Source organism: Flavobacterium sp. DSR3-2 (assembly GCF_049896525.1).
Taxonomy (GTDB): Bacteria; Bacteroidota; Bacteroidia; order Flavobacteriales; family Flavobacteriaceae; genus Flavobacterium.
Window position 1 is genome coordinate 403700 of record NZ_JAFCUM010000002.1, and the last position, 92372, is coordinate 496071.

75 protein-coding genes, 4 tRNA genes and 1 pseudogene (1 of these 80 cut by a window edge) are annotated in these 92372 nt (G+C 34.3%); 53 read left to right on the forward strand and 27 right to left on the reverse strand.

The features are described 5' to 3' along the window. The 3 genes from ACP7AV_RS05305 to ACP7AV_RS05315 form a co-directional block, all read right to left on the reverse strand. Positions 1-506, reverse strand: the 5' portion of a protein-coding gene (locus ACP7AV_RS05305) for a fasciclin domain-containing protein (RefSeq protein WP_426091051.1). Its footprint begins 49 nt before the window's first position; the window shows 506 of its 555 coding nt (coding positions 1-506); the start codon lies at positions 504-506; the stop codon falls past the left edge of the window. Between the two features lie 67 nt (positions 507-573). After that, positions 574-1806 (reverse strand): hypothetical protein, encoded by a 1233-nt coding sequence (locus ACP7AV_RS05310; RefSeq protein ID WP_426091052.1) that lies wholly within the window; start codon positions 1804-1806, stop codon positions 574-576. Positions 1807-1812: 6 nt separating this feature from the next. Next, entirely contained in the window at positions 1813-2406 is a 594-nt protein-coding gene (locus tag ACP7AV_RS05315; protein ID WP_426091053.1) for a Crp/Fnr family transcriptional regulator, read from the reverse strand. Positions 2407-2661: 255 nt separating this feature from the next. On the opposite strand from ACP7AV_RS05315, the gene ACP7AV_RS05320 reads away from it, so the two are divergent. Then, entirely contained in the window at positions 2662-4476 is a 1815-nt protein-coding gene (locus tag ACP7AV_RS05320; protein ID WP_426091054.1) for a hypothetical protein, read from the forward strand. A gap of 142 nt (positions 4477-4618) precedes the next feature. Here ACP7AV_RS05320 and nadB read toward each other — a convergent pair whose 3' ends face one another. The 10 genes from nadB to ric all read right to left on the reverse strand — a co-directional run bounded on the left by nadB (position 4619) and on the right by ric (position 14652). Next, complete coding sequence (gene nadB / locus ACP7AV_RS05325) at positions 4619-6148, reverse strand: L-aspartate oxidase (protein ID WP_426091055.1); 1530 nt, start codon at positions 6146-6148, stop codon at positions 4619-4621. Beyond that, the gene (nadA, locus tag ACP7AV_RS05330) at positions 6148-7077 is read right to left on the reverse strand and encodes a quinolinate synthase NadA (RefSeq protein ID WP_426091056.1); all 930 of its coding nucleotides are present in this window, start codon (positions 7075-7077) and stop codon (positions 6148-6150) included. The genes nadB and nadA overlap by 1 nt, the downstream gene beginning before the upstream one ends. Before the next feature lie 75 nt (positions 7078-7152). After that, positions 7153-8412 (reverse strand): pyridoxal phosphate-dependent decarboxylase family protein, encoded by a 1260-nt coding sequence (locus ACP7AV_RS05335; protein ID WP_426091057.1) that lies wholly within the window; start codon positions 8410-8412, stop codon positions 7153-7155. 739 nt (positions 8413-9151) lie between these two features. Beyond that, positions 9152-9586, reverse strand: coding sequence for an RrF2 family transcriptional regulator (locus tag ACP7AV_RS05340; protein WP_426064086.1), 435 nt, complete (start codon positions 9584-9586; stop codon positions 9152-9154). A 77-nt stretch (positions 9587-9663) separates the two neighbouring features. Then, positions 9664-10128 carry a hemerythrin domain-containing protein gene (locus ACP7AV_RS05345; protein WP_426064085.1) on the reverse strand — a complete coding sequence of 155 codons (465 nt, stop codon included), beginning with the start codon at positions 10126-10128 and terminating at the stop codon, positions 9664-9666. Positions 10129-10139: 11 nt separating this feature from the next. Continuing rightward, on the reverse strand, positions 10140-10589 hold the full coding sequence (locus ACP7AV_RS05350) for a CopD family protein (RefSeq protein ID WP_426091058.1): 450 nt from the start codon (positions 10587-10589) through the stop codon (positions 10140-10142). Positions 10590-10644: 55 nt separating this feature from the next. Next, entirely contained in the window at positions 10645-11334 is a 690-nt protein-coding gene (locus ACP7AV_RS05355) for an anaerobic ribonucleoside-triphosphate reductase activating protein (RefSeq protein WP_426091059.1), read from the reverse strand. Then, positions 11318-11482 carry an anaerobic ribonucleoside-triphosphate reductase gene (gene nrdD, locus ACP7AV_RS05360; protein ID WP_426091060.1) on the reverse strand — a complete coding sequence of 55 codons (165 nt, stop codon included), beginning with the start codon at positions 11480-11482 and terminating at the stop codon, positions 11318-11320. The genes ACP7AV_RS05355 and nrdD overlap by 17 nt, the downstream gene beginning before the upstream one ends. A gap of 278 nt (positions 11483-11760) precedes the next feature. Beyond that, positions 11761-13881 (reverse strand): ribonucleoside triphosphate reductase, encoded by a 2121-nt coding sequence (locus ACP7AV_RS05365; protein WP_426091061.1) that lies wholly within the window; start codon positions 13879-13881, stop codon positions 11761-11763. Between the two features lie 39 nt (positions 13882-13920). Beyond that, positions 13921-14652 (reverse strand): iron-sulfur cluster repair di-iron protein, encoded by a 732-nt coding sequence (gene ric, locus ACP7AV_RS05370; protein WP_426091062.1) that lies wholly within the window; start codon positions 14650-14652, stop codon positions 13921-13923. Between the two features lie 306 nt (positions 14653-14958). Between ric and ACP7AV_RS05375 the strand changes: the two genes are divergently transcribed. The 15 genes and pseudogenes from ACP7AV_RS05375 (at position 14959) to ACP7AV_RS05445 (ending at position 30009) form a co-directional block, all read left to right on the forward strand. Then, positions 14959-15393 (forward strand): c-type cytochrome, encoded by a 435-nt coding sequence (locus ACP7AV_RS05375; RefSeq protein WP_426064080.1) that lies wholly within the window; start codon positions 14959-14961, stop codon positions 15391-15393. Positions 15394-15404: 11 nt separating this feature from the next. Beyond that, positions 15405-16832: a cbb3-type cytochrome c oxidase subunit I gene (locus tag ACP7AV_RS05380; protein WP_426064079.1), complete on the forward strand. Its 1428-nt coding sequence runs from the start codon at positions 15405-15407 to the stop codon at positions 16830-16832. A 133-nt stretch (positions 16833-16965) separates the two neighbouring features. Beyond that, complete coding sequence (locus ACP7AV_RS05385) at positions 16966-17745, forward strand: CbbQ/NirQ/NorQ/GpvN family protein (RefSeq protein WP_426091063.1); 780 nt, start codon at positions 16966-16968, stop codon at positions 17743-17745. A 204-nt stretch (positions 17746-17949) separates the two neighbouring features. Next, the gene (locus ACP7AV_RS05390; protein WP_426091064.1) at positions 17950-19725 is read left to right on the forward strand and encodes a nitric oxide reductase activation protein NorD; all 1776 of its coding nucleotides are present in this window, start codon (positions 17950-17952) and stop codon (positions 19723-19725) included. 8 nt (positions 19726-19733) lie between these two features. Then, positions 19734-20699, forward strand: a complete 966-nt coding sequence (locus tag ACP7AV_RS05395; RefSeq protein WP_426091065.1) for a DUF438 domain-containing protein — start codon at positions 19734-19736, stop codon at positions 20697-20699. 23 nt (positions 20700-20722) lie between these two features. Further along, the gene (locus ACP7AV_RS05400) at positions 20723-21304 is read left to right on the forward strand and encodes a cytochrome c oxidase subunit 3 (protein WP_426091066.1); all 582 of its coding nucleotides are present in this window, start codon (positions 20723-20725) and stop codon (positions 21302-21304) included. Between the two features lie 3 nt (positions 21305-21307). Continuing rightward, the gene (locus ACP7AV_RS05405; protein ID WP_426064074.1) at positions 21308-21544 is read left to right on the forward strand and encodes a cytochrome C oxidase subunit IV family protein; all 237 of its coding nucleotides are present in this window, start codon (positions 21308-21310) and stop codon (positions 21542-21544) included. 111 nt (positions 21545-21655) lie between these two features. Further along, on the forward strand, positions 21656-23146 hold the full coding sequence (gene nirK / locus ACP7AV_RS05410) for a copper-containing nitrite reductase (protein WP_426091067.1): 1491 nt from the start codon (positions 21656-21658) through the stop codon (positions 23144-23146). Positions 23147-23263: 117 nt separating this feature from the next. Continuing rightward, positions 23264-23575: pseudogene (locus tag ACP7AV_RS05415) on the forward strand (c-type cytochrome); the annotation flags it as partial. Between the two features lie 35 nt (positions 23576-23610). Beyond that, complete coding sequence (locus tag ACP7AV_RS05420) at positions 23611-24375, forward strand: formylglycine-generating enzyme family protein (protein ID WP_426091068.1); 765 nt, start codon at positions 23611-23613, stop codon at positions 24373-24375. Positions 24376-24459: 84 nt separating this feature from the next. Then, positions 24460-25074, forward strand: coding sequence for an SCO family protein (locus tag ACP7AV_RS05425; protein WP_426091069.1), 615 nt, complete (start codon positions 24460-24462; stop codon positions 25072-25074). A 2-nt stretch (positions 25075-25076) separates the two neighbouring features. Then, the gene (locus ACP7AV_RS05430) at positions 25077-26339 is read left to right on the forward strand and encodes an alginate export family protein (RefSeq protein WP_426091070.1); all 1263 of its coding nucleotides are present in this window, start codon (positions 25077-25079) and stop codon (positions 26337-26339) included. Between the two features lie 255 nt (positions 26340-26594). Beyond that, positions 26595-26939: a hypothetical protein gene (locus ACP7AV_RS05435; protein WP_426091071.1), complete on the forward strand. Its 345-nt coding sequence runs from the start codon at positions 26595-26597 to the stop codon at positions 26937-26939. 136 nt (positions 26940-27075) lie between these two features. Next, a complete protein-coding gene (locus ACP7AV_RS05440; RefSeq protein ID WP_426091072.1) occupies positions 27076-27924 on the forward strand; it encodes a hypothetical protein in 849 nt (282 codons plus the stop codon). Positions 27925-28011: 87 nt separating this feature from the next. After that, complete coding sequence (locus ACP7AV_RS05445) at positions 28012-30009, forward strand: TonB-dependent receptor (RefSeq protein ID WP_426091073.1); 1998 nt, start codon at positions 28012-28014, stop codon at positions 30007-30009. 65 nt (positions 30010-30074) lie between these two features. Here ACP7AV_RS05445 and ACP7AV_RS05450 read toward each other — a convergent pair whose 3' ends face one another. From ACP7AV_RS05450 to lysS, 3 genes are all read right to left on the reverse strand, one after another. Beyond that, entirely contained in the window at positions 30075-30572 is a 498-nt protein-coding gene (locus ACP7AV_RS05450) for a hypothetical protein (protein ID WP_426091074.1), read from the reverse strand. Beyond that, entirely contained in the window at positions 30569-31918 is a 1350-nt protein-coding gene (locus ACP7AV_RS05455) for an AAA family ATPase (protein ID WP_426091075.1), read from the reverse strand. The genes ACP7AV_RS05450 and ACP7AV_RS05455 overlap by 4 nt, the downstream gene beginning before the upstream one ends. An 88-nt stretch (positions 31919-32006) precedes the next feature. Further along, on the reverse strand, positions 32007-33716 hold the full coding sequence (lysS, locus tag ACP7AV_RS05460; RefSeq protein ID WP_426091076.1) for a lysine--tRNA ligase: 1710 nt from the start codon (positions 33714-33716) through the stop codon (positions 32007-32009). 266 nt (positions 33717-33982) lie between these two features. On the opposite strand from lysS, the gene ACP7AV_RS05465 reads away from it, so the two are divergent. The 3 genes from ACP7AV_RS05465 to lipB all read left to right on the forward strand — a co-directional run bounded on the left by ACP7AV_RS05465 (position 33983) and on the right by lipB (position 37046). Next, positions 33983-34708, forward strand: a complete 726-nt coding sequence (locus ACP7AV_RS05465; RefSeq protein ID WP_426091077.1) for a hypothetical protein — start codon at positions 33983-33985, stop codon at positions 34706-34708. Between the two features lie 225 nt (positions 34709-34933). Continuing rightward, positions 34934-36091 (forward strand): glutathione-independent formaldehyde dehydrogenase, encoded by a 1158-nt coding sequence (locus tag ACP7AV_RS05470; protein ID WP_426091078.1) that lies wholly within the window; start codon positions 34934-34936, stop codon positions 36089-36091. A gap of 223 nt (positions 36092-36314) precedes the next feature. Further along, positions 36315-37046 (forward strand): lipoyl(octanoyl) transferase LipB, encoded by a 732-nt coding sequence (gene lipB, locus ACP7AV_RS05475; RefSeq protein WP_426091079.1) that lies wholly within the window; start codon positions 36315-36317, stop codon positions 37044-37046. Here the strand turns inward: lipB and ACP7AV_RS05480 are convergent. After that, positions 37043-37702, reverse strand: coding sequence for a ribonuclease HII (locus ACP7AV_RS05480; RefSeq protein WP_426091080.1), 660 nt, complete (start codon positions 37700-37702; stop codon positions 37043-37045). The genes lipB and ACP7AV_RS05480 overlap by 4 nt on opposite strands. Before the next feature lie 197 nt (positions 37703-37899). On the opposite strand from ACP7AV_RS05480, the gene ACP7AV_RS05485 reads away from it, so the two are divergent. Beyond that, positions 37900-41004, forward strand: a complete 3105-nt coding sequence (locus tag ACP7AV_RS05485; protein ID WP_426091081.1) for a SusC/RagA family TonB-linked outer membrane protein — start codon at positions 37900-37902, stop codon at positions 41002-41004. Between the two features lie 4 nt (positions 41005-41008). Continuing rightward, positions 41009-42559 (forward strand): RagB/SusD family nutrient uptake outer membrane protein, encoded by a 1551-nt coding sequence (locus ACP7AV_RS05490; protein WP_426091082.1) that lies wholly within the window; start codon positions 41009-41011, stop codon positions 42557-42559. A gap of 330 nt (positions 42560-42889) precedes the next feature. Here the strand turns inward: ACP7AV_RS05490 and ACP7AV_RS05495 are convergent, their stop codons facing one another. Next, positions 42890-43195 carry a hypothetical protein gene (locus ACP7AV_RS05495; protein WP_426091083.1) on the reverse strand — a complete coding sequence of 102 codons (306 nt, stop codon included), beginning with the start codon at positions 43193-43195 and terminating at the stop codon, positions 42890-42892. Between the two features lie 1807 nt (positions 43196-45002). Here ACP7AV_RS05495 and ACP7AV_RS05500 point away from each other — a divergent pair. The 7 genes from ACP7AV_RS05500 to ACP7AV_RS05530 all read left to right on the forward strand — a co-directional run bounded on the left by ACP7AV_RS05500 (position 45003) and on the right by ACP7AV_RS05530 (position 55858). Beyond that, positions 45003-48230, forward strand: a complete 3228-nt coding sequence (locus ACP7AV_RS05500; RefSeq protein WP_426091084.1) for a SusC/RagA family TonB-linked outer membrane protein — start codon at positions 45003-45005, stop codon at positions 48228-48230. 18 nt (positions 48231-48248) lie between these two features. Beyond that, positions 48249-49736, forward strand: a complete 1488-nt coding sequence (locus tag ACP7AV_RS05505) for a RagB/SusD family nutrient uptake outer membrane protein (RefSeq protein ID WP_426091085.1) — start codon at positions 48249-48251, stop codon at positions 49734-49736. Between the two features lie 121 nt (positions 49737-49857). Further along, a complete protein-coding gene (locus ACP7AV_RS05510) occupies positions 49858-51825 on the forward strand; it encodes a putative porin (protein ID WP_426091086.1) in 1968 nt (655 codons plus the stop codon). A 206-nt stretch (positions 51826-52031) separates the two neighbouring features. Beyond that, the gene (locus ACP7AV_RS05515) at positions 52032-53393 is read left to right on the forward strand and encodes a pyridoxal-phosphate dependent enzyme (protein ID WP_426091087.1); all 1362 of its coding nucleotides are present in this window, start codon (positions 52032-52034) and stop codon (positions 53391-53393) included. Between the two features lie 289 nt (positions 53394-53682). Continuing rightward, entirely contained in the window at positions 53683-54165 is a 483-nt protein-coding gene (locus tag ACP7AV_RS05520; protein WP_426091088.1) for a 3'-5' exonuclease, read from the forward strand. A gap of 129 nt (positions 54166-54294) precedes the next feature. Next, positions 54295-55575 carry a DUF2851 family protein gene (locus tag ACP7AV_RS05525; protein WP_426091089.1) on the forward strand — a complete coding sequence of 427 codons (1281 nt, stop codon included), beginning with the start codon at positions 54295-54297 and terminating at the stop codon, positions 55573-55575. 55 nt (positions 55576-55630) lie between these two features. Then, a complete protein-coding gene (locus ACP7AV_RS05530; protein WP_091202338.1) occupies positions 55631-55858 on the forward strand; it encodes a PspC family transcriptional regulator in 228 nt (75 codons plus the stop codon). A gap of 75 nt (positions 55859-55933) precedes the next feature. Here ACP7AV_RS05530 and ACP7AV_RS05535 read toward each other — a convergent pair whose 3' ends face one another. Continuing rightward, on the reverse strand, positions 55934-57385 hold the full coding sequence (locus ACP7AV_RS05535) for an amino acid permease (RefSeq protein WP_426064051.1): 1452 nt from the start codon (positions 57383-57385) through the stop codon (positions 55934-55936). 256 nt (positions 57386-57641) lie between these two features. Between ACP7AV_RS05535 and ACP7AV_RS05540 the strand changes: the two genes are divergently transcribed. From ACP7AV_RS05540 to ACP7AV_RS05635, 20 genes are all read left to right on the forward strand, one after another. Then, positions 57642-58538, forward strand: a complete 897-nt coding sequence (locus ACP7AV_RS05540; RefSeq protein ID WP_426091090.1) for a ComEA family DNA-binding protein — start codon at positions 57642-57644, stop codon at positions 58536-58538. Between the two features lie 167 nt (positions 58539-58705). Beyond that, positions 58706-59875 carry an acyl-CoA dehydrogenase family protein gene (locus ACP7AV_RS05545; RefSeq protein WP_426064049.1) on the forward strand — a complete coding sequence of 390 codons (1170 nt, stop codon included), beginning with the start codon at positions 58706-58708 and terminating at the stop codon, positions 59873-59875. Positions 59876-60199: 324 nt separating this feature from the next. Then, entirely contained in the window at positions 60200-60394 is a 195-nt protein-coding gene (gene rpsU / locus ACP7AV_RS05550) for a 30S ribosomal protein S21 (protein ID WP_035670421.1), read from the forward strand. Positions 60395-60461: 67 nt separating this feature from the next. Continuing rightward, positions 60462-61358 (forward strand): tyrosine-type recombinase/integrase, encoded by an 897-nt coding sequence (locus ACP7AV_RS05555; protein WP_426091091.1) that lies wholly within the window; start codon positions 60462-60464, stop codon positions 61356-61358. Between the two features lie 30 nt (positions 61359-61388). After that, a complete protein-coding gene (gene hpf, locus ACP7AV_RS05560; RefSeq protein ID WP_426064047.1) occupies positions 61389-61691 on the forward strand; it encodes a ribosome hibernation-promoting factor, HPF/YfiA family in 303 nt (100 codons plus the stop codon). Positions 61692-61781: 90 nt separating this feature from the next. Next, positions 61782-61855 (forward strand) — tRNA-Thr (locus ACP7AV_RS05565). A 33-nt stretch (positions 61856-61888) separates the two neighbouring features. Beyond that, a tRNA-Tyr gene (locus tag ACP7AV_RS05570) sits at positions 61889-61969 on the forward strand. A gap of 78 nt (positions 61970-62047) precedes the next feature. Continuing rightward, positions 62048-62119, forward strand: a tRNA-Thr gene (locus ACP7AV_RS05575). A 54-nt stretch (positions 62120-62173) separates the two neighbouring features. Continuing rightward, positions 62174-63361 (forward strand): elongation factor Tu, encoded by a 1188-nt coding sequence (gene tuf, locus ACP7AV_RS05580; protein WP_091202331.1) that lies wholly within the window; start codon positions 62174-62176, stop codon positions 63359-63361. Positions 63362-63424: 63 nt separating this feature from the next. Beyond that, positions 63425-63495, forward strand: a tRNA-Trp gene (locus ACP7AV_RS05585). Positions 63496-63512: 17 nt separating this feature from the next. Then, positions 63513-63710 (forward strand): preprotein translocase subunit SecE, encoded by a 198-nt coding sequence (gene secE / locus ACP7AV_RS05590; protein WP_091202330.1) that lies wholly within the window; start codon positions 63513-63515, stop codon positions 63708-63710. Between the two features lie 10 nt (positions 63711-63720). Further along, positions 63721-64272 (forward strand): transcription termination/antitermination protein NusG, encoded by a 552-nt coding sequence (nusG, locus tag ACP7AV_RS05595; RefSeq protein ID WP_426064046.1) that lies wholly within the window; start codon positions 63721-63723, stop codon positions 64270-64272. A gap of 68 nt (positions 64273-64340) precedes the next feature. Then, on the forward strand, positions 64341-64778 hold the full coding sequence (gene rplK / locus ACP7AV_RS05600; protein ID WP_035639405.1) for a 50S ribosomal protein L11: 438 nt from the start codon (positions 64341-64343) through the stop codon (positions 64776-64778). Between the two features lie 13 nt (positions 64779-64791). Continuing rightward, positions 64792-65481, forward strand: a complete 690-nt coding sequence (gene rplA, locus ACP7AV_RS05605) for a 50S ribosomal protein L1 (protein WP_091202328.1) — start codon at positions 64792-64794, stop codon at positions 65479-65481. A gap of 22 nt (positions 65482-65503) precedes the next feature. Next, entirely contained in the window at positions 65504-66016 is a 513-nt protein-coding gene (rplJ, locus tag ACP7AV_RS05610) for a 50S ribosomal protein L10 (RefSeq protein ID WP_091202327.1), read from the forward strand. A gap of 90 nt (positions 66017-66106) precedes the next feature. Then, positions 66107-66475 carry a 50S ribosomal protein L7/L12 gene (rplL, locus tag ACP7AV_RS05615; protein WP_091202326.1) on the forward strand — a complete coding sequence of 123 codons (369 nt, stop codon included), beginning with the start codon at positions 66107-66109 and terminating at the stop codon, positions 66473-66475. Between the two features lie 276 nt (positions 66476-66751). Further along, positions 66752-70564 carry a DNA-directed RNA polymerase subunit beta gene (rpoB, locus tag ACP7AV_RS05620; RefSeq protein WP_426091092.1) on the forward strand — a complete coding sequence of 1271 codons (3813 nt, stop codon included), beginning with the start codon at positions 66752-66754 and terminating at the stop codon, positions 70562-70564. A 299-nt stretch (positions 70565-70863) separates the two neighbouring features. Further along, positions 70864-75177, forward strand: a complete 4314-nt coding sequence (rpoC, locus tag ACP7AV_RS05625) for a DNA-directed RNA polymerase subunit beta' (RefSeq protein ID WP_426064044.1) — start codon at positions 70864-70866, stop codon at positions 75175-75177. A gap of 1 nt (position 75178) precedes the next feature. Then, a complete protein-coding gene (locus ACP7AV_RS05630) occupies positions 75179-75490 on the forward strand; it encodes a DUF3467 domain-containing protein (RefSeq protein WP_073354716.1) in 312 nt (103 codons plus the stop codon). A 449-nt stretch (positions 75491-75939) separates the two neighbouring features. After that, positions 75940-76302, forward strand: a complete 363-nt coding sequence (locus ACP7AV_RS05635) for a hypothetical protein (RefSeq protein ID WP_426091093.1) — start codon at positions 75940-75942, stop codon at positions 76300-76302. 128 nt (positions 76303-76430) lie between these two features. On the opposite strand, the gene ACP7AV_RS05640 is transcribed toward ACP7AV_RS05635, so the two are convergent. The 4 genes from ACP7AV_RS05640 to ACP7AV_RS05655 all read right to left on the reverse strand — a co-directional run bounded on the left by ACP7AV_RS05640 (position 76431) and on the right by ACP7AV_RS05655 (position 79273). After that, positions 76431-78020: a peptide chain release factor 3 gene (locus ACP7AV_RS05640; protein ID WP_426091094.1), complete on the reverse strand. Its 1590-nt coding sequence runs from the start codon at positions 78018-78020 to the stop codon at positions 76431-76433. 327 nt (positions 78021-78347) lie between these two features. Next, a complete protein-coding gene (locus ACP7AV_RS05645; protein ID WP_426064042.1) occupies positions 78348-78506 on the reverse strand; it encodes a hypothetical protein in 159 nt (52 codons plus the stop codon). Between the two features lie 206 nt (positions 78507-78712). Next, positions 78713-78835 carry a hypothetical protein gene (locus tag ACP7AV_RS05650; protein ID WP_426064401.1) on the reverse strand — a complete coding sequence of 41 codons (123 nt, stop codon included), beginning with the start codon at positions 78833-78835 and terminating at the stop codon, positions 78713-78715. 147 nt (positions 78836-78982) lie between these two features. Next, positions 78983-79273 carry a hypothetical protein gene (locus ACP7AV_RS05655; protein WP_426091095.1) on the reverse strand — a complete coding sequence of 97 codons (291 nt, stop codon included), beginning with the start codon at positions 79271-79273 and terminating at the stop codon, positions 78983-78985. A gap of 1064 nt (positions 79274-80337) precedes the next feature. On the opposite strand from ACP7AV_RS05655, the gene ACP7AV_RS05660 reads away from it, so the two are divergent. The 4 genes from ACP7AV_RS05660 to ACP7AV_RS05675 all read left to right on the forward strand — a co-directional run bounded on the left by ACP7AV_RS05660 (position 80338) and on the right by ACP7AV_RS05675 (position 87591). Then, positions 80338-81768, forward strand: a complete 1431-nt coding sequence (locus ACP7AV_RS05660) for a peptidylprolyl isomerase (protein WP_426091096.1) — start codon at positions 80338-80340, stop codon at positions 81766-81768. A gap of 117 nt (positions 81769-81885) precedes the next feature. Continuing rightward, positions 81886-82839 (forward strand): AAA family ATPase, encoded by a 954-nt coding sequence (locus tag ACP7AV_RS05665; protein WP_426064398.1) that lies wholly within the window; start codon positions 81886-81888, stop codon positions 82837-82839. Between the two features lie 273 nt (positions 82840-83112). Beyond that, entirely contained in the window at positions 83113-85380 is a 2268-nt protein-coding gene (locus ACP7AV_RS05670; protein ID WP_426091097.1) for an aconitate hydratase, read from the forward strand. A gap of 714 nt (positions 85381-86094) precedes the next feature. Next, positions 86095-87591 carry a LysM peptidoglycan-binding domain-containing protein gene (locus ACP7AV_RS05675; protein ID WP_426091098.1) on the forward strand — a complete coding sequence of 499 codons (1497 nt, stop codon included), beginning with the start codon at positions 86095-86097 and terminating at the stop codon, positions 87589-87591. Positions 87592-87654: 63 nt separating this feature from the next. Here ACP7AV_RS05675 and ACP7AV_RS05680 read toward each other — a convergent pair whose 3' ends face one another. The 4 genes from ACP7AV_RS05680 to ACP7AV_RS05695 all read right to left on the reverse strand — a co-directional run bounded on the left by ACP7AV_RS05680 (position 87655) and on the right by ACP7AV_RS05695 (position 91562). Continuing rightward, positions 87655-88164 (reverse strand): pyridoxamine 5'-phosphate oxidase family protein, encoded by a 510-nt coding sequence (locus tag ACP7AV_RS05680; protein WP_426091099.1) that lies wholly within the window; start codon positions 88162-88164, stop codon positions 87655-87657. A 202-nt stretch (positions 88165-88366) separates the two neighbouring features. Further along, positions 88367-88828 carry a VOC family protein gene (locus ACP7AV_RS05685; RefSeq protein ID WP_426091100.1) on the reverse strand — a complete coding sequence of 154 codons (462 nt, stop codon included), beginning with the start codon at positions 88826-88828 and terminating at the stop codon, positions 88367-88369. 83 nt (positions 88829-88911) lie between these two features. After that, the gene (locus ACP7AV_RS05690) at positions 88912-89964 is read right to left on the reverse strand and encodes a glycosyltransferase family 9 protein (RefSeq protein ID WP_426091101.1); all 1053 of its coding nucleotides are present in this window, start codon (positions 89962-89964) and stop codon (positions 88912-88914) included. 278 nt (positions 89965-90242) lie between these two features. After that, positions 90243-91562, reverse strand: a complete 1320-nt coding sequence (locus tag ACP7AV_RS05695; RefSeq protein ID WP_426091102.1) for a serine hydrolase domain-containing protein — start codon at positions 91560-91562, stop codon at positions 90243-90245. Positions 91563-91823: 261 nt separating this feature from the next. Here ACP7AV_RS05695 and ACP7AV_RS05700 point away from each other — a divergent pair, with 261 nt between their 5' ends. Next, positions 91824-92051: a CDGSH iron-sulfur domain-containing protein gene (locus ACP7AV_RS05700; protein ID WP_113665273.1), complete on the forward strand. Its 228-nt coding sequence runs from the start codon at positions 91824-91826 to the stop codon at positions 92049-92051. Positions 92052-92372 lie beyond the last annotated feature (321 nt).

The following is a 92372-nucleotide window of genomic DNA, read 5'->3' on the forward strand; positions in this document are numbered from 1 at the left end:
GTTGGGATAGAAACGATTATTTCTGAGCCGTTTACAAATACTTTATCACCTACTTTGGTGATTTTTATTTTTCCGGCATTCACTTGTTCATATTCCTGACCGTCTTGCATGTACTCTGTTTTTAGATTTCCAACGTATGTGTGGTATTCTAATATGTTTTTCAAATCATCTTTTTTTCCAGGTGCTAATAATCCTTTAACGGTTCCCTTTGAAAGTTTATCAAAGGCAGCATTTGTTGGTGCAAAAACGGTAAACGGTCCGGCATTGCTCAATACATCCACTAATCCTGCTGCTTTTACGGCTGTTACAAGTGTGGAGTGATCTTTGCTTCCGGAAGCGGTCTGAACGATATTTGGATTAGAAGCTTCGTCAACCACGGCAGACTGTCCAAGACCTTGGGTTGCTGTGTTTTCTGTTGTTGTTTCAGATGGAGCTTCGCTATTTTGTTTACAACCAAAAATGGTAAAGAAACAAACTACAGCTACTAATTGAATTGATTTTTTCATAATAAAGGTTACTTTGGTTTTATACAGCAAAGTACTTCATTATCAATTGTTTATTATATGCGTTCAATCATAAAGGCGGATTGTTTTTAACTTTTTTGATGGAGAAATAAGTAGTAAATCCTATTCCTAAAAGCAAAAGTAAGGCGACAACGAAAAGAAGTTCATTCACATACGGAATAATAGTATAAGTGAACGATGCAAGACCTTGAATGGCGAGAACCAACTCGTTTAATAGAACACCAATGGAAAATAGAACCAAGCCAATTTTTATCTTTTTACTAATGAAAATCAAATGGCTGGCATAGATATAAAACAACAGGAACAACGTGATTACCGCCAATAGAACCAAGTGTAAATAGGCGATTACAATTGGCCTGAAACCAAAAGCAAGCTGGCTCAATGATGGTATTGTTGAACCCAATTGCAGAATGAATTTTATGCTTAATGCCAAACAGGAAAAAAGTAAAATATAGCGTAACAAAGGAGCGAAATTTTTCAAATACTCTTTTTTCGTTTGCATTAAAATGACAAGAAGTTTAAACCATGTAAAAACCTGAATTATTGCTGCAAAGACAGAGATTGCGTAAAGCCAAACGGGTAAATCCAACCAAAGTGTGGACAAAAAATAGGCAGGAATACAAGAAACAGCAAACAGCTTATAGGAAGTTTCGTAAAAGGAATGTTCTGATTTTTTTAGATTTAAAAAGCCAAAAAATAAACCCATACAACCAAAGAAAAACCAACCGTTATATTGAAAATGGAGAAAATAATAGATAGATGATAAGTACAAATCCTGAATGACATTTTTACTGGCCATCATATACGCCAAGTAAAAAGTCCCGAAAGAGGAAATAATATTAAAAAATAAGGCGGCCTTAAACCAGTTTATCGCAGCAAAATCAGCATCGATTTTTCTCAAGTCTTTGATGTAATAATAGCCAAAAACATAGGAAACCAAAATCGATGCCGTTGAGAAAAATATGGAAATCATTCCATATCCCTGAAAAATAAAGAAAATTAGCATCCCGTAAGAACAAATTAGATTGGCTATGAGTATTTTTCGGTATTTGTTTACGTAAAAGTCTGCGGTTTTATTTTGAAGATAATACACCATCAATGTCATCAAAGTGTGGGTGATCCATCCTGAAAATGCAAAATGGGAATGGGAATGTAATATGTTTTTTTGATTGAAATATGGGAATTCAAAACCAATTTTATAACGCATTAAAACGCCAAGAGCGGCAACTATACATAGATTTATCAAGGAAAATTTAAGCCAAAATTGGATGTTTAATTTCATTTTTTTTTAATAAAATATTTTGTGATTGATAATCTCAACTTTGTTGCACTCATTCATTTTTGAAAAAACCCGAATCACCGTTTCGACTCTCAAACCGGTAAAATTTGCAATTTCCTGTCGCGTGTACGGAATTAATACTCTACTTCCCTTACATTCTGATTTTCTTTTGTGTGTGTTCAAAAAGGCAAGAATTCGGAACTCCGGTTTCTGGTTGATGATCTCTTTTGAAGTATTGGATTTTGAGTGAATTTTATTGGCAAGTAAAATCAGAAATGATTTTTGAATCAAAGGATATTCATCAAGAATTTTTAAAAATTTATCTTTTGATAACTTCATGATAGTACAATCCTGAATGCAAACTGCTTTTGACGGATACGGTTGGTCAATAAATAATGGAGGTTCACCAAAACTCTCTCCTTTACAAAAAAGTCCTTGTGTAAACTCTTTTCCTTCGTCATTTGAGTTAAACATTCTCACGCTTCCATCAATAATCTGATAATAAAAATGAGCCACTTCATCTTCATTAAAAACGACTTCGTTTTTTTTGTATTTTTTAGCAACAGCACCCCAGGAAAAAAGTAAGTCTATGTCAATTTGCATAATTAAAGAGTAATTAGGAATGTTCTATTTTACAGATAATGTGTTGATTATTGCCGTTTTGTGTCAGTAAAGCTTTTATAAAATTAACAAAAAAAATAATAGGAAACTGTAAAATTTATTGAATTTAAAATAATTTTGAATAGTATCCAGAATGGCTAAGGTATTGCAAGAATGTATTGTATCGCATGATATTTATCAGTTTTTATGCGGTTTGTTTTCTCGACTTTTGTGGTTTATTTATTTAAATCATTTAGCATGACAACATTTAAACCACTCCATACATTTCATATTCCGGTGATGGGACTTGCGTATACGATTGATAGTCCGGTACGAGTTGCGAAGTATGGAATTTCGTCCGTGATTTCAATTATGGACGATGAACTTATCGAAAAAATGAATGCTTTTTACAGCAAAAAATTTGATTTGCCTTACCAGGAAATTACCCAAAAAATACATGATTATCGCGCAGAACGCATTACTTCTTATCTGAATCTGGTAGACAAAATCGTAAAGGAAAAATTCGATAATTTCAAAACGGAATTATCAGGAAGTAAATCAGCTTTGGAAAATTACATCGCTATGCTGCCCAACAAATCAGAGATTAAAGCAGGCTTGCAAAACTTGTTGGAGGACGGTTTTGCTTTCAAAGAAAATATCAAAAATTATCTGGAGAAGAATCTTTATCCGGGCGAAATTGATGTCAATATTATGACCAAATTGGATAAGGAAAATTTCATCAAAGATGAACAGTTGCCAATTATTTTTAATGATGCACATGCTGCGCTTCGTGGGTTTGTCAACAGTACATTAGAATCTTCAGTAGTTTTATCGGCGGGGATGAATCCAAGATTATACAGTTATTTCGAAAGTTTTTCGGCTTTCTTCCCTGATTCGAATAACTCTCTGAAAAAGAAAATTACGCTGAAAGTGAGTGACTTTCGTTCGGCGATGATTCAAGGAAATTTTTTAGCTAAAAAAGGACTTTGGGTTTCTGAATATCGAATCGAATCCGGACTAAATTGTGGCGGACATGCTTTTGCAACCGAAGGCTTTTTGTTAGGACCGATTCTAGAAGAATTCAAACAGAAAAAAGAGCAATTGATTCAATCTGCACATGAGTTGATGGTGAAAGCGTTGGGACAAAAAGAAATGCATGTTCCAGAAAAGCCTTTGGATTTAAAAATCACGGTTCAAGGCGGCGTAGGCACCGCTGAGGAACACGATTTTCTATTGGACCACTATGATGTGGATTCTGTGGGTTGGGGTTCTCCTTTTTTATTGGTTCCTGAAGCCACTTCGGTAGATAAACACACGAGATCATTATTGGCGGGAGCCAAAGAAGATGATCTGTATTTAAGCCATATTTCGCCTTTGGGAGTTCCTTTCAACACATTGCGTGGAACGACAAATGAAAAATTGAAATTGAAACGAATTGAGGAAAGCAAAGCAGGAAGTTCGTGTCCAAAACGATTTTTGGCGTTAAGTAAGGAATACGATGTAAAAGGAATTTGTACGTCTTCGAAGAAATACCAAGACTTGAAACTGGATGAATTGCTGCTTGAAAAAGATATTTTAACTGCTGAAGTTTTCGAAAAAAAGAAAACTAGTATTACGGAGAAAGCCTGTCTTTGTGTGGGTTTAGCCAATGCTTCGTATCTTGAAAATGACATTGAAATAAAAGGTCAGGCGCAGGGTGTAATCATTTGCCCTGGACCCAATATGGCTTATTTTGATAAAGAAGTTTCACTCTCGAAAATGGTGCAGCATATTTATGGAAACGCATCGGTGTTGACGGTTACCAATCGACCAAATCTATTTGTGAAAGAGTTAAAAATGTATTTGGATTATCTGAAAAATGAAATTTCAGCGGTTACAGAAGAAATCACTGTGGGACAAATTAAGAAATGGAATTCGTTCAAAAATAATTTGCTACTAGGAATCGGATATTATGAAGATTTATTTTCAACAACTCCTTTTTTCGAAAGTACTAAAAATGAGATTTTCAATCAATTCGATATTTATAAAAACGAACTGATTGCTTTTGAGATCCCAGAATTAAAATTGGCATAAGAAAAAATCGGCTTGACTAATTTTCAAGCCGATTTTTTTATTTTTTAGTAGCCTGTTTAAAATTTAAAATAGCTGTTAGTTTGGAATAATTTTTTTAGAATGTTACTGCTTTTTAGAGTTGAAAAAATGATTTCTATATTTCTTATAAAGCATTGATTTTCATAAAACCACCACGGTTATCCTCGCGTTCAATGGAGTGCTGCACAATTAAATGCCCAATTGTAATCATGTTCAGTAATTCGAACAACGCAAAACTAATTTGATGGGTTTTACAAATTTCTTCCATTTCATTTTTCCAATGTAAAAGCTGTTCTTTGGCTTTCGGTAAATCCAATTCATTTCGCACAATTCCTGCATTCTGACGCATCAAAAGCTGTAATTTGGCTTTCATTTTAGCCAGATAATTTGAAGTGATTTCAGGTTGTTCAGCGGATTTCCAATTTGAAATGATCCCATTAAATGCACTATTTTCAATAGAAACATGGGACAAATAAGCATAAATTTTGTCGGAATATACGAGCGCTTCCAACAAGGAATTGGAGGCTAATCTATTGGCGCCATGCAAGCCGGTTCGGGAACATTCGCCACAGGCAAATAAATTTTCTATAGATGTTTTCCCGTTTTTATCAACTGTAATTCCGCCACACAAATAATGCTGTGCGGGAACCACGGGAATCCAGTCTTTTGCAATATCAATCCCAATGCTTTTGCAACGCTCATAAATCATAGGAAAGTGCTTGATAAAAGCGTCTAAGTCCAGATGGGTACAATCTAAATAAACGCAATCATCTCCTGATTTTTTTAGTTCCACATCAATGCTTTGCGAAACGATATCTCTGGATGCTAATTCCCCTCTTTCATCATAATTCATCATAAACCGAAGTCCTTTTTGGGTACGCAAATACGCTCCAAAACCTCTAACCGCCTCCGAAATTAAAAATTTAGATCCTGCTGAAGCATCATATAAAGCGGTAGGATGAAATTGAATAAACTCCATGTCTTTGATGGCGGCATTTGCACGAAAAGCCATGGCGATACCATCTCCGGTTGCTATAACCGGATTGGTCGTATGACCGTAAAGATGACCTATTCCACCTGTGGCCAGTACTGTAAAATCAGATTGGAATGTGATAACTTCTCTTGTTTTTTCATGCAATGCATAAGCGCCAAAACAGTGATTGTTTTGGGTTATCAAATCAAGTGCAAAATAATGGTTCAGAACGGTTATGTTTTCTTTTTGATGCACTTGCTCTAAAATGGCACGCTCAATTTCATAACCCGTTTGGTCTTTATGATGTACCACTCTGTTGCGTGAATGGCCGCCTTCTTTGCCTAAATCAAAACTTCCTTTTGCCGTTTTATCAAATTTGGCACCCCACGCTATAAGTTCTTTCAATCGTTTCGGGCCTTCGGTGACTACCATTTTGACGACATCAACATCACACAAACCGTCTCCACAAATGAGGGTGTCGTCAATGTGTTTTTGATAAGAATCCTCGGTTTCGTCAGTGACAATCGCAATCCCGCCTTGAGCATATTTTGTATTGGATTCATCTTCGTTCGACTTGGTAATTATGGTGATTTTTCTATCGGGAAATCGTTCTGCAATTTTTATGGCAAAAGTCAATCCTGCCACGCCAGAACCAATGATTAAGTAATTTGTTGCAATCATTATTTTGATAATTCAAGCATTCGTTCGATGGGAACTAAGGCTTTTTTTCTAATATTTTCAGGGATATTAATTTCCGGACTTTCATTAATCAAGCAATCATATACTTTTTGTAATGTATTCATTTTCATGTAGCCGCATTCGCTGCAAGCGCAGGTATTATCTTCTTTTGAAGGAGCCGGAATCAAAATTTTATGCGGTACTTCCTGTTGCATTTTATGTAAAATTCCCGCTTCGGTAGCCACAATAAATTGATTGTTCGGATTTGTTTTTACATAATTAATCATCCCGGCTGTTGAACCAATATAGCTTGCTGTTTGCAGAATATGTGTTTCTGATTCTGGATGTGCAATTATCTTTGCATCAGGATATTGTTTATGGACTTCGATTAATTTATCTAGCGAAAAAGCTTCATGTACCACACAGGAACCGTCCCATAGCAGCATGTCTCTTCCTGTTTTGCTGATAATGTATTTTCCTAAATTCTTATCCGGGGCAAAAATAATGGACGTTTCTTTGGGAATGGATTCTACTATTTTTAAAGCATTTGATGAGGTGCATACAATATCACTCAACGCTTTTATTTCGGCAGAACAATTCACGTAAGTGATGACAATGTGATCGGGATGTTTATCAATGAATTTTTTGAATAAATCTGGTGGACACGATTCTGCCAATGAGCAACCTGCTTTCAAATCGGGCAGAATTACTTTCTTTGTCGGGTTTAATATTTTGGCAGTTTCGGCCATAAAATGTACGCCGGCAAAAAGGATAATATCGGCATCCACTTTCATGGCTTCTTGTGATAATCCCAAGCTGTCACCCACATAATCCGCAATATCCTGAATATCGGCTTCTTGATAGTAATGGGCTAAAATAACCGCATTTTTCTCTTTTTTCAATTCCAATATGCGCTCTTTAAGATTTTTCATTAGTTAAGTTTTAAAAAAAAACATCATTTGTCATGAATTTCCACTTCAAATTTAGGAAGCAGATTTTATAGTTCATTACACTGGAACAATTTCGTTTTGCTGTTGGAGTGTAGTTTTTAAGTCTGTTATAAAAGCCATCAAATGGTCTATTTCGACATGATCCATAATAACAATTTTGTACCATTGATTATTTTCGTCGTGTTTTTGGGGAACCAAATCGAATTTTTTTACCAATTCTGGTGTAATATATTCGGCTTGAATGGTTGCAATATTCATAAAAGGTTCTCTGAAATAGTTCACGTGTAATGCATCCAACTGTTCACACAGCCACTCTGTTCTCATTTGTAAAATGCGAATTTTTTCACACCATCCAAAAGGGCCATACGTAAATAAAATCATCCAAACCGCTACTGCATTTGCACCAGAACGGCTTCCGCAGAGCGTCAAATCCATTCCTTCGACATATTCAGCTTCTTTTGTCAAAACATTTTCGATTAATCCTTTTCGACAAATAAAAACTCCTGTCCCATAAGGAGCCTGAAGCATTTTGTGCGCATCAATGGTTATGGAACTGATTTTTGGGTTTTCAAAGTTGATTTCGGAGGCTTTGTTGCTAAACGGATATACAAAACCACCATAAGCGGCATCAATATGTAATTTGTATTTTAAGTCGTGTTTTTCGAGGTTTTCAATATAATCATTCGGGTTATCGATCGCGCCAAACATTGTAGTTCCCATATTAGCAACTACGATAAAATATTTTTTTCCTCGTTTTTTAGCATTGATAATGATGTTTTCTAGCGCGAATATGTCAATAGTGCGATTTTCAAAATCAACAGGAATTTTTAACCAATCCAGCATCAATACATTGGCCGCTTTCGGAATGGAATAATGGGTATCTTCTGAAGCTATTATAGCAATTTCGGACAGACTGGAATTCAGTTTGTTCATGAAATAGTTGCGATACATCCAAATGGCCTGAATATTCGCTTCGGTTCCACCAGGAGCAATATAACCGTCAAAGGAATTTGGTTCAGCTTTAAAAACATCAACGGCAAGCACATTCAAAACCTCCCGTTCTATTTCCTGTGTTCCTCTAAAAGCTTTTTCAGAAGTGCCAAAAGTATGGCAGCCAATATGATTGGGATTGGCAACATAGGTTTGTAAAATGGGCGCATCTTTTAGAAATTGAGCTTCTTCATTGAATACTTTTCCATCTAACTTGGATGCAGGATACCCCAAAGAGGCATCATGAGAGAAATTCACATTCTCGCCTAATGCTTTTTGAATGCGAATTTGCCTTTCTGTTGGGGTGATTTTTTTCCAGAATTGCATGATTACTTTTTTTACCAAAGCTACATGCTAAAAAAATCAGAAAATATGATAAATGTTAGGTTTTGGTTTTAAAAAACAGAAATTTTATAAGCGTAATTTTGATTGTGTGGATTCAGGAAATTGCGCAAAGCTAGAGATATTTTTGCAGCGTTAACGAGAAAATTATTTAGAAGGAAACTTTGCGGAGCTGGTTTTTGATTTGCCAGTAAAGAGCTTTTTTATTTTAAAAGTATAAAAATAATAACTTTAATTATTTGTTGTTGTGGCTGATGTTTGCGGACACGGATCGCAAATCCGCGCTTTCAAATCCGTGACATCGGGATTTATGATTCGTGCCTATAAAAAGTCTTTTTATTATTTATACTGTTAATTGATAAAATGAAAGTAAAAATACATTAGAACAAATGGAATTATTATGTAGAATATTTGCCAAGTAATTGCTATTTTTTTTGATGCATTTGATATAATGATTTGTAAAATTCCAATCAAGCAAAAAAGAACATAAATGTAAGTTGGCCATGCATTTCCGACAAACATTAAAACATTAAAAATCACTCCAACTATCAATATGAAAACACCAAAATAGTGAAGGAATAAATTTCTGTTTTTCATCTTTCAATTCTTTAAGTTTCGAGAACTAATGGTAGATACTATTTCTGTTTTACAAGTAATTTGAGATTTAAATTAAGCCTAAAACTTCCAAGCTTACTAAACATTTTTATAAAAAAATTACTTTTGGTTAATACCGCAAAAAAGTATCGCCTGATTTTATTCCCATTGCTAATTCTTCCAGGTTGGTGTTTTCGAGCATGAAAGCCAATTCATTTTTGATAGACTTGAATTTATCGTGAACCGGACAAGGGTGATCTTCGGAGCAGTGACTTAATCCTAAACCGCAACCGGTAAAAACGCGATCTCCATCTAATGACGTTACAATTTGGGATAGTTTTATTTGGCTCATGGTTTCTTTTGGGATTTCAAATCCGCCACCAACACCTTTTATAGAACGGATGATATTAGCCTTGGATAATATCTGTAAAATTTTGGCAGTAAAAGCCTCGGGAGAATCTATTTTTTTTGCAATATCTCTAAGCCCAACTCTATTATTTTGATAGGATTCGGATGCTATAAAAATGGTGGCCCGAATTCCGTATTCACAGGTTTTAGAAAACATAGTTGTTTTTTTACAAATTTAGAGAAATACTTGCTATTCCTTTTGAATATCCTTTATTTTTTGGGTTGGCTATTTTTTTAAATCCAAAAAGGATCATCGTTATTCTCTGTAAAAGATTCTTCAGTATGAATTTCTTTAATTTTAGCCAATTGGTCTTGGGTGGCTATTTTTTGAATTTCAACAAATAAAATGCGTTCCTCAAAACGAATGTGTGCTTCCAATTCTTCTTCAATGAGTACTAAAGACTTTTCTACATTGGTAGTTTGCTTGAATAAGCGTTTCAAACGACGATGTTCCGTCAACGATCTTTTTACAAGATCATTTTCTGCATTTAAAATAGGAAAGACGTATTTTTCTTCCAATTCGAAATGCGGTTTCAAATGCGTTTTGTAAAACCAGTGTGAATATTTTTTGATGCGATCGGGTTCAATTTGCTTTGAAAAACCCGTTCGTATTTTCCAACACAATTGCAAGCCATGGTGATGATCGTGACTTAAAGGTTGTAATTCCGGAGCTCTTTTTAATGGTTTATTTGACATCATAAGGTATAAATTTAAAACCCGCCAAAACGGATGTAAGAGCCAAAAATGAGCATCAATACACCAATTGTCGTAACGGATAGTATGTGAAAAGCCATTTCAGGCAACTTGTCTGGATTATTTTTAAGTTTGGGAATTACCCTAAACTGTGCGCTCAAGGCGAAGGCTACAGTCAAAAACAATAAAAGTAATTTTGTTGAAATTACTTTCTCAACAGGAGTGGCAAATTGGAACCAATAATCGATACTAACGCCATATTTGTAGGCCATTAAAATTCCGGTAACGATCAGTAAAACCAGTGCTGTCATTCCTACAGGCTCATACTTTTTTTCGTAATTTACAATAATGCTCGGGTCTTTCTCTGTAAGGGCTTGTGGCAAATGACCAAAGACCAGCAACAAATGGCCGCCCACCCAAACTGTGGCACTTAAAAGATGGATAATTAACAAAAAATGATGGCTCATGTAAAATTTTATTTGTTTTTAAAGATACGCTTTTGTCAGCAACTTTACTTTAGAATCAACCTCTAAAATGTACTTTAATGCGTCCGGTAGAAAAATGTTCCTTTTCCAATTCCCTAACAGAATAGCCCAATTTTTCTAACGTTGTTGCTCCATTTACAAAATGCTGTATGTAATAATTTCCCTGATAGTTTTGCTGCTCTAAATACTGTATTATGGCTTTAATGTGGTTCTTATCTATCAAATCTGAATGTACCGTGGTGCGAACTTCAAACGGAAGCCCACTTTCTACTAATAAACGCAACGATTTTTCAAAAGGCAGAAAAAGATTGGACTGCGTTATTTTTTCAAAATGAGCGGGCATGGCTTTAAAATCCAGCGCCACATAATCGATCAATTGATTTTTAAGTAATTGTTGCAAAACTTCAGGTCGTGAGCCATTGGTGTCAATTTTTACTAAAAAACCCATTTTTTTAACTTCGGTTATGAGTTGAATGCTGTTTTTATGCAATAAACATTCGCCTCCGCTAAAAACCACCGCGTCTAGCAAATTTTTTCTGAAATGAAGAAAAGTGAGCGCTTTTTCGAATGAAATTGTTCCTTTTCCAAGCACAATTTCAGGATTGTAGCAATACAAACAACGCATATTACAGCCTGCAAACCAAAGAATGCAAGCTGATTTATGCGCATAATCTAATAAAGTAAAAGGCGTTATGCTGTAAATGGGGTTACTAACATTTTCCTTCACTGAAATGAGTTCGCTGTTTGTGTTCTCCTTTTTTTCCAATATTGAAACTTTCTACGGGTCTGTGATAGCCCATTACTCTTGTGTACACTAAACATTTGGTTCTCAAATGTTGGTTTTGTTGTAAAATCGGGTTGGTTTCTGTTTTCATATTTTTAAAGGTTTAAAGTTAAAATTGTATAAAGTCAAAAAAGTCATATGCTATAAATTTCAAGTTGGTTTCTCAACAGGTCAAACGCATTAAATATCTGAACCACATAGAAACATAGAATTTAATTTTTGATTTAAATGGGTTCCGAACAGTCGAAATTTAGGTGACATAGAAAAAAGCAAATGCTTTTTTTCCTATTGTAAACTCTTATCACCGTCAAAATTTATTTTTACAGGAATAAACACTATGTTTCTATGTGGTTTAAACTTCAATTTATTTTAAAACGTTTGCCCTGAGTTACTCAACTTTAAACTTTTTTCTTCAATTAAAGCGTCATCGCATTTTGGGCAATATTCGTGTTCACCATTTAAATATCCATGAACCGGACACACACTAAACACTGGCGTAACGGTGATGTAAGGCAATTTGAAATTAGATATTACTTTCTTAACAAACTGTTTGCAGGCTTCCGGCGAACTGATTTTTTCACTCATATACAAGTGTAAAACCGTTCCTCCAGTATATTTGCATTGCAATTCATCTTGCAAAAACAACGCTTCAAAAGGGTCTTCGGTGTGATCTACCGGAATCTGGGAACTGTTGGTGTAATAAATATTGTCGCCCTGTCCTGCTTGTATAATGTTTGGAAAACGTTTTTTGTCTTCCTTGGCAAATCGGTAGGTGGTACCTTCAGCCGGTGTGGCTTCCAAATTGTATAAATTCCCGGTTTCTTCTTGGAATTCTTTCATTCGATTCCGAATATGTTCCAAGATTTCTGATGCAAATTCGATTCCTGACGATGAAGTAATAGCGTCTTGTTTTCCGGTAAAATTTGCAATCATTTCGTTCATTCCGTTTACACCAATAGTCGAAAAATGATTTCTGAAATGTTGTAAATACCGTTTGGTGTACGGATACAAACCACGATCGTACATTTCTTGGATAAACACTCTTTTTTTCTCCAAAGTAGATTTAGAAATATATAATAACCGATCTAATTGTTTGAATAATTCTTGTTTGTTTCCTTTGAATAAATAACCCAAACGCGCCATATTAATGGTCACGACACCAATGCTTCCAGTCATTTCCGCACTTCCAAAAAGTCCGTTTCCACGTTTTAACAGTTCTCTTAAATCGAGTTGTAAACGACAGCACATGCTGCGAACGGCATTGGGTTTATACGCGTTTTCGTTTTCTGTTTTATTGCCATTTTCATCCAAAATATATTGACTTCCAATGAAGTTCTGGAAATAGGATGAACCGATTTTGGCTGTGTTTTCAAAAAGCAAATCTGTATTTTCGCCATCCCAATCAAATTCTTCGGTAATGTTTACTGTTGGAATAGGGAAGGTGAACGGCTGTCCGTTAGCGTCGCCTTCGGTCATTACGGTGTAATACGCTTTGTTGATGAGGTTCATTTCCTTTTGAAAATGCTCGTAACGCAATTCGGTTACTTTTGTAACACCTCTTTCCCTGGCTCGCAATAAGAGATCATAATCAAAATTATTTTCGAAAAAATGAAAATCATTTTTCGTTGGAATTTGGGTTTTCAAATCATCGGGAACAACCCAGTCCAAAGTAATATTTGTGAAAGGCGATTGTCCCCAACGCGCCGGAACATTCAAATTGTAAACAAAACTGCGAACGGCTTTCAAGACATCCTCAAAAGACAAATCATCTTTGAAAACATAAGGCGCCAAATAGGTATCAAACGAACTGAAGGCTTGCGCTCCGGCCCATTCGCTTTGTAAAATCCCAAGGAAATTTGCCATTTGTCCCAAAGCTTCTCTGAAATGCGAAGGCGCTTTGCTTTCCACGCGTCCGCGAACGCCATTAAAACCATCGTTGAGCAGCACCCGCAGGCTCCAACCGGCGCAATAGCCGGTCAAACAATCCAAATCGTGAATATGAATATCGCCATTGCGATGCGCATAACCCTCTTCTTTTGTATATACCTTGTCGAGCCAATAATTCGCAATGATTTTTCCGGCAACATTGTTGACCAATCCCGCATTAGAGTAGGAGGTATTGGCATTGGCATTGATACGCCAATCCGTTTGTTCAATGTATTCTTCGATGGTTTGCGTGCTGTCAATATAAGTGGTGTCTTCGTTCAACCCATTCACATGTTCGCGTTGCAATTTGCGAGTATGTCTAAACAACATAAAGGAACGCATGACTTCGAAATATTGTTTTTCAAAAAGATTTTTCTCGATTAAATCCTGAATTTCCTCAACGGCCCAGGTTTCTTTGGATTGTAAATCCTGAATAATTTTTTCGAAAATAATTTCATCAAATGCTATGGAAACACTCTGAAAGCTTTTTTCAATTGCGTCTTTTATTTTGAAAAGCTCAAAAGGTTTGTATTCGCCGTTTCTTTTGATAACATATTTTTCCATAGCACGTGATGATTTTAAATTATAGAATTGGAGTGTATTTTATTCTTGTTCGGAGAATTGTTTTTCTAAAAGCATCGCGCTTGGAAACAAAATGTTGTTTTCCAAATGAATGTGTTTGTGTAAATCCTGCTCAAAATCAGCTAGCATCGCATAAGTCACGCGGAACGTACTGCACCCATCGGCCGGTGGCGTATAATTATTGGTTAGTGCTGCTATTTTAACAAAACGATCGCCTTCGGTTTCATGCTCTTGCATCATCATGGCAATTGGGTTTTTAACTGTTCCAAATTGTGGTTTCGCAATTTGTTCCTCTGCAAGCGCTGCTTTTGCCATTTTTTTGATAAAAGGAAACAGCATCAGTTCTTCTTTTTTCATGTGTTGCGCTAATTCGCCTGCACAACCAATAAAGAGTTCATTGATTTCGAATAATTCAGGATGATTTGCGCCATGTACTTTGCACAGTTTGTCTAAAAAAGGTAGTAAAATTTGCGTTTTTTCTTCTACATAACGGTGATGCGTTTTCTCAATATAATCGGCCAATAAGTCCAAAGGCCATGTTTTAAAATCAATGACACTGTCATTTTTGGTTGCCAAAACCGTATTTATCTGATCCATTAATTGATCCGTATCAACGCCTTTTTTTTCGCAAGCTTCCTCGATTGTTCTATTGCCTTTGCAACAGAAATCTATTCCGTATTTTGAAAATATTGCTGCGGTTCTAAAATCTTTTGCAACGTATTCTCCAATTGTTATTTTTTCTAAAGTTTCCATAAGATCTGTTTTCGATTAAAATTTATTTATACAAAAATAATCATTATTTTTAATAAAAGACAAATTTATCCTTAATTAATTTTTTAAATTAATTTTGTTTATAAAGTACTAATTATAAGGCGTATGTATTTTTTTAAAATCTTTTTTAATGAATATTAATGTTATAATTTAAAAAATAATAAAAAGATGATTTATATCATGTTTTAGCTTTTTTTAAAGTCATTAATTTGCAACAAACAAATAAAAGACACTTTTGTCTTTTATTAGAATTAGAGTAAATTTATTAACAAACAAAAACAAATACTTATGCTTTCAAAATCACAGGCAAGAGCATTTTTTTTAGGAGGAACATTAGTCACCTTTTTAATCTTTATAGGACTGACTATTTATTCGTTCATGCCAAGGAATGATCAAACAAACTACAGTAAGATTACAAAAGAAGTAGTGAGAGGAAAAGAAATTTGGGAGACCAACAATTGTATGGGCTGTCATACTATTATGGGCGAAGGAGGCTATTATGCTCCCGAGTTAACAAAAGTAATGGAGCGACGCGGCGAAGGGTATATCAAAGCGGTTTTGATGTCGCCAATTCCTTGGGCACCAAACGGGCGAAAAATGGTGGCTTATAAAATGAATGAAGCGGATGCCAATGCCATGGTTGCCTATTTCGAATGGATTGGAAAATTAGATTTAAATGGTTTCGACCGCATCGTTTCCCCTTTAGCTAAAGAAAATAATTAAAATTTTTAAAAATGAAATATAAATCACAGAAAGTAGCCTACTGGTTTTTTGCATTGTGCATGCTTTTGTTCTCGCTGCAAATTGTCTATGGCTTTATCATGGGCTTTGACCGAATAGGAATTCAAGGATTGCATGAAATTATTCCTTTTAACGTGGCACGAGCGGTGCATACTAATTTATTGGTGGTATGGTTGTTAACCGGTTTTATGGGTGCGGCATATTACATTATTCCCGAAGAAGCGCAACGCGAATTAATAAGCGTGAAATGGGCTTATGTACAACTGATTTCCTTAGCCATTGTTGGCGTTGTTACTATAATTGGTTTTCATTTCAACCATTGGGAAGGAAGAAAATTTCTTGAAATTCCAAGAGAATTAGACTATTTGGTAGTCATAAATGTACTGTTGTTCTTATTCATAATTTTGGGTACACTTTATAAAGGAAAACGACAAACTACCACGGCTTTGGTACTAACAATGGGATTGTTTTTTGCAGCCCTGCTTTACATACCCGGAATGATTTGGTTTGACAGCCAGGTAATGGACTCTTTTTTCCGTTGGTGGGTGGTTCACTTGTGGGTTGAAGGTGTTTGGGAATTAATTATGGGAGGTATTTTATCTTTCTTATTGATTAAGTTGACTGGAGTGGACAGAGAAGTTATCGAAAAATGGTTGTATGTAATTGTTGGTCTTACCTTTCTTTCCGGAGTTTTGGGAACTGGGCATCACTACTACTACATTGGAGTAAATAAAATTTGGTTGATCGTTGGTGGAATTTTCTCTGCCTTGGAACCTTTAGCCTTCTTAGCGATGGCATTATTTGCTGTGAACATGTACAGAAAAGGGGAAAAAAGCCATCCGAACAAAATTGCTTTATTTTGGACAATCGGTTCAGCTATCGTTTCTTTTGTAGGTGCTGGATTACTTGGTTTTGCACATACATTGCCACAAACAAACTTGTATACGCATGGAACTTTAGTAACTGCAATGCACGCTCATTATGCATTCTGGGGCGCTTATGCGATGATTGTTCTAGCGATGATTAGTTATGCTTTACCCAATTTAACGGGGCGTAAACGTTACGAAAGCGCACAAGGTATGATGGCTTTTTGGTTATCGAATATTGGAATCTTGGGGATGACGGTAGCTTTTGGTGTTGCAGGAGTTGCTCAAGTGTATATGGAGCGAAAAATGAAAATGGATTTCATGGTTGTTCAAAGCGAAATCAGTATTCATTTTGTAGTGCTTCTTATTTGTGCTACCATGTTTACAATAGGAATTGGTCTGTTTATTTTTGATTTTATTAAATACGGAAGACCTACAGATGAAGCTCTTGAAGCAGACAATCAAGGGCATAAAGTAGATGGATATAAAATCGATGGTCATATAATTGAAAATCTAACAGGAACAAGTGAGAAAAAAGGAAAAACAGTGATTTAAAACTGAAACCTTTTTTGTGTAACGGAATACTTAAAATAAAATTTCCAGAATGCTTTAACCACCGTTTTTTAGAATTGCATTTCCGAAAAAAACAATAGTTATCGTGTTCTGGTTTTTTTCTAAAATAATAAAAATGTTAGTAAATATCCCATATTATCACGCGGTAGGCAAAGAAAAAGAGGTCTTTGAACACGCCTATAAAAACAAAATTCCTTTCCTGTTGAAAGGACCAACCGGAACCGGAAAATCTCGTTTTGTGGAATACATGGCACATCAATTGGATAAAAAAATCATCACGATTAGTTGTCACGAAGAAACGTCATCAACGGATTTAATTGGACGATTTATCATTAAAGGTGCCGAAACAGTTTGGCTGGATGGACCATTGACCACTGCCGTAAAAGAAGGAGCCATTATTTATTTGGATGAAATCGCCGAAGCGCGACCAGATGTTATTGTAGCCATCCACTCCCTGACGGATCATAGAAGGGAGTTATTCATAGACAAATTAGGCGAAACCGTAAAAGCACATGACGATTTTATGTTGGTTGCTTCTTTTAATCCCGGTTATCAAAGAGGTTTTAAAGAACTAAAACCATCAACTCGTCAGCGATTTATTGCCGTTTCTTTTGAATATCCGGAAACGAAAATTGAAATTGAAATTTTGGTAAAAGAAACGAATGTGGATCCTGATGTTGCCAAAAAACTGGTAGCCATTGGAAACAAAATCAGAAACCTAACCGAATTGGGGTTGACAGAAACCGTTTCGACCCGACTTTTAGTGGATGCCGCTAAAATTATTCATTCTGGTCTTCCAAAACGATTGTCGGTTCATGTGGCGATTGTAGAACCGTTAACCGATGATTTACAAACGGTGGAAGCATTGAAGGATTTATGTGATTTGATGATATAGAAAAAAGTGGTCAGTGTTCAGTTTTTTAATGTTCAGTCGCATGGATGATTAAATAAGTGTTCCATTGATGAGAAAGCTGCTTTTACTTTAATCAAAATATAAATAAAGACTAAAAATGAATACTATTACTGAGCAGTGAAGATTAAATTATGGTTCACTAATATAACTGATCACTAAAAACTGATCACTGAACACTAAGAAAAGATGGGTTTCGAAATAGACGAATATATAGTTGGGAAGTTATTCAGACACTTAAAAAAAAGTAAAAAGATTCATCCCGAAATTATTGCAAGAACTGTAACGCTTAATGACATAAAACCTCGATTGACTATTTTGGCTCGTGCTTTGACGGGGAAATCAATCGAAATTTTCCCTGCCGAAAGAGAAGGAGGATATAAAAATAATAATTTTTTTCTTCCAATTTCTTTTTCCAAATTGTCAACAAAAAAAGAGAACCTTACTTTTTATCTTTTTAGAATTTTGTACCTGAGCGTACAGCAGCGGTTGAATTTGAATTGGACTTTTGAAGATAAAGACCAACCTTTAGCACTTTCTCAACAAAAAGCATTTGAAACATCAGAAGCTATTTTAGCCATTTTGTTTGAAGAATTTTCTATCGATAAAAGATTTCATACCGAAACAAAATTGCATTTTATTCAGAAAGAGAACGGGAAAAATGCTCCTGATTTTTCTTGGCTGTATGGCAAATGGATGCAAAATGAAACAGAAAAAAACAGCAACACCATTCTCGAAAATTTCTCTGATAAAACTAAAAAAGCAAATGAAAATCAGGCTTTAACTACTTTAAAAACAAAAGCGGTAGAAGAAGTGATTACTGTTGAGATCGATAAAAAACAACAGGAAGATTATGTTCTGCTTCACAATTTCGAAAAAGTGGAAACTGCCGAAGAATTCAATGGAACCTGGCGTGACTTTGATGGTTCTGACGAATTGGAAGAGCATCAGGAAGCATTGGAAGAGTTGAATATGAAATACACGGTTCGGGTAGATGATACGGCACATTCCGTATATCAATCTGATTTTATTGAGAATACTTCCATCTCCGAAAGTGCCGAAATTGATGCTAAAGGATTCCATCTTACGTATAACGAATGGGATTTTAGTAAGCGTATTTATAAGGAGAATTTCTGTAAAGTATATCCGAAATCACAACAGAAAACGGATCCTAATTACTATAAAAAGACCATTGCAAAAAATGCTTCGACTTTATTGGGTTTGCGAAAAATGCTGACCAATGTCAATAACAGAATGCAGCAGCAAAAACGCCAGACACAAGGAAATGAATTTGATATTGATGCCATTACGGATTTGTATATTGATGTTCATTCGAAACGGACACCTTCGGAAAATATATACATTTCAAATCGGAAAAAAGAGAAGGATTTATCGATTTTAATCCTTTTGGATATCAGTCTTTCCAGTGATGGATATGCCGCAGGAAATCGTGTGATTGATGTGGAGAAAGAAGTTTCTATTCTTTTTGGAGAAATCTTAAACGAGTTCAATATCGATTTTTCCATTGACAGTTTTTACTCCAAAACCCGCAATTTTTCGACCTATTTAACGGTAAAGGATTTTGATGAAAACTGGAACATCGCTAAACATAAAATTGGAGCGATGGAACCAAATGGTTATACAAGAATTGGAGCCGCTTTACGTCACGCCGGTGCAAGACTTGATAAAAGAAACACAAAAAATAAATGGGTCATCCTGATTTCTGACGGAAAACCCAATGATTACGATAAATACGAAGGAAAATACGGCATCAATGATGTGAAACAAGCACTTCGGGAACTCAACAACAGGAATATTAATTCCTATGCTTTGGCTATTGAAGCTCAGGCAAAATATTATCTGCCGCAAATGTTCGGGCAAAATCATTATCAAATTCTAACTACACCAGTAGAACTATTGCGATCCTTAGTGCAATTGTACGAAAAAATTAAACATCAAAAATAAATACGATAATGAACGATATTTCAAATACCACAATACTTCCCGAAGGACATCCGGTTCAGATTTACTTTCAGGAAAAGGAAATTATTCAGGCACTTTTAGAAGAATTATCAGCTGTAAATCCTGAGGATGATTTGCAGAAATATACTAATATATTCAATCAGCTTCATACCATTGAGAAACGATTTGCCCGTAAAGAAAATCAGCTTTTTCCGTTTTTAGAAAAAAAAGGATGGAACGGTCCTTCTCAGGGAATGTGGTCCTTCCATGATAATTTAAGAGAGCAATTCCGTTTAATTCAATATTATCTTAAAATGAATAATCCAGAGAAAATTAGTATCAATACTCCTTTTCTAGTGAATGGAATCGACCGATTGATGCAAATGGAAGAAGCGGTTTTGTTTCCAAATGCCTTAGAACTCCTTACTGAAGCCGACTGGATTGAAATGCGCAAAGGCGAAGAAGAAATTGGCTGGATGCTGCCAGAAGCTCCTGCACCTTATCCAAAACAAGAATACATTCACCCAAGAGAAGATTTTACCAAAAGAGAAATGTCTTTTTCGCTCGAAAATACGGCTCATTACGATGAAGGATATATGACGGTGGAGCAGGTGAATTTACTTTTTAAAACGATGCCGTTAGATTTGACTTATGTTGATGAAAACGACAAAGTGATTTTCTATAATCGGGGAGAAGAACGCGTATTTCCAAGAAGTGCCGGTATTATTGGTCGTGAAGTCAAGTTTTGCCATCCACCAAAAAGTGTAGGAACCGTTCTTAAAATTCTGGACGAATTTAGAAAAGGAACAAAAAACGAATCCTCATTTTGGATTAATTACAAAGAACGTCTTATTTACATTCGCTATTTCGCGGTCAGGGATGCTGATAAAAACTATAAAGGCGTTATCGAAATGTCACAGGATATTACTAATATCAAGAAAATAGAAGGCGAAAAACGATTGTTAGACTGGGATTAAATTATATTTAAATACAGATTAAAATGAACACACACAAAATTGATTACAAAAACATCTACTACCCTCCAGGAGGTATTTTGATGTGGATTATTATTTTTCTGGAACTTCTTACCTTCGGGATGGCACTTGTGGTATTTGTTTATTATGGAAAAGAGCAACCTGAATTGTTTCATCAGTCACGGCTGCAACTCAACAGTACTTTGGGAGCAATCAATACTATTTTTTTGTTGACAAGTGGTTTTTTTATGGCCAATGCTGTTCATGAGTTTAAAGAGAATAACTTAAAAAAGTCCTCTTTCTATTTTAAATTAACCATGCTTGGCGGATTGTTATTTTTAATAGTAAAAAGCGTTGAGTATTACCATAAAATTGAAGCTGGTATTACTCCGGAAACCAATGTTTTTTTTACTTTTTATTGGTTGTTAACCGCTTTTCATCTTATTCATGTAATTATGGGTTTGGTTATTTTAATCTGGACCAACTACGGAATGATGAAAAAAAAATCGGATACAGGAGTTGAAGACATCGAGGCTTGCGCCGCTTTCTGGCACATGTGCGATTTAATCTGGCTTCTTTTGTTTCCTGTTCTCTACTTAATTTTTTAGAAAATGAAAAAAACACTTTTTATCACGTATGGGTTACTGATCCTATTGACGGCTTCGACCGCTTTGATTTCGAATTCAATGTCTGTTTCTCGACTTACTATTATTTTAATTATAGGCTTATCAGCAGTGAAATTTCTCTTGATTTCTTTCAAATTCATGGAACTTAAAAAGGCAAATGCTTTTTGGAAAGTGAGTTTGATTTCAGTTTTAGGATTAATTGTTTTAGGTATTATTTTGTAGAAAAAAAATCTTAAATAAAAGTTAAATACATGACAAATGTCATAATAAAGGACAAAGTTATCTTTTATTTTTACACTATAAAATCACGCTTAATTTAACACCTAAATTATTATGGAAATTACATTTAATTTCAACAAACAGAGTAAGGTATTGGCCATTGCTTTTTTTGTAGCCCTTGGTCTGTATTCTTGTTCTAAAAATGAGGAAAAAGACTCAAAATATTATGAAAGTATTACGATAGATGGTCAAAAGACAGCAGAACTGACGGCACCTCCTTTTGTTCCTAAACCAGTGGGCGATCGTGCCGCTACGAAATTGGTTGTGAACATGGAAATTAAAGAACAAGAGGGCGAAATGGTAGATGGTGTTAAATATACCTATTGGACGTTTGGAGGATCAGTTCCTGGAAGTTTTATAAGAACTCGAGTTGGTGATGAGGTAGAATTTCATTTGAAAAATCACCCCGATAATAAAATGCCACATAATATAGATTTACATGCGGTAACTGGACCAGGCGGAGGGGCAACTTCTTCATTAGTGGCACCGGGACATGAAAAAGTATTCAATTTCAAAACGTTAAATCCTGGCTTGTATGTCTACCATTGTGCCACAGCTCCTGTTGGAATGCACATTGCAAACGGCATGTATGGTTTGATTTTAGTGGAACCTGAAGGTGGTTTGCCTCCAGTTGACAAAGAATACTACATCATGCAAGGCGATTTTTATACCAAAGGAAATTATGGAGAACAAGGCTCTCAACCATTTGATATGAATAAAGCGATTAAAGAACAACCTGATTACGTAGTGTTTAATGGAAAAGTAGGGGCATTAACAGGAGATAAAGCCTTAACAGCCAAAAAAGGGGAAACAGTACGTATCTATATGGGTAACGGTGGACCTAACTTAGTCTCTTCGTTTCATGCAATTGGTGAAATATTTGACAAAGTTCATGTAGAAGGTGGGGATTTGATTAACAAAAATGTCCAAACAACTTTGATTCCAGCCGGTGGCGCTGCAATAGTTGAATTTAAAGTGGAGGTTCCCGGTACATTTATTCTGGTAGATCACTCTATTTTTAGAGCTTTCAACAAAGGGGCATTAGGAATGTTAAAAGTAGAAGGAGATGATACTAAAAACGTCTACTCCGGAACTACTCAAGAAGGAATTTATTTACCGGAGGGTGGTACGATACAAAATATGCCTAAAGTAAAAGGGGTAACTAAAAGCGTTGCGGTAAAAACTGTAGCTGAACATGTTAAAGCAGGGAAACAACTTTACGGAAGAACCTGTCTCGCCTGTCACCAATCAGAAGGGCAAGGAATTCCTAACGCGTTTCCTCCATTAGCCAAATCAGATTTCTTTAACGCTAATTCTGATAGAGCAATAAATGCTGTCTTGCACGGATTGAGCGGAGAAGTTACTGTAAATGGTAAAAAATTCAATAATGTTATGACCAGTCAAAATTTGACCGACGATGAAGTAGCCAGTGTGTTGACTTATGTCTATGATAGCTGGGGAAATAATAAAACGGTTGTAACGCCGGCAATGGTTAAAAAATTGAGAGGAAAAGTGGCGCCAAAAGTAAAAGATATTCATGAATAAAAATGGGATTTAATCCAAATTGAAATAAGTATTTAATTTAATTATAATAAAATGAAAAAGTATATTTTATGCATCGGAATGATGGGACTGGCGTTACAAGGATACAGTCAAAGCGCTGCAAATGGAAAAGGAATTTATGCGAAAACGTGTATCGCTTGTCACCAAGCTGCCGGGCAAGGAATTCCGGGTGCTTTCCCCCCTTTAGCGAAATCAGATTACTTAAATAAAGATGTGAATCGCGCCATAAAAGGAGTCGTAAAAGGATTAAAGGGACCGATTACTGTAAATGGTAAAAAATTTAATAGTGCCATGCCCGCACAAGCATTAAGCGATCAACAGATAGCAGATGCCATGACGTATGTTTACGCCAGTTGGGGGAATAATAAAACCAAGGTTACACCAGCAATGGTAAAAGCCCAAAGAAAATAATTCGTACAACTTAAAAGAAATTAGCCATGTTAAATATGAAAAAATTTTTGCCACTATTTTTGTTTCTTATTACAGCATCGCTATGGTCTCAAGTTGTTAAAATGGCTTCTATTGAAAGAGGGACTTTTGTCCCTCTTTATGGAGCTACAAGTAAAAAGCCAGTGCAAGTTGAAGCTTTTAGCCTTGACATTTATCCGGTGACCAATGCCCAGTTTTTGGAATTTTTAAAGAAATATCCAGAAAACAGCCGCTCAAGAATGAAAGGTATTTTTGCCGATAAAAGTTATTTGTCGCATTGGGAAAGTGATTTTAATTATGGCTCTGCCAATTTAAGTACTGCTCCGGTAACGAATATTTCTTGGTTTACAGCCAAAAAATATTGTGAGTGTCAAGGAAAACGATTACCGACTATGGATGAATGGGAATATGTTGCCATGGCCGATGAGAAACGAATTGACGCACGTACCAAAGAAAACTTTAATAATTACATTTTGTCTTGGTATGAAAAGCCAAAAACCTATGCAAATCCTGTAGGTCGTACTTTCAAAAATTATTGGGGCGTTTATGATATGCATGGATTAGTTTGGGAGTGGACAGCCGATTTCAACAGTGTTTTTCTTTCTGGGGAATCCAGAAAAGATAAGGATACGGACCGGAGTCTATTTTGCGGAAGCGGTTCTGTCAACGCAACAGATTTAATGAATTATGCTGCTTTTATGCGTTATGCTTTCAGAGGAAGTCTTAAAGCACGATTTACTACTAAAAACCTCGGTTTTCGATGTGCGAAAGATAAAAAGTAGCGCTCAATATCAACTTAAATGACAACAGAAATGAAATCAAATAGTCATAACCCCAGCTTATCAGAACAGGCAAATCTTTCAAAAATGAAAATTAAAAAAAATACTTGTAAAACGCTTTTTTTAGGATTGGTTTTAATTCTTTTATCACTTCAATCCTGTGTAAATAAATCAAAAGTAGAAACAATAGACAAACCTATTTCGGATTTATCCATTTATAATCTTCCTTCAAAATGGACCAATGAAGAAGGTGAAAATCTAGAAATGAAAGATTTGAAAGGAAAAGTGCTGGTTATGGTAATGATTTACACTTCTTGTAAGTCTGCTTGCCCAAGATTAGTGGCTGACATGCGTAACATTGAACAAAGATTGCCGAATAACCTAAAGGATAATGTGACATTGGTTTTAGTGAGTATCGATCCAGCTGTAGATACGCCCAAACGTTTGAAAGCATTTGCCATCGAAAATAAAATGGACGGCCCACAATGGGTTTTCTTACGCTCATCAGAAGAAAACACAAGAGAATTTGCAGCAGTTTTAGCTGTGAATTATAAAAAAATAGCGCCATTGGAATTCTCCCATTCCAATATCATAACTGTATTTAATGCTGACGGCGAATTAGCCTATCAACAAGAAGGTTTAGGTGTCAATTCAGACCAAACCATTCAAAAGATTACTGAGGAAGCTCAAAAAATAAATTAAACATGAAACTATTTAAAATAATTGGTTTGTCATTTTTAGGAATGGTAAGCATGGGAACTTATGCCCAAGAGTTGGATGTAAATCTGCAACTGAGACCCCGTTATGAATACCGAAACGGTTTTAAAAGCATTATGCCAAACGGTGAAAATGCAACGTCATTTGTATCGCAACGTTCCCGATTAAATTTTAATTACAAGCAAGAAAAATTAAAAGCCAAATTGACTTTTCAGAATATTCGTACCTGGGGTGATGTGGCAACAACAACACTGGTTGATAAAAACGGAATTGCTTTATTTGAAGCTTGGGCGCAATATGATTTTGATACCAAATGGGGTGCACGTTTAGGCCGCCAAGTGATTTCGTACGACAATCAGCGTATTTTTGGAGAAATCGATTGGGCGCAGCAAGGACAAAGTCATGATGCTGCTGTAATTACGTTTCATCCTAAGAATCATCAATTGGATTTAGGTTTTGCTTTGAATGCCAATGCAGAAAATTTATTGGAGCCGAAAATCGCTTACACGACGAACTACAAAAACTTGCAATATGCATGGTATCATACCCAGTTCAGTAAATTGAATTTGAGTTTGCTGCTGTTAAATACCGGATATGAATTTGAAAAATCCATTGGCAATTTAGAAACAGATTACAAACAAACTTTTGGTACGTATTTTTCTTTCAAGGAAAAAAAATGGGACACTAATTTTGGTGCTTACGGACAAACCGGGAAAAGCGCCGATAAAAAGGTGAACGCCTGGTATGCAGGAGCGTTCCTTGGTTATGCGGTTACCAATACTTTTAAAGCGGGATTAGGATATGAATATCTTTCCGGTAAAAATCAAAATGATAACAGTTCCGATATAAAATCGTTTAGCCCAATTTTTGGAACCAACCATGGTTTTAATGGCTTCATGGATTATTTTTATGTAGGAAATCATCAAAATAGTGTAGGATTGCAAGATGCGTATTTAAAGTTAAATTATACATCCAATAAATGGCAATTTACCTTGATGCCGCATGTTTTTAATGCGCCGAATACTATTTTGGATGCTTCTAATAATGAAATGGACAGCTATTTAGGAACAGAACTTGATTTTACTGCTAGTTATACCATTCAGAAAGATATTGTAGCTACTGCAGGATACTCTCAAATGTTTGGTTCTGGAACTTTAGAACGATTAAAAAATGTTACTGATGCCGCCAATACTAATAATTGGGCTTGGGTAATGGTCTCATTTAGTCCTAGATTATTTAGTTTAAAATAATGCTGATATCGCGATTAAAACGAGAATTAGTTTTCTCGTTTCGTGTTCTTAGGTATAAGTTTTCATGAATTTTGTTGAATAAAACAACTAAGGATTATAATGTGTATTTCCGCTGGGCAAGCATATAAATAATCAGAGATTTTTAAAAATAAATTCTAAAAATATTCTTTTGTAACTGATGTGTTTAATCGCTGTAGAATTTAAAAAACATATTACTTTTGCACTGTGAAAAAAATCATATTCATAATTGTACTTATGATGCTTGTAAAGCCGATTCTTCCGGTTTTAGAGTATGTTGTCAATTATGAATATATTTCAAAAGTACTTTGTATCAATAGGGATAAACCTAAAATGCAATGTAACGGAAAATGTCATTTGATGAAAGAACTGGCTAAGGCTTCTGATGCTGAAAAACCGCTTTCTTCAGATAAAAAAGGAACTGCTCCAATACTTGATGTACTCATTTTTGAGGAAATCAAATCTTTCGAAATTGTACCTATTTGTTTTGGTACCAAAGAAAAAATAAACCAGTACTATTCTAATTTATACTTTCGCTTGAATATTGCTTCTGTATTTCACCCACCCACTTTCATTTCTTAAATTTTTTAGGCATGTAATGTGCTTTTATTAATCCGTTTTCCGCAACGGATGAGATTCTGCTTACTTTTTTTGGAAATAAACAATCCAAAAATGGGCTGCAAATCAATACCTAATATTTAAAATAAAATCTAAAGAAATGAAATTTCAATTAAAAAATATACTGGCTGTAATGGCTGTAATACTTGCTTTTCCCTCCTGTTCTTCAGACAGCGAAACTCCGGCCGTAAATGAATTGGCAGAACTGACCAAATTCAAAGAAATAGCAAACACAACCCATACTATCGAATTGTACGCTCATACGGGAGCTTTAGAACAAGGTTATAACGAAATCAGTTTAAGAATTAAAGACAAAACAAGTGGCGATTATGTAAAAAATGCGACTGTTAGTTGGATTCCACTGATGCACATGACTATGATGACGCATTCTTGTCCAAAATCGGGAGTTGAAAAAGTAACGGCTGATGGAACTATATACAAAGGAAATATTGTTTTTCAAATGCCTCAAAACGCGACGGAATATTGGGATTTAAAAATTGATTATACGATTAATGGAGCCGCTTATACGGCAACTTCGGTGATTGATGTTCCGGCTTCGGCTAAACAAAGAGTGACTACTTTTACAGGTTCTGATAATGTAAAATATATTGTGGCTTATGCTGAACCCCATCATCCAAAAGTGGCGCTGAATGATATTACCGTTGGTGTTTATAAAATGGAATCGATGATGAGTTTTCCACTAGTTGATAATTTTAAAGTTAAAATTGATCCAAGAATGCCAAGTATGGGAAATCATGGTTCGCCAAACAATGTTGATTTAACACAGTCTACTTTGGACAAATTATATCATGGAAAATTATCATTAACCATGACCGGTTTATGGAAAATCAACTTGCAGCTTTTGAACGCATCTAACGTCGTTTTGAAAGGCGAAAGCATTACGGATTTAGTTCCGGCAAGCAGTATTTACTTTGAGATAGAATTCTAATTCTGTTTTATTTTCTTAACTAAAAAAGGTCAAAAAAATCAAATGTAATTACAGCTATTCTTTTGGCCTTTTTTTAATTTTTCTATGATGAAAAAGAAATTATACGGTTTTGTACTCTTATGTTTCACTTCGATAACTCTCTATGCACAAGACCAAGTTGCAGATACGGTCGTTCCAAAAAAACTAAATGAAGTGATTGTCATTGGAAAAAAAACCCAATTATATCAAAAACAAACCAAACCTCTGGCTACAGTGGAGGAGTATTTGCAGCAGTCCGGAAAAGTTGGAATGATAAAAAGAGGCGGTTATGCATGGGAGCCAATCGTTAACAGTATGGCTACCGAAAGAACGTTGATTACGATAGACGGAATGCGCGTTTTTGGGGCTTGTACGGACAAAATGGACCCGATAACGTCTTATGTTGAGGTTTCCAATTTATCGGAAGCCACAATCACATCGGGACAGCTGGGCGGTTGTCATGGAGCAACCATTGGCGGAGCTATTGATTTAAAAAGAAATCGCAGCGGATTTATGAATTCCGGTTGGGATGTTTCATTGCATTCCGGTTTTGAAAGTAACGGCAATCAAAAAATTATTGGATCGGCAGTCAATTACGCAAACAATCGTTTTTATATTGATACTGATTTCATGTATCGCGATGCCGAAAATTATTCAGCAGGAAACAATCAAGAAGTTTTGTATTCACAGTTTAGAAAATATAATATTTCTGCCACTTCTGGTTTTTCTTTTGATGAAAATAAAATGTTGGAAGCTTCATTAATCTATGATAAAGCAACTGATGTGGGGTATCCGGCACTTCCGATGGATGTTTCTTTGGCGGAAGCTTTAATCACTTCATTGAAATTTGAATATGTACCAAAGTCATCAAAAATTGAAAATTGGGAAACCAAAATTTATTACAACACGATCACACACATAATGGATGACACCAAACGTCCTTTTGTACCTATTCGAATGGATATGCCGGGCTGGAGCAATACATACGGATTCTATTCAAAAGTTAAAGGAGTTTTTAAAAGCCATCATTTTCTGGTCGATTTGAATTCGTTTTACAACCGTTCCGTTGCTGAAATGACGATGTATCCAAGCGATCCAAATGAAAGCCTGATGTTTATGTTTACCTGGCCAGATGTGCGAACACTTTACAATGCGTTGTTTCTGGAAGATAATATCGTTTTGAATAGTCAATCCAGTTTGCGGTTTTCAGCAAGTGTTGCCAATCATTTTAATAAAGTTGCCGATGAGTTAGGACTGGAAAGTTTGCAGATTTTTTATCCAAATATGAAAGACAGCAAAAATAGAATTTTAAAAAGTATTTCGTCAAATTATATGTATGATAAAAATGGGTTTCAGTATGGATTTGGACTTGCTTATGGTGAGCGTGCTCCATCGGTTTCTGAGGGATATGGATTTTACTTGTTCAATAGTTTTGACCGATTCGATTATATTGGAAACCCGGAATTAAGAAATGAAAAATCATCAGAAGCTAATGCTTTTATTGGTTACAAAACCAAAAAAATAAGCACTAAAATCTCGTCTTCTTATTTTCATATCTCAAATTATATAGTTGGTAAACCAGCTGAGAACTTGATTCCGATGACTATTGGCGCAAGCGGAATAAAAATCTATACCGCACTTGATTATGCTACTATTTTTAATACTGATTTGAATATTGAATACCAATTTGACACGAACTTTAAATGGTCAGGGCAATTGGTTTACAGCTACGGACAGGATTATAAAAAAGAGAATTTGCCTTTTATAAGTCCGTTGCGGTATTCATCTTCGTTACATTATAGACTAAATAAATTCTACTCTGAAATCGCGGTTCAGGGAAATGCAGTTCAAACGCAGTACAGTCCTTTTTACGGTGAAGACAGAACGCCGGATTATGCGATTTTAAACATCGCATCGAGTTATTCATTTCAGATTGATAAAAACAAATGGAATGTAAAAGCAGGTGTAGAGAATGTTTTAGATACGTATTATTCCACTTTTTCAGATTGGAACAATATCCCTAGAAAAGGAAGAAATTTCTTTTTGAATATTAGTTTTGGATTTTAATACTATCAGAGTTATAGTTTGGAACAAAGAAGGAGCTTCAATTTGAAGCTCCTTCTTTTATGGTTTTACTCAAATGAAATGTAATTGCCAACTTCAAGATTTATTCTATATTTAATTTTGAATTCTTTTCTTTTTGTTGATTCACTAGATTTAACAATTCTCCTTTTATTTGGAAAGCATACCAGAGCATTTAGATCATTTATATTAGTAAAATTTATTCTATGAGCATAATATTTAAAAGTATTTTCTAATTGGGAGTAAGCTTCTTTTCTGTGATTGGCAAGATTTCCTGCTGCCACTTTGATTTCTACAAAATAGACGCTTTGGTTGTTACATATAACATAATCGCATTGTCCTCCTTTTACCATTTTCATTACACAATCATCATTTTGTATAAAATAAAATTCGGTATTAATTTTGTTCTCGATATGTAAATGGTATTTGTCTCGATCAGAAACAAATACTGCTTTTTCAGCTTCAAAAACAAAAACATGTTTCTCTACAATTGTTGTTAAACAAGCAACTTCAATTTGAGGAAAAGTTTCTAGAAGTTGATTAATCATAAATCTAGCAATTTATCAAATTCATCTGAAAAAGCATCCGAAACGTTATCAATCATATTTTCTTGAATTTGTCCTAACTTATCATTCATTATTTTTTTTGCTTTCCCGTTTTTTAATTCATAAGCAATGAAGTTTTTCGGATCAAGCCAAGATTCTTTTTTGATGATTTTATTAACTTCTGTTGGTTTCGTTTTTCCTTTGTCAAAAGCCAAAAGTAAATTGTTAATGGATGCTAAAACAAAAGGACTATGAGTGGTAAGAATTAAATTTTTTCTATCAAACAAACAGTTTTTGACCAAATATTTAATCAATTCGTGTTGTGCTTTTGGATATAAATTTAGTTCAGGTTCTTCAACTACAAAATTAAAGTTGTATTTTTCTTTTAATGATTTAGAATATTCGACTAATAGTAAAATTGGAATAATTGATTGTAAACCCGAAGCTGATTCTAATAAATCTACTCTTTCAGATTCATTATGATAGATGTATGATGTTTTTCCTTCTCTTTTGTATTTAAAATTTTTATTAATAATATTCAAAGGCAGCTCTTTGATAGTTTGAATGGCTTTTTCATATTCTTGACCAATTTCTAAAAGATGTTTTGGTATTTGAATATTGTTGTTAATTAGACCTAATGCATTTTCAGATATTAAATGAAGAAAGCTTCTTTCTGCCGGAATATATATTGAATCATCTAAATAAATAAAAGGAAATAATTCAATTAATTTTTCATATAAATTGATGTAGTTTTCTAAATTAAGTTCTTTTTCTTGAATTTCAAGAATGCTTTTTATGTCTTCTTGCTGTAAGAAACGTTTACCATTTCTAATGTTTGCGAAAATTATTTCGAATTTAACTTTTTGTTCTTCAGTATTAAAAATTTCGTATATTTTTTCATTGTTTAACAATGAATATACGGATAAATCTAAATAGATACCTGTAGAGATTGATTTTTGCAAATCTTCTGTGTCTTCGGGTTTTTTGACAGCATTATATTCTTTAAAAACATTAAAGTTAATTAAAGGCGAATTTTTTTCACTTTTTCCTTCAGAAAAATTAAAATTAAAAGAAGAAATGTTAGGGTAGGAACTTTTTGGATCAAAAGTCTTATATGATATTATACTTTTTTCTGAGACGTAAGAAAAAATATTGTATTTTTTTAGTTCGTCGTCAAATTTTATTTTATTATTCCTTCTAAACTCTTCATTTTCTAATATAGAAAGTAATTTAGCCAAAGTACTCTTTCCCGAAGCTTGAGCCCCAATAAAAGTGACCATTTCTCTTACTTCGATTTCAATATCTTTTAGAGGGCCAAAATTTTTAACAATAAGTTTTGCTCTTTCCATTTTTCAAAATTAAGGAAAATTTTTATATATAAAAGGAACTCAATTGAGTTCCTTTTATATAGTTATGTTTTGATGATTTGTAAATAACTTACTCTTTCAATCGACAACTCTTTAAATCTCCTTCAACGACCACTTCTGTTAATCCTAAAGAAGATAAGTTTTTCATGGCTTTGTCCCATTTTTTACCACTCAATCCAGAATTAATTTTAAGTAGACCAAATTCCATTTGGTTGTTGTTAGTTTGCAATAACACAACAATCAATTTCTCATCCTCTTCCAATTCAATTTTGACCTGTTTTTTCTCTGGTCGCATTTGTGGAAACAACAATACTTCTTGAATAGAAGCATTATTGGTCAGGAACATCATCAAACGATCCATTCCAATTCCTAATCCGGAAGTTGGCGGCATTCCATATTCTAACGCTCTCAAGAAATCTTCATCGATAATTCCGGTAGCTTCATCATCTCCTTTTTCAGCTAATCTCATCTGCTCTTCAAAACGTTCTCTTTGGTCAATCGGGTCATTCAATTCAGAATAAGCGTTCGCTACTTCTTTACCACAAACCATTAACTCAAAGCGTTCCGTCAATTCTGGATTATCACGGTGTTGTTTGCACAGCGGAGACATTTCTTTTGGATAATCAGTAATAAAAGTTGGTTGAATATAATTTCCTTCGCATTTAGCGCCAAAAATCTCATCAATCAATTTCCCTTTACCCATGGTTGCATCCACAATAATACCCATTCCTGTTGCTGCATCAAATAATTCAACTTCACTTTTTCCTGAAATATCAAAACCAGTAAATTGTTTGATAGAATCAGTCATTGTAACTCTAGCATAAGGCGCTTTGAAGTTCACAGTGTGTTCCCCAAAAGTCGCTTCTGAAGTTCCGTTTACACTGATGGCGCAATGTTCCAACAAGTTTTCAGTGAATTTCATCATCCAGTTGTAGTCTTTGTAAGCTACATATATTTCCATGGCGGTAAACTCTGGGTTATGAGTTCGGTCCATTCCTTCGTTACGGAAGTTTTTCGAAAACTCATACACTCCATCAAAACCACCAACAATCAATCTTTTTAAGTATAATTCATTGGCAATACGCATGTACAAAGGCATGTCAAGCGCGTTGTGGTGCGTGATAAATGGACGCGCCGCAGCACCACCAGGAATTGGTTGTAAAACAGGCGTTTCTACCTCAAGATATCCTTTGTCATTAAAGAAAGAACGCATTGCATTGAACAATTTAGTTCTTTTGATAAACGTTTCCTTCACGTAATCGTTTACGGTTAAATCCACGTAACGACGACGGTATCTTTGTTCCGGATCAGCAAAAGCATCGTACGTTTTCCCATCAGCATCCGTTTTTACCACAGGAAGTGGTTTTAAGGCTTTTGCCAAAACCGTCAATCCATAAACATGAACTGAGATTTCACCAACTTGTGTTTTGAAAACCGTTCCGCGAATCCCAATAAAATCACCAATATCCAAAAGTTTTTTGAAAACTATATTGTACATTGTTTTCTCTTCATCAGTCGAAATGTCATCTCTTGAAACATAGATTTGAATACGTCCTTCAGCATCTTTCAATTCCGCAAATGACGCCTTTCCCATGATACGCTTACCCATCAAACGTCCTGCTAAAACAACTTCCTTACCTTCGTACTTCCCGAAATCGGCTAAGATTTCGCTGGAATAGGCGGTTGTAATGAATTCAGCTGCCGGATAAGGCTCAATGCCTAAATTGCGTAATTCGGTAAGTGCTTCTCTACGTAATATTTCTTGTTCGGATAATGCCATCTTATTCTGATTTTAAGAGCGCAAAGATACTATATAAGTTTTAAAATTTAAAGTTTAAAATGTACCGTTTTTTGAAGCAGAATATTTCGTTTTTTCATGACGATTTGTCCCGCTATTCGCTCTATCTTTTTTTCTTGTTCGAAAAAAACAAGAAAAAAAGGATGCCGCTGTTATCGGGGCTATGCAACGACTTTTATTTTTCAAAAAAACATGAAAAATAGTACAAATCATGTATATTTGAAATCAAATCATTTCGCAAAAATCCAATGAAAAAATACATCACATTATTATTATCAGTATTCTTAACAAGTTGCCAAGTCACAGAAACCATGCATTTAAACCAGGACGGAACTGGGAATATAGAAATTAGCAAACTTCGTGAGGAACAAAGTTACATGCAATTGATGGGAGAGGAATATTCCAAAGAAGAAGTTTTTAAGGATACTACTTATGTTTTTAAGGATTTGATAACTAAACATTCCGAAACGTTTTCCAGATTGCCAGCTTTTGAAAAAGCCATTTTTGAAAAATTTAATACTGTAAAAGTGCATGTCAAGAAAAGTTCTTTTGAGAAAGAATTTCGCACAACAATCACTCAGAATTTTACTAAAATAGAGGAAGTTGCCGATTTACACAAAACTGAAGAATACGCAGATGATATAGAAAATAATTATGCATTGGTTGCCGAGGAGCATTATTACAGTGTGAATTACACTTTTAACGGAAGTGTTTTTAATAGGATAGTCAAAATTACAGATGCAATTGAATTAAAAAAACAGCAAGGCAAGATTGACAGGTATAAAACGCAAGTTTCTAAATTCAAAATTACGCAAGACTATGTTTTAAAATTTTATTTTTCTAAAAAAATAAAATCGGTTTCAAATTCAAAAGCAAATATTAGTGAAGATCGCAAATCCTTGGAACTACAATTTTCTTTAACTGATTGTTTACAAAATCCTGAAATCACTTCGTTAGAGGTGCTTTTAGAGTAATATTAGTACTGTACTTTCTTATAAAAAAGGAACCATTAAAAGATCCCATTTATTTTCACTCATATTTTCGCTTCCTAAAACTATAACACTATATTAACTAATTGATTTACAATAACTTAAAAAAATAACTATATCTTTAAATTTTTATTAAATTCCAAAAATGTATTGAAATAAAAAGGAATAAATACCTTAATCAATAAGTATAACGATTTAAATATAGATAGTATGAAAGCAATTGTTTATTACGGCCCGCTCGATGTAAGGGTCACAGAAATGCCGGATGCCGTAATTGAGCAACCGACGGATGTATTGGTAAAAATAACCGCAACTAATATTTGTGGGTCGGATTTGCACATGTATCAAGGAAGGACCGATATGGAATCCGGAAGGATATTTGGACATGAAAATATGGGTAGAGTTGTGGAAGTGGGCAAAGCCGTAACTCAAATTAAAATTGGGGATATGGTTTGTCTTCCATTTAATATTGGATGCGGTCATTGTCGCAATTGCGAAAGTGGTTTAACAGGTTATTGCCTTACAATGAACCCCGGATTTGCAGGTGCTGCTTATGGTTTTGCCGGAATGGGGCCTTTTAGTGGCGGGCAGGCTGAATATTTGCGCGTTCCTCATGGCGATTTTAATTGTCTCAAATTACCGGAAGACGCTGTTGAAAAAGAAAATGATTATGTAATGTTATCTGATATTTTCCCGACTGGATATCATGCTACTGAATTGGCATGTGTACAACCTGGTGATTCAGTAGTTATCTATGGCGCAGGTCCAGTAGGACTTATGGCGGCACATTCAGCAAGTATAAAAGGCGCTAGCCAAATAATGGTGGTTGATAATCATCCTGACCGGTTGAAGCTTGCCGAGGAACTGGGTGCTATTGCAATTGATTTTTCGAAAGGTTCTGCTGTGGAACAAGTGCTGGAACTAACCAAAGGAATGGGTGCGGATAAAGGTTGCGAATGTGTCGGTTACCAATGTTGTGATAAACATGGTATAGAGCATTCCAATATAACGATGAACGAACTCGTCCAAGCCGTAAAAGCAACAGGTTGTATTGGAGTCGTAGGGGTTTTTGTGCCAAAAGACCCGAAATCTAAAGAAGAGTTACAAAAAGAAGGACACATGGATTTTGACTTTGGTCAGTTTTGGATGAAAGGGCAAAAAATTGCCACGGGACAGGCGAATGTAAAATCGTATAACCGCCAACTTTCTACATTGATTTCTGTGGGTAAAGCAAAACCATCATTAATTGTCTCGCATGAACTTTCATTAGACGAGGCTCCTGATGCATACAAACATTTTGATGCCCGTGATAATGGATGGACAAAAGTGATCCTTAAACCAGAGATGGTTATGGGTAAAAAATTATAAATTATTTAATTGTTTATTATAGTAAGTACAAACTGAAAAGTAAGACCTAACACCTTTTTGCTCGATTCCATGGAGTAATAAATGGATATTAATAGTTCTATGCAAATAGGTTATTAATATCCATTTATTGTTCTTGTCATATAAATTGTGGTCTACTTTTCAAAATTCATATTTCAAACCTTTGTACCTTTGTTTCTCAAAACCTTTGGCATCTCAAAAAAAAATGAACAAAATTATCCAACTTAAAGATTTAGGAACTAAAGATTATAAAGAAACTTGGGAATACCAAGAAGAATTGTTTAAAGGAATCGTTGACTTAAAAATTAAAAATAGGAGAGAAGAAACTAATTTGGAAACGCCCAATTACTTTCTTTTTGTGGAGCACCCTCATGTTTATACTTTGGGGAAAAGTGGAGATTTAAGCAATTTGCTCTTATCTGAAAAACAACTCGAAGCCAAAGGAGCGACTTTCTATAAAATCAATCGTGGCGGTGATATTACCTACCACGGGCCAGGACAAATTGTAGGTTATCCAATTATTGACTTAGAAAATTTCTTTACTGATATTCATAAATACTTGCGTTTTCTGGAAGAAGCTATTATTCTTACCCTTCAAGAATACGGTATTGTTTGCGGCAGAAGTGAAGGCGAAACCGGAGTCTGGTTGGGTGCAGGAACTCCATTTGCCAGAAAAATTTGCGCTATGGGCGTTCGCGCGTCCCGTTGGGTAACGATGCATGGATTTGCGCTAAACGTGAATGCTGATTTGGGTTATTTTGACAATATTATTCCGTGCGGGATTCGTGGCAAAGCCGTAACCTCTTTAAACGTAGAACTTGGCGTTGAAAGAGTAATTGAAACAGAAGTGAAAGAAAAAATCCTGAAACATTTCTCCATTCTTTTTGAAGCGACTTTTAAGAAATCTGAAATCGTTAAACAGCAATCAAAAATTTAAATTTCTAATTTTAATTGTTCCGGTAACAATCGAAATGTCATTCGGTGGTATTTAGTGGTCCCAAATTTCCGAATTGCCTCACGGTGTTCTTTGGTAGGGTAACCTTTATTTTGTTTCCAATTATACATCGGGAATTCTTCATGTATCCGGTTCATATACTCATCTCTGTAAGTCTTAGCTAATATTGAAGCGGCGGCAATACTCATAAATTTTGAATCTCCCTTTATGATGCTGGTATTTGGAATTGAATTTAAGATTTCAATTTCCGCGTCAGTGAAAATTTTCCCTCCACGGTTTTTAATTCCTCCTTTTGGTATGAATGGACTGTTTCCGTCTACTATAATAAATTCTGGTCTAGGATCTAATTTTAAGATGCTTTCTTGCATCGCTTTTATAGATGCGTTTAAAATATTGATTTCATCAATAATTAAAGGCTCTAAATGTGTTACCGCAAATGAAATGCACTGCTGTTCTATAATAGGTCTTAATTTTTCTCTAACTTTTTCAGATAACTGCTTGCTGTCATTTAAAAACTCATTATGGAAATCAGATGGTAATATTACGGCGGCTGCAGTAACAGGACCTGCCAGACAACCACGACCTGCCTCGTCAGTTCCTGTTTCTAAATATGGTGTTAAAAAAAATGGTCTTAACATTAAATTAATTTTGACGAAAATATAGTTTTTTGTATCGGCAACAGCATATAATAAGTATAAAATAGCGAAAAACAAAAGGTAATCTATTTTTTTGAGTAAAAACTTTAACAAATGTTCGTTTTTTTATTTGTTAAATAAATTTGTTTTTTTAAGATATTATTATGATTTTTGTCAAATAACTAATTTAAAAAATTAATATGAGATCAAAGCACAAATGGATTTTTTCGTTGCTATTGGCGCTGTCAATGCAATTTGTGTTTGCACAAGAGAAAACGGTTACAGGTAAAGTTTCAGACGCTACCGGACCTATTCCAGGAGCAAACGTTGTTGTTAAAGGTACAAACAGAAGTGCGCAAACAGATTTTGATGGTAACTATTCCATCAAAGCAAGTTCGGGTGAGGTTTTAGTGTTTTCTTTTGTAGGAATGAAAGAAAGTACAGTAAATGTTGGTTCTTCTAATACAGTTAGTGTTAGAATGGACCAAGCAGATAATGCATTAGAAGAAGTAGTGGTTGTTGGTTATGGAGTTCAGAAAAAGAAAGACCTAACTAGTTCTATTTCTAATATTAGTGGGGATGCTATAAAAGGTTTAATCACGCCTAGTTTTGAAAGTCAATTGGCAGGTAGAGCTGCGGGTGTTCAGGTAACTACCCAGAACGGGATTTTAGGTGTAGCACCGAGGGTAAGAATTAGAGGTGTAGCTACAATTAATAGTGGGACTCAGCCTTTATATGTGGTAGATGGTTTACCAATATACTCTGGAGATATTGGAGGTTCTGCTGATACTAATGGTTTAGCCGATATTAACCCTAATGATATTGAATCATTTGAAGTATTAAAAGATGGTGCCGCGACAGCAATATATGGTTCAAGAGCAGCGAACGGTGTAATTTTGATAACTACAAAAAGAGGTAAAAAAGGTGCGATGAAAGTTTCTTACAGCAATGTCACTGGATTTGCTTCTGCAACAAAAACATTTGATTTACTGAAAACTGCTGACTTTTTGGTAATTAATAATGAAAAAAGAATAAATGCTGGACAAGCAGTTTGGGCAGCTGGTAGTAATTTTGACACTGACTGGCAAAGTGAGGTTTTAAATAAAGGAGCTGTTCAAACAGATCATTCTCTATCTTTTAATGGAGGTTCTGATAAGACTAAATATTTCATGTCATTAGGATACTCCACTCAAGATGGTATTGCGAAATCAAACAGTTTAGATCGGTATTCTCTTAGATCTAACCTTGAACATGAAATAACTACATGGTTAACGGCCGGAGCTAACATTGGAGTTACCAAAACTAATACAGAGGGATTAAATACAGGAAGAAACTCTATTTCAGGAAATATCTTTAGTGCAATAAGACAGTTGCCAAATACTTCTCCTCTCGACGCAAAAAACCCAACAGGCTATAACCTAAATGCGTCAGGAAATATTGGTCAGGGAACAAATCTTACTCAGGCAACGGACAATTTATCCAATATTAGCTATGTATTAGCAAATAATAAATTTGAATCTAAAGTAACTAGAATTATATCCAGTGCTTTTTTATCGGCTGATATCGTGAAAGGTTTAAATTATCGCTTCCAAATTGGAGTTGACAACGCGTCAACAAACGGATTTTTATATTGGAACCCGTTGCATGGTGATGGTCGTGGGACAAATGGACGTTTGAGTAACAATAATAATACTCTAACTCGCTGGAATGTTCAAAATATTTTATCGTACAATAAAACGTTTGGTAACGATCATAACTTATCGTTAACCGCTGTTTACGAGGCTCAAAAAGAAAAGAATGAAAATTTTTTTGCTACAGGTACTAATATAACTGATCCATTTTTTAATCAAAATGTAGTTACAGGAGCTTTTGGGACACAAGAGTCGGGTGGTGGAGTTAATGAGGAAGGTATCATTTCTTATATTGGTAGAGCAAGCTACAATTATAAAAGTAAATATTTTGTACAAGGAACTGTAAGACGTGATGGACTATCAAAATTTAATTCGGACATTCGTTACCAAAATTTCCCGGGAATATCTGGGGGTTGGAACATAGCCAACGAGGGTTTTATGGAAGATTTTAAAAGTGTCATTTCACAATTCAAAATCAGGGGTTCTTACTCTTTAACGGGTAACACTAATGTAGGTAGGAGTAATTATCCTTATTTGAGTACATATTCTCCTTCATTTTATGGTCCAAACAATGGTATTGCATTTACAACTTTTGCAAACAGGAATTTGAAATGGGAAACAAGCACTAAAATTGATTATGGAGTAGATGTGTCTTTATTTAATAATCGTTTGACTTTAAACTTTGATTATTTCAAAAATACCTCTGAAGATGTAGTTCTTCAATTTCCAATAGATCCTTCATTAGGTGTTCCAGGAAATGCAATAGATAGAAATGCTGCAAATGTATTAAATAATGGGTATGAATTTGGAGTAGATTACAGTGTTATAAACACTAAAGATTTCAAGTGGAATGTCAATGCAAATTTAACTTTGCAAAAAAATAAAGTTTACAATTTGCCAAATAATGGTGCGGATATCATTGGTGGAAGTTCAGGAGATATAAATATTCAGCCAAATATCATTATTCGTGAAGGTGAATCTCTAAATTCATTATATGGATTTACATATTGGGGAGTAAATACAGCGAACGGTAATCCGGTTTATTACAAAGCTGATGGTAGCTTGGTACAAGGAAATATAGCAACAGCTAACTACAAAGTATTTAATCCAGCCGATCCAACTAACGTATCCGTTGCATCGTCTTTAACACAAGGCGATAAAAAGATTCAGGGAAATTCGCTTCCTACTTATTTTGGTGGATTTAATTCTAAAATGAGCTACAAGGATTTTGATTTTAGTTTTTTGATTCGCTTCAGTGGTGGAAACAAAGTTTTTAATGGTACTAGAAGAGATTTACTTAATTTAGGGTTAAGCAACAATAGCACAGAAATCCTTGGTAGATGGCAAAGTCCAACAAATCCTGGTGACGGAATGACGCCTAGATTAGTTGCTAACCAAAATCCATTTATTAACCAAGCAAGTAATCTAACTACTCGTTTTGTAGAAGATGCTGACTTTATTAGTTTAGATAACATAAGTTTAGGGTATTCATTTCCAAAAATTTTAACGGAAAAAATAAGTGTTGAAGGAGTAAGATTGTCTGCGCAGGTTCAAAATTTATTCTTAATAACCAAATACAAAGGATTAGATCCGGAATTAGAAACTTCTGGGGTTGATTTAAACGGTACACCAAGAGCAAGAATTTTTTCAATTGGTCTTAACGTAAATTTATAAAAAGATGAAAAAACACATAAAAATAGTAACTAGTGTAATGCTAGCAATGGGATTGTTTTCTTGTTCAGATGAGAAAATATTGGAACTAACTCCTATAAATGCGGTAGCCTCTGATGTTGCATTCACAACACCTACTTTGATAACGGCTTCAATGAACGGTATGTATAACGCGGCTTCGGTTGGTATCTTTAATAATACAGCAAACAACCCGAATAGCGGACGAGGTTATATTTGGGGTGCGGCTTTTGTTCAGCAAGGGGATAATCGAGGAGAAGATGTTATTAATTTAGCTGGATTTTACCAGTTAACATATACAGGTACATATGATGCTGGTACAGCAAACAATACCTATTATTTTGTGGATGGTTATAGATTAATTAACAGATGTAATCTAATTATTGAGGGTGTAACTGATGCAGTAAGAAAGAATGTTATTACAACTCAGCTTGGAAATAGTTACATAGGAGAGGCAAGATTTTTAAGAGCAATAACACATTTTGAAATGTTGAATTATTTTGCAAGGCCTTACAATTTTACTGTTGATGCAAGTCATCCGGGTCTTCCATACAGAGAAGTAGGTGTTGATACTGATGCGGAAGTAGAAAGCGAAAAAGCTCAAGGAAGAAATACAGTAGCGGAATGTTACACTAAAGTTTTAGCTGATTTAAATTTTGCTGAGGGCAACCTCGTTGGTACAAATAAATTTAGGGCAACGAAAGAAGCTGCTATCGCTTTTAAAACTAGAGTGTATTTACAAAAAAGAGATTGGGATAATGTAATAGTTGAAGGGTCAAAACTATCTGCTCTTTCTTTAGCTCCAACTCCAGCCGCTGCCTTTACATTAAGTACGAACGTTGAGAGTATTTTTTCAATTCAACACGGTGCTACAGCTGGTCAAAACCCAGGTGTGAATGGTGCTCTTGCGTCAATGTATAAAAACAGAGCATTAATTTGTATTAGTCCAATTATTTGGAGAGATCCAATTTGGTTGAATGATGATAAAAGAAGAGAAAATGGTGTGATGACAACAATAAATGCTGGTAATGTTTTAACCAACAAGTATACTGACATTACAAATTCAACTGATCCTGCTCCAGTAATTCGTTTCGCAGAAGTTCTTCTGAACATGGCAGAGGCCAATTCTAGAAAAACTATGCCGGATTTAACGACGGCTTTGACACAATTGAATAGAGTAAGAAATAGATCATTAGCCGCCCCAGGTACCCAAGCTTACACTGCAGCAAGTTTCATAACAGCAAAAGATTTAGTTGGTGCAATATTAAAAGAACGTAGAATTGAATTTATTTGTGAAGGCAGAAGATGGTCTGATATTCACAGATTACAGGGCGATAATTTATTTCCTATAGATGGAATTCCTGCAAAATTAGCAAATGGTAACCCTCCTGCGGGTTCTTTTACACTAGGAACGGCATATACAGGTCCAAGAACAAATGTGGCTATTCCAGGAAACGATTTTAGATTCTTATGGCCACTTCCATTATTAGTAACAACAACTAATCCAATTTTAGCTGCTCAGCAAAATCCTGGTTGGTAAATTACATTATAATTTAATTAGAGAAAATCTTCCCAGTCATTTTGATTGTGGGAGATTTTTTTTGTAATGAAAGCATTTTTGTTACGTCAATTTAGTCTGGTTTATTGAGTAAACATGTAGAACCTTTTATACGCTGTAAAAAGAAAAGTTTGATGTAAAAAACTTTTAGTTTATGGTATAATTTTATTGGCTTATTTTTATTTTGAGGTGTTCATTTATTCACTTCTTGTAATGTCTTAAGATAATTTTTGTAGTATTTATTATTTGTTTATGAGTAGGTTAAACATGCTTAACTTATAATATCACCTTTTCTTTTGTAATTAAAGTCATCTAAATACTTTTATATGTATTCACCTTATTAACCCAAAAAAAAGTGCTCCTCAACCACAATTTTACTTGATAAATTCCAGTGTATAATTCTTTTGAAGATTTTCCTTTGTCACTCATAAGTTGTTTTAAATCAAACTCTTTTTTTAATAGATTATAATTAGTCCATTTGTCCGTTTTTATTATCGCATATTTAAAAATATGATTAACAAATATTTTACTTATTTTTTTACAGGAATAATCTTTACGTTGGTCAACATACACCTTTTTAATTCCGCCCGTATCATTGATTTTAACGGCGATTATCAACTTCTTTTTTTTAAATTATTGGTCCTTCCCTGTTTAAGATCTTCTCTGTCACCAAAAACAAATTGATCAACGAGAATCTCAACAATCATTGGCTGTAAGGCAGTACTTTGCATACTGACTTTAACTTTTTAACGAAATTAATTGCCAATCTTTTAATGATTTTTAATCGTTTTGCCAGTTGTTTTGTAGAGAAACCTTTTGTGGTTGATCTCATTTCAAAAACAATTGTAAATACTTTTCTGAAACCAAATCGAACTCTGTGAAAAATAGCTCACACAATTGGCCTTTCAATATGATGGAATGCGTCACAATCTCTTGCGAAATTCTTTTTACGAATAGTAAATTTTGTTTCATTTCATTTAGACGCATTTAAACCCTTCTTAATACTTTATTTCTGCTGGATATTTCAGACAATCTAAATCTGTTTTGAACTTATCGGTAAATTCTAAAACACTTTTTTTAATAAATTTTGCCATACTTTGAATACACATCAAATTGCAGGTAATCAAAACACCTGAAATTTTTACGTAGCTACCTTATGTCAATCAAAATCGGTTTCAAAAAATCATGTGGCAGTTCGTTGGTTTTTATAATTTTAGTGAGAAATGTACGATCTGCTTTGTGAATTTCTGTTTCTGTAGGACAGTTGAAACTGGAGTTTGGTTGGGTGCGGGAACTTTATTAACCTGAATAATTTGCGCTATGGTCGTCCGTGCTTCACGCTGGATAACAAAGCATGAATATATAGTAAACGTAAATGCTGCTTTAAGTTATTTGAACAATATTATTCGGTGTGGGATCCGCGGTAAAGCCGTAACTTCTTTAAATTTAAACTTGTAGTCGAAAAAGTGAATGAAGCCGAAGTGAAAACCGAAATCTTAAAATATTTCTTCATTTTTTTTGATGCAATTTTTGAGAAATCTGAAATTAGCAATCTCTAAACTAAAATCATGAATTAAATTTCAATTGTTCTGGCAAGAATCGAAATGTCATTCGGTGGTATTTTGTAACGCCATAAATTCGGATAGCTTCCCAATGTTCTTTGGTGAGATATCCTTTATTTTGTTTGCAATTGTACATTGGGAATTACTCATGAATCTTGTTCACATAGGGTTCCCAATAATTTTTCGCCAATATAGAAGCGGCGGCAATATTCATAAATTTTGAATCTCCCTTTAAGATAATGGCATTTGGAATTGTATTTAGGATTTCAATTTCCGCTTCAGTGAAAATTTATCCTCCACGGTTTTTAATTCCGCCTTTAGGTATGAATGGACTGTTTCCGTTTGTTGTAATATGAACGGGTTTTGTATCTAATTTTAAAATGCTGTTCAGCATCGCTTTTATAAATGCATGTAAATTATTGATTTCATCAATAATTACAGGCTCTATATGTGTTACTGCAAATGAAATACTTTCCTGTTTTACAACAGGTTTTAATTTTTTTCTAGCCCGTTGAGATGACTGTTTAATATTATTAAAAACTTAATCTGGAAATCAGATGGTAATGTTATGGCTGCAGGAGTAATAGGTCTAGAAAGATAATTTCGTCAAGATTTGTGAATTCCTATTTCTAAATGTGGTGTTAAAAATAAGGGATTAGACATCGAATTAATTTTGACTAAAAGGGAGCCTTTTACAATATTATAAACACATAATGTGTAGTAAATTAAAAAAATATTGATGTAATCTATTATTTTGAGAAGAAACTTTAACAAATATTACTTTTGTTAATTATGAAATAAATTTGTTTCTTTAAGAAATTATTATGATTTTTGTAGAATAACTAATTCAAAATAAATTTAATATGAGATCAAAATTCAAATGGATTTTTTCAGTGGTGTTGGCTTTGTCGATGCAGTTTTTGTTTGCGCAAGAAAAGACTGTCGTAGGTGTAGTTTCTGATGCAATAGGAACTATTCCGGGAGCAAATATAATTGTAAAGGGTACAAATCGAAGTACTCAAACTGATTTAGAAGGGAAATATTCCATTAAAGCAAAAGCAGGGGAGATTTTAGTTTTTTCCTTTATCGGAATGAGAGAAACAACAGCTGAGGTTGGTAATTCAACAACACTGAATATTAAAATGGAGAGCGGAGTACTTTTAAGTGAAGTTGTCGTTGTGGGTTATAGTTCAACTACTAATAAAGCTTTTACTGGAACATTCAAACAGATTAAGGCAGAAGTTTTAGAACGTAAAAATGTGACTAATATTACTCAAGCATTAGCTGGTGAAGTAGCAGGTGTTCGTGTAATAAATACTTCAGGGCAACCAGGTTCAAACGCTACTATTAAAATTCGTGGTGTTGGCTCTGTTAATGCTAATTCTGATCCATTGTACGTTGTCGATGGTGTACCTTATGTTGGAAATTTAAGTTCAATAAATTTCTCAGATGTTGAATCTACAACAGTATTGAAGGATGCCTCTGCAACATCTATTTATGGTTCTCGAGGCGCAAATGGTGTAATTCTAATTACAACAAAAACAGGTAAAGCGGGAGGTTCGTATGTTCAAGTTGAAACTAAATTAGGTAATAATATAGCACTTTTGCCAAGATATAAAACGATAAGATCTGCGGATGAGTATATAGCTTTAGGATGGGAATCGCTTTATAATGAAGGTGTTATTACAAAAGCAGCAGATCCCGTAGCTTATGCTAATACTAATTTATTTCTATCAAAAGGTTTAGGTGGAAGTCAGTATAATTCTTGGAATGTTACCAATGGGGGAGAATTAATTGATCCAGTTACTCGTCAAGTCAGAGCCGGCGTTACTAAAAAATATACTCCTGAAAAATGGGAAGACTATGCTTTTCAAGCTTCAATCAGATCGGAAACTAATTTAACATTAGGAGGAGGAGATGGTAAGACAAATTATTTCACATCATTCGGGTACTTGAAAGATCAAGGATATTCGATAAACTCTGATTTCGAACGGTTATCATCACGTATAAATATTAACCACGAAGTTAAACCATGGTTAAAAGGGGGTGTCAACTTTGGCTATTCTTATTCTAAATCTAATAACAATGGTCAGTCTGAAGATTCAGGTAGTGTTTTTTGGTTTGCCGATAACATGCCTTCTATTTATCCACTTTTTGAAAGAAATACGGATGGAAGTATTGTTCAAGATCCAATTTATGGCGGTAATAAATATGACTATGGTGAAAACGGAAGGCGTTTTGGTGGCCTGACTAATGCAATTTCTGATGCTACTAGGGAGATTGATCGAACTGGCAGACATGAGTTAAATATGAATGTGTCGTTTGACGTGAAGTTTACAAAAGGACTAACTTTGGAAAATCGTGTTGGAGCGCAATATTATAATTCATCTAGAGATAGTAAAGGTGATGCTTTTTACGGAGGTTCTGCGTCACAAAGCGGTTCTATTTTTAAAACAAAAACAGAGTTTTTGAATTATAATGTTTTAAATTTATTAAGGTATAAATCTAGTTTTGGAGAACATTCATTCGAAGCTTTAATAGCCCATGAAAATAATCAACTTTCTAATTCGTTTTTAAGTGCGTATAGAACGAATCTATTTGACCCGAATGGATTGGAATTAAACAATGCAATAGTTCAGCAGAGTTCTAATTCCTACAAAGATATGAGTTCTTTAGAAAGTTATTTTGGTCAAGTTAATTATGATTTTAAAAATACTTACTTTTTATCAGGAACAGTAAGAAGAGACGGAAGCTCTAAATTTATTAATAACAAATGGGGAACTTTTGGTTCAATTGGAGCATCATGGATTGTATCTAATGAGTCATTCATGGATAATCAAAGTGTATTTAGTTTCTTAAAATTGAAAGCCAGTTACGGTATTACAGGAGAGCAAGGTGTCCAGGACGCAGATGGTAACTTAGACTATTACCCTGGTTTAGATACTTATTCAATTAATAATCTAAATGATGAGGCTTCACTTGGTGATTTTATTAAAGGTAATCCTGATTTAACATGGGAAAAAGCAAACCAATTTCAAACAGGGGTTGAATTTGCTTTAGGAAAATACCTTGATGTTGCGGTTGATTACTATTCAAAACGTACAAAAGATCTTATATTTGATAGAAGAGTTGGTCCTTCATTGGGATATGCACTTTTAAAAGTTAATGATGGTGAATTGTTAAATAGTGGTATTGAATTTGATGTTACCGCGCACCTATTGAAAGGGGATGATTATTTTATTGATTTTACCGTTAACGGTGAAGTTCCGAAAAATGAATTATTGAAATTACCAATTGATCCTGCCACAGGTGAAGAGAAATTAATTGATATTAATGGACTTTATGGCAGATCTAGTGGGCATTCTTTGTATGATTTCTATATTAGAGAAGATGCTGGAGTTGACGTTCAAACTGGTGCTCCTCAATGGAATGCTTATTATTTTGACGCCAATACAAACGGTACAAAGGATAACGATGAAGGATTTATAAAATCATTATATGAGTATGAATCTGAAAATCCACAAAACGTTAATGGCATAGTTGAGACTAAAACAACTAGCTACACTAATGCTGCCATTAAATATATTGGTAAATCAGCAATTCCTGTTGTAAGAGGTGCTTTTACGTTAAGTACTAAATATAAAGCATTCAGTTTAAGTACACAATTCCTATATAGCTTGGGTGGTTATTCCTATGACGGTGCATATGCAAGTTTAATGCATAGCGGTTTAATTGGGTCAAATAATTGGAGTGAGGATATTAAAAACAGATGGCAGCAACCAGGGGATATCACTAGCGTACCTCGTTTATCAAATAATAGAGATCTTTCTTCTAACGGGGTTTCTTCAAGATTTGTTACAAAGGCAGATTACTTATCGCTAAATAACGTTAGAGTAGGATTCTCTATGCCACAGAACTTTTTGAAAACTATAAAAATGTATGGTTTAGATATTTATGTTTCTGGAGATAACTTGCTTTTATTTTCAAAAAGAGAGGGATTTAATCCTGCCGCATCTTTATCAGGAGCTTCAAATACTTACAGATATTCTCCAATGTCGACTATCTCCATAGGTATTAAAGCTAAATTTTAATTGTAAAAACAAATAAAAATGAAAAATATTAAATTAATTTTAACATTCACTGCTGCATTTGCCTTTACGGCCTGTAGCGAAGACTACCTCGTTGCAGAGCCGACAGAAGTAGTTTCTTCAGGACAAATTGCAGATATTGTTGATTTGAAACCTGAAGCATTGAATAGTTTGCTGTCAGGTATTTATACTACAATGTATACCGCTGGATCAGGGGGTACTAATCTGGACCATGATGATTTTGGGCAAAAGGGATATGATATTTACACCGATATGATAAGTTCTGACATGGTGTTAGCAGGTCTAAACTATGGATGGTATACAAGAATAGTAAATTATCAAACTACGGTTAATTTTACAGATATAAATAATTACAAGCCATGGAGGTATTATTACAGAATAATTCTTTCAAGTAATCAAATCATCGCAGCTTTTGGTGGAAATGATTTTATTCCTGAAAGTGCTGAAGCTAAGCATATAATGGGACAAGCTAAAGCATTACGTGCTTACGCATACTTTTATTTAGCGCAATTATATCAAAAAGAATATATTGCAGATGAACTGATTTTGCCTATATATACAGATACTAAAGTGCCTAACCAGCCTAAAAGTTCAGCTGCAGATGTCTATGCATTGATCATAAAGGATTTGACTGAGTCTGAAACCCTATTGTCAACTTTTAATAGGGAAAATAAAAGTAGCGTAAATCAATCCGTTGTGCAAGGTTTGTTAGCTTACGCGTATGGAGCACAAGGGAACTATCAAAAAGTTTTAGAGGTAACTAATAAAATTATAGCTAAAAATGAATTTCCATTAACCACAGCTTCTCAATTAGTGGGTAAAGTAGATTCTAACGGTAAACTTATCAATGCTGATTCAGGATTTAATAATGTAGCTACACCTAGCTGGATGTGGGGTGTAAATTTGACTGTTGCTAACGATTTAGATTTAGTTTCGTGGTGGGGACAGGTAGATCGTTACACTTATAGTTATGCTTGGGCTGGAGACCCTAAAACGATGGATAAAAAGCTTCAAGATCAAATTAAATCAACAGATATTAGGAAAGACCAATTTACTTCTACTGGTAGACCTTCATTTAAATTTTTTGATCCTAATAGAGTTATTGGTGGACAAAGAACTGTGACTACAGATTACATATACATGAGAATTGAAGAAATGTATTTGTTAAATGCAGAGGCGCAAGCAAAATTAGGAAACGATTCTGATGCTAGAACAACTTTGAAAACATTGTTAACAATAAGAAATGTAGATGGTGTTTACTTGAACGCAATGTCAGGAACAACATTGCAAAAAGAAATTTACTTACAAACAAGAATAGAATTTTGGGGTGAAGGTAAAAGTTATTTAGCAATGAAGAGAAATAAGGCGACAGTTACTAGAGGATCTAATCACTTGTACTTTGCTGGAGAAAGTTTTCAATATAATGATGATAAATTGACGTTTGATATTCCGCAAGCGGAAATCTTAAACAACCCATTTATCAATTAATTATTAAAATATTTTTTTGAAACCCGCTTTTAAAGCGGGTTTTTTATTTTTAAAAAGATTTTCATTTACCTTTACCTAAATTATTCGTAACAGGCAGTAACTTAATTATATATTTATCCAAATGAGAATTCTTTTTTTAGTATATTTATTTCTATTTCCGTTAATACTGTTTTCACAAATTAAGCTCAATAAAGGATTAAATCTTAAGTCGTCGGATAAAAGAGAAGTGCTAGATTCTTTAAAAGCTGAAAAAGTTCATAAACTAGCCACTATTGATCTTTACAAGGTAATCAGTATAGATAACGACACAACTTACATCGATACTTCTCTTACAATTCAAAAGGAATACAGTCATAACTATTTGCGAAAAGATATTTTTGGACTTTTACCTTTTGCAAATGATGGACAAACCTACAACACGTTGCAATATAGCTTAACCGATTTTTCACCATATCCGGAATTTGGTTTTAAAGCAAAACATTTTAATTTTTTAGAGGCTAATCAAATACGCTATTATTCAGTTGCAACTCCAGTGACCGAATTATATTTTAAAACCACCATAAAAAAAGGACAGTCTGTTGATGCTTTTATTACTTTAAACACTTCTGAAAATCTTAATTTTTCTATTGCTTATAAAGGTTTGCGTTCAGAAGGAGAATATCTCAACCAATTATCCAGTACGGGCAATTTTAGATTTTCCACCAATTACAATACCAAGAACAAACGCTATTTTGCAAAAGCCCATTATACTTTCCAAGACATTTTAAATGAGGAAAACGGGGGAATCACGTCCATTGAAAATTTTGAAAGTGAAGATCCAAACTATAACAATCGACAAAGATTTGAAGTCTATTTTAATGACGCTAAATCGTTTCTAAAAGGCAAAAGAGTTTTTTTGGATCATAATTTCAGAATTAATTCTAACAAAGGAGATAATAATCTATACCTGACACACCAATTTAATTACGAAAATAAGTTTTTCGAATACAATCAGGAAACAGTTCCATCAACCGTCGGCTCTGAGACGGTATATCGCTTTGGAAATTTATTTTTAGATAGTGGGATTAATGACCAAACCCGTTATAATAAAATGTACAACAGAGTGGGACTTATCTATGAAAACACCACTTTAGGGACTTTTCAGTTTTTTGTTGATGATTTCAGATCAAATTATTTTTACAACAAGATTCTTATCTTTGATAATCAAAATACGGTACCAAGTTCGTTTAGTCAGGAAATCAACAGTGCAGGTGGACAATATGAATACCGACGTAATAAGTGGAATGCTAAAGTTTTATACTCAAGGTCCGTAACTGATCAGTCGCTTTCTAATTTGGATACAAAAGTGCGATATGACCTGAATGATGAAATCCAGCTTGCATTTCAGTATCAAAATATAAATAAACTGCCAAATAATAATTACAATTTGCACCAAAGCAGTTTTGTACAATACAACTGGTCGAATGATTTTAAAAATGAAAAAATTAATTCAATCAAAGCAAATGCTATTTCCCCTTGGGTTGATGCCGAGCTGCAGTTTTCGGTTTTGAAAGATCATTTATATTTTACTGATGCATCGACTGCCCAGCAAAAGTTGGATAAATCCCAAATTGTTGCGCCAGCGCAATATAACGGAACCATAAATTATTTGTCGCTTAAAATCGGCAGAGAACTGAAATTTGGAAACTTTGCTTTGGACAATACAATTTTATATCAAAAAACCAAGCAACAAGATGCAATTCTGAATGTTCCTGAAATTGTCACGCGTAATACCATTTACTATTCAAATTATTTGTTCAAAAAAGCATTATTTCTACAAACTGGTATCTCGTTGAATTACTTTTCCAGCTATTATGCCAATGAATACAATCCGGTCATAGGAGAGTTTTTTGTACAAAATGAAAAGCAAATCGGAAATCATCCTAATCTTGATTTCTTCATTAACGCAAAAATTCAAAGAACAAGAATTTATTTCAAAGCGGAACATTTTAATTCTGCTCTTATGGGTAACAATTTTTATGCGTCACCCAATAATCCATCGCGTGATTTCACGATTCGATTTGGTTTGATTTGGAACTTCTTCAATTAATTTATTAATAATTACAATTTTTCATATCGTTTTTTTTGGGCGTTTTATCGTGCTTTCCGCTATATCTTTCCTTGCTTAAAGAAAGCAAGTAAAGGATGTCGCTGTTATCACGAACGCAAAATCCCATAAAGAAGAATATTTTATAACAAAATACTATCTTTGCACCAGTATTTACAACAAAATCACAATCTTAAATTCATATTACAATGCGCTACGCAGAAAATATATTAGGCACAATCGGCAATACACCTTTAGTTAAACTCAATAAAGTAACTGCTGAAGTAGAGGCTTTGGTACTTGCAAAAGTCGAAACGTTCAATCCTGGAAATTCAGTAAAAGACAGGATGGCCGTAAAAATGATTGCAGATGCGGAAGCCGATGGACGCTTGAAACCAGGGGGGACAATCATCGAAGGGACTTCAGGGAATACTGGAATGGGATTGGCATTAGTAGCTATTATAAAAGGGTATAAACTGATTTGTGTAATTTCAGACAAACAGTCCAAAGAGAAAATGGATATTCTTCGTGCAGTTGGAGCAAAAGTTGTGGTATGTCCTACGGATGTAGAACCTACTGATCCAAGATCCTATTATTCTGTTTCTAGAAGATTAGCAGAAGAAACTCCTAATTCCTGGTATGTAAATCAATACGATAATCCTTCAAATGCAATAGCGCATTATGAGCAAACGGGTCCCGAAATTTGGGAGCAAACAGGTGGTAAAATCACTCATTTTGTTGTTGGTGTAGGAACTGGAGGAACAATTTCCGGAGTGGCAAAATACTTGAAAGAGAAAAATCCAAGCATTAAAATTTGGGGAATTGATACGTATGGTTCTGTGTTTAAAAAATACCACGAAACAGGAATTTTTGACGAAAATGAAATCTATTCGTATATCACCGAAGGAATTGGAGAAGACATTCTTCCAAAAAATGTTGACTTTTCTCTAATTGATGGTTTCACAAAAGTAACCGATAAAGATGCTGCAGTGTACACCAGAAAAATTGCGCTTGAAGAAGGAATATTTGTTGGGAATTCTGCTGGAGCAGCAATAAAAGGATTGTTACAGCTTAAAGAACATTTCAAACCCGAAGATGTTGTTGTGGTACTTTTTCATGATTCAGGAAGTCGTTATGTGGGCAAAATGTTTAATGATGACTGGATGCGGGAACGTGGTTTTCTGGAAGAAGAAATCACAAAGGCCGAAGATGTTATTAAGGATCATATCGATAAACCATTAATTGTGGTGCGTACTGAAGAGTTGGTTTCTCATGCTATTGAAAGAATGCGTAAATACAAGATTTCTCAAATTCCGGTAATTGATATCACTGGATTTGTAGGTTCTGTTGATGAAAGTGATTTGTTTCAAAGTTACGTGGCTGACAAAGATGTAGCAGATAAACCAATTAAGGAAATTATGGGGAAACCTTTCCCAATAGTGAAACACGGAACACCTATCGAAGAAGTTTCAAAATTATTCACGAAAGAAAATGAAGCTGTTTTAGTGGAATTAGAAAATGGAAGTCACCATATTATTACCAAATATGATATTATTGGTTCAATAAAATAAGCTTAAAACACGGATTTATTGCTATATATACTCCTGCAAGGTTTTTCGAACCTTGCAGGTTTTTTTTTAATGCAGTTTAATAATATTATTTTTTAGGAAATTGTAATTTGTAAACGTTGTTGCTGAAGTAGAAGTTTTAAAACCTAAAAGTTTACAAGAGGAAATGAAAAGAAAGCTGTCGAATGCGTTGAACTTGTATAATTGATAGTATTTTTGTAGATCTAATATAAAAATCGCTGCACGAGCCAAGAGGGCGAACTGGCGAATCAATCCCAAATCCCAAATTAAATTGACCTTTACTGCTATAGATTTTGAAACGGCAATAGGATATCATCCCTGTTCCGTAGGTATTGTTACCGTTGAAAACGGAATAATTACAGATGAGTTTGTCAGCTTGATTAAACCTCCAAACAATTTATATTCGCCTTTTACCATTCAAGTGCATGGTATATATCCTCGCGATACCGTGAATGCAAAATCATTTGCCCAAGTGTATCCCGAAATTCAAAAAAGACTTCGAAATAAAGTTGTAGTAGCCCACAATGAAAGTTTTGATAGGAATGTTTTGGCGAAATCAATGGCGCTTTATAATTTAGATTACGCGGATTTAAATATCGCTTCTCGATGGGAATGTACCGTGAAAATTTACAGAGTCAAAGGATTAAAACCAACCAAATTGAGTGATTGCTGTCGGGAAATGAATATCGCATTAAATCACCACGAAGCTTTATCGGATGCTCGGGCTTGCGCCAAATTGTATCTGATGAAATAAAACCACGATTATTTTATTAGTTATCATAATGTAATTTGTTTTCTACATGAAATCGATGTTTCATTTTTAATTTAAATAATTTGCTATTTCTTTTTTTACTACATTAGTATTCAATTTAATATGGTTAATATGAAAGAAGTCTTCCTTCATTATCTATGGAAATTTAAGAAGTTTGACACCTTGAATTTGAAAACCTTCAATGGAGAGGAAATCGCAATTATCAATGTTGGTAAGTATTTAGAACTTGCCGGACCTGACTTTTTTAATGCCCAAATAACTATTGGTAATCAAAAATGGGCAGGAAATGTAGAAATTCATCTTAAATCTTCAGACTGGTATGTGCATCATCACGAAAGAGATGAAGCCTATAAAAACGTCATTCTTCATGTGGTGTGGGAACACGATACGGAAATTTTTAGAAAAAACAATATTGAAATTCCCGTTTTGGAATTGAAGAAATACGTTGATAAAAGTACCGTGGAGAACTACCAATCCTTAATGGCTCAAAAATCGTGGATTTTTTGTGAAAAGCAAATTCAGCAAATTGATGAATTTGTGTTTAAAAATTGGCAGGAACGTCTATTTTTTGAACGCTTAGAAAGAAAATCCAAGCTGATATTTGATTTATTGGAACAAACCAATCAAGATTGGGAAGCGTTGTTGTTTTGTCTTTTGGCCAAAAATTTCGGATTAAATACTAACGGTGAAATCTTTTTTAAAAATGCCCATACTATTCCTTTTCCTGTCATAAGAAAAGAAAGTTTTGAGGTTGAAAATTTAGAAGCTTTGATTTTTGGAACTGCTGGATTATTGGATTCTGAAAAGGAAGATAATTATTTTAAGGATTTAAAATTCAGGTATTTTTATTTGCTGCATAAATATCAATTCGATAAGCCATATGTGGAACCTGTTCAATTTTTTAAGCATCGTCCGGATAATTTCCCAACGATCAGGCTCTCGCAATTGGCTAATTTATACAATAGCCAACAGAATTTATTTTCGAGAATCAACACGTTAAATTCTTTGAAAAGCTGTTATAATTTGTTTCAGGTATCAGCTTCTGAATATTGGCTCAATCATTATCAATTTGATAAAGAAAGTCCGAAAAAAAAGAAATCGCTTTCTAAATCTTTCATCGATTTGATTGTTATAAATACCATAATTCCGCTACAATTCGCTTTTGCAAAAAGTCAGGGAAAAGAAATTTCTGATGATTTAATTCGTCTCTTAAATGAAGTTGCACCTGAAAAAAATGCTATTATTGATAAGTTTAATTCTTTCGGAATTGTTTCAAAAAGCGCTTTTGACACACAGTCATTACTACAACTCAAGAATGAATACTGCAACAAAAGTAAATGTTTAGAGTGTGGTGTTGGGGTAGAATTGTTGAAAAAACAATTAGTGGTTTAGCAAAGGCGTCAATTATATAATTTTGTAATTTTGCACATAACGAATAATTAATAAAATGTCAGCGATTATAAAACTTAAGTTTTTTTTTGAGAAACACGGTTTTCATGTTTCCTCCCGTTTAGCGGATACTTTAGGAATGCGTGCCAGTAGTGTGCGACTTTTTTTTATTTATTTATCATTTGCCACCGCTGGATTGTGGTTTGCCGTTTATTTAACGCTGGCTTTCTGGATACGATTAAAGGATTTGATTCGGGCAAAACGGACTTCGGTTTTTGATTTATAAATGCATTCAAATTAAAAAAGGGATTATAAAGTATTTCATTTACTTTATAATCCCTTTTTTACTTATGATATCAATCTACTTCTCAGGATTGTTCAACTTACTTTTTTTCTTTCCGTAAATAAAATAGATAATAACACCTAATGCCATCCATAATACTAATCGGATCCAACTTTCATAAGGAAGCGAATACATCAAGTACAGACAAACCAAAACACCGGCTACAGGTACATAAGGCACAAAAGGCGTTTTGAAAGCTCTAGGGGCATCTGGCATTTTTTTTCTCATTACCAAAATACCAATACACACTAATACAAAAGCTAATAAGGTTCCGATACTTACCATGTGTCCTAAATCACTTACGGGAACTAAACCGGCAAATAAACTGACAAAAACCATAAAGAAAAGATTTGTTTTCCATGGAGTTCTGAATTTCTTGTGAATTTCACTAAAGAAAGGGGGTAATAAACCATCATTACTCATGGTGTAAAAAACACGACTTTGTCCCATCAACATCACCAACATTACGGAAGTATATCCGGCTAAAATAGCAACAATTAGTCCAGTTTGAAGAAAATCATAACCTGTTACAGCAAAAGCAGTCGCAGCTGGTTTTGCATCGTTAGCAAATTTATAATAAGGCACAAGTCCAGTCATAACGTGAGCAAACAGCACGTACAAGATTGTACATATAACGAGTGATCCTAAGATTCCAATCGGCATTCCTTTTTGAGGATTTTTTGCTTCTTGTGCTGCTGTTGAAACAGCATCAAAACCAATAAAAGCAAAGAATACGGTTCCCGCTCCTGCTGCAATTCCAGACCATCCAAACTCCCCTTTAACTCCTGTGTTTTGCGGAATGTATGGAGCGTAATTTGCCGGGTCAATAAATTGCCATCCAACAATTATAAAAATAATAACAACTATAACTTTCAGAATTACTAAAACATTATTGATAGATGCTGATTCTTTAGTTCCTCTAATTAATAACAAGGAAAGTAGCGAAACAATTAACACTGCGGGAAGGTTAAAATACCCACCGTTAATCACTGTACCGTCACCTAATGTTAAAGTTTCCCACGGAGAACAAATAAAATTAGGATTAAGATGAACGCCATATTTGCTTAATAACTCAAGGAGGTAACGTGACCAACTAACACCCACAGTTGCTGCTCCCAAGGCATATTCTAAGACTAGATCCCAACCTATAATCCACGCCATGAATTCTCCCATAGTGGCGTAAGAGTAAGTGTATGCACTACCTGCAACAGGTATCATAGAGGCAAATTCTGCATAGCATAATCCAGCAAAGGCACACCCTATAGCAGCCAATATAAAAGATAGCGTTACCGCCGGTCCTGCATGCTCTGCCGCTGCAATTCCTGTTAACGAAAATAATCCTGCTCCAATAATTGCTCCAACTCCAAGTGCGACGAGAGAGCCTGACGATAATGTTCTTTTTAATCCTTTTTCAGATTCTGATGCTTCATTTAGCAATACCGAAAGGGGTTTAGTTTTCCAAATTGACATGGGTTATATGGTTTTGTTTGTTATTAAGCTCCAAATGTATTGTTTTTTATAAAAAATAAAAACAATAATTGAATTTTAAGTTGCAAAAAGTGATGCATTGCCTTTTTTTTTTTTGATTTCGTATATTTTTTTTTTGATTTGACTTATCTAAAGTATTTATTATCAATTGGAATCTTTTAATTTGTAGAGTGATTTATCTCAATTTTATTTATAATTTTAGGTATATTATTTTAACGATCAAATAAATCAGCAGAATATGAGTTTCAAAATGATTCAAACTTATTTTAAGTTCACAAAGGAACAGCGCACAAGTATTTTCTTGTTGTTTCTAATTATCGTCGTTTTGCAACTGATTTATTTCTTTATTGATTTTAGCACCGTGAGTAAAGAATATCCTGAAAAACAAAAATGGCTTTCACTACAAACTCAGATGGATTCCATTAAAATTGACTCTAAAAACAGCAAACCAAAATTATACCTTTTCAACCCGAATTTTATAACGGATTATAAAGGGTATAAATTAGGAATGGCAATTCAAGAGATAGATCGTTTGCTGGCTTTCAGAAAAAAAAATAAATACGTTAATTCAGCTAAAGAATTTCAAAATGTAACCAAAATTTCGGATTCATTGTTGAACCTAATAAGTCCTTATTTCAAATTTCCGGATTGGGTAAATAATAAAAAACAGAATCGTACAATTAAAGAATACGAAGCGTATCAAAATGAGGCTTTCGTTAAAAAAGAAAGAATTATCATTATTGATATCAATCAGGCGACAAAAGAAGATTTAGTCAAAATTTACGGAATTGGCGAAGCTATTTCTGTTCGTATTTTGAAACAAAAAGAAACTTTAGGAGGATTTGTTTCGATGGAACAAATGCAGGATATTTGGGGATTATCACCTGAAGTAATTGAAAATTTAATAACGCATTTTAAAGTTTTGGCAGTACCACGATTTAAAAAAATAGAGGTCAATAACGCTTCGTTGAGGGAGCTTTCACAGTTTCATTATTTTAGATACGCGTTGGCTAAGGAAATCGTAACGTACAGGAGTATGAATGGAAATATTAAGAATATTGAGGATTTAACAAAAATTAAGGGATTTCCTGTTGATAAAGCAAATATAATTGGCTTATATTTGGACTTTAATTAGAAGTATCAAATTTAAAGCTATGGAAAGTAGTATTATTTTACATTTTTAAATAGATGCATTACTTTTTTATTCACTAATTATTTTAACTGTTAAAAAAAGCAAAAACTGAAACATCACCGCATCATTATGTTTCAATTAATACTATTTGTTAAAAAAATATACAATATATGAATTCAATTTATTTCACTGAAGAACACCAAGCATTTAGAGAAAGTTTAAAAGACTTTTTGCAGAAAGAAGTTGTTCCGCATATAGAAAAATGGGAAAAAACAGGTACGATAGACCGTTTTATTTGGGAGAAATTTGGCGAGATGGGGTATTTTGGTCTTGCATATCCAGAAGCTTATGGCGGTCTGGATCTAGATTTATTTTACACTGTTATTTTTCTCGAAGAATTACAAAAAATTAAGTCGTCAGGTTTTGCTGCTGCAATGTGGGCTCATGCATATTTAGCAATGACCCATTTGAATGCAGAAGGTGACGAAAGAATAAAACAAGACTACTTAATACCAAGTATCGCGGGAAAAAAAATAGGTGCTTTATGTATTTCAGAGCCTTTTGGAGGTAGTGATGTTGCGGGGATGCGCACTAATGCCGTCAAAAAAGGAAATAAATATATTATTAATGGTTCCAAAACATTTATTACAAACGGTGTTTATGCAGACTATTATATTGTTGCTGCAAAAACTAGTCCTGAACTTGGGAATAAAGGGATCAGCATATTTTTAATGGATACCAGTTTGAAAGGTATATCGGCTGTCAAGTTAGATAAATTAGGTTGGAGAGCATCCGATACAGCTGAAATCGCATTTGATAACGTAGAGATTCCAGCAGAAAACTTAATGGGTGAAGAGGGGAAGGGATTTCCTTATATCATGCAGCATTTTGCTTTGGAGCGTTTAATTATGGCGATAAACGCGCATGCTAGAGGAGAATATGCGATAGATTATACAATAGATTACATGTCTCATAGAGAAGCTTTCGGAAAAAAAATCAGTAAGTATCAAGCATTGAGACATACGCTTGTTGAGCATGCAACGGAGGTAGAACATTGTAAGGTTTTTAACTACGCCGCAGTCGCTCGTTTAGACAAAGGAGAATACGTGGTAAAGGAGGCGACTATGGCTAAGCTAAAATCTACTAAAGTTGCAGATGAGGCTATTTATAGCTGTTTACAAATGTTAGGTGGTTATGGTTACATGGAGGAGTATCCATTAGCACGTTTGTTTAGAGACAGTCGTTTAGGACCAATAGGCGGAGGAACTTCAGAAATTCTTAAAGAGATTTTAGGAAAAATGATTATTGATAATCAGAATTACGAGCCTGCAGTAAAGTAGTTTGGCCTTAAAACAATTATATCAAAAGCGAATAAGTTTTTCGTAACATGATGCTTTAGGCTCAATAAAGTGGGTTTTAATAAAGAAAAAAAAGAGTCAATTTATTTTTTGACTCTTTTTTTGTGCCGAAAATAGTAGTGGAAATCCTTTACAGGTGCGTCGCTACGGAAAAGATTGCAGCGAATGCCTGAGAGTAAATGAAAACGTAATCGTGTTACGGAATTGATGTTTTGCAAGCACGTTCAAAATAAATTAGCAATTCATAACTAAAAATTCAAAAATTTATCTACTTTTGCATACTTAAAGAAAGGGGGTGTCTATATTATGTTAATTATACCAATTAAAGACGGAGAAAATATCGATAGAGCGTTAAAACGTTACAAAAGAAAATTTGATAAAACAGGAACTGTACGTCAATTAAGAGCACGTACTGCTTTTATTAAGCCTTCAGTTACTAATAGAATCAAAATTCAAAAAGCGGCTTATATCCAAAATATGAGAGATAACTTAGAAAGTTAGTCGATTCCATTAAATAAAAAACCGTTAGTCATCAAAATTTTATAACTTTGATGCTAACGGTTTTTTTATGTCTACAAATAAAGATGCATTTCGAGATTATCTCTGCTTAGAGAAAAAATATTCCTCACATACAATAACGGCGTATTGTAAAGATATTAATTCTTTTGAATCGTTTAATAGGCTCCATTTTGATCAGGAAAATATTGATCAGGTTCATTACGGTCAAATTAGAAATTGGATAGTTTCATTAGTTGATGATTCAGTATCCAATGTTTCGGTGAATAGAAAGATAGCTTCCTTAAAAGCGTTTTACAAGTTTCTATTAAAAACGAAACAAATACGAGTTAGTCCGCTTTTAAAACATAAAGCGCTCAAAACTCCCAAGGTTATACAGATTCCTTTTTCTGAAAAGGAAGTGCTGGCAGTTCTGGATCAAATACAAAATACAATAGGATTTGAAGAGGTCAGGAATAAGCTTATTATTGATTTATTTTACACGACAGGAATGCGAAGAGCTGAATTGATTAATCTTCAAATAGAAAATATTAATTTATCGAGTGGTACTATAAAAGTGTTGGGAAAGCGAAACAAAGAGCGCATTCTTCCTGTTTTATCAATAATTACAGATCAGTTTTCATTATACTTATATGAAAGAACTTTACTGTCGGATATTGTTGATAATAATTATTTTTTTCTTACCAAAAAAGGGTTAAAATTAAATGATTCTTTTGTGTATCGATTAATAAATTCTAACTTTAGTGTTGTTTCTGAAAAAGTAAAAAAGAGTCCTCATATACTGAGGCATACTTTTGCGACACATTTATTAAATAATGGAGCAGATTTAAATTCAGTTAAAGAATTATTAGGGCATTCCAGTCTCGCGTCTACTCAGGTTTATACTCATAGTAGTTTGTCAGAACTTAAAAATGTGCACAAAGATGCCCATCCCAGAGGACAGAAGTGATATAATGTGTAACAATTAAAAAAGGTGATTATGAAGGTAAGTGTTCATGCAGTTAACTTTACTGTTGACAAAAAGCTAGTAGATTTTGTTCAAGAAAGAATGGACAAGTTAGAAAAGTACTATGACAAAGTCGTGTCAGCGGATGTTTTTTTGAAAGTTGAAAAGACAAGTGATAAAGAGAATAAAATTGCGGAAGTGAAAATTAATGTCCCCGGAGATGATTTTTTAGTAAAAAAGCAGTGTAAAACTTTTGAAGAGGCTTTGGAACTTTCGGCAGAATCTTTAGAACGAATGTTGTTAAAAAGAAAAGAAAAGATAAGTTCTCATGTTTAATGTAAATTTTTTCAAAAAAATGTTTTGATTGAGAGATAAAATCTCTACATTTGCAGTCCGTTAGAAATAGCGGACTTTTTTTATTGATTCGCCAGCGTAGCTCAGTTGGCTAGAGCAGCTGATTTGTAATCAGCAGGTCGTGGGTTCGAGTCCCTCCGCCGGCTCAGGACTGTAAAGGTTTGATGATAGAAAAAGTAGGGGAGATACTCAAGCGGCCAACGAGGGCAGACTGTAAATCTGCTGTGTGAACTTCGCAGGTTCGAATCCTGCTCTCCCCACTAGTACTCTCTTAATTGTTGAATTATATTTTTAAATTAATTTAAAATTCAACATTTATAGTTTAAACGGAATTCTCTGCCGGTGTAGCTCAGGGGTAGAGTGCTTCCTTGGTAAGGAAGAGGTCTCGGGTTCAATTCCCGACATTGGCTCAAGTAAGTAGGAAATAGAAATTAATATATAACTAAGATTAAAAATTAAGTAAAATGGCAAAGGAAACCTTTAACCGTAACAAGCCCCACTTAAACATTGGTACAATTGGGCACGTGGATCACGGAAAAACTACATTAACAGCAGCAATCACTAAAGTATTATCTGATGCTGGTTACTGTCAAGCAAAATCATTTGATCAAATTGATAATGCACCTGAAGAAAAAGAAAGAGGTATTACAATTAACACATCTCACGTTGAGTACGAAACTGCAAACCGTCATTACGCTCACGTTGACTGTCCTGGTCACGCGGATTACGTAAAAAACATGGTTACTGGTGCTGCTCAAATGGACGGTGCTATTCTTGTTGTAGCTGCTACTGATGGGCCAATGCCACAGACACGTGAACACATTCTTTTAGGTCGCCAAGTAGGTATTCCTAGAATGGTAGTATTCATGAATAAAGTGGATATGGTTGATGACGAAGAATTATTGGAACTTGTTGAAATGGAAATTAGAGACTTATTGTCTTTCTATGAATATGATGGAGATAATTGTCCAGTTATTCAAGGGTCTGCTCTTGGAGGATTGAATAGTGATCCAACTTGGGTACCAAAAATTATTGAATTAATGGCCGCTTGTGATTCATGGATTGAAGAACCAATTCGTGATACAGCAAAACCATTTTTGATGCCGGTTGAAGATGTATTTACAATTACTGGTCGTGGAACTGTTGCTACAGGTCGTATCGAGACTGGAATTGCTAATACAGGTGATGCTGTTGAAATCATTGGTATGGGAGCTGAAAAATTGACTTCTACTATTACTGGAGTTGAGATGTTCCGTAAAATTCTTGATAGAGGTGAAGCAGGAGATAACGTAGGTTTATTGTTACGTGGTGTTGATAAAGAATCTATCAAAAGAGGAATGGTTATCATTAAGCCAGGTTCAGTTAAGCCACACGCTACTTTCAAAGCTGAGGTATATATCTTGAAAAAAGAAGAGGGTGGTCGTCATACGCCATTTCATAATAACTACCGTCCACAGTTTTACGTACGTACAACTGACGTAACAGGAGTTATTACTTTACCAGAAGGTGTAGAGATGGTAATGCCAGGAGATAACTTAACTATCAATGTTGCTTTGTTAAGCCCAATCGCAATGAGCGTTGGTTTACGTTTCGCTATCCGTGAAGGTGGTAGAACTGTAGGTGCTGGACAAGTAACTGAGATTGTAGGATAATATCTCAAAAAAAATATAAAGCCAGTTGATTTTCATAACTGAAAAATCGCTGGCTTTTAACTAACGGGCGTAGTTCAAGGGTAGAATAGCGGTCTCCAAAACCGTTGATGGGGGTTCGAATCCCTCCGCCCGTGCAAAAAAATAAATCATAATGACAAAAGTTGTTAATTACTTATCGGAAGCATTTGAGGAATTAAAGTCAAATGTAACTTGGCCTGCTTGGCCTGAGGTGCAACGTCTAACGATTGTTGTTGCTGTTTTTTCAGTATTATTCGCCTTGGCAACATGGGGTGTAGATGAAATTTTCGCAAAAGCTTTAGCTGGATTTTTTAACTGGATAAAAGCTTAATCTTTTTATTATGGCAGATAATAATGTTAAAAAGTGGTATGTCGTTAGGGCAGTAAGTGGACAAGAGAATAAAGTGAAAGCATACATCGAAACTGAAATCGCAAGATTGGGGATGGAAGATTACGTTTCGCAGGTTTTAGTTCCTACTGAAAAAGTCGTTACTGTGAAAGAAGGAAAAAAAATCGTAAAAGATAAAGTTTATTTTCCTGGTTATGTTATGATTGAAGCGAATCTTATTGGTGAAATACCGCATATTATCAAGTCTATAACAAGTGTTATTGGTTTTTTAGGTGAAATAAAAGGTGGAGAACCTGTTCCTTTGAGAATTTCTGAAGTAAACAGAATGTTAGGTAAAGTTGATGAGTTGGCTGTAAATACAGACACACGTTCAATCCCTTTCAATATCGGTGAGACGATTAAGGTTGTTGATGGGCCTTTTAATGGATTTAACGGTACTGTTGAAAAAATTAATGAAGAAAAGCGTAAGCTAGAAGTAATGGTCAAGATTTTCGGAAGAAAAACACCATTAGAGTTGAGTTTTATGCAAGTTGAAAAAGTATAATTTTTTGTTACATCTATAATATCCATTACAATCGCTTCCACTGATTGTAGTGTTAAATTTTTTAAAAAATGGCTAAAGAAATTAGTAAGGTAGTTAAACTACAAGTTAAGGGAGGTGCTGCGAATCCGTCGCCACCGGTTGGACCTGCTTTAGGAGCTGCTGGGGTAAACATCATGGAATTCTGTAAGCAATTTAATGCTAGAACTCAAGATAAACCCGGCAAAATATGCCCAGTACAAATAACTGTGTATAAAGACAAATCATTTGATTTTGTTGTAAAAACTCCTCCAGCTGCTGTCCAGTTATTGGAAGCTGCAAAGCTAAAGTCAGGATCAGGTGAACCAAATCGTAAAAAAGTAGCAAGCGTTACTTGGGACGTTATCAAAGCAATTGCTGAAGATAAAATGGTAGATTTAAATGCATTCACAATCGAATCTGCTATGAGCATGATTGCTGGAACTGCTAGGTCTATGGGTATAACTGTATCAGGAGATTCTCCTTTTTAATTAAGAGAAAGACATGGCAAAATTGACAAAAAAGCAAAAAGAGGCTGCTTCAAAAATTGAAAAGAACAAACTATATTCTCTTAAAGATGCTGCGGCATTAATAAAAGTAGTTGCTTCTGCAAAATTTGATGAGTCTGTTGATATCGCAGTACGTTTGGGTGTAGATCCAAGAAAAGCGAATCAAATGGTTAGAGGTGTGGTAACATTACCTCACGGAACTGGTAAAGACGTTAAAGTGTTAGCATTAGTTACTCCAGATAAAGAAGCGGAAGCTTTAGCAGCTGGTGCAGACTATGTAGGTCTTGACGATTATTTGCAAAAAATTAAAGACGGTTGGACAGATGTTGATGTTATCATCACTATGCCTTCTGTTATGGGTAAATTAGGTCCATTAGGTCGTATATTAGGACCTAGAGGTTTAATGCCAAACCCTAAAACAGGTACTGTAACTATGGATGTTGCAAAAGCTGTTCAAGAGGTTAAAGCTGGTAAAATTGACTTTAAAGTTGATAAAACTGGTATTGTGCATGCAGGAATTGGTAAAATTTCTTTTGGAATCGAGCAAATCGTTGACAATGCGCACGAAATTATTCAAACATTAATCAAACTTAAGCCAACTGCTGCTAAAGGAACGTACATTAAAAGTATTTACCTAACGAGCACTATGAGTCCTGCAATTGCATTGGATCCTAAAGCAGTATAATTGGTAGTTAAAAATTTTTAGTATGACTAGAGAAGAAAAATCAATCGCGATTGAAGTTTTAACTGCACAGTTAGCTGGTACAAACATTGTTTATGTATCTGATATTTCTGGAATGAATGCAGAATCAACTTCAAACTTGAGAAGAGCTTGCTTTAAAGCAGGTATAAAATTAGAAGTAGTTAAAAATACCTTGCTTGCAAAAGCTATGGAAGCTTCAGCTAATGATTATGGAGATTTACCTTCAGTTTTGACTGGTAATAGCGCTATATTCATTTCTGAGATAGCAAATGCTCCTGGTAAAATTATCAAAGATTTCAGAAAAAAATCAGCTAAACCTGTATTAAAAGGAGCTTATATTAACTCTGAAATTTATATTGGAGATGATCAATTAGATGCGTTAGCAACTATCAAGTCTAAAGAAGAGCTTATCGGCGAACTTATTGGATTATTGCAGTCACCAGCACAAAGAGTTATTTCTGCTCTTCAAAACCAATTCGCAAAAAGCGAAGAGGCCACAGAAGAAGTAGAAGCATAATAAAAATAGAGTTTTACTCTAATTTTATTTAAAAAACGCGCACAATAAATAAATTATATTTTTACAAATCATTTTAAAACGATAGAAAAAATGGCAGATTTGAAACAATTCGCAGAACAATTAGTTAACCTGACAGTAAAAGAAGTTAACGAATTAGCAACAATATTAAAAGATGAGTACGGAATCGAACCAGCTGCTGCAGCTGTAGTAGTTTCAGGTGGTGGTGAAGCTGCTGCTGAAGAAGTTCAAACAGAATTTACAGTTGTATTGAAAGAAGCTGGTTCTTCTAAATTAGCAGTTGTAAAATTAGTTAAAGAACTTACAGGTTTAGGTTTGAAAGAAGCTAAAGATGTAGTTGATAGCGCACCGAGCAATGTTAAAGAAGGTGTTTCTAAAGAAGAAGCTGAAGGGCTTAAAAAATCTTTAGAAGAAGCTGGAGCTGTTGTTGAGCTAAAATAGTTAAACTCAGTTTAAAGAATAAGGTTTAGGTCTTGGGTTTAGTCACCCAATGACCTAAACCATTTTTCGTATAACAAAAGTCTACCTTGTATATTTACATAGTGGTCTTTGAAAACAGTTTTATTTTACCCATTACGAGGAAAAAAAATTAACAGATAATAAGAAAGTAGTTATCTTAAATTGGTTTTTAAAGATGTAATGGTAGTAAAAGAAAAGTATAAATAAATCCATATTTGTACAAAAAAATTACTTTTTTAATCAAAATTTTGTCCATAGATGATAACAAATCAGACTGAAAGATTGAATTTTGCCTCAACAAAAAATATTCCTGATTATCCAGATTTTCTTGATGTTCAGGTTAAATCGTTTAAAGATTTTTTTCAATTAGAAACCAAATCTGACGAAAGAGGCGACGAAGGGCTTTACAATACCTTCATGGAAAATTTCCCAATTACCGATACAAGAAATAACTTTGTATTAGAATTCCTTGATTATTTTGTAGATCCACCACGTTATACAATTCAGGAATGTATAGAAAGAGGTTTAACATATAGTGTGCCTTTAAAAGCAAGGCTAAAATTATATTGTACGGATCCAGAACATGAGGATTTTGAAACTATTGTTCAAGATGTTTATCTTGGTACAATTCCTTATATGACACCAAGTGGTACATTTGTTATTAATGGTGCTGAGCGTGTAGTTGTTTCTCAATTACACAGATCTCCAGGTGTATTCTTTGGTCAATCATTCCATGCAAATGGTACAAAATTGTATTCTGCCAGAGTAATTCCTTTTAAAGGTTCTTGGATAGAATTTTCTACAGATATTAATAGCGTAATGTATGCTTATATCGATAGAAAGAAAAAATTACCGGTTACTACTCTTTTTAGAGCAATTGGTTTTGAAAGAGATAAAGATATTCTAGAAATTTTTGATCTTGCTGAAGAAATTAAAGTCTCTAAGACAGGTCTTAAAAAATATATCGGTAGAAAATTAGCTGCTCGTGTATTGAATACATGGCATGAAGATTTTGTGGATGAAGATACTGGTGAAGTAGTTTCTATCGAACGTAACGAAATAATCCTTGATAGAGATACTATTATCGACAAAGATAATGTGGAAGAAATCATTGATTCTAACGTTAAATCTATTTTGTTGCACAAAGAAGATGCAAATCAAGGTGATTATGCGATCATTCACAATACGCTACAAAAAGATCCAACAAACTCTGAAAAAGAGGCTGTTGAACATATCTACAGACAACTGCGTAACGCTGAACCGCCTGATGAAGAAACGGCTCGTGGGATCATTGATAAATTATTTTTCTCTGATCAACGTTACAACTTAGGTGAAGTAGGTCGTTACAGAATAAATAAAAAATTAGGGTTGGATACTCCAATGGAAAAGCAAGTCTTGACCAAAGAAGATATCATAACCATTGTGAAATATTTGATTGAATTGATCAACTCCAAAGCAGAGATTGATGATATTGATCACTTATCAAACCGTCGTGTTAGAACAGTTGGAGAACAATTGTCTCAACAATTTGGTGTTGGTTTAGCGCGTATGGCAAGAACTATTCGCGAGAGAATGAACGTTAGAGATAACGAGGTGTTTACGCCAATAGATTTGATTAATGCAAAAACATTGTCATCGGTTATCAACTCTTTCTTTGGAACAAACCAGTTGTCTCAATTTATGGATCAAACGAATCCACTTGCTGAGATTACGCACAAAAGAAGATTATCTGCACTAGGACCAGGTGGACTTTCGAGAGAAAGAGCAGGATTTGAGGTACGTGACGTTCACTATACGCATTACGGACGTTTATGTCCAATTGAAACTCCAGAGGGACCAAATATTGGTTTAATTTCATCTCTTGGTGTTTATGCTAAAGTAAACGGAATGGGTTTCATTGAAACACCGTATCGTAAAGTAACTAACGGAACTGTAGATTTAGTTTCTACTCCGGTATACTTAAGCGCAGAAGAAGAAGAGGGAATGATGATTGCTCAAGCAAACATCCAAATGGATGCTACTGGAAAAATTACTGCCGAAGACGTAATTGCGCGTCAAGAAGGTGATTTCCCGGTAATTGAACCAACACGTGTAGATTACACTGATGTTGCTCCAAATCAAATTGCTTCTATCTCGGCTTCATTGATTCCTTTCTTGGAGCATGATGATGCGAATAGAGCATTGATGGGATCTAACATGATGCGTCAGGCCGTACCATTAATTCGTCCTGAAGCTCCAATTGTTGGAACTGGTTTAGAGCGTCAAGTAGCTTCTGATTCTAGAGTATTGATTAATGCTGAAGGAGATGGAGTTATAGAGTATGTAGACGCAAATATAATCACTATCAAATACGATCGTTCTGAAGAAGAAAGAATGGTGAGTTTTGAGCCAGATGAGAAAACATATAATCTAATTAAATTTAGAAAAACCAATCAAGGTACAAGTATCAACCTTAAACCTATCGTAAGAAAAGGGGATAGAGTGGTTCCTGGACAAGTATTATCAGAAGGGTATGCGACTCAAAATGGTGAATTGGCTTTAGGTAGAAACCTAAAAGTTGCCTTTATGCCATGGAAAGGATACAACTTCGAGGATGCGATTGTAATTTCTGAAAAAGTAGTTCGTGACGATATTTTTACCTCTATTCACGTGGATGATTATTCATTAGAAGTTAGAGATACTAAGTTAGGTAACGAAGAATTAACGAACGACATACCGAACGTCTCTGAAGAAGCTACAAAAGATCTAGATGAAAATGGTATGATTAGAATTGGAGCCGAGGTTAAGCCTGGTGACATTCTTATCGGAAAAATCACTCCAAAAGGGGAATCAGATCCTACTCCGGAAGAGAAATTGCTTCGTGCAATCTTTGGGGATAAAGCAGGTGATGTAAAAGATGCTTCATTAAAAGCTTCTCCTTCTTTACATGGTGTTGTTTTAGACAAAAAATTGTTCGCAAGAGCGGTTAAAGATAAACGTAAACGTACTCAGGATAAGGATGCTTTAGGAGCACTTGAAATGGAGTTTGAAGTTAAATTTGTTGAATTAAAAGACAAATTAGTAGAGAAACTGTTCTTGATTGTAAACGGAAAAACATCTCAAGGTGTAATGAATGATTTGGGTGAGGAAGTTTTACCAAAAGGTAAAAAATACACGCAAAAAATGCTATATGCTGTTGAAGATTTCGCTCACTTAAGTAAAGGTCAATGGGTTGCGGATGATGCAGCTAATAAAATGGTTAATGATTTGATTCATAACTATAAAATTAAATTGAACGATTTACAAGGTGCGTTACGTAGAGAGAAATTCACTATTACTGTTGGAGATGAATTGCCAGCAGGAATCTTGAAATTAGCGAAAGTATATATTGCTAAAAAACGTAAACTGAAAGTTGGGGATAAAATGGCGGGACGTCACGGTAACAAAGGTATTGTTGCTCGTATCGTTCGTCATGAAGACATGCCTTTCCTTGAAGATGGAACGCCAGTTGATATTGTGTTGAATCCATTAGGAGTACCTTCACGTATGAACATTGGACAAATTTATGAAACGGTACTTGGTTGGGCTGGACAAAACTTGGGTAGAAAATTTGCTACACCAATTTTTGACGGAGCAACTTTAGATCAAATTAATGAATTGACTGATGAAGCTGGAATACCACGTTTTGGACATACATATTTATATGATGGTGGTACAGGAGAGCGTTTCCATCAAGCGGCAACAGTAGGAGTTATCTACATGTTGAAACTTGGTCACATGGTTGACGATAAAATGCACGCACGTTCTATAGGTCCATACTCATTGATTACACAACAACCACTTGGAGGTAAAGCTCAATTTGGAGGTCAGCGTTTTGGTGAGATGGAGGATTGGGCACTTGAGGCTTATGGAGCATCAAGTACGCTAAGAGAAATCTTGACTGTGAAGTCTGATGATGTTATCGGTAGAGCAAAAACTTACGAAGCAATTGTTAAGGGAGAATCCATGCCAGAACCAGGATTACCGGAATCATTCAATGTATTAATGCATGAATTGAAAGGTCTTGGACTTGACATTCGTTTAGAAGAATAAATAATAGTTGAAGCAATCAGTCCCAATTTTTATTGGGGCTGATTACTCATTTATAAAAGTTTTTAGGATTTATACCCGTAAACCGTTCCGATTTTTTACCAAGACCTAATAGGTTTTGTAAATAGCACTTCAAAATTTTTATTTGAAGTTTAGAGAAGTAATTCGAGGTCATGTTTAAGTCAAAAGGTTGAAAGTCTAAAGTCTAAAGTCATCCGTGGCTTTAAAAACTTTATGACATTTGACTTTAGGACTGAAATAAAATTAATTTTTTAATTGCAAATAAATCAATAGTAAAAGCTATGATGAATAATAGAAATAATAACAATAAAGATAAAAACCCTATAAAAAGGTTTAATAAAATCTCAATAGGACTTGCTTCTCCTGAATCGATTTTGAAAGAATCAAGAGGTGAAGTATTGAAACCTGAAACTATTAACTACAGAACGCACAAACCGGAGCGTGATGGACTTTTTTGTGAACGTATTTTCGGACCAGTAAAAGATTTTGAATGTGCTTGTGGCAAATACAAAAGAATTCGTTACAAAGGAATCATCTGTGACCGTTGTGGTGTTGAAGTTACTGAGAAAAAAGTACGTAGAGACAGAGTAGGTCACATCAATCTTGTTGTACCAATTGCTCATATTTGGTATTTCCGTTCTCTTCCTAACAAAATTGGTTATATCCTGGGTCTTCCATCTAAGAAATTAGATATGATTATTTACTACGAAAGATACGTAGTAATCCAAGCTGGTATTGCTAAAAATGCAGAAGGGGAGTCATTACAAAGATTAGACTTTTTGACAGAAGAAGAATATTTAAATATTTTAGATACGCTTCCTGCTGACAATCAGTATCTTGATGATTTTGATCCTAATAAATTTGTTGCCAAAATGGGAGCAGAGTGTATTATGGATTTATTGGCAAGAATTGATCTTGATGCATTGTCTTATCAATTGAGACACAATGCTAACAATGAAACGTCTAAACAACGTAAAACTGAAGCGCTGAAAAGATTGCAAGTTGTTGAATCTTTCCGTGAGTCTAACTTGAACCGTGAGAATCGTCCGGAATGGATGATTATGAAAGTGGTACCGGTTATTCCACCAGAATTACGTCCGCTTGTTCCACTTGATGGTGGTCGTTTTGCAACTTCAGATTTAAATGATTTATACCGTCGTGTGATCATACGTAACAACCGTTTGAAAAGATTAATGGAGATCAAAGCTCCAGAAGTTATCTTAAGAAATGAGAAACGTATGTTGCAGGAATCTGTAGATTCACTTTTCGATAATACGCGTAAAGCTTCTGCAGTAAAAACAGAATCTAACAGACCATTAAAATCATTATCTGATTCCCTCAAAGGTAAACAAGGACGTTTCCGTCAAAATTTACTTGGAAAACGTGTGGATTATTCTGCTCGTTCGGTAATTGTTGTTGGACCTGAATTGAAATTATCTGAATGTGGTATCCCAAAAGATATGGCAGCAGAATTATACAAACCTTTCGTTATCCGTAAATTGATAGAAAGAGGAATCGTAAAAACTGTAAAATCAGCTAAAAAAATAATAGATAAGAAAGAGCCTGTAGTTTGGGATATCCTTGAAAATGTAATCAAAGGTCACCCAATATTGCTGAATCGTGCTCCTACTTTGCACAGATTAGGTATTCAAGCATTCCAACCAAAATTAATTGAAGGAAAAGCAATCCAATTGCACCCTTTAGTTTGTACAGCATTTAATGCGGATTTTGATGGGGATCAGATGGCAGTTCACTTGCCTTTAGGACCAGAAGCTATTTTGGAAGCGCAACTATTAATGTTGGGTTCTCACAATATTCTGAATCCTGCAAATGGCGCTCCAATTACGGTACCTTCTCAGGATATGGTTCTAGGTCTATATTATATGACCAAAGAACGTTTGTCAACTCCTGAGCTTAAGATTTTAGGAGAAGGAATCACTTTTTATTCTGCTGAAGAAGTAAATATTGCTTTGAATGAAGGTAGATTAGAATTGAATGCTTCTGTAAAAATTAGAGCAAAACATTTTAATGAAGCTGGTGATTTAGTTTACCAGATTATTAAAACAACTGCAGGTCGTGTATTATTTAATGAAGTAGTACCGGAAGCAGCTGGATATATCAATGATGTATTGACTAAGAAAAACCTTAGAGATATTATCGGACACGTTTTAAGCGCTACCGATGTACCTACAACTGCGGCTTTCTTGGATAATATGAAAGACATGGGTTATAAATTTGCTTTCAAAGGTGGATTGTCATTCTCTCTTGGTGATATTAGAATTCCAGATCAAAAACCTAAATTAATTGCAGACGCCAGAGAACAAGTTCAAGGTATTTCTGCGAATTATAACATGGGTCTTATTACCAATAACGAACGTTACAACCAAGTTATTGATGTATGGACTTCAGCAAATGCTCAATTGACAGAGTTAGCAATGAAAAACATTAGAGAAGACCAACAAGGTTTTAACTCAGTGTATATGATGCTTGATTCTGGAGCAAGGGGTTCCAAAGAACAAATTCGTCAGTTAACCGGTATGCGTGGTTTGATGGCTAAGCCAAAAAAATCTACTGCTGGTGGTGGTGAAATTATTGAAAACCCAATTCTTTCTAACTTTAAAGAAGGTCTTTCTATCCTTGAGTACTTTATTTCTACTCACGGAGCTCGTAAAGGTCTTGCCGATACGGCTTTGAAAACGGCCGATGCAGGATATTTAACAAGAAGATTGCATGATGTATCTCAAGATGTTATCGTTAATATCGATGATTGTGGTACACTTAGAGGTGTTGAAGTATCGGCATTGAAAAAGAATGAGGAAATAGTTGAAACTTTAGGAGAAAGAATTTTAGGACGTGTAGTTCTACAAGATTTAGTTAATCCTTTGAACAGTGAAATTATAATTCGTTCCGGTGAGCAAATCACAGAAGTTATAATGAAAGCAATTGATGCTTCTCCTATCGAAAAAGTAGAAGTTCGTTCTCCGTTAACTTGTGAAGCGTTAAAAGGTATTTGTGCAAAATGTTACGGTAGAAATTTAGCTACTGGTAAAATGACACAAAGAGGTGAAGCAGTTGGTGTAATTGCAGCACAATCGATTGGAGAGCCTGGAACACAGTTGACGTTACGTACATTCCACGTTGGTGGGGTTGCGGGTGGTATTTCTGAAGAATCTAGTATTGTTACCAAATTTAATGGTAAACTGGAAATTGAAGATTTAAAAACAGTAAAAGGAGAAGATAGTGAAGGTAATGCAGTTGATATTGTAGTATCTCGTTCTACTGAGTTGAAATTAATCGATGAAAGAACAGGTATCTTATTAAGTACTAATAACATTCCTTACGGTTCTAGTATCTTTGTTAAAGACGGACAATCTGTAGTTAAAGGAGATGTGATTTGTAAATGGGATCCTTATAATGGAGTTATCGTTTCTGAATTTACCGGGAAAATTGCTTACGAAGAATTAGAGCAAGGTCAATCATTCATGGTTGAAATTGATGAGCAAACTGGTTTCCAAGAAAAAGTAATTTCTGAATCCAGAGCTAAAAAATTAATTCCGACTTTATTGGTTTACGGTAAAGACAATGAATTGATTCGTTCTTATAACTTACCAGTTGGAGCCCACTTGATGGTTGAAAACGGTGAGAAAATTAAAGCAGGTAAAGTATTGGTAAAAATTCCTCGTCGTTCTTCTAAATCAGGAGATATTACTGGAGGTTTACCTAGAATTACAGAGTTGTTAGAAGCTCGTAATCCTTCAAACCCAGCTGTAGTTTCTGAAATTGATGGTGTCGTTTCTTTTGGAAAAATCAAAAGAGGTAACCGTGAGATTGTTATCGAATCTAAATTTGGTGATGTTAGAAAATACTTGGTTAAATTATCAAGCCAAATTCTAGTTCAGGAAAATGACTTCGTAAGAGCCGGGGTGCCGTTATCTGACGGTGCAATTACTCCGGATGATATTTTAAGAATTCAAGGACCAGCAGCTGTTCAACAGTATTTGGTAAATGAAATTCAAGAAGTTTACCGTTTACAAGGGGTGAAAATCAACGACAAACACTTTGAAGTAGTAATACGTCAAATGATGCGTAAAGTAAGAGTACAAGATCCAGGCGATACTTTATTCTTAGAAGATCAATTGATTCATACTAAAGATTTTATTGTTCAAAATGATAAATTATACGGTATGAAAGTGGTTGAAGATGCTGGAGATTCTAGTGCATTAAAAGAAGGACAAATTATTACGCCTCGTGAGTTGCGTGATGAAAATTCTTTATTGAAACGTACAGATAAAAATCTTGTCGTGGCTCGTGATGTTGTTACTGCAACAGCAACACCAGTTTTACAAGGTATTACAAGAGCGTCGCTTCAAACTAAATCGTTTATTTCTGCTGCATCTTTCCAAGAAACCACTAAAGTATTGAATGAAGCTGCTGTTGCAGGTAAAATCGATTACTTAGAAGGATTGAAAGAGAATGTAATTGTAGGACATAGAATCCCTGCCGGAACGGGTATGAGAGAATATGACAATACAATTGTAGGTTCGAAAGAAGATTACAATGACATGATGGCTAACAAAGAAGAATATATTTATTAAGATGAGTAATTCTAATCAACAACAAGAGCAGATTAATATTGAGTTGGATGAAAAAATTGCAGAAGGAATTTATTCCAACTTAGCAATAATTAATCACTCATCATCAGAGTTTGTTTTAGATTTTGTAAGTATCATGCCAGGTATTCCTAAAGCAAAGGTGAAATCAAGAATCGTCTTGACGCCGCAACATGCTAAAAGATTGCTGAAAGCAATTGGAGAAAATATTCATCGTTTTGAAGTCGCTCATGGCGAAATAAAAGACACTGAACAAGCTCCGATTCCGCTTAATTTTGGTCCTGCGGGACAAGCATAATATTTTTAAAAGGCTCCAGAAATGGAGCCTTTTTTATTGATAAGCTATACTTGAATGAGACAAATTGTTGATGCTTTTCAATTTTTTAAAATTTGACACACACGTTATTCGAAATGATTTTTCAACTGTATACAAATTAAATATAAGTTTGTACATCCTTTTTAATTTAGCACTTACCAATAAGTGTTAAATTAACTATTGTACTATTCATTCAGTTAATACTTAGATATTGCCCGGGTTCTCCCATATCGTACCGCTCTAAATTTCGGTGTTTATGTAGTGTGACAACATTAATTCACTACTAAATCTTCGGTGTAAACAACAAATTTGTACTTTAAACGATTATAATGGCGCTTCATCGAAAATATTTCTAGATGGCTTATGAATAATATACTTTCGCACTCGAAATAGATAAATAAATTCTGTTTACACTATAAAAACGAAACGTAATGAAATATTTTTCTTTAAAAGCAAATAAGAAAGTCGCATTGAATGGCTTCATGTTATTTGTTTTTATCTTAGTATCTAATACTTTTACTTTTGCACAAACTACGAAAAATCTAGCTGATATAAACACAATTGAAGTAACAGATAGTGCTACCAGACAGGATAATGTTTCAACAGTTTCTACTTCAAATACTATGAACTTTGTATTATGGTTTATGGGTTCTAAACAAGATCCAAACAGTACAATATATTCTGAAGGAACAAATACCAAAAAACAAGTTATTACTTCAGGAACAGCACCAAATCGTTTGTTAATCAAAGCTTTTTTGAAAAAAGCAGTGAACTTGGAGAGTATGGTCGCTTAATGCAAATCCATTTTTAAAAGACATAAAAAAAACGCTAATTTTTAAGTTAGCGTTTTTTTTGTGCAGTTTTTTTACTTTAATTTTTAAAAAACATATTGTCATCCAAAAATTATTTTTTTTACTTAAAACTATTCAAATTCCGAAGTAAAATATAATTTCACATTTGGGTACTTATTTTGCGTCATTTGAATCGTAAAATCAGAATCAGCTAAAAATACTAATTGTCCGTATTTATCATGCGCCAAGAATTTTTGTTTGATTCTTCTAAATTCTTTAAATTCTTCACTTTTTAGATCGTTTGGTTTTACCCAACATGCTTTATGCACGGGAAAGTTTTCATAGGTACATTTGGCGCCATATTCATGTTCTAAACGATATTGGATAACCTCATATTGAAGTGCACCAACTGTTCCAATGATTTTTCTGTTGTTCATTTCCAAAGTGAATAATTGCGCAACACCTTCGTCCATCAACTGATCAATTCCTTTGTCCAGTTGTTTGGCTTTCATCGGATCTGCGTTATTAATATATCGGAAATGTTCGGGTGAGAAACTTGGAATTCCTTTGAAACTCATGATTTCTCCTTCCGTTAACGTATCCCCGATTTTGAAATTTCCAGTGTCATGTAAACCAACAATATCACCAGGATAGGAGATGTCGACGATTTCTTTCTTTTCAGCAAAAAAAGCATTTGGACTGGAGAATTTTAAATTCTTTTTTTGCCGTACGTGATAATACGGTTTGTTTCTTTCGAAAGTTCCAGATACAATTTTTATGAAAGCGAGACGGTCTCTGTGTTTTGGATCCATATTAGCATGGATTTTAAAAACAAATCCAGTCATTTTTTCTTCCTTAGGATTTACTAGTCGTGTTTCAGAATCTTTTGGTCTTGGTGAAGGGGCAATTTGAACAAAACAATCCAATAATTCTCTAACTCCAAAATTATTTAAAGCAGAACCAAAAAATACAGGTTGTAGTTTTCCGTCCAAATAATCCTGACGATCAAATTTTGGATATACTTCATCTATCAGTTCTAATTCTTCACGTAATCTGTCAGCAGGTTTTTGACCAATAATTTTCTCTAATTCTGGATTTTCAACATCAGAGAAAGCAATTGTTTCTTCAATATTTTTACGGCTGTCGCCACTAAATAAGTTGATATTTTGTTCCCATAAATTATAAATTCCTTGAAAATCATAACCCATTCCTATCGGGAAACTTAGCGGAGTGACCTTTAAACCCAGTTTTTGTTCCACTTCATCCATCAAGTCAAAAGCGTCTTTTCCTTCTCGGTCTAATTTATTGATGAATACAATAATAGGAATTTTTCGCATCCTACAAACGGCCACCAATTTCTCTGTTTGTTCCTCAACACCTTTGGCAACGTCAATTACAACTATAACACTATCAACAGCAGTCAAAGTTCTAAAAGTATCTTCGGCAAAATCCTTGTGTCCCGGAGTATCGAGAATGTTTATTTTCTTGTCTTTATAATTAAACGCTAAAACCGAAGTAGAAACCGAAATTCCTCTTTGGCGTTCAATTTCCATAAAGTCACTGGTAGCGCCTTTTTTTATTTTGTTGTTTTTTACAGCACCTGCTTCCTGAATTGCACCACCAAAAAGGAGGAGTTTTTCAGTAAGTGTTGTTTTTCCGGCATCAGGATGTGAGATAATCCCGAAAGTTCTTCTGCGTTGTATTTCTTCTAAAAAGCCCATATTTGTATAAATAGTTTGCAAAAGTACTATTTATAAACGCCATTTGAAAAAATTGTACAGTCTAAATGGAGTATGCGAGTTTTGTCAATTGAATTCTGTTAATTTGAGTCAAGCATCGAATGTCCAAATTTAAAACTAGAGAAAAAACGTAAGCTTACCTGTACAGACAGCCTTAATAATGTTATCGGATTACATTTTGATTGACTAAAAAGAATATCCGTTTGGTTTACACTAAATTTTTACCCGTTTTTCTGCTTGATTTGTTTGCAACCAAATTGAATTTACAATGAATTCTTTGATTTTAGCATCGAACCAATTCGTTTGAATCTATCTTTCTTGAAATGATAAGGAATTGTTAATGTAAAACATTAAAACAAGGTTTTCATTATTCCCATTTCTGCGAACAATATTTTTATCGGAATCGCTACACAAAATTGATGTTTTCCCGATAGCTTCATTACTATGAATCCGGATTAGATTGTTCATTTTTGTTTTGTTCAGCCATCCTTCGCAGTGCGATAAAATAGTGTTGGATATCCTTCATATGTCAAGATATAAACTTAAGCTAAATCTTTTTCCCATCATATCATCATGTAAACGCTTAAGATTATTAGCATCAAAGGCATCATTCATTTTTAAATAACAGGCAAAATTAAAAATTGAACTGTTGGTATTATTATACCAGTCGTTTATTATGTTGACGTTGGATTACCGCATTCGGTAACCAACAAACCACCGACGTTTGCGTTCCAGTCTTTGATAATCCAAAGAGCAAAAACTTTTGCGTAATCAAATCTCCAGCCATCAAATTTCATTGTATTTTTACACTAATTACCTACTCGGTCTGCTCTTTTCCAAAGCCCGTCTTGTATATTTGGAACTACATGTGCTTAATTTAAAAATCCTCCAAAAGCGCCTTAATCATTACTCCCATAAGAATTTTTATAAAAATTACTTCTATTTTATTTATATTTTCCAAAAACGACAGCGGTAAAATTAGTGTACGTTTGTGTTTCTATAAATGAATTGTTTTCTAATTTTCCGCCAATGTTGCGGCTCAGGACTACATTAGCGTTGACCTGGATGTTTTCCTTATATACTTTTGTGATTAAGCTTAATAACTCCTTACTGCAATCAAATCTGGTTTCTATTGATCCATTTTGATTGTAATTTCCAAAATCGAAATAATCACTCGCATCTTTACCTATAGTAACCGGTCCGTTTTGAGGTTTTGAAACTGGAGGAAGCCACATGAAACCAATACCGATATTTTGACTAGGTAATTATTTTTGAGCTAGTGGTATTCTACCACGTTCCCCACGCTGTGACATGCCAATATAAAGCTTTCGCCATAACGCCACCACGCGGATTTACCATATATTTTCCATTTGCTGTAAGGTTTGTTTGTACACGTTGCATGAACGTCCATCGTGCTTTATAATGTTTGTAACTTTAAATTGTCCAACCGCTTCTGTATAATTGGTTGTGAGATCATCATTTGAATTACACAAGTAAAGGCCTATAAGTACCGTGGTTAGTTAGTAGGGAAGCTTTTAAAATTTGTTTTTTCAAATAAAGTAATTTAGGTTAATTAATAGATGTTGGGTTTTATCAATTAAGGTAAAACATAATTAATTTGTTTCTCTTTTGTTTATGAACTTGTTTACGTTTGAAAACAAAATAAACAGTATTTACAATTGCCCTACGTTTGTTTTTTATTTTTATTTTTTGGATAAAACAGCAACTTTTTATGCATTCTTACAAGACGGTTGTCGGAACTATTTTCTTTCTTTCCGGAAACGTTGTAGTATTTACAATATTTTAAAATAAAGGGCTGTTAATGAGAATTCTGAAATCTTTTTTGAGGATTTAAAGCGTCGAGGTATTAGATTTTTAAAATTTAGGTCTTTTTTTGTGTTAAAAAGAATATTGCAAAGAGAAAATATTTGTAGTAAAATTAGAAATAACTAAAAAAAAATAGTCCAAAATTTATGCAGTCGAGATTCAAGAAACTGCAATCAGTCTCTAACTTTTTTTTCATTTAACATTCAGTATCTTGATGGTTTAGGAACTTAAGAAGTCAATAAATAAAAGCGTATATAATTTTTTGTTAATAGTAGTTAGGAAACTTGTATTGTGTAATTGAATTGCTATTTTTGTTCGTTTTAAATTTAAAGAATCAAGGAGAATTGTATTATAAAATTCAATTCCATTTTTTATTCTTAAAGTGTATATTTGCAAAAATTATTTGGTTTTTTACAAAGAGGTTAAAAGATAACGGAATAGGAATGTTTTACAATCAATACAAATTATAACAATGCCAATAAATAAAATACAAATGAAATTCATTAATAATAAAATTGCACTTACTTTTTTCCTTTTGCTTTTTACGGGCGTTATAACAAGTGCGCAAGAAATTATTAAGGACTCAGTGGTTGCCCCGATTAAAAAAATTCAGTCAACTGGAAAACAAAAAATAGACGGCGTTATTGCCACTGTTGGCGATTACATTATTTTAGATTCAGATATTGACAAGTCGTATCTTGAAATTTCAGCTGGAGGCGGATCTGTAAAAGACATTACAAGATGCCAGATGTTAGGGAAATTATTAGAAGATAAATTATATGCGCATCAGGCGATTCAGGACAGTATTGTAGTTACTGATGCCGAGGTGAAAGGTATGTTGGAAGACCGTTTGAACTACATGATAGAGAAAATCGGCTCTATGGAAAAAGTGGTGCAATTTTACAAAAAGGATTCTGAGGAAGAATTTAGAACTTATTTCTCTGATATTTTAAAGGAAGGGAAGTTGACATCAGAAATGCAAAAGAAAATTGTTGATGCTGTAGAAATTACTCCTGAAGAGGTTCGTAATTATTTCAAAACAATTCCAAAAGATGATCTTCCATTCTTTGGCGTGGAATTAGAAGTATCGCAAATTGTTGTTACTCCTAAAGTTTCTGCAGAGGACAAGCAAAAAGTGATTGACAGATTGAATGGTTTTAAAAAAGAAATAGAAGAAGGTTCCAGTTTTTCAACGAAAGCAGTTTTGTATTCGCAAGACCCAGGATCTAGGTCAAATGGGGGATTCTACAAGATGAACCGTAAAACACCATTTGTAAAAGAATTCAAAGACGTTGCTTTTAGTTTAGCAGAGGGTGAAATTTCAGCTCCTTTTGAAACGGATTTTGGGTACCACATTATTTACATAGAAAAGATAAAAGGACAAGAAGTTGAATTGCGTCATATATTATTGTCTCCAACAGTAACTGAAACGGCTCTAAATGAAGCGAAAGAAAAAGTAACTTTGATTAAAAAAAGAATCGAAGACAAGGAAATTACTTTTGCGGAAGCAGCCAGAACATTATCTGATGAAAAAGAAACAAGAGCGAATGGTGGTGCGCTAATTAATCCACAAACGCAGGATACGCGTTTTGAAATGACCAAAATGGATCCTGCATTTTACAGTCAGGTTTCTAATTTAAAAGAAAATGAAATTTCGGTTCCAATTTTAGACCAAGGAGAAGAAGGAAAGAAAAAATTCAAATTAATTACCGTAACCAACAGAATTGATGAGCATGCAGCAGATTATGCTAAAGATTACATCAAAATTAAAGAATTGGCTTTGAAAGACAAACGAATTACTGCTATTGGCAAATGGTTTGATGAGAAAATAAAAGAAACATATGTTAAAATTATTGGTGAATATAGAGATTGTACTTTTACCAATAATTGGCTTAAAAAATAGAATTCTTTTTACCCTTGAGGGTTGATTAGCAATAAAAAAGTTTTCGTTAAATAAATAAAAAGAGTTAGTTTTATGATTTCATAATGCTAACTCTTTTTAATTTTAAATACATCATACATGTCAGACGTAGCAGCAATACATAATTTAGTTCAAAAAAGGAACGAGCTGAAAAAAGAAATCGCAAAAATCATTGTAGGTCAGGATGTAGTGGTAGATCAAATCTTACTTTGTATTTTTTCTGGTGGTCATGCTTTATTGGTAGGTGTTCCCGGATTGGCTAAAACATTGATGGTAAATACGCTGGCACAAGCATTGGGACTTAATTTTAAAAGAATTCAGTTTACGCCAGATTTGATGCCTTCAGATATATTAGGAAGTGAAATATTGGATGAAAACCGTCATTTCAAATTTATAAAAGGACCTATTTTTTCGAATATTGTTCTGGCAGACGAGATTAACCGTACGCCTCCAAAAACGCAGGCTGCTTTACTAGAAGCCATGCAGGAGCGTTCCGTTACTATCGCAGGTGAAAATTATAAATTAGATTTACCTTATTTTGTTTTGGCAACTCAAAATCCTATTGAGCAGGAAGGTACTTATCCGCTGCCTGAGGCCCAATTAGATCGCTTTATGTTTGCGATAAAACTGGAATATCCTTCTTTTGCAGAAGAAGTTCAAGTGGTGAAACAAACTACTTCGGATATACAAAACACGATAAATCCTTTGTTCACTGCTCAGGAAATAATTGATTTTCAACATTTGATCCGTAGAATTCCTGTGGCTGACAATGTAATTGAATATGCGGTAACATTAGTGAGTAAGACCCGCCCTGATAATTCATTGTCAAATGAGTTTGTGAAAAATTATATCGACTGGGGAGCAGGACCGAGAGCATCGCAAAATTTGATTTTGGCAGCCAAAGCAAATGCTGCTTTTAACGGAAAATTTTCTCCGGATATAGAAGATGTTAAAGCCGTGGCAACTGGTATTTTGCGTCATCGAATTATTAAAAACTATAAAGCCGATGCCGAAGGAATTACCGAAGAAATGATCATTGATAAGTTGCTTTAATCCTTCCTAAATTAGTTGAAAGAAATCGATATAGCTAAGGGGTTTTTGAATGTTTTTAAAAGAAGTATAATTTAGATTTTGTTAAAAAAAGGATTCTAAATTGTCAATTATTTAAAATTATATCGAAAATCTATTATTTTCTCAATTTAATGCAGTGAAATCGGTTTTTTTATAATAATAATTTTTAGAAAGGTGAGTTTCATTAAATTCTTTTTAATTCTCATCTTAAATACTTAAATTTGCACTACATATAACAAACAATCCCTACACATTATGGCTTTTGATATTGAAATGATTAAAAAAGTGTACGACAACATGACAACCCGTGTTGATAAAGCACGCGAAATTGTTGGGCGTCCACTTACTTTAACAGAGAAAATTTTGTACAATCACCTTTGGGATGGAATGCCGTCTCAAGCTTTTACAAGGGGTGCAGATTATGTTGATTTTGCACCAGACAGAGTTGCTTGTCAAGATGCAACGGCTCAAATGGCATTGTTGCAATTCATGCATGCCGGAAAATCTAAAGTGGCTGTTCCTACGACGGTGCATTGTGATCACTTGATTCAAGCTAAAGTTGATGCTGTAACCGATTTGGCCAGAGCAAAAACGCAAAGTAATGAAGTGTTTGAATTTCTTTCGTCAGTATCAAATAAGTACGGAATTGGTTTCTGGAAACCAGGAGCAGGTATTATTCACCAAGTGGTTCTTGAAAATTATGCTTTTCCAGGTGGAATGATGATTGGTACCGATTCTCACACTGTAAATGCAGGTGGTTTAGGAATGGTAGCAATTGGTGTAGGTGGTGCTGATGCTGTTGATGTTATGTCGGGAATGGCTTGGGAATTAAAGTTCCCTAAATTAATTGGAGTAAAATTGACTGGAAAACTTTCAGGTTGGACAGCTCCAAAAGACGTAATCCTTAAAGTCGCAGGAATTCTTACTGTAAAAGGTGGAACAGGAGCTATCGTTGAATATTTTGGTGAAGGAGCTACTTCTATGTCTTGTACTGGAAAAGGAACTATCTGTAATATGGGTGCCGAAATTGGTGCTACCACTTCTACATTTGGTTATGACGATTCTATGAGCCGTTATTTACGTTCAACGAACAGAGCTGATGTTGCTGATGCAGCTGATAAAATTGCTCCTTACTTAACAGGTGATGCTGAAGTATATGCGAATCCAGAATTGTATTTTGATCAAGTTATCGAAATCAACTTGGACGAATTAGAGCCTCATTTAAACGGTCCTTATACGCCAGATTTAGCGACTCCAATTTCTAAAATGAAAGAGGAAGCAATCAAAAACAACTGGCCTTTGAAAATCGAAGTTGGTTTGATTGGTTCTTGTACGAACTCTTCTTACGAGGATATCGCTCGTGCAGCTTCTTTGGCTAAACAAGTTACCGATAAAAATTTAAAAATAAAATCTCAATTTACCATTACTCCAGGTTCTGAAGTAGTGCGTTATACGATAGAACGTGACGGATTTATCGATATTTTCGATAAAATGGGAGCAACTGTTTTTGCCAACGCTTGCGGACCATGTATCGGAATGTGGGACAGAGAAGGAGCTGAAAAAGAAGAACGCAACACAATCGTTCACTCTTTCAACCGTAACTTCTCAAAACGTGCTGATGGGAATCCAAATACGTTGGCTTTTGTAGGTTCACCTGAGTTGGTAACCGCTTTAGCAATTGCTGGAGATCTAGGTTTCAATCCATTGACAGATACGTTAATCAATGAAAATGGAGAAGAAGTAAAACTGGACGCTCCAACAGGAAATGAATTGCCTCCAAAAGGTTTTGATGCTGAAGACCCAGGTTTTCAAGCTCCAGCCGAAGACGGTTCAGGTATTCAGGTTACAGTGAGCGAAACTTCTGAAAGATTGCAATTGTTAGCTCCTTTCTTGCCTTGGGATGGAAAAAACATCACAAATGCTAAATTGCTTATCAAAGCTTTCGGAAAATGTACAACAGATCACATTTCTATGGCTGGACCATGGTTGCGTTTCCGTGGACATTTAGATAATATTTCTAATAATATGTTGATTGGTGCTATCAATGCATTCAACCAAAAACCAAATACAGTTAAAAATCAGTTGACTGGTACTTATGATGCAGTTCCTGCTGTAGCACGTGCTTACAAAGCAGCTGGCGTTCCTTCAATTGTTGTTGGAGATCATAACTACGGGGAAGGATCTTCCCGTGAGCATGCCGCAATGGAACCTCGTTTCTTAGGTGTGAAAGCTGTATTGGTAAAATCATTTGCTCGTATCCATGAAACAAACCTTAAAAAACAAGGTCTTTTAGGATTGACGTTTGCTACCGAAGCAGATTATGATAAAATTCAGGAAGATGATACGATCAACTTCACTGATTTAATTGATTTTGCTCCAGGAAAACCATTAACATTAGAATTCATTCACGCTGATGGAACTAAAGATATTATTTTGGCAAACCACACGTATAATGAAGGGCAAATCGGTTGGTTCGTTGCTGGTTCAGCATTAAACTTGATTGCTGCTGCTGGAAAAGCATAAGCATTTAAATAATTTATTTTTAAAACTCTCAAGGAAACTTGGGAGTTTTTTGTTTCAATTGCAATTTATTTTAGGAGCTATTTCCTGCTCACCGTTTCAAGCTTTTTCGCTCAATTGCTTTTTTCCAAGATAAATAAAGAGCTTCTTTCAGTCGCTTTTTTTTCTCAGGAAAAATAAGCAATTCTGCTTCATAAGGCTTTCCACTTTTATCAGGGCTAAGCCGGAACTAAAAATTCACCTATAAATCACAATTGTACAAAAAAAATGATTTTTCAATAGAGAATAGTTTTCAATTGAAAATGATTAGAATTAATCAAAAAAAGAAGCGAATAAATGAAAATAACGTTAAAAGTAAAAAAAAAAGAGCGTTTTTTGATATTATAGTTTAAATTAGCAATCAAGAAAAATAAAATTATTATTGAAATTTTATTGAATTGGTATATTAATCGATTCTGTTCCTATAATTTATTTTCTGCGCAAACATAATTACAATTGTCTTGCGTTATGTTGTAAATTGCTTTTGCAATTTTAACAAAAAAATCAACAAAATAATAAAACGCACATATTACTTCCCTCTTTTTACAAAAGAGATTAAGATTTTTTATGTTTTATAGAATAAAATAATAAAAGTGCAAGCCTAAGCGAAATTTAATAATTATATCCCGAAATCGCTAGGAAGAATACAATGGGGTAAGTAATTTGAAATAAATGAATATGAGTTTAAGAGTAATAGTAACATTAATTTTTTTAAATAGTATCGTTCTTTTTTCACAGGAAAAAACCACAAAACACACTATAACAAAAGGGGAAACAATATCGAGTATCGCTGAGAAATATGAAGTTAAACAAAGCGCTATTTTTAAATTAAATCCCAATGCCAAGAAGCTTTTAAAACTCAATTCTGTTTTATTAATTCCCATTGCTTCCACAAAAAAGACTACTGATAAAACCAAGATTGCAATAAAACATTCCGCTAAAGAACACGAAGTTCAACCCAAAGAAACCCTTTACGGAATCGCAAAACAATACGGAATCTCCGTTAAAGAATTAAACCAAGTCAATCCGACACTCGCTTCTTCAGAATTAAAAATTGGTCAAAAAATAAATATTCCCGACAACGCTATTGTGACGGAAGCCAAAACTTCAGCAGTTGCAAAACAAACCGAAACCAAAAAAGAATTAGCTACTGCTTCTTTATCAGTCGAAACTCCAACTTCAAGTCCAGAAACATCTACTTGGGAAGTGTTGCCAAAAGAAACCAAGTATTCCATCACAAAAAAATACGGAATCACGATTAAGGAATTTGATAAAGCGAATCCGGGAATAGGAGTAAAAGCGCTTAGAGTTGGTCAGAAAATTAATATTCCGGGACCTTTTTTAGAAAGCACTAAAATAGTTTTAGCAGCACAAGAATCTAAAGAATTTCCTGAAATTACTTCAAAAATTGTTGCTACACTTCCAGCAATTACGCCAAAATTAGAAGAAGCTTTAGTTTCAAAATCTTCCGATTTGCAGCAAACAGTAACTAATTTAGTTTCTCAAAACGAAACATCTCAAAATAATTTATCACAGACAATTATCCGTGAGGTGCTACCTAAAGAAACTAAATATGCTATCGCAAAACAATACGGAATTACAGTTCAGGAATTAGAAAAACAAAATCCTGAAGTCAAAAACAATCTTCCGGTAGGTTACACATTGAATATCCGAGCAAATAATATAATTAGCAATAACGATGCAATTGTAAGTGCGGATTCAAGAAATAGTACAACCTTAGAAATTTCCAAAATCGATTTTAATAATTCAGTTACTCCTACGTTCAGTCATGAATTTTTAGACCAGTTGATAGAACGTGCGTCTGAAAATATAGGTTCACGGTACCGCACAGGTGGAACTACAAAATCTGGATTTGACTGCTCTGGTTTAATGTGTACTACTTTTGGAGCATTTGATATTAAATTACCAAGAACATCTCGTGAACAATCCAGTATTGGTACTGTAGTTAATACGCAAGAAGCTAAAAAAGGTGATTTGATTTTCTTTAAAACAAATGGCAGAAATCGGATTAATCATGTAGGAATGGTAGTTGAAGTTTGTGAAGATGAAATTAAATTCATTCACTCCTCGGTGAGTAATGGAGTTATTATTTCTTCCACAAAAGAAAAATATTATCAAAAAAATTTCTCTCAAATCAACAGAGTATTACAATAATTTTTCAAAAATTTGACAATTTACTTACAAAAACCCTCCAACATTTAGCCCGTTTTTGTTTATTTATATTTTTATTTCTCCCTCAGTTCCACTTATATAATTATTGCCTGTTGCAACAGAGGCAGCCATTTTTAGAAAATTAATCATTTGATTACCGTCCGTGTCCCAATAGTAAGCACTCGTCGGTTTTACTTTTATGAGAGAAATGTTAGGGTCATTTTTACCATCTTTAAACCATATATTTACTACTGGAGACCAAAGTTCCTCTATTTTTTCACGGTCAGTTGTAATTGTCGCTTCACCATTCACAACCATATAACTTCCTTTGCCAGGATGTGCAAAAAACAATTGAACATTAGAATCTTGCTCTACTTCTTTGTTTTTATCGCTGTCTTTTTGGCTGAAAAACCAAATATTCCCTTCATCACATACTTTTACGGCTCCCATTGGTCTGGTGGTTGCTCCATCATTAGTTTTGAGATTGGTACAAAAAAGACAGGTATTGATTTCCTCAACCAGACTTCTAAGTTTTTCTATTCCTTCAACTGTGTGCTCATTTGCTTTATCACTCATGATCCTGATTTTTATTTTTATGGAAATACATTTTAAATTTGTTTTACGAAGTTAAGAGACAAAACAGCAAAATCTATTACATAATTTAATACAAAAGTTTCATTTTTCGCAGATTTTTTATTGAAAAAAAGTTGTGAGCGCGAATTGAAATGCTTAAAAATGGTAGTATGGGACGATGTTAATAGTTTTGAAAAAAAATATATTATTTCTCATCGCTATTAATCTCAATCCAGTATCCATCAGGATCCTGAAGGTAGATTTGTTTGATCCCATCCGCGCGAACAGTGATTTTATAAAGTGTTCCCGGCCAGTCAGAATACATAATATTTTGGGATTTCAATACTTGTATCAATGAATCAAAATGAGTGACTTTAAAAGCCAAATGAACCGCTTTGTTTATAGTAACGGGTTCTTTAATAGTAGAAACAAGGTGCAATTCTTTTCCCTCTCCTAAAGAAACCCATCGAATGCCTTCCTTTTTGGTACCGTTGGTAATTTCTGAAAGTTTCAAAACATTTTTATAAAACGCAACTGATTTTTCCAGATTTTTTACTGAAAGCGCCATGTGATCTAATTTTAAAGTAAAGTTATCTTGACTTTGTCCCCAAAGGTTTCCGGTACAAATGCAGGCGAATAATACAGGGATTAAAAATTTTGTTTTCATGTTATTAAATTATAATTAAGTGGTTTTATTATTTGCTTTTTTACATTAAATTATTTCGCTTAAATTTTATTTTCGATCAGTAATCACACTTTAGCAATTACGGCCTTTATTGTTTTAACCCAGTCTTCTTTATCGCCAGTATTCGTATCTATAGCTACGCTATTATTGTTGTACGGTTTATACATGTTTATATTTTGACGTGAAAAAAGTCCAATTGTAGGTGTTTTTGCAGCACTAGCTAAATGCATTATTCCGCTGTCCGCACCAATAAAAAGTATAGTGTTCGCAATTACGGAGGCAATTTCTCGAACATCTTTACTGTAAAAAGTAGTTGCCTTAAAATCTATTTGTGAAATATTTTCAACTGGTAAGATTTCAATAATATTATAATCTTGGTATTCTGTTTTCAATCGTTCGTAAAATTCTTCCCACCAAGTAGTTGAATAGCATTTATCAGAAGTTGCATAAGTAAATATACAAATGGTTTCTTTCTCATTTTTAGTAAGGCCTTTTACTATATTTTGACCTTCATTTATTTCCGAAACAGTCAATTTTAGGTCTAAGGATGGTACAGGATTTTCATTTTCAGGAAAACCTAATTTGGTTAAAAAGCTTCTGAATTCATAAACGGGATATTTTGCAATGTGCTCATAATCGTTGTATTTCAATGGCATGTTTTCATCCACTTCTCCAAAAAATTTGTATTTGGCGTCAGCAAATTGTGCCGATAATCGCCCGGATGATGAGTTTTTATCTACATTTATGACGATGTCATATTTTTGCTTTTTAATTTTTAGCCAAACCTTAAAATAATCAATTAAGTCTTTAAAAGGTTTTTTGGGAAGTTCAATTATGTAATTGATGTTCGTGTAATTTTTAAATACAATTGGCGCTAAACCACCTTTTACAAACAAGTCAATTTTACAGTCCGGAAAAGTTGTGATTACATCTTGTACCAGTGGCGTAATGAGTAATAAATTGCCCAGCCTGTGATTAGGTCTGGATATTAAAACCCTTTTTATCTCGATTTTTTGAGTTAAATCTATTTTGTAATTTTTTTGTGAACTGCCAATGTTTTTGGTTAATCCATGTGTTACAATTCTTCGAAATACATTTACTTTTTTTAAGATACTCATGCTTATAAAATAGGATTTACAATTGATTTTTTTTGTTTAAAAATGAATCTGATGATGATTGTTACTGCTTTTAGCTTTAAAGTATATTCACAATCTAAGGTGTACTTCGTCTCGACAAATGTACAATATACATCGAAATATCGTGGTTTGCGTCCTTTATTATAATCCAATCTTGTGTGCCGCTGAAAAACATTTCGTTTGAATGACTAGAACATACAAAATTTAGCAAAAGGTACGCGATAGGATTCTTGTGCATATAGGCGCTTGCGAAATTCTTTTTATTTTTTCGTCAAAGTAAATTTTCCACCGCCTTGTTCTAAAATCATCTGCTTTTCATTTGGTTTAAATTCTAATTTTATTCCTGCCGTTATAAATTCGAAACTATCTTTTTCAGTAGGTTCTAGTGGAAAGGCAGATTGACCTGTTGCTTGTGCAAAAAGTTTAGTATTTTCTTTTGTGATTGTAATTTTCATCGGAAATCCGGAATCTGAATATTCTCCTAAATATGGGTCTAAATCCTCGCTTTTCAGCGCAATAGTTTTAAAAGTCGGAATTGTAAATGGTTTGTTGTAATATGCACTTAAAGCGGCAATCATAATGTCATTATTGTCGTAAGTTTTGCCGTTAGAGGTTAAAGCAACAGCTAGTTTGTCTTCTGGAAAATAAGATAAAGTCGATCTGAATTCATCAATTCCTCCGGTATGACCAAAGCTTTTCTTGTCATAAAACGGATACTGGAAAATCCCCATTCCGTAGTTTTCTTGTAAGGCTGTCATTTGCTTCAAACTACTTTCGGTGATTATGGCGTTGGCGAAAAGCTTTTCAATAAACAGCGTCAAATCTTGTGGGTTAGAAACCACTGCGCCAGCTCCCATTGGGATTGACATATCGGTTTCCGTTTCTTTTACCCATTTTTCAGAAAAAGAATACGAATTGCTTTCGTTGTTTTGAATGTTAATTTTACCTCCAATATAGGTGTTTTTTAAGCCTAAGGGTTTTACAATTTTGTCGTTCAAAATAGTTTTAAATGGCTTTTTGTATATTTTCTCAAGAATGTAACTCAATAAAACATAATTGGAGTTGCTGTAATCGGCTTTGCTGTTAGGCTCAAAAATACTTTTCCCTTTGGCAATTATTTCCACCATTTCTTTTTCAGATTTTGGTTGGGTGTTGTAGTTCATGTATTCCGGCGCATTGGTAAAATTATAAATGCCGCTTCGGTGGTTTAATAAATTACTAATGGTTATTTTATTTGCATTTTCAATGTTTGGGAAAAAAGTTTCGATAGTTTGTTTCAACGATAGTTTTTTATCTTCGATGGCTTTGAACACTAATGCTGAAGTAAACATTTTTGAAATCGAACCCACACGGTATTTTGACAAATTACTTGCTTTTTTATTGCTTTCTATATCATCCATTCCAATGGATTTCGAATAAAGTAGCGTTCCGTTTTGTGATACGGCAATGCTGCCCATAAATTTATCTTTGGCCTCCAAAATCTGAAATAAACTGTCCAGTTTGGCGATGTTCATTTTTTGAGCATAGCTTGTAGTAATTAGAAATCCTAAAAACAGGGTGATTGCGATTTTGTTTTTCATGAGAGTTTGATTAATGAATTGATTTAAAGCTCTAAAAATAGTCAATTATTTGTTTAGTAATTTGATTATATAGGCTGATTGTTGGTAAAAAAACGAGTGTATTTCTGAGCAACCGTGCCAAGTCAAATTTCCTAGGTTTCGGGTTATGCAAAATAGAATTAATGTAAATTACGATTGAAAACCATAAAAAAAGCGCAGCAATGCAAAATGGTCCTGAAATATTTTGCAATCTTTGAACTTTAAAAATAAATAAATAGCATTATGAGCAAGACTAAACTAACAATCAATCGCAATGGTTCTATAAAAATAGAAGGCGATTTCGAAATAACAGACTGCGAAGGAAAAACGTACGGATTAGAAGGAAGAACGGCTTTAGGTCTCTGCCGTTGTGGATTGTCGGCAAACAAACCTTTTTGCGATGGTTCCCACCGTAACGGTTTTGAGCATGAATCAGCTGCATTTGACTTGCCACCAGTAAAAACGAAGTAAAATCGTTTTCTGATTCGAATAATTAAGAAAAGCTAAATCATTACGGATTTAGCTTTTTTTTTTGGTCTTTAATTTTGGTTTAACGTTCCGCAAATATGTGCTATTGCGGCGTATGGAAATAGTTTTCTCCACTAACGAAAAAGAGGTTAAGAAAATAAAAGTTCCCGAACCGAAATCGTAGCAATTGCGATTATTAGCTGTTGCACGCAACGAAGCATCCATGTAAAAGCAGTAAATTGAGCCTCAAAATAAATACTAACTGCAGTATAGTTTTTACTGTCTGCCAATACTTTAATGATATGAGTGCTCAAATTACTACTA

Excerpts from the sequence above, each read along its gene's own strand:
- ACP7AV_RS05310 (WP_426091052.1), bottom strand. The coding sequence starts at position 1,806 with ATGAAATTAAACATCCAATTTTGGCTTAAATTTTCCTTGATAAATCTA.
- ACP7AV_RS05315 (WP_426091053.1), bottom strand. The coding sequence starts at position 2,406 with ATGCAAATTGACATAGACTTACTTTTTTCCTGGGGTGCTGTTGCTAAA.
- ACP7AV_RS05320 (WP_426091054.1), top strand. The coding sequence starts at position 2,662 with ATGACAACATTTAAACCACTCCATACATTTCATATTCCGGTGATGGGA.
- nadB (WP_426091055.1), bottom strand. The coding sequence starts at position 6,148 with ATGATTGCAACAAATTACTTAATCATTGGTTCTGGCGTGGCAGGATTG.
- nadA (WP_426091056.1), bottom strand. The coding sequence starts at position 7,077 with ATGAAAAATCTTAAAGAGCGCATATTGGAATTGAAAAAAGAGAAAAAT.
- ACP7AV_RS05335 (WP_426091057.1), bottom strand. The coding sequence starts at position 8,412 with ATGCAATTCTGGAAAAAAATCACCCCAACAGAAAGGCAAATTCGCATT.
- ACP7AV_RS05340 (WP_426064086.1), bottom strand. The coding sequence starts at position 9,586 with ATGTTTTCTAAAACCTGTGAATACGGAATTCGGGCCACCATTTTTATA.
- ACP7AV_RS05345 (WP_426064085.1), bottom strand. The coding sequence starts at position 10,128 with ATGATGTCAAATAAACCATTAAAAAGAGCTCCGGAATTACAACCTTTA.
- ACP7AV_RS05350 (WP_426091058.1), bottom strand. The coding sequence starts at position 10,589 with ATGAGCCATCATTTTTTGTTAATTATCCATCTTTTAAGTGCCACAGTT.
- nrdD (WP_426091060.1), bottom strand. The coding sequence starts at position 11,482 with ATGAAAACAGAAACCAACCCGATTTTACAACAAAACCAACATTTGAGA.
- ACP7AV_RS05365 (WP_426091061.1), bottom strand. The coding sequence starts at position 13,881 with ATGGAAAAATATGTTATCAAAAGAAACGGCGAATACAAACCTTTTGAG.
- ric (WP_426091062.1), bottom strand. The coding sequence starts at position 14,652 with ATGGAAACTTTAGAAAAAATAACAATTGGAGAATACGTTGCAAAAGAT.
- ACP7AV_RS05375 (WP_426064080.1), top strand. The coding sequence starts at position 14,959 with ATGCTTTCAAAATCACAGGCAAGAGCATTTTTTTTAGGAGGAACATTA.
- ACP7AV_RS05380 (WP_426064079.1), top strand. The coding sequence starts at position 15,405 with ATGAAATATAAATCACAGAAAGTAGCCTACTGGTTTTTTGCATTGTGC.
- ACP7AV_RS05385 (WP_426091063.1), top strand. The coding sequence starts at position 16,966 with ATGTTAGTAAATATCCCATATTATCACGCGGTAGGCAAAGAAAAAGAG.
- ACP7AV_RS05390 (WP_426091064.1), top strand. The coding sequence starts at position 17,950 with ATGGGTTTCGAAATAGACGAATATATAGTTGGGAAGTTATTCAGACAC.
- ACP7AV_RS05395 (WP_426091065.1), top strand. The coding sequence starts at position 19,734 with ATGAACGATATTTCAAATACCACAATACTTCCCGAAGGACATCCGGTT.
- ACP7AV_RS05400 (WP_426091066.1), top strand. The coding sequence starts at position 20,723 with ATGAACACACACAAAATTGATTACAAAAACATCTACTACCCTCCAGGA.
- ACP7AV_RS05405 (WP_426064074.1), top strand. The coding sequence starts at position 21,308 with ATGAAAAAAACACTTTTTATCACGTATGGGTTACTGATCCTATTGACG.
- nirK (WP_426091067.1), top strand. The coding sequence starts at position 21,656 with ATGGAAATTACATTTAATTTCAACAAACAGAGTAAGGTATTGGCCATT.
- ACP7AV_RS05420 (WP_426091068.1), top strand. The coding sequence starts at position 23,611 with ATGAAAAAATTTTTGCCACTATTTTTGTTTCTTATTACAGCATCGCTA.
- ACP7AV_RS05425 (WP_426091069.1), top strand. The coding sequence starts at position 24,460 with ATGAAAATTAAAAAAAATACTTGTAAAACGCTTTTTTTAGGATTGGTT.
- ACP7AV_RS05430 (WP_426091070.1), top strand. The coding sequence starts at position 25,077 with ATGAAACTATTTAAAATAATTGGTTTGTCATTTTTAGGAATGGTAAGC.
- ACP7AV_RS05435 (WP_426091071.1), top strand. The coding sequence starts at position 26,595 with ATGATGCTTGTAAAGCCGATTCTTCCGGTTTTAGAGTATGTTGTCAAT.
- ACP7AV_RS05440 (WP_426091072.1), top strand. The coding sequence starts at position 27,076 with ATGAAATTTCAATTAAAAAATATACTGGCTGTAATGGCTGTAATACTT.
- ACP7AV_RS05445 (WP_426091073.1), top strand. The coding sequence starts at position 28,012 with ATGAAAAAGAAATTATACGGTTTTGTACTCTTATGTTTCACTTCGATA.
- ACP7AV_RS05450 (WP_426091074.1), bottom strand. The coding sequence starts at position 30,572 with ATGATTAATCAACTTCTAGAAACTTTTCCTCAAATTGAAGTTGCTTGT.
- ACP7AV_RS05455 (WP_426091075.1), bottom strand. The coding sequence starts at position 31,918 with ATGGAAAGAGCAAAACTTATTGTTAAAAATTTTGGCCCTCTAAAAGAT.
- lysS (WP_426091076.1), bottom strand. The coding sequence starts at position 33,716 with ATGGCATTATCCGAACAAGAAATATTACGTAGAGAAGCACTTACCGAA.
- ACP7AV_RS05465 (WP_426091077.1), top strand. The coding sequence starts at position 33,983 with ATGAAAAAATACATCACATTATTATTATCAGTATTCTTAACAAGTTGC.
- ACP7AV_RS05470 (WP_426091078.1), top strand. The coding sequence starts at position 34,934 with ATGAAAGCAATTGTTTATTACGGCCCGCTCGATGTAAGGGTCACAGAA.
- lipB (WP_426091079.1), top strand. The coding sequence starts at position 36,315 with ATGAACAAAATTATCCAACTTAAAGATTTAGGAACTAAAGATTATAAA.
- ACP7AV_RS05480 (WP_426091080.1), bottom strand. The coding sequence starts at position 37,702 with ATGTTAAGACCATTTTTTTTAACACCATATTTAGAAACAGGAACTGAC.
- ACP7AV_RS05485 (WP_426091081.1), top strand. The coding sequence starts at position 37,900 with ATGAGATCAAAGCACAAATGGATTTTTTCGTTGCTATTGGCGCTGTCA.
- ACP7AV_RS05490 (WP_426091082.1), top strand. The coding sequence starts at position 41,009 with ATGAAAAAACACATAAAAATAGTAACTAGTGTAATGCTAGCAATGGGA.
- ACP7AV_RS05500 (WP_426091084.1), top strand. The coding sequence starts at position 45,003 with ATGAGATCAAAATTCAAATGGATTTTTTCAGTGGTGTTGGCTTTGTCG.
- ACP7AV_RS05505 (WP_426091085.1), top strand. The coding sequence starts at position 48,249 with ATGAAAAATATTAAATTAATTTTAACATTCACTGCTGCATTTGCCTTT.
- ACP7AV_RS05510 (WP_426091086.1), top strand. The coding sequence starts at position 49,858 with ATGAGAATTCTTTTTTTAGTATATTTATTTCTATTTCCGTTAATACTG.
- ACP7AV_RS05515 (WP_426091087.1), top strand. The coding sequence starts at position 52,032 with ATGCGCTACGCAGAAAATATATTAGGCACAATCGGCAATACACCTTTA.
- ACP7AV_RS05525 (WP_426091089.1), top strand. The coding sequence starts at position 54,295 with ATGAAAGAAGTCTTCCTTCATTATCTATGGAAATTTAAGAAGTTTGAC.
- ACP7AV_RS05530 (WP_091202338.1), top strand. The coding sequence starts at position 55,631 with ATGTCAGCGATTATAAAACTTAAGTTTTTTTTTGAGAAACACGGTTTT.
- ACP7AV_RS05535 (WP_426064051.1), bottom strand. The coding sequence starts at position 57,385 with ATGTCAATTTGGAAAACTAAACCCCTTTCGGTATTGCTAAATGAAGCA.
- ACP7AV_RS05540 (WP_426091090.1), top strand. The coding sequence starts at position 57,642 with ATGAGTTTCAAAATGATTCAAACTTATTTTAAGTTCACAAAGGAACAG.
- ACP7AV_RS05545 (WP_426064049.1), top strand. The coding sequence starts at position 58,706 with ATGAATTCAATTTATTTCACTGAAGAACACCAAGCATTTAGAGAAAGT.
- rpsU (WP_035670421.1), top strand. The coding sequence starts at position 60,200 with ATGTTAATTATACCAATTAAAGACGGAGAAAATATCGATAGAGCGTTA.
- ACP7AV_RS05555 (WP_426091091.1), top strand. The coding sequence starts at position 60,462 with ATGTCTACAAATAAAGATGCATTTCGAGATTATCTCTGCTTAGAGAAA.
- hpf (WP_426064047.1), top strand. The coding sequence starts at position 61,389 with ATGAAGGTAAGTGTTCATGCAGTTAACTTTACTGTTGACAAAAAGCTA.
- tuf (WP_091202331.1), top strand. The coding sequence starts at position 62,174 with ATGGCAAAGGAAACCTTTAACCGTAACAAGCCCCACTTAAACATTGGT.
- secE (WP_091202330.1), top strand. The coding sequence starts at position 63,513 with ATGACAAAAGTTGTTAATTACTTATCGGAAGCATTTGAGGAATTAAAG.
- nusG (WP_426064046.1), top strand. The coding sequence starts at position 63,721 with ATGGCAGATAATAATGTTAAAAAGTGGTATGTCGTTAGGGCAGTAAGT.
- rplK (WP_035639405.1), top strand. The coding sequence starts at position 64,341 with ATGGCTAAAGAAATTAGTAAGGTAGTTAAACTACAAGTTAAGGGAGGT.
- rplA (WP_091202328.1), top strand. The coding sequence starts at position 64,792 with ATGGCAAAATTGACAAAAAAGCAAAAAGAGGCTGCTTCAAAAATTGAA.
- rplJ (WP_091202327.1), top strand. The coding sequence starts at position 65,504 with ATGACTAGAGAAGAAAAATCAATCGCGATTGAAGTTTTAACTGCACAG.
- rplL (WP_091202326.1), top strand. The coding sequence starts at position 66,107 with ATGGCAGATTTGAAACAATTCGCAGAACAATTAGTTAACCTGACAGTA.
- rpoB (WP_426091092.1), top strand. The coding sequence starts at position 66,752 with ATGATAACAAATCAGACTGAAAGATTGAATTTTGCCTCAACAAAAAAT.
- rpoC (WP_426064044.1), top strand. The coding sequence starts at position 70,864 with ATGATGAATAATAGAAATAATAACAATAAAGATAAAAACCCTATAAAA.
- ACP7AV_RS05630 (WP_073354716.1), top strand. The coding sequence starts at position 75,179 with ATGAGTAATTCTAATCAACAACAAGAGCAGATTAATATTGAGTTGGAT.
- ACP7AV_RS05635 (WP_426091093.1), top strand. The coding sequence starts at position 75,940 with ATGAAATATTTTTCTTTAAAAGCAAATAAGAAAGTCGCATTGAATGGC.
- ACP7AV_RS05640 (WP_426091094.1), bottom strand. The coding sequence starts at position 78,020 with ATGGGCTTTTTAGAAGAAATACAACGCAGAAGAACTTTCGGGATTATC.
- ACP7AV_RS05645 (WP_426064042.1), bottom strand. The coding sequence starts at position 78,506 with ATGAACAATCTAATCCGGATTCATAGTAATGAAGCTATCGGGAAAACA.
- ACP7AV_RS05650 (WP_426064401.1), bottom strand. The coding sequence starts at position 78,835 with ATGAAATTTGATGGCTGGAGATTTGATTACGCAAAAGTTTTTGCTCTT.
- ACP7AV_RS05655 (WP_426091095.1), bottom strand. The coding sequence starts at position 79,273 with ATGTGGCTTCCTCCAGTTTCAAAACCTCAAAACGGACCGGTTACTATA.
- ACP7AV_RS05660 (WP_426091096.1), top strand. The coding sequence starts at position 80,338 with ATGCCAATAAATAAAATACAAATGAAATTCATTAATAATAAAATTGCA.
- ACP7AV_RS05665 (WP_426064398.1), top strand. The coding sequence starts at position 81,886 with ATGTCAGACGTAGCAGCAATACATAATTTAGTTCAAAAAAGGAACGAG.
- ACP7AV_RS05670 (WP_426091097.1), top strand. The coding sequence starts at position 83,113 with ATGGCTTTTGATATTGAAATGATTAAAAAAGTGTACGACAACATGACA.
- ACP7AV_RS05675 (WP_426091098.1), top strand. The coding sequence starts at position 86,095 with ATGAGTTTAAGAGTAATAGTAACATTAATTTTTTTAAATAGTATCGTT.
- ACP7AV_RS05680 (WP_426091099.1), bottom strand. The coding sequence starts at position 88,164 with ATGAGTGATAAAGCAAATGAGCACACAGTTGAAGGAATAGAAAAACTT.
- ACP7AV_RS05685 (WP_426091100.1), bottom strand. The coding sequence starts at position 88,828 with ATGAAAACAAAATTTTTAATCCCTGTATTATTCGCCTGCATTTGTACC.
- ACP7AV_RS05690 (WP_426091101.1), bottom strand. The coding sequence starts at position 89,964 with ATGAGTATCTTAAAAAAAGTAAATGTATTTCGAAGAATTGTAACACAT.
- ACP7AV_RS05695 (WP_426091102.1), bottom strand. The coding sequence starts at position 91,562 with ATGAAAAACAAAATCGCAATCACCCTGTTTTTAGGATTTCTAATTACT.
- ACP7AV_RS05700 (WP_113665273.1), top strand. The coding sequence starts at position 91,824 with ATGAGCAAGACTAAACTAACAATCAATCGCAATGGTTCTATAAAAATA.